Genomic DNA, 115,343 nt, shown 5'->3' with positions numbered 1-115,343 from the left:
CAGGCTGGCCTTGAGCCCGAGCGCCTGCTGGACCCGCTCGGCGGCGGGCCGATGCTGTTCTGCCAGCCGGCCAGCAAGCCGCTGCTGGCCCTGGCCCAGCAGATCCTCACCTGCCCGCTGCAAGGCCCGACCCGCTCCTTTTACCTGGGAGGCAAGGCCCTGGAGCTCACCGCCCTGGGGGTCGAGGGCATCCTCGCCCATGCCGAGTCGCGGCCGCTGCAGGACAGCCCCGGCAGCGCCGCGGACATCGAGCGCATCCATGCCGCCCGGGACCTGCTGCTCGGTTCCTTGCAGGCCTCGCCGTCGCTGTCCGAGCTGTCGCGCCAGGTCGGCCTCAACCCGCGCAAGCTGACCGCCGGTTTTCGCCAGGTGTTCGGCACCAGCGTCTATGCCTACCTGCAGGAGCAGCGCCTGAGCGAGGCATACCGCTTGCTGGCCAGCGGCGAAACCAATGTCTCCAGCGCGGCCTATCGGGTCGGCTACAGCCCGGCGCATTTCTCCACCGCCTTTCGCAAGCGCTTCGGGGTGTCGCCCAAGTCCTTGCGCTGAATCGCCCTGGTCTTGCATGCCTGGAACCTTGAACAACGCCGCAGCCCGGCGCTGTCGAACCGCGCGCCTGTTGCCCAGGGCGCCCTGCCCGCGCGGTGCCGCAAACGAAAGAAATGGTCGCTCAAGCCAAAGTTTTAGCCGGCAACCCAGGCGCACAAATGAGATACGTTTGCATTCTCATTTAATCCCCATCACGGAGTGAAGCATGGGTAGCCGCGTTGCGCACCAAAACACCCAAGGTTGGCCGGCCGATTGTCCGGTCCTGCGTCCGGCGCTGCGCCGCAGCCCGCTGGCGTGCCTGATCCATGGCCTGGCCCTGGGCCTGTCGCTGACCCAGGCCGGCGCCGCCCTGGCCGCCGATGGCGAGGCCGACAAGGACCACACCCTGACCCTGGACACCAGCGTGATCAGCGCTACCCAGATCGACTCGCCGACCGGCCAGCAAAGCGGCTACGTGGCCAAGCGCAGCCTCAGCGGGACCAAGACCGACGCCTCGCTGAGTGAAATTCCCCAGGCGATTTCCGTGGTCACCCGCGATCAGATGGACGCCCAGCAGGTGCAGTCGGTGAACGAGGCATTGCGCTACACCGCCGGGGTCCAGGCCAACACCACCGCCGCCAGCCAGCGTTTCGACACGATCTCGATCCGTGGCTTCGACGTCACCACCGGCATGCTGCGTGACGGCCTCAAGGGCAACACCGCCCAGGCCTGGCCCAAGGTCGAAGCCTATGGGCTGGAGCGCATCGACGTGCTCAAGGGCCCGGCCTCGGTGCTGTTCGGCCAGAACTCGCCGGGGGGCGTGGTCAACCAGATCAGCAAGCGCCCGCTGGAACAGCCCTTCCATGAAGTGCAGATCCAGGGCGGCAGTTTCGACCGGGCCCAGGGCCAGTTCGACTTCAGCGGCCCGCTGGACGATGAGGGGCAGTTCCTCTATCGCCTGGTGGGGCTGGAACGCGACAGCGGCACCCAGTTCGATCACATCAAGGACGACAAGCAGTACTTCGCGCCCTCCTTCACCTGGAAGCCCAACGACGACACCCGCCTGACCCTGCTGGCCGACTACACCCAGGATGCGTTCGGCGCCCCCAGGGTGTTCCTGCCGGCCCGCGGCACCCTGCTCGGCAACCCCAATGGCAAGGTCAAGCACAACGTCTTCCTCGATGAACCGGGGCTGGACAACGACCGCACCCAGTACTCCCTGGGCTACCTGCTGGAGCACCGCCTGAATGACGTCTGGAGCCTCAACTCCAGCGCCCGCTACGGCCACGTCAATTTGCTGACCAACACCGCCAGCGGCATGTCCCTGGCCCCGGACCTGCGCACGTTGAACCGCGCTGCCTATCGCTTTCGCATCGTCGGCGACACCTATTCCCTGGACAACAACGCCCAGGCCCGCTGGAACCTGGGCAGCACGCAGATGCTGTCGCTGCTGGGGGTCGACTACCGGCGCACCCGCGAGGACTACTACCTGCGCGGCGGCAGCGCCTCGCCCATCGACATCTACCACCCGGTGCACGGCGGCGTGTTCGACCCCAGCACGCCGTTCACCAACACCGTGCAGCGCGCCGATCAGGTCGGGGTCTATGCCCAGCAGCAGTTCACCTTCGACGAGCACTGGGTGCTCACCGTCGGCGGACGCCAGGACCGCTCCAGCGCCCGTACCGACAATCGCCAGGAACACACCGGGAGCAAACAGAACGACGAGAAGTTCACCTACCGCACCGGCCTGGTGTACCTGGCGGACAACGGCCTGGCGCCCTACATCAGCTACTCCACCTCGTTCGACCCGGTGCTGGGCACCAACTTCTACGGCACGCCGTACAAGCCCACCAGCGCCAAGCAGTCGGAAGTGGGGGTCAAGTACCAGCCACCGGGGATCGACAGCTACATCACCCTGTCGCTGTTCGACCTGACCCAGGAAAACGTCAAGACCGCCGATCCCAGCAACCGCCTCAACACCTTGCAGACCGGCGAAGTGAACGTGCGCGGCATTGAACTGGAAGGCAAGGCCAGCCTGGCCCGGGGCCTGGACCTGCTGGCGGCGCTGACCTACAACGACGCCGAGGTGAGCAAGAGCAACAACCCGCTGGAGAAAGGCCGGCGCCCCACCGACACCCCGGAAAAGATGGCCTCGCTGTGGGCCGACTACACCCTGCCCGAAGGCCCCCTGAGCGGCCTCGGTTTCGGCGCCGGGGTGCGCTACATCGGCTCCACCGAAGCCGATGCCGCCAACACCGTCAGCGTGCCCTCCTACACCCTGCTGGACGCGGCGGTGCACTACGACTTCGACAAGCTGATTCCGGCGGCCAAGGGCCTGCGCCTGGCGGTGAACGCCACCAACCTCACCGACAAGCGCTATTACGAAGGCTGCTCGCTGACCAGCTGCAGCGCCGGCTATGACCGCAGCGTCATCGCCAGCCTGCGCTACCGCTGGTAAGCCGCCGTGCTGCGCCTGCGTCACATCTGGCTCGGCCTGCATCGCTGGCTGGCCCTGAGCCTGGGCCTGTTCCTGGCGCTGCTGGGCCTCAGTGGTTCGCTGCTGGAGCTCAAGGGGCCGATCCTGCGCTGGGAAGTCGGGGCGCCGATGCTGCAACTGGCCCCCGGCGAACACGGCGTCCCTCTTGAGCAGAGCGCCTGGATCAGCGCGGCCAGCAGCGCCTACCCGCAGCTGCAGAAAGTCTTCGGCGCGGCGCCGCCGCGCCAGGGCTTTCTCGAATCGGACAACGTGATCGTCTTCGGTGCCCTCAAGGAGCGCCCCGGCACCGGCATCGCCATGATCGATCCCTACAACGGCGAGCCCCGGGGCTTCTTCGTCTTCGAGGACCTGTGGCTGGCCAAGCTGGTGGCCCTGCACCGCAGCCTGCTGTTGCCCCAGGCGTTGGGGTCGAACCTGGTGCTGCTGTGCGGCCTGGTGCTGCTGGGCTCGCTGGGCAGCGGCCTGTACCTGTGGTGGCCGGGCCGGCGCAGTTGGTGGAAAGCCGCCAGCCTGCGCCCCGGCAGCCGGGGCAGCCGACGCCTGCGCGAATGGCACAACCTGGCCGCCGCGTGGCTGTGCCTGCCGCTGCTGCTGATTGCCGGCAGCGGCGCCTGGCTGGCGCGCCCCGATCTGTTCACCTGGCCCGGTGCCCAGCCCATGGCGCTCAAGCCGCTGTTCTCCGCCGCCCACGGGCATTTGCTGCTGGGGGCTTCCGGCGCCTGGCTGGCGTTTGCCTGCGGCCTTTCGTTACCCCTGCTGTACATCACCGGCCTGCTGCTGTGGTGGCGCAAGCGCGTCGCCCGCCGGGCCGTCCAATCGTTCAAGGAAACCTGACATGACACACCGTGATTTCTTGCGCCGCGCCCGGCACGGGCTACTGCGGGGCCTGCTGCCCCTTAGCCTGCTATGGGCCGCCACGGCCGGCGCCGCGACCCTCACCGATCTGGCCGGGCGCCAGGTCCAGGTGCCGGACAAGGTCGAACACATCCTCCTGGGTGAAGGGCGGATGATCTATTCGCTGTCGCTGCTCGAAGGCCAGAACCCCTTCGCCCGTCTCGCCGGTTGGCAGGGGGATTTTCGCGGCCTCGACGTACAGGGCTACGAGGCCTATCGCAAGGTCTTCCCCGAGGCGGACAAGGTGCCGCTGGTGGGCGGCACGTCCGCCGAGACCTTCAGCGTCGAAAAGGCCCTGGCGGTGCACCCGGACCTGGCGATCATGGCCCTGAGCGGCGGCCACGGGCCGAGCCCCGACAGCGAGGCGGTGAAGCAGCTGCAAGCCGCCGGGGTGGCGGTGATCTTCGTCGACTTCAGCGACCATCCCCTGAGCAACACCGTGCCCAGCATGCGCCTGCTGGGCCAGGCCCTGGGCCGCGAGCAGCAGGCCGAGGCCTTCATCGCTTTCTATCAACAGGCCCTGGCCCGGGTCACCGAAACCCTGGCCCAGGCGGCGCCGCTCAAGCAGCCGACGATATTCATCGACATGCTCGCCGGGCTGCAGGACTGCTGCGGCTCGCCGGGCACCGGCAACTTCGGCGAGATGATCAAGCTGGCCGGCGGACGCAACATCGCCGATGGGCGCATCCCCGGGCCCATTGGCGTGCTCAACGTGGAATACATCCTCTCCAGCGACCCGGACGTGTACGTCGCCACCGGGGTCTTCGCCGCCGGCCAGGGCGGCGTGACCCTGGGCTATTCCGCCACCTTGCAGCAGGCCCGGGACAGTCTGCGCCAGGCCGCCCAGCGCCCACCGCTGAACGAGCTGCGGGCGGTGCGCCAAGGCAATGTGCATGGCCTGTGGCACATCTTCTATGACTCGCCGGAGCACCTGATCGCGGTCCAGGCCCTGGCCAAGTGGCTGCACCCGGAGCTGTTCAAGGACCTGGACCCGGACCAGACCCGCCGCGAGCTGTACCAGCGCTTCATGCCGATTCCCGCCAGCGGCGTGTTCGCCACGAGCCTGCAACCATGACCCGGGTCGCCACCGAGGTGCAGGACAGCATCGCCAGCGGGCATTACCGCAAGCGCCATGGCCGCCGGGTGCTGCTGTTGTCCGCCCTGGCCCTGGCCTTGCTGCTGTCCCTGGCCCTGGACATCACCACCGGGCCCTCGGGCATGAGCCTTTCGCGCCTGCTACAGGTGCTCTGGGACCCGGGCTCGATGCCCCGGGTCGAGGCGGTGATCGTGTGGAACGTGCGCCTGCCCTACGCGCTGATGGCGGTGCTGGTGGGCGCGGCCCTGGCCCTGGCCGGAGCGGAGATGCAGACCGTGCTCGATAACCCGCTAGCCAGCCCCTTCACCCTCGGCGTGTCCGCCGCCGCGGCCTTCGGTGCGGCCCTGGCGATTGTCCTGGGCCTGGGCATTCCCGGGGTGCCGGCGCAGTACCTGATCTCGGCCAACGCCTTTCTCTTCGCCCTGGCCTCGGTGGCCTTGCTATACCTGCTGGCGCGCTGGCGCGGCTTCGGCGTCGAGAGCCTAGTGCTGTTCGGCATCGCCCTGGTGTTCGCCTTCAATGCCCTGGTGGCCCTGCTGCAGTTCGTCGCCACCCAGGACAGCCTGCAGCAACTGGTGTTCTGGACCCTGGGCAGTCTGGCCCGGGCCTCCTGGGAAAAGCTCGCCCTGCTGGCCCTGGCCCTGGCCCTGTGCCTGCCGTTTTCCCTGCGCCAGAGCTGGGCCCTGACCGCCCTGACCCTGGGCGAGGAACGGGCCCGCAGCTTCGGCATCGATGTCGGCCGCCTGCGCCTGCTGGCGTTGCTGCGCATCAGCCTGCTGTCGGCGCTGGCGGTGTCCTTTGTCGGCACCATCGGCTTTATCGGCCTGATCGCCCCGCACATCGCCCGCCTGTTGGTGGGTGAGGACCATCGGCTGTTCCTGCCGGCCAGCGTGCTCAGCGGCGGGCTGATCCTGTCCATGGCCTCCATTGCCAGCAAGACCCTGATTCCCGGGGTGCTGGTGCCGGTGGGCATCGTCACCGCCCTGGTGGGCATTCCCTTTTTCATGGCCATTGTCATGCGCAACCGTCGAGGTGTCCTGTGAGCCTGACCGCCCCCTCCACGTCCGGGCTGTGCACCACCGGCCTGAACATGCATTACGGCAACCGCCAGGTGCTGCGTGACGTCGCCCTGCCGAGCCTGGCCGGCGGCAGCGTGACCGCGCTGATCGGCCCCAATGCGGCGGGCAAGTCGACCCTGCTGCGGGGCATCGCCGGGTTGCAGAAAACCAGCGGCCAGGTGCTGCTCGATGGCGTCGACCTGAACCGCCTGCCCCAGGTGGAACGGGCGCAGCACATCGTCTACCTGCCCCAGAGCCTGCCGGAACGCACCCGCCTGTGCGCCTTCGAAGCGGTGCTCAGCGCCGCCATGGCCGGGCATCGCGGTGGCGGCTTCGCCCCCGGGCGGCCCAGTGCCGCGGTGCTGCACGGGGTCGAACAGGTGCTGCAGGACCTGGACCTGACCACCCTGGCCGATCGCCCGATCGACGCCCTGTCCGGCGGCCAGCGCCAGCTGGTGGGGCTGGCCCAGGCCCTGGTGCGCCAGCCCCGGGTGCTGCTGCTGGACGAACCCACCAGCGCCCTGGACCTGTACCACCAGTGCCAGGTGGTGGAGGCCATCACCCGGGCCACCCGCGAACGCCAGTTGATCACCCTGGTGGTGGTCCACGACATCAACCTGGCCCTGGGTTTCAGCCAGCAGGTGGTGGTGCTGCACAACGGCGCCGTGGCCGCCGCCGGACCGGCCCTGGAGGTGATCAACCAACAGTTGCTGCGCGACGTCTATGGCGTCGACGGCCGCCTGGAGCAGGTGCGCGGTCGACCGCTGGTGATGGTCGACGGCCGCCTGCCCTCTCACTCTGCCCTGGGATAAACCATGACCAACGCTCAACACCTGCCCATCGACACCCTGGAAACGCCCCAGGCCGCGGCGGCCTTCGACCTGCGTCCGCTACTGCTGGCCAACCTGACCTGCACCATGGCGATGATGGCCTTTGTCTCGCTGATCGGCCCCATCGCGCGGATTCTTGGCCTGGCCACCTGGCAGGCGGGCATGGCGGTGACCGTTTCCGGGGTGATCTGGATGCTCCTGGCCCGGCCCTGGGGCCGGGCCAGCGACCGCCTCGGCCGGCGGCGCATCCTGCTGCTGGGCACCGGCGGCTTCACCCTGGCCTTTGTCGCCCTAAGCCTGTTCATCGACCTGGCGCTGCACGCCCTGCCCTCGGCCATCCTGGCCTTTGCCGGGCTGCTGCTGGGACGGGGCCTGATCGGGGTGTTCTATGCCGCGATCCCGGTGGGCGGCTACGCGCTGATCGCCGACAACATCGCACCCGAGCACCGGACCCGGGCCATGGCGTCCCTGGGAGCGGCCAACGCCTGCGGCCTGGTGCTGGGCCCGGCGATTGCCGCGCTGCTGGCGCGCCACAGCCTGAGCCTGCCGTTCTACGTGCTGGCCGTGCTGCCGCTGCTGGGTTTCGCCTTGCTCAAGGCGCGGCTGCCGCGCCAGGAGCTGCACCTCAAGCAGCCGCCCAAATCGGTGCGCCTGAGCGACCCGCGCCTGCGCCGGCCGCTGCTGGTGGCGTTCGTCGCCATGCTGTGCGTGGCCATGGCGCAGATCACCGTGGGCTTCTTCGCCCTCGACCGCCTGGGCATGGACCCGGCGCACGCGGCGCAGACCGCCGGCATCGCCCTGACCCTGGTCGGGGTGGCGCTGATCGCCTCGCAACTGCTGGTGCGCAAGCTGGAGTGGCCGCCGCTGCGGATGATTCGCATCGGCGCCCTGGTGGCGGCGCTGGGCTTTGCCACGAGCATCGTCGCGGCCCAGGCCTGGGTGCTGTGGCTGGGGTTCTTCGTTTCGGCCGCGGGCATGGGCTGGATCTTCCCCTCGTTCGCCGCCCTGGCCAGCAACGCGGTGGACGCCGCCGAGCAAGGCGCCACCGCCGGTTCCGTCGGCGCGGCCCAGGGCCTGGGGGTGGTGGTCGGGCCCCTGGCCGGGACCCTGATCTACGGGCTGGAACCGCGCCTGCCCTACCTGCTGGCGGCGCTGCTGCTGGTGCTGGTGGCCTGCTGGCCCGACGCCCGGCGCCGCTAACCCTGGCGGGCGCCCGGCGCGCATGGTCGACATCGCCCCACCGTAGCCGCTGTCGAGCCTCTGGCGAGGCTGCGCGAAGGTCCGCAGGACCTTGCTTGGCGATCGACCGCCGAACCTCCGGCGCCTGCAAGGCCGCCGCGTCTCCTGCGGAGCCGTTCGCAGCCTGCGGCAGCGGCTACACGTTGGTGCGGGCCATGCGCCGCAGGGCCAGGCTGTACAGCAGCAAGGCCAGGGTCGCCAGGGCCCCGCCCGCCAGGCCGACATAGGCAAAACCCAGTTGCCCGCCAACCCAGCTGCCCAGCAGCGCGCCGCCACCGATGCCGATGTTGTAGATCCCGGAGAACATCGCCATCGCCACGTCGGTGGCATCCGGCGCCAGCACCAGCACCTTGGATTGCAGGGCAAGGCCGAAGCCCATGATCGCCATGCCCCAGACCACGCTCAGCGCCACCAGCGACCAGACGTGGCCATTGAGCGGCAACAGCAGGCTCAGGCACAGCGCCAGCAACAGCACCGCGGTCAGCAGGAAGCCCTGCGGGCTGTGGCGGTGCAGGACGCTGAACAGCAGCGAGCCGATGATGCCGGCGCCGCCGAACACCAGCAGCACCAGGGTCACCACCTCGCCGCCCAGGCCCGCCGCCACCTTGATAAAGGGCTCGATGTAGCTGTAGGCGGTGAACTGCGCCGTCACCACCAGCGCCGTCAGCACGTAGATCGCCACCAGCGCCGGGCGCTTGAACAGCAGCGGCAGGCTGCGCAGGGAACCGGAGTTCTGGCTCGGCAGCAGCGGCAAGGTGCGCATCAGCCACAGCACCAGCAAGCCGGCCATGGCGGCGATCACGCCGAAGGTGGTGCGCCAGCCCAGGGCCTCGCCCAGCAAACGCCCCAGGGGAATCCCCAGGACCATGGCCAGCGAGGTGCCGGTGGCCAGCAGGCCCAGGGCCTGCACCTGCTTGCCCGCCGGCGCCAGGCGCACCGCCAGGGACGCGGTGATGGACCAGAACAGCGCATGGGCCAGGGCCACGCCGATGCGACTGAGCATCAGCAGGCCGAAACTGGTGGCCAGGCTGGACAGCACATGGCTGACGATGAACAGGCCGAACAGCACCGTGAGCAACCTGCGCCGCTCGACGTTGCGGGTCAGCAGCATCACCGGCAGCGAGGTCAGGGACACGATCCAGGCGTAGATGGTCAGCATCAGCCCGACCCGCTCGGTGGGCAGGTCGAAGCTGGCGCCGATGGCGCTGAGCAGGCCCACCGGCACGAACTCGGTGGTGTTGAAGACAAAGGCCGCCAGCGCCAGTGCGATGACCGGCTGCCAGTTGCCTTGAGGTGTCGCCGGGGAATCGCTCATGGGGGGCGTCGTACTCTTTGGATGATGGAACAGGTCCAGGACCCGATAAAAAATGCACAACCCGGGCCAGCCTTGCCGGCCCCCGGGTTGCCGAGCCAAGCCCGCTGCCCGGAGCCTCGCCGGGCGCCGCCTCAATTCCCCTGGACGCCGCCCGGGAAGACTTGCATGGCCAGCGCCACGCCCTGCAGCAGGCGCGCCGCGCTGACCCCGTCGCGGGCCTGCACCGAGAGGCCGTGGAGCACCATGGAGTAATAGTCGCCCAAAGACGTTGCATCGCTGTAGCGAGGCAATTCACCCGCCTGCACCGCCGCTTCCAGGCGCTGGATGATGCTCGCGGTCCGCGCCCGGCGATGCTCGGCCAGCCATTCGCGCACGCTGTCGTTGTCGCTCGAGCAGTTCACCGCCGAGGCCACCACCATGCAGCCCCGGGGACCGTCGGGGCGGGTGTAGAGCGCCACCGCGTCCTGCAGCATGCGCTCGATGGCGTGGTAGGCGTTGGGCTCCTGCAGGGCCAGGTCGGCGAAGCCGCCTTCCTGGCTTTCGTACAGCTCGATGGCCTCGCGAAACAGCGCCTCCTTGGAACCGAAGGCGGCATAGATGCGTGCCGAAGCAATGCCCAGGGCCGCCACCAGGTCGGCCATGGAGGTGGTTTCGAAACCTCGGGCCCAGAACAGTTCCTGTGCCTGGCGCAGCGCCAGGTCACGATCGAATTCGCGGGGTCTTCCAGCCATGGGGGTCGGGTATCTCGTCAGGACAGGGAAGGCGTTCGGCGCAGGCCGAACAGCCGGGTGGCGCAGCGCGCCGGGACGAAATGATATTAGATTTGCGCCGGCCGCGGCCATTTTCCGTGCCCGCGGCCGTGCCTGCGCCGTGCCTCAGTCACGGCCCTCCTGCAGAAACGGCAGCAGCAGCGCGAGAAATGCCTCGGGCGCCTCTTCCATGATGAAGTGTCCGCAGTCCGGCACTATGGCGCCGCGCAGGTCGCTGGCGTGGCCTTGCAGGGTCAGCAGCGGCGCATCGTTGGTGGCGTGTTCGGCGCCGATCGCCAGCACCGGCATCGCCAGTGGCCGCTGGGCCCGCAGCCGGTTCTGGCGCACCGTCTCGGGAATCGCCCGGTAGTAGGCAAAGCCGGCCCGCAGCCCGCCCGGCGCCGCATAGGCGTCGATGTAGACCTCGGCGGCCACCGCTTCGCGGCGATGGGACCAGTGGTCGAAGATGTAGCTCAGGTAGGCCCGCTCGCGCCCGGCGATCAATGCCTCGGGCAGGTCCCGCAGCTGGTTGAACATGAAGTGCCAGAGAAAGATGTTCTGCTCCGGCGCCACGAAAATCGGCGGCGCCTCCGCCAACCCGGGGATCACCGCCTCGGTCAGCGCCAGGCGCTCCACCGCCTGCGGCCGGTCGCTGGCCAGGGCGTAGGCGATCCACATGCCGACGTCATGGCCGACCACACTGTAAGAGGCAAAGCCCAGTTGCAGCATCACCTGATGCAGCACCTCGGCCACATGGCCGGTGTCGTAGCCCTGCTCCGGGCGGTCGGACTGGCCGCTGCCCGGCGGGTCCACGGCGATCGCCTGGAAACCCTGGGCCGCCAGGGCCCGGATCACCCCGCGCCAGGCGTACCAGGTCTGTGGCCAGCCGGGGATCAGCAGCACCGGGCGGCCGCTGCCGGCGCTGACGCAATGGATGCGCTGGCCATCGATGCGCACATAGCGATGGGTCAGGCCGTCGGTGTCGGCCTGGGTGTTGTCTGTCAAAGCATTCATGGGTTTTCTCGCTGAGGGGGTTCAGACCATGCCGAGCATGGCGTTGATCTGTTGGCGGTCGATCCGTGCACCGGCGAAGTCGTCGAAGATCCGCTCGGTGACCTGGATCATGTGGCGGTTGATGAACGCCACGCCTTCCCGGGCGCCGTCTTCCTGGTCCTTGAGGCAGCACTCCCATTCCAGGGTCGCCCAGCCCGGGTAGTCGTATTGCGCCAGCTTGGAAAAGATCCCCTTGAAATCCACCTGGCCGTCGCCCAGGGAACGGAAGCGCCCGGCGCGCTCGACCCAGGAGCTGTAGCCGCCATAGATGCCCTGGCGCCCCGTGGGATTGAACTCGGCATCCTTGACGTGAAACATGCGGATGCGCTCGTGGTAGATGTCCAGGTAGCTCAGGTAGTCCAGCTGTTGCAGCACGAAATGGCTGGGGTCGAAGAGGATGTTGCAGCGTGGGTGACGGTCCACCCGTTCATAGAAGCGCTCGAAACTGGTGCCGTCGTGCAGGTCCTCGCTGGGGTGGATTTCGTAGCACAGGTTGACCCCCTGCTCGTCGCACTCATCGAGGATCGGCCGCCAGCGGCGCGCCAGCTCCTCGAACGCCGTCTCGATCAGGCCTTCGGGGCGCTGCGGAAAGGGAAACAGGTAAGGCCAGGCCAGGGACCCGGAGAAGGTGCCCAGCTCACTCAGCCCCAGGCGCCGCGATGCCCTGGCCGCCAGCTTCATTTGCGCTATCGCCCACTCGGTTCTGGCTTGAGGCTTGCCCCGCAGCGCCTCGGGGGCGAAGTTGTCGCACATCGCATCGTAGGCCGGGTGCACCGCCACCAGCTGGCCGAAGATATGGCTGGTCAGCTCGCTGATCTGCAGGCCCTGCTGCGCCAGTTGGCCCTTGAGTTCATCGCAATAGTCCTGGCTCTCGGCCGCCGTGGCGACATCGAACAAGCGCGCATCCCAGGCGGGAATCTGCAGCGCCTTGAAACCCAGGTCGGCGGCCCATTGGGCCATCGCCGGCAGGCTGTTGAATGGCGCGCTGTCGGCACTGAATTGCGCCAGGTGCAGGCTGGGGCCCTTGAGGGTTTTCATCGCATTGCTCCCTATTCTTTGTTGGTCGACAAAGAATAGGGAGGCGCCGCTGCCGCGTCAATCATCGCGTTGCAGAAAAACCCTTTCCGGCGCACGGGTTGCCCCCCAGGAGCGGGCTTGCCAGCGAAGGCCGCGATCGGACAGGCGCGGGTCCGGGCAGGCAAAAAAAAGCCCGCGATCAAGATCGCGGGCCCGCTCTGTTTCACCTGGCAATCACTGTCGGCCCTACACCTGGCCCCGGCCTCAGGCGCCGGGCTGCGGCACCGGAATCTGCCGCAACGGCTTCACCGACTTGAAGGAAAAGCTCGAGTAGATCTCTTTCACCGCCGGCAGGGTCTGCAGCACTTCGCGGGCGAACTCGCCGAAGGATTCCAGATCCCTGGCCAGCACTTCGAGGAGAAAATCGTAGCGTCCGGAGACGTTGTGGCAGGCGATGATTTCCGGAATTTCCAGCAGTCGCTGCTCGAAGGCCCGGGCCGTTTCCCGGGAGTGGGATTCCATCATCACGCTGACAAAGGCGGTGACGCCAAAGCCCAGGGCCTTGGGCGAGAGAATCGCCTGATAGCCGGTGATCACCCCGCTTTCCTCGAGGATCTTCACTCGCCGCCAACAAGGCGACGTGGTCAGGGCGACGCTGTCGGCCAGCTCGGCGGTGGTCAGGCGGGCGTTGTCCTGCAGAGCCAGCAGCAGGGCTTTGTCGGTTCGATCCAGTCCACTGGGCATGTTTTGCCTCTTAATCTTGTTTTTATGAATTTTTATTTCAATTACACGGCATTTAATCAGCCAAATTAGCAATTATTGCGCCGGATTTGAGCATAGCATTAGAGCAAATCCGGGAGCGTTCACCATGAACAATAAAAACAGTGACCTTGGTTTTTCCACGCGCGCCATCCATCACGGCTACAACCCTCAGGAGCATCAAGGCGCGCTGATCCCGCCGATCTATCTGACCTCCACCTTCACTTTCGCCACCGCCGAATACGGCGCCGGCTGCTTTGCCGGCCAGGAGCCCGGCTACTTCTACACCCGCATCGGCAACCCGACCCTGGCGCTGCTGGAGGCGCGCATGGCGGCCCTGGAAAACGGCGAGGCGGCGGTGGCCTTCGGCTCCGGCATGGGGGCGATTGCCGCCACCCTGTGGACCCTGCTGCGGCCCGGCGACGAGATCATCGTCTGCCGGACCCTGTACGGCTGCACCTTCGCCCTGCTGCACCACGGGCTGGCCGAGTTCGGCGTCAAGGTGCGCCATGTCGACATGAGCGACCTGGGCAACCTGCGGGCCGCCATCAGCCCCGCTACGCGGATGATCTATTGCGAATCCCCGGCCAACCCCAACATGCAGCTGGTGGACATTGCCGCGGTGGCCGAAATCGCCCGCCAGCATCCGCGCATCACCTTCGTCGTGGACAACACCTATTGCACTCCCTACCTGCAGCGTCCGCTGGAGCTGGGGGCCGACCTGGTGGTGCACTCGGCCACCAAGTACCTCAATGGCCACGGCGATATCACCGCCGGTGTCGTGGTCACCCGCCAGAGCCTGGCCGAGCGCATTCGCCTGGAAGGCCTCAAGGACATGACCGGTGCGGTGCTGTCGCCCCAGGACGCCTTTCTCCTGATGCGCGGCCTCAAGACCCTGGCCCTGCGCATGGAACGCCACTGCAGCAGCGCCCAGGCCATCGCCGAATACCTGCAGCAACAGCCGCAAGTGCAATGGGTGGCCTACCCCGGCCTGCCATCCTTCCCGCAACACGCCCTGGCGCAACAGCAGATGAAGTTGCCCGGGGGCATGATCGCCTTCGAGCTCAAGGGCGGACTGGCTACCGGCACCCGCTTCATGAATGCCCTGCAATTGTTCAGCCGAGCCGTCAGCCTGGGAGACGCCGAATCCCTGGCCCAGCACCCGGCGAGCATGACCCATTCCACCTACAGCCCCGAGGAGCGTGTCGAACACGGCATCTCCGAGGGCCTGGTCCGCCTGTCGGTAGGCCTGGAAGACGTCGCCGACCTGCTGGCCGATATCGCCCAGGCCCTGGATGCCTGTGCCGAGCCCGCGGCGACACGGCCGGCGCTGGAGGCCATTCCCAGAATCGGCAAGGCCCTTCCTTGAGCGGGATCAGTACCGCCCGGGTCCGGGCGCTCTACAACACCCCGGGGTGTCGCGGCCGTGCCCGAGGCGCGGCGGCGACAGCCCATGCATCACCTGCAACACCCTTTGAACCGTTACCCACAGGAGTGGAACAACCCATGAGTCGTATCAATAACAAAGCCACCCAACTGCTCAGCGCCATGATCCTGGCCGGCCTGGCCTGTCATTCCCTGGCCGCCGACAGCATCCGGATCGGCATCGCCGGGGCCAAGACCGGCCCGGTGGCGCAATACGGTGACATGCAGTTCAGCGGCGCGCGCATGGCCATCGAGCAGATCAACGCCAAGGGCGGCGTCGACGGCAAGCAACTGGTGGCCGTGGAATACGACGATGCCTGCGATCCCAAGCAAGCCGTGGCCGTGGCCAACAAGGTGGTCAATGACGGCGTCAAGTTCGTGGTCGGGCACCTGTGCTCCAGCTCCACCCAGCCAGCGTCGGACATCTACGAAGACGAAGGCATCGTGATGGTTACCCCGGCCGCCACCAGCCCCGAGCTGACCGCCCGGGGCTACAAGATGGTGTTCCGCACCATCGGCCTGGACAACGCCCAGGGCCCGGCCGCGGCGCGCTACATCGCCCAGCTCAAGCCGAGCAATGTCGCGGTGCTGCACGACAAGCAGCAATACGGCGAAGGCATCGCCAGCTCGGTCAAGGACATCCTGGGCAAGGAAGGCATCAAGGTGGCGATGTTCGAAGGCATCAACGTCGGCGAGCGCGACTACTCATCGATCCTGGCCAAGCTCAAGCAGGCCAATGTCGATTTCGTCTACTTCGGCGGCTACCACCCGGAAATGGGCCTGCTGCTGCGCCAGGCCAAGGAAAAGGGCCTGACCGCACGCTTCATGGGACCTGAAGGCGTGGGCAACGACTCGATCTCGCAGATCGCCAAGGACGCCTCCGAAGGCATGCTGGTGACCCTGCCCAAGTCCTTCGACCAGGACCCGGCCAACAAGGCCCTGGTGGAAGCCTTCGAAGCCAAGAAGGAAAACCCCAGCGGTCCGTTCGTGCTGCCGTCCTACTCGGCCGTGGAAGTGATTGCCGGGGGCATCGCCGCGGCCAAGAGCGAAGACCCGGAAAAAGTCGCCGAGGCGATCCACAAGGGCACCTTCAAGACCCCGACCGGCGATCTGAGCTTCGACGAAAAAGGCGACCTCAAGGACTTCAAGTTCGTGGTCTATGAATGGCACTACGGCAAGCCCAAGAGCGTAGCGGCAGAAAGCGCCGGGCTGTAATCCGGTAACGGCGCGCCGCTCCTCCCCGGGGAGCGGCGTCCCGCCGGCGTCAAAAAAAACACAACAACTTCAAATAAAACATGGCCTTAGAGCAAAAAGACTTTACCGCAACTCCCACCCGCCAAAAGAATAACCTACTTAGCAACTTGGGAATAACCACCCCAATACAGTAACTAAGACATGTTACCGCCACACTTAAAGCCCGCTGTAAACCCGCCAGAACCCAGACTGAAAAACCCATACTTTAGGCGTAGATCGTTAGCACGCTTAGTTCCTTGACAATGAACTTACAAGTCCGACAAACCGAACTCCCAAGCCTATCCCCCCAAGCTGAACAATCAGCCCCACCCCCGCCCCTGCTGGACAAAACGCCCTAGAGCGGGCGCCAACCAGTAACACTCAGAAAGACTTCCTTCTTGAGATCTCTTAGCCAGAGCGTCAACTACCTGCTAATAGACACCCCCTCTGTTAATTGCCAGCAAACAACTTGAAATAACATTTGCACACTAAATTCACTTTTGTTTATTGTGCGCCTACGCACTTGCTAGTCTATTAGTGAGAGACGGATTCCTGGCGTCAGAAACTTGTTCAAGGAGAAAAGAACATGGATCCCTTTATCGGAGAAATTCGCTTGTTCCCCTGGGGTTGGGCACCCCAGGGTTGGCTGCCTTGCGAGGGCCAGGTTCTACCCATCAATAGCAATGTCGCGCTGGCTTCCCTGCTGGGCAAAACCTATGGCGGTGACGGCACCACGACATTCGGCATACCGGATCTGCGTGGCCGGGTCGCCCTGGGACAAAACTACAAAGTCTCCACCGTCGATCCGATCATGGATGTGCACGCGCTGGGCACCAAAGGCGGTAGCGAAACCGTGACGATGCCGCAAAGCTCGGTGGCCCAGCATAACCATGCCACGCATGTCTCCAACGACCCGGGCAATGATGGTCCGTACGGCAACATTCCCGCTGTCAGCTCGAACTCCAAGGGGGTCGCGGCTAAACCGACCTACACCGCGGCAACCGGCACCCTGACCAGCCTCAACAGTGCCACCATCACCACAACCCAGGGCGCGGCCATGCCCAACATCCAGCCCTCCATCGTCGGCTACTTCTGCATCGCAACGACGGGTGTCTACCCGCCGCGCCAGTAACGGCCGTCCACAGACCCTCAAGTAAGGAAACTGACATGTCTGAAGCCTTTGTCGGAGAGATCCGCATGTTTGCCGGTAACTACGCGCCGGAAAATTGGGCGTTTTGTGACGGTTCGTTGCTGCCGATCAGCAGCTTTGAGGCCCTGTATTCATTGCTCGGCACTCTGTACGGCGGCAACGGCAGCACCAACTTCGGCCTGCCGGACTACCGGGGTCGCCTGCCGGTTGGCCAGGGCACCGGGACGGGCCTGACCCCCAGGGCGCTGAGCCAGAAATTCGGCGTGGAAACGGTGACCATGAGGCCGGAAAACACCGCGCCCCACACCCATGGCTTCATGGTGAGCGGCCAGGATGCCACGTCGCCGGCCCCCTCCCCCGCCGCGACGCCCAACAGCATGACCTTTGGCAAATTCGCGGGCGCGGGGATCATCACCGGGCTGTACAGCGCAGGCACCGGAACATCCGCCGCCGTCCCGATGAACCCGCAGTTTCTCGACCCGGCACTGGGCACGCCCACTGGCGCCGTGGCCCCCCATAGCAACCTGATGGGCTCATTGGCGATCAACTACATCATTTGCCTGCTCGGCCTCTATCCGACCCGAAACCAGTGACCCTCTCTACTCAATCTGGAATGACCGATCATGGATGCGTTTACCGGTGAAATCAGACTGTTCCCCTACAACTTCGTCCCGCAAAACTGGGCGTATTGCGATGGATCGACCATCACGGTCCAGCAGAATCCTGCGCTCTATTCGGTGATTGGCACCCTGTATGGCGGTACCCCCGGCCAGAACTTCAAGCTGCCCAATCTCAACGGGCGCGTGGCCATGGGTGCCGGGCTGGCGCCCGGGCTGACCGACAGGCCCGTTGGCACGGCCCTCGGAGCCGACCGGATAACCATGGGGCCCAGCAATTTTGCCCCCCATACCCATTCGGTGATGGTCAAGGACGGCAGCGAATCGGGTGCCGCTCTGGATATCCCCAACAACACCGCCTTCCTGGCGCAGCCGCGCAACATACGCCTGTACAACAACACCGCACCAACGACGACAACCCAGACACTGGCGGCCACCACGGTGGGCATCGCCGGTACTGGCGCAACGTCGACGGCCTTGCGTAACACCATGCAACCCTTCCAGACGCTGGCCTACTGCATCTGCCTGGATGGCGAGTACCCGATCAGAGCCTCATGACCCACATCAGCCCTCCCCATCTGCCGGCGGGCAACGTGGCCGTACTGCGCAAGCAGGACGGCCACGACCTGGGATTTCTCCAGGCGCTGTACGCCTCACGCCGCTGGGCCGAAGTCAGCGCAGTGCCGGGCTGGAACGATGTCCAGCGCCGGGCTTTCCTGCACGCCCAGGCCGAACTGCAGCGCCAGCATTATGAAAAGCACTTTCCCGCCGCGGATTTTCTGATCGTCGAGCAGGCCGGTAGCCCGATCGGGCGCCTGTGCGTGCATTACGCGGCCGACGATGTGCGCATAGTCGATATTGCTCTGCTGCCGGACTGGCATGGCCGGGGCATCGGCACCGAGTTGCTGCGCAGGGTACTGGCCAAGGCCGACGCCCAGGGCCAGACCTGCAGCCTGAGCGTCGAACAGGGTAGCCGTGCCCGCCGGCTGTATGAGCGGCTGGGCTTTCGCGCCGGCGCCGACACCGGCCTGTACACCCAGATGCAGCGTCCCGCGCGGCTAGACGCCCGGGAGGCCGTCGACAGTCCCTGACCATCGTTTATGACCAGCCCCCAAGGGGCCGGCTGTAGCCGTGCTGTAACCGCTGGACCTTTATCAACACTTACGCTGGATACGACCCTCAAACCGGTCGCAAGGCAGGAAGCCCTCATGAGAACACCACTGACCACGCTAGGTACCTGGCTGACACGTCCGCTGACTTCACTGTTCCTGCTCCTGGTCATGTTGACCCTGAGCAGCCAGGCAATGGCCGCCGCTCCCGTGATCACCAACCCGGCTACGGGCAGTACCTTGCCCAGCGTGGCAGTGGGCCAGTCCATGAGCATCGTCATCAACTCCGTCGGTGGCGCGCAACCACTGGACAAATGGGTAGAGTGCGACGCCAATGACCCGGACTACGACGGCGTGACTCCCTGCCTGCCGCCGGGCCTGATCCTCGATCCGTCACCGGGCAGCTCGAACACCATACTCCACGGCACGCCCACCACCGCCGGCACCTACACATTCAGCATCACCCTCAATGACGGCCTGAATCAGGGCGGCGTCGCCACCTATACCCTGGTGGTCACCAGCTCCGCGACCCCGACCCTGACCGCCGTCACCCCGAACAACGGCAGCACCGCAGGCGCCACCTCCGTCACCCTCACCGGCACCAACCTGACCGGTGCCACGGCGGTGAGCTTTGGCGGGACATCCGCCACCGGTTACATCGTCAACAATGCCACCACCATCACCGCCACCACCCCGGCCCACGCCGCAGGTGCGGTTAACGTGGTAGTCACCACCCCAGGGGGCACCGCGACCCTGACCAACGGCTATACCTACAACGTTCCGCCCCCCACCGTCGGCCCGGTCAGCGCCACAGTGGCCGCCAACAGCAGCGCCAACCCGGTCACCCTGAGCCTGAGCGGCGGCGCGGCCAGCAGCGTGGCCGTGGCCACTGCCGCCAGTCATGGCACCGCCACCGCCAGCGGCACCAGCATTACCTACACCCCAACCGCCGGTTACTCCGGCAGCGACAGCTTCACCTACACCGCCACCAACGCCAGCGGCACCTCCAGCCCGGCCACGGTGACCATCACCGTCAGTGCACCCACCCTGGCGATAACGCCGACGACACTGCCCGACGGCATTCAGGGCACGGCCTACAACCAGACCGTGACCGCCACCGGCGGCACCACGCCCTACACCTATGCAATCAGCGCCGGCAGCCTGCCTGCCGGCCTGAGCCTGAACACCAGCAGTGGCGTGATCAGCGGTACGCCGACTGTCAGTGGCACCTTCAACCTGACCGTCACCGCCACCGACGCCAACAGCGCCACCGGCTCCCGCGCCTACACCTTGCAGATCAACGGCCTGCCACCGGTGGCCAATGCCGTCAGCGCCACCGTGGCCGCCAACAGCAGCGCCAACCCGATCACCCTGAACATCACCGGCGGCGCCGCCAGCAGCGTGGCCATCGCCACAGCCGCCAGCCATGGCACCGCCACCGCCAGCGGCACCAGCATCACCTACACCCCAACCGCCGGTTATTCCGGCAGTGACAGCTTCACCTACACCGCCACCAACGCCAGCGGCACCTCCAGCCCGGCCACCGTGACCATCACTGTCAGTGCGCCGAGCATTACCCTGAGCCCCGGCTCCCTGAGCAACGGCAGCGTCGGCACGGCCTACAACCAGACCGTCACGGCCACTGGCGGCACCGCGCCCTACACCTACGCCATCACCTCCGGCAGCCTGCCGGCCGGCCTGATCCTCAACACCACCACCGGCGCCATCAGCGGCACCCCCATGGCCGACGGCACCCTCAACCTGACCATCACCGCCACCGACGCCAACAGCGCCACCGGCTCCCAGGCCTTCTCGATCACTATCGGCGTGCAGGCGCCGGTGGCCAATGCCGTCAGCGCCACCGTGGCCGCCAACAGCAGCGCCAACCCGATCACCCTGAACATCACCGGTGGCGCCGCCAGCAGCGTGGCCATTGCCACTGCCGCCAGCCATGGCACCGCCACCGCCAGCGGCACCAGCATCACCTACACCCCAACCGCCGGTTATTCCGGCAGTGACAGCTTCACCTACACCGCCACCAACGCCAGCGGCACCTCCAGCCCGGCCACCGTGACCATTACCGTCAGTGCGCCGAGCATTACCCTGAGCCCCGGCTCCCTGAGCAACGGCAGCGTCGGCACGGCCTACAGCCAGACCGTCACTGCCACTGGCGGCACCGCGCCCTACACCTACGCCATCACCTCCGGCAGCCTGCCGGCCGGCCTGATCCTCAACACCGCCACCGGCGCCATCAGTGGCACCCCCATGGCCAGCGGCACCCTCAACCTGACCATCACCGCCACCGACGCCAACAGCGCCACCGGCTCCCAGGCCTTCTCGATCACCATCGGCGTCCAGGCGCCGGTGGCCAATGCCGTCAGCGCCACCGTGGCCGCCAACAGCAGCGCCAACCCGATCACCCTGAACATCACCGGCGGCGCCGCCAGCAGCGTGGCCGTGGCCACTGCGGCCAGCCATGGCACCGCCACCGCCAGCGGCACCAGCATCACCTACACCCCAACCGCCGGTTATTCCGGCAGCGACAGCTTCACCTACACCGCCACCAACGCCGGCGGCACCTCCAGCCCGGCCACGGTGACCCTCACGGTCAGCGCGCCCAGCCTGGTACTGACTCCGGCGTCCTTGGGGGCCGGCACCGCAGGCAGCGCCTACAGCGCCACCCTCAGCGCCACCGGCGGCACCGCGCCCTACACCTACGCCATCACCTCCGGCAGCCTGCCGGCGGGCCTGAGCCTGAACACCGCCAGCGGCCTGATCAGCGGTACGCCGACCACCAGCGGCAGCAGCAACCTGAGCATCACCGTCACCGATGCCAACGGCGCTACCGGCTCACAGACCTACACCCTGACCATCGCTGCCGTGGCGATTACCGTGCCGGCTTCCAGCCAGATCCTCGCGGCGGGCCAGTCGGCCACCGTCGACCTGACCCAGGGCGCCACCGGGGGCCCGTTCACCCAGGCCGTCCTCGGCTCGGTCACCCCGGCATCGGCCGGGCGGGCGATGATGATCGGCCGCTTCTCGATGCGCTTCGTGCCTTCGGCGGCCTTCGCCGGCACCGCCGTGGTCAGCTTCAGCCTGCAGAACGGCAGCGGCGCCAGCGCCGCGAGCACCGTCAGCTTCATGATCCAGGAGCGTCCGGACCCGACCAAGGACGCCGAGGTCATCGGCCTGCTCAACGCCCAGACCCGCGCCGCCGAGCGTTTTGCCAGCACTCAGATGGACAACTTCAACCGGCGCCTGGAGCAACTGCACCAGATCAGTTGCGAGCGCAATTCGTTCAACGCCAGCTTGCGCAAGGAAGGCCGCGACGTACCGCTGGGCGAAATCGCCAAAGCCGTCCAGGACCAGCTGGGAGGCACCGCCAACCAGACCGAGCAGGAAAAACGCGAAGCCGCGGCCGCCCTGCAGGACAACTGCAAACAGGACGCCCTGGCGTTCTGGAGCGACGGCTTCGTCAACGTCGGCTCGACCCACACCCGGGGCGCGCGGGACAACAGCTTCACCACCCTGGGCCTGAGCGTCGGTGTCGACTATCGCCTGTCGCCCAGCGCCATTGCCGGGGTCGGTATCGGCTACGGCAACGACCGCAGCGACATCGGCAAGAACCACACCCGCAGCGATGGGGACGCCATCGGCATCGCCACCTACCTGAGCCTGAACCTGGCCCCGCAGGTATTTGTCGACGGCCTTTTGGGCTACAACCGCATCAGCTTCGACTCGCGCCGCTACATCACCGGCAGCAACGACGACTACGCCCGCGGCTCGCGGGATGCCGATCAGTTGTTCGCCTCCCTGACCGCCAGCTATGAGTATCGCCAGGGCCCGCTGTCGCTGACGCCCTACAGTCGCCTGAACGCCAGCACCACGCGCCTGGATGCCTACCGTGAAAGTGGCGGCGGCATTTACGGCCTGTCCTACGACGAACAGCGCCAGCAGAACTTCACCTCCTACCTCGGTGTACGTTCGGGCTACGACCTGATGACCCGGATCGGTGTGGTCACGCCCAAGGTCGGCCTGGCCTGGGGCCACAACTTCAGCAGCAGCAGCGACTACAAGATGCGCTACACCGACCAGGGTGACGAAGGCACGCTGTACCGGCTCAAGCCCGACGCCCTGGACAGCGATTTCGCCAGCCTGGACATGGGCGTCGACTTCAACCTCGGGCGTGCCTGGCAACTGGGCGTCTCGTACAAGACCGCCCTGGGCTCGGACGAACGCAACGACACCTTCCGCCTGGGTTTGAATGGCAAGTTTTGAACGGTAAGTTCTGAACCGCCGGTTGTGCACCCTGGCCACAGATTAGTGGCCCGGGACCGGGCCCTACAGCAGGAAATGGCTCCCCCCGAACCGAGCCGAAAAAACACACCCCGCCAGAGTCGGACTCTGGCGGGGTGTGGTGTTTCAGCGGCGCCGACAAGCAGTCGATCCAGCGCCGGCCCTCAGGCCGTCGGCAACTGCCCGTTCTCGATCTCCCGGGCCGTGCGTTCCACCGCGCGCCGGGTCTTGTCGATCAGTTCGTCGATATCGCCGCGGGTCGCCACCAGCGCCGGGGCCATGATCATCCGCCCCAGGGTCGAGCGGATGATCACCCCCTCTTCGAAGCCCAGGGTGCGGCAGCGCCAGGCGATGTCGTTCTCGTTGGCAAAGCGCTTGCGGCTGGCCTTGTCCTCGGCGAACTGCAAGGCCGCCACCAGCCCGCAGCCCTGGACCTCGCCGATCAGCGGGTGGTTGCCGAACACTTCCCGCAGGCACTGCTGCAGGTAGGGGCCGGTGTCCTGCTTGACCCGGGTCACCACGCCTTCATCGCGCAGGGCCTTGAGGTTGGCGATGGCCACGGCGGCGGCCACCGGGTGCCCGGAATAGGTCAGGCCGTGGGCGAACACCCCGCCCTGCTCCACCAGCACCTGGGCGATGCGCTTGCTCAGCACCAAGCCGCCCATGGGGATGTAGCCGGAGGTCAGGCCCTTGGCGATGGACAGGGTGTCGGGCTCGAAGCCGAAGTGCTGATGGGCGAACCACTCGCCGGTGCGGCCGAAACCGCCGATCACTTCGTCGGCGCACAGCAGCACGTCGTACTGGCGGCAGATGCGCTGGATTTCCGGCCAGTAGCTGTCTGGCGGGAAGATCATGCCGCCGGCGCCCTGGAACGGTTCGGCGATGAAACCGGCGACGTTCTCGGCCCCAAGTTCTAGGATCTTCTCTTCCAGCTGGCGGGCGCAGCGCAGGCCGAACTCGGCGGGCGTCAGGTTGCCTTCGTGGGCGAACCAGTAAGGCTCGTCGATGTGCGCCACATCCGGAATCAGCCCGCCCATGTCGTGCATGAATTTCATCCCGCCCAGGGCGGTGGCGGCCAGGGTCGAGCCGTGGTAGCCGTTCCAGCGGCCGATCATCACCTTCTTCTGCGGCTGGCCGAGGATCTGCCAGTAGCGGCGCACGCTGCGAATCAGCACCTCGTTGGCCTCGGAGCCGGAGTTGGTGTAGATGGCGTGGCTGTAGTGCCCGGGCAACAGGCTGAACAGCAGCTCGGAGAGCTCCACCACCGCCGGGTGGGTGGTGTGGAAGAACATGTTGTAGTACGGCAACTGCTCCAGCTGGGCGCTGGCGGCGGCCGCCAGGTCCTGGCGACCGTAGCCCAGGTTGGTGCACCACAGCCCGGACATGCCGTCCAGGTAGCGCTGGCCGTCGTTGTCCCACAGGTGCAGGCCCTGGCCGCGGACGATCACCCGCGGGCCTTCGGCGTTCAGCGCCTTCTGGTCGAGGAAGGCATGGATATGGTGGGCGGCATCCAGGGCCTGGTAGTCCTGGGTACTGCGTTGGGCGGTTGGGTTTTCAGCACTCATGGTCATTCTCCTGCACGACAAGTGGATTCAAGGGAAGGCGTGGCGACGGGACTCGGCCCCGTGGGCAGCAGCGGTTCGGGAACAAACAGTGGCTTGCGCATCACCCACTTGATCCAGACCGCGGCGATCAGCGAGATCACCCCCAGCACGACGCCGGCGCTGCCGAAGATCCGCGCGGTCATCTCCGGGGACGGCGACACGTGATAGATCGCAAACAGCATGCCGACGATGCCCAGCACCTGGGGCCAGGGGTAGAACGGCGAACGGAACGGCCGTGGCGCGTCGGGGTAGCGCCGGCGCAGGGCGATCACGTCGATGTGTACGATGATGTAGGCCAAGAGCCAGGCCAGGGCCGCGGCCAACAGCAGCAGGCTGATGGAGTCCGGGTCCTGGCCCAGGATCAGGATCGGCAGCCCCGTGAGCGCGGCGACGAACAGCACTGCCACCCAGGGTGTGCGGCTGCGCGGGCTGAGACGTTTGAACTGGGGGAAGGCCTGGCCGTTCTGGGCCATGCCGTAGAGCATCCGTGGCAGCGCCGCCAGGGACGAGTTGACCGTGCTGCAGGTGGCGGTGATCACCGCGCCCACCAGGAACAGCTTGCCGGCCTCGCCGAACACCGTGGTGGCGAACAGGAAATGCGGCAGCGGATGGCTCGCCAGTTGCTCCCGGGGAATGCACAGCAAGGCGCCGAGGCAATACAGGGTGATCACCAGGAAGATGATGCTCAGGCCGATGATCATCGAGCGCGGGACATTGCGTTCCGGGCGGCGGGTTTCCTCCACCAGCGGGCAGACGAACTCGGCCCCGACAAACCCCCAGATGGCCATCGCCGCCAAGGCCAGCGCGCCGATCTCCATGGGGTTCCAGCCCTGGTCCAGCGGCCGTTGCAAGTCGGCCTGGGGGCTGCCGATGGCGCCCAGGCCCAGGGTCAGGAGAATCACCACCATCACCACCGCGAGCACCGTCTGCAGCCGGGCGAAGACATCGATGCCCAGCAGGTTGAGCGCGGTGAAAGTACCGAGCACGCCATAGGCCACCAGCATCGGCGGCAGCACCCCGGGGTAGACCTTGCCGATGATCAGGTCCAGGAGCAGCAGCTCGGCGGACAGGGCGAACATCGCCACCACCATGTAGCCGGAGAAGGTCGCGAGGATCGCCGGAAAGTGCCCGATGGCCACTTCGGTGTAGCTGCTCAGGCTACCGGCCCGGGGCACCATCAGCGCCAGTTCGGAGAACGACAAGGCATAGGTCAGCGCCAGCAGGTAGGCCAGCAGCAGTGGGATGAAGAAGCCCAGCCCGGCCATCCCCGCGCCTTGCAGCATCAACACCATGACCCCCTGGGACACCACCAGGCCAACGGCCACCGACACCAGCGAACCCAGGCCCAGGACCCGGCGCAAGCCGCCGTTGCTGGTGGGGCTCAAGGCCGCCGGGGAGAGATTTGCAGTCATCGCACGCACTCCTTTCTTATTGTTGTGGGCCTGCCGCGGCAGCGGCAGGTGCAGCGGCGCCCGGGTGGCGCCGCCTGGGCTCCGTAGCGCTAGCGCAGTTGGAACCAGGTGGTCTTCAGTTGGCTGTACTTGTCGAAGGCATGCAGCGACAGGTCGCGACCGAATCCCGATTGCCGGCCGCCGCCAAAGGGCACGGTGACGTCCAGGGCATCCACGGTGTTCACCGACACCGTGCCGGCCCGCAACTGCCGGGCCACCCGGTGGGCGCGGTTGAGGTCGTCCGTCCACAGCGAGGCGGCCAGGCCGTAGACGCTGTCATTGGCCAGGGCAATGGCCTGCTCCTCGTCATCGAAGGGGATTACCGCCAGCACCGGGCCGAACACCTCCTCCCGGGCGATGCTCATCTGCGGCTTCACCCCGGTGAGGAGGGTCGGCTCGATGTAGTTGTCGCTGCCGTCGATGTGCAGCTGGCGGCCGCCACAGGCCAACTGCGCGCCCTGCTCCCGGGCGCCCTCGATATAGGCCATGACCCGGGCGGTCTGGCGCGCGTCGACCATGGCCCCGGCGCGGCTGGCCGGGTCCAGCGGGTTGCCCGGGCGCCAGTCCCGGGCCTTGGCCTTGAGGCGCTCGACGAACTCGTCATGAATGCTGCGCTGCACCAGCAGCCGCGAGTTGGCCGAGCACACCTCGCCCTGGTTGAAGAAGATGCCGAAGGCGCTCTTCTCGGCGGCCAGCTCCAGGTCCTGGCAGTCGGCGAACACCAGGTTCGGGCTCTTGCCGCCGCATTCGAGCCAGACCTGCTTGAGGTTCGATTGCGCCGAATACTGCATGAAGCACTTGCCCACCTCGGTGGAGCCGGTGAACACCAGGCAATCCACATCCGGGTGCAGGCCCAGGGCACGACCGGCATCGCTGCCCAGGCCCGGCACCACGTTGAACACCCCTTCCGGCACGCCGGCCTCCAGGGCCAGCTCGGCCAGGCGCAGGGCCGAGAACGGCGACTGTTCGGCAGGCTTGAGCACCACCGAGTTGCCCACCGCCAGGGCCGGGGCCAGCTTCCAGGCGGCCATGTCCAGGGGGAAGTTCCAGGGCACCACCGCGCCGATCACCCCCAGGGCTTCGCGACGAATGCTGGCATGGCTGTTGTGGCCGCCGGGGGCCAGTTGATCGTAGAGCTTGTCGACGCTCTCGGCGTACCAGGCGAAGACGTGGGCCGCACCGGGCACGTCGATGTTCCAGGCGTCCATCACCGGCTTGCCCATGTTCAGGGAGTCCAGCAGCGCCAGCTCCTCACGGTGGGCGAGCATCAGCTCGGCCAGGCGCAGCAGGACCTTCTTGCGCTCCAGCGGGGCCATGCGCGCCCAGGGCCCCTGGTCGAAGGCCCGACGCGCGGCGGCCACCGCCAGGTCCACATCGGCCGCGCCGCAGGCACTGACCCGGGCCAGTACCCCAAGGGTGGCCGGGTTGACCGCATCGAAGGTGGCGCCGGACTGGGCGGCCATTCGCTGGCCGCCGATCAGCGCCTGATCAATGAATGTCTGTTGGGCAGCCCGCTGCTGCCAGTCACCGAGTTCGAACACGCTGCACTCCCTCGTCGGCCGTTGCGACGGCCTGTTGGTTATTGGGTCCTGAGGGATGGTGCGTCAGCGCGAGCCAGAGGAAAAATACTAAAAATATGCTCCAGCACCATGAAAAAGCTCTGTAGCCAGACGGCTTGGCGCCCCCACGCAAAACGCCGCCACCCAAAGCCCCAGGTAACGGCGAAAGCCCACAAACCTGTGGCGAGGGAGCTTGCTCCCGCTGGAAGGCGCAGCCTTCCCAAGGCCTGAATCCGCGGCCTGTCAGGTGGATTGCAGATTCAGGCTTTGCGGCCGCTGCGCGCCCGAGCGGGAGCAAGCTCCCTCGCCACAAGAAGCCTTGTCTCCCCTATTCCTACGCCGTCCCCGCGCCGCAGCGCGTCGTTGGCCGACGTGCAGGAACCGCATCAGGTTCGGGCGGGGTGCTCCAGCCAGTCGCCCAGGCGCTGCAACAGGGCGTCGCAGGCGTGCAACTGTGCAAGGCTGATGAACTCGTCCGGCTTGTGGCCCTGGTCCATGCTGCCCGGACCGCAGACCACCGTAGGGATGCCCGCCTCATGGAACAGCCCGCCCTCGGTGCCGAAGGCCACGGTGGTGAACTCCCGCGAGCCGCTGAGCAGTGCCAGCAGTTCGGCGGCCTGGCTGTCGGCGGCGGTGGCCAGCCCCGGGTAGGCGCTCAAGGGGTGCAGGTCGATCCCGGTGTCGGCCCGTACCGCCTGCATCTGCGGCACCAGCTCGGTGTCGGCATAGTCTTGCAACTGGGCCACCACGGCCTGGGCGTCATGGCCCGGCAGGGTGCGCACCTCGAAATCGAACTGACACTCGGCCGGCACGATGTTCAGCGCGCGGCCGCCCTGGATGGTGCCGGTCTGCACCGTGGAATACGGCGGATCGAAACGCGGGTCGTGGTGCTCGGGTTGCGCCAGCCGGCTGCCGATGTCTCCCAGCTTGCCGATCAGCCGCGCCGCGTACTCGATGGCATTGACCCCGTAAGGCGCATAGGCCGAATGGCAGGCCGCGCCCCGCACCTGACAGCGCATCGCCAGCTTGCCCTTGTGCCCGAGCACCGGGCGCAGCTCGGTAGGCTCGCCGATCAGGCACAGCAGCGGCGGATGTGGCCGCTGTCGCAAACGTTCGAGCATCGGTCGCACGCCCAGGCAGCCCACCTCCTCATCGTAGGAAAACGCCAGGTGCAACGGCAGCCGCAGGCGGCGCCGGGTAAAGCCCGGCACCGCCGCCAGCACCGAGGCGATAAAGCCTTTCATGTCGGCGGTGCCACGGCCGTACAGCCGCCCTTGGCGCTCACTCAAGACAAACGGCTCGACGCTCCAGGCCTGACCGTCCACCGGCACCACGTCGGTGTGCCCGGACAGTACCACTCCGCCGCGATCGCTGGGGCCGATGCTGGCAAACAGGTTGGCCTTGGTCCGCTGCGGGTTGTAGATCAGCTCGCTGTCCACCCCGTGGCGCGCCAGGTAGTCGCGGATAAAGCCGATCAATTCCAGGTTGGAATCGCGGCTGACCGTGGCAAAGCCCACCAGCCGCGCCAACAGCTCGCGGCTCGACTGCTCATTCATTGCCCGGCACTCCGTAGCTGGGGGCCGCCGTGGGGTCCAGGGCCCGGGTCAGGTAGTCCTGCATCTGCGGCCGGTAGGCCTGCCACAGGCCGTCGAGCTGGCCGATGGGGTCGGCATCGGCCCAGTCCACCCGCAGGTCGACGATGGGCCAGGTCAGGTCGTCCACCACGCTCAGCGCCGCTGAATGCACCGGGCCCGCCTCGCCACCGGCGGCCATGGCCGCGTGCATCGCCGCCAGCAGGCGCTCGGCCAGAATCCCCGGCGTCTGTTCGAACGCCTGGACCATGGCCTGGATGACCCCGGCGTCCGCCAGCAGGTTGCCGGCGGCCACGCACTGCTCGCCGGCCAGCGCGTGGTGGATGCCCAACGCCTGCTGGCCACTGAACAGCGCCGTGCGGCCCTGGTTGTCGATCACCGTCACCTGGCGGTACTGGCTCCAGCCGTTGCGACCCAGGGCCTGCTTCAGGGCGGTGCCGGGGTCGAGCTTGCGCTGTTCCAGCAGGTCGAGAATCTGCGGCCCCAGGGCCGGCAGGGTGACGTTCTGGGTGGCCACCGCGCCCACTCCGGCCCGCACCCAGGGGCAACGGGCGCCGACCGCGATGCTCGACGAACTGATGGCGATGCCCAGCTGGCCGGTTTCGGCGCAACGGCCCACGATGGAAAAAGTCATGCAAACTCCTTGGCCCGCCGGGCCTGCGTCGACGCCGGGTGCGGCGTCCGTGAAAACAGCGTCGGGCTCACTCGGGAATGACCGCGATCACGTCGATCTCCATCAGCCACTGCGGCTGGCCGAGGGCCGAGACCACCAGCCCGGTGGAGATCGGGAACACCCCTTTGAGCCACTTGCCCACTTCCTGGTACACCGGCTCGCGGTAGCGCGGGTCGGTGAGGTAGGTGGTGGTCTTGACGATATGGGACAGGTCGCTGCCCGCCTCTTCCAGCAGTTGCTTGACGTTTTTCATCGCCTGCTCGGCCTGGGCCCGGGGATCGCCCAGGCCCACCAGGCGGCCGTCGAAATCGGTGCCGACCTGACCGCGAACGTACACCGTGTTGCCGGCGCGCACCGCCTGGCACAGGTCGTTGTCCAGGGACTGGTTGGGGTAGGTGTCCTTGGTGTTGAACATGCGGATACGGGTATGAGTCGGCATCAGAGGGCTCCCACGCTGCTGAGGTTGTGATGCGGCGCCGCGGCTGGGGCCGGGCTGCCATAGGCCTGGTATTTGCGCTGGGTGGCGATGTGATCGGCGATGTGCTTGGCGTCGTGCCACACCCCCCAGATGAACGACGAGCCACGGCGCGACAGCCAGGGCAGGCCGAGGAAATACACCCCGGGCTCGCGGGACACGCCACGCTGGTGCAGGGGCTTGCCCTGTTCGCTGAAGGTGTCGACCTGCAGCCAGGAAAAATCCACGGCGTAGCCGGTGGCCCAGATGATCGAGTTGATGCCGGCCTGTTGCAGGTCCAGTTCGAGGATCGGCTGCCTGACGCAGTCCGGGTCCGGCAGGCGCCGGCGCGCCTCGGGCTCCAGCGGCAGGTCGAGGCCGTTGCGCTCGACATAGGCATCGGCGGCGTCCAGCAGCGCCAGGTAGTTCTCGTCGCCCCGGGCCAGGTTGTCCAGCAGGTCCGCCTGGAAGGTCACGTGCTCGCCGGCAAAGGCCCGGGTCAGCCCGACCAGGGTGATGCCCTGGTGGGCCAGGGCGCGAAAGTCGATGGTCTGGCCGCCGCGAGCGCCGCTGACGGCGATGGTCACGTGTTCGCGCCCGGGCTTGGCGATCTCCGCATCCCACTCCCCCAGCACCCCGAGCCACCAGCAGAAATCCCGGTTGCGATAGGAACGCGGCGGACGGTCATGGGCGCCCACCGACAGATACACCCGGCGCCCCGCCCGCTGCAGTTCATCGGCGATCTGCACCCCGGACGAGCCTGCGCCCACCACCAGCACCGCGCCCTCGGGCAACTGCTGCGGATTGCGGTACTCGGCGGAGTGGATCTGCGTCAGGCGGCCATTGGCGGGGGCAATCGGCGGGATCACCGGACGCTGGAACGGACCGGTGGCGGCCACCACGCGCTGGGCCTGGATCACCCCATCGGACGTCTCGACGGTGAAGCCCGGACGACCGACATTGCGCTGCACCTTGCGCACCTCGACCCCGGTACGGATCGGCGCGTTGAAGGTACGGGCATAGGCTTCGAAGTAGTCCGCCACCTGCTCCTTGGCGGCAAAGGCATCGTCCGGCAGGGCGAAGGGCATCCCGGGAAAGCGGTCATGCCAGGCCGGCCCGTTGGCCACCAGGGAATCCCAGCGTGCGCTGCGCCAGGCTTCGGCGATGCGGCTGCGTTCCAGCACCAGGTGGGGCACGCCGAGCTTGCTCAGGTGCTCGCTCATGGCCACGCCGGCCTGACCCGCGCCGACCACCAGGGTGTCCACTTGCATTTGTTGTTCTACGGTCATGTCTGTGTCCTTCTGCGAGACGATTGGCACCGGCCGGAAGGCCTGGCACACGCGGTTCGGAACCCGGGATAAGTCGGATGCGACAGATGGTGCGACAGACGCCCGCGAAGGAAAATTATTAAAAATGTGCTCCCTGGATAAGAAAAAGCGAGGCAGCACGGGGCCTGCACCCGTCCCTGAGCCGGCTCGGGGCAAGGCCCACAGGCACACTCGGCAGCGGCCCGAGCGATCAGACTGATCACCAGGGCCTTTCAGATGATTACCCGGCGAAAATGCATTTCCGTGCTTTCGATCTGCAGGCACTGAAGGCACAATGCGTACCTTTTTGGCTGGCCCTGCCGGAGACCCTGAAATGATCAAGACGCCGTACTACCTCATCGACAAGCAGAAGCTTTTGAGCAACATGCAGAAGATCGCCTATGTGCGCGAGCAGTCCGGCGCCAAGGCCCTGCTGGCCCTCAAGTGCTTCGCCACCTGGTCGGTGTTCGACCTGATGCAGCAGTACATGGACGGCACCACCTCCTCGTCGCTGTACGAGCTCAAGCTCGGCCGGCAGAAGTTCGCTGGCGAAACCCACGCCTACAGCGTGGCCTGGGCCGACGACGAGATCGAAGAGATGCTCGCCAACTGCGACAAGATCATCTTCAACTCCATCAGCCAGCTGCAGCGCTTTGCCGACGCCAGCGCGGGCAAGGTCCGCGGTCTGCGGGTCAACCCCCAGGTGAGCAGCTCGGACTACCTGCTGGCCGACCCGGCCCGGCCTTTCAGCCGCCTGGGCGAATGGGACCCGGCGAAGATCGAAGGCGTGATCGAGCAGATCTCCGGCTTCATGTTCCATAACAACTGCGAGAACGGCGACTTCGGCCTGTTCGACCAGATGCTGAGCACCATCGAGGAGCGCTTCGGCCACCTGCTGCACAAGGTCGAGTGGGTCAGCCTCGGCGGCGGCATCCACTTCACCGGCGAGGACTACGCCCTGGACGCCTTCTGCGCGCGGCTCAAGGCCTTCTCCGAGCAGTACGGCGTGCAGGTCTACCTGGAGCCGGGCGAAGCGGCGATCACCCAGAGCGCATCCCTGGAAGTGACCGTGCTCGACACCCTGTACAACGGCAAGCACCTGGCCGTGGTGGACAGCTCCATCGAAGCCCACATGCTCGACCTGCTGATCTATCGCCTGAACGCCAAGCTGGCCCCCAGCAGCGGCGAACACAGCTACATGATTTGTGGCAAGTCTTGCCTGGCCGGAGACATCTTTGGCGAGTATCAATTCGAACGTCCGCTGGCCATCGGCGATCGCCTGTCGTTCGTCGACGCGGCGGGCTACACCATGGTCAAGAAAAACTGGTTCAACGGCCTGAAAATGCCATCCATCGTTGTGAAACAACTCGATGGCAGCATCGACGTGGTTCGCGAGTTTGGTTTCGAAGACTACCTGTCCAGCCTTTCCTGAGCGGACAGACACGAGGAGAAGTAAATAAATTGAAGAAGAATGTTCTTATCATTGGTGCAGGAGGTGTCGCCAAGGTGGTGGCCCACAAGTGCGCGCAGCACAACGACGAACTCGGTCGTATTGCCATCGCGTCGCGCAACATCTCCAAATGCCAGGCCATCATCGACAGCGTCAAGGCCAAGGGCAGCCTCAAACAGCCCGCTGAAATAAAAGCCTATGCGCTCAACGCGCTGGACATCGAAGCGACCAAGGCGCTGATCCGCGAGACCGAATCGCAGATCGTCATCAACGTCGGTTCCGCCTTCCTCAACATGTCGGTGCTGCGTGCCTGCATCGATACCGGCGTGGCCTACCTGGACACCGCGATCCACGAAGAGCCGGGCAAGATCTGCGAAACGCCGCCCTGGTACGGCAACTACGAGTGGAAGCACCTCGAGGAGTGCCGGGAGAAGAACATCACCGCCATTCTCGGCGTGGGCTTCGATCCGGGCGTGGTCAACGCCTATGCCGCCCTGGCCAAGCAACAGCATTTCGACCGCATTGATTCCATCGACATTCTCGACGTCAATGCCGGGTCCCATGGCAAATATTTCGCCACCAATTTCGACCCGGAAATCAATTTCCGCGAATTCACCGGACAGGTGTGGAGCTGGCAGGACAGCCAGTGGACCAGCAACACCATGTTCGAAGTCAAGCGCACCGACGACCTGCCGGTGGTCGGCTCGCAGAACCTGTACCTGACCGGCCACGACGAAGTGCACTCGCTGTCGAAGAACCTCGACGTGCCCAACGTGCGCTTCTGGATGAGCTTCGGCGAGCACTACATCAACGTGTTCACCGTGCTGCGCAACCTCGGCCTGCTCTCCGAGCAGCCGGTCAAGACCGCCGAAGGCCTGGAAGTGGTGCCGCTCAAGGTGGTCAAGGCGGTGCTGCCTGATCCGGCCTCCCTGGCCCCGGGCTACACCGGCAAGACCTGCATCGGCGACCTGGTCAAGGGCACCAAGGACGGACAGCCGCGCGAAGTCTTCATCTACAACGTGGCTGACCACGAAGAAGCCTACGCCGAGACCGACAGCCAGGGCATTTCCTACACCGCCGGCGTGCCGCCCGTGGCGGCCGCCCTGCTGGTGGCCCGTGGCCAATGGGACGTGCAGCGCATGGTCAACGTCGAGGAGCTGGCCGCCGAGCCGTTCCTCAAGGCGCTGGACGTGATGGGCCTGCCGACCCGGATCAAGGACGAGCATGGCGATCGTCCTTGGGACGCCGCCCTCTGATCTAGCTCCAGCCACAGCGGGCGCCGGCAACGGCGCCCTCTGTTGCAGCCCTTTCGCCATTGTCGATGGTGCGTCGCTTTTGCCGTTCTGTGCGACAGATCGCACTGGCGGGGCTCCCGCCCTCCTCCTTCGTAGTGTTAGCTTGAGCAGGTTTCTGTCTGATCGCTCAGACATTTCCTAATCACTCCCTGCAAAGGAATGCCCTCCGTAATGGATTTCTCTCTCAAGCACCTGGCTGCGGCCACCCTGATGCTCGCCAGCCTGTCCGCGTTCACCAGCAGCGCCCAAGCCAACATCACCCCGCAGCAAAGCGCGGCCATCCTCAAGACCTTCAGTGACGCCCCGGCCGGCGACTTCCGCCAGTTCCTCGGCGCCCTGGCCAAGAGCGAAACGGGCAAGAGCGCCAACCTGGGTCCGGCCATTGCCGCCTTCCTCGACAAAAAAGCCCTGAGCGCCGAACAGCAGAACGAAATCCATCGCCTGCTGGGTCTCTACGCCCGGATCAAGTACGGCAAGGCCGCCACCGAAACCCTGCGCGAACTGGTGGCCATCCCCACCTTCAACGTCGACGGCGTACCGCAGTACAAGAACCCCGAGTTCCTCAAGATCGCCGAGAAGATCCAGGGGCTGGCCAAGGCCTTCAACCTGAACTTTCGCAACATCGACAACCGGGTCTACGAGATCTCCCTGGAGGGCGCCGGCCAGGAAGTGGTCGGCATCCACGCCCACGCCGACGTGGTGCCGGTGACCCCGGAAAACTGGGTACTCGAAGACGGCACCCGCCTCGACCCGTTCAAGGTCACCCTGATCGGCGACCGCATGTACGGTCGCGGCACCGAGGATGACAAGAACGGCATCGTCGTCGCGCTCTACGCGATGAAGATCATCAAGGAAGAGCAACTGCCCCTGGCGCGCCACTTCAAGCTGCTGGTGGACACCACCGAGGAAACCAGCGGCGACGCCATTCCCTACTACTTCGAGCACAACCCGACGCCCAACTACAACCTGGCCCTGGACGGCGGCTACCCGGTGGTGATCGCCGAGAAAGGCTACGGCACGGTGATGGCGACCTTTGCCCGGCGCGCCGCCACAGGCCAGGGCGCCGAGATCACCCACCTCACCGGTGGCCTGGCGACCAACCAGATCCCGTCCACCTCGGTGGCCACCCTGAAGAGCGACAACCCGGCGCAACTGGCTGCCAGCCTGCAGCAGGCCGGGGCCGAGTACGCCAAGGCCCATGGCGGCAACTTCCAGGTCGCGGCCAAGGTGGCGGGCGCGGACGTGCAACTGACCGTCACCGGCGTCTCGGCCCACTCCTCCGAGCCCGAGTCCGGGGTCAACCCGGTGGCGCGGATGCTGGATTTCATCAACAGCCTGGACGGCAAGGTGGCCTTCAAGCACAACGCCTTCACCGACGCCGCCCGCTACCTCGCCGACAACTGGGGCCTGGACTACCTGGGCAAGCAGCTGGGCATCGGTTTTTCCGACGACTTCATGGGCCCGCTGACCACCTCGCCGACCCTGGTCAGCGTGGATGAGCAGAACCTCAAGCTGGCGGTCAACCTGCGGGTGCCCAAGGGCAAGACCCCGGAGGTGCTGAAGGGCGAAATCAGCGACAAGCTGGCGGCCTGGAGCAAGAAGAGCGGCGTGGCCGTGACCATCGACACCAAGATCGCCGAACCGATGTACCGCAACCCCGAGGGTGAATGGGTCAAGGCGCTGCTGGCGGTGGCCAGCGAGAACCTGGGCATGGCGCACACGTTCGGCACCTCCGCCGGCGCCACCTCGGTGCATGAACTGCCCAACGGCGTGCAGTTCGGCCTGGCGCGGCCCGAAGTCAAGTACACCGGCCACACCGACAACGAGTTCAAGACCCGGGAGCAGTTCCTGCTGGACCTGCAGATCGTCACCGAAATGATGGGCCGCATCGGCCAGTTGCCCAAGCTCTGAGTGCCCCGGCGCGCCCGCTCGCGAGGACGGGCGCGCCACCTCCCTCCCCCCGTCCCCGCACGCCGCCAGGCTCGGCCCAGGCTTCAGTCTGCCGACGACTTCCAGGACGGATCGCTGACATCGCGCAGCACCCCGATGTAGCCCCGGTAGAGATTGCCTGCCGGCAGCAGCTGCCGTGCGGCCAATTGCCGATGCAGACGCTGCAGGTGGTAGAACGGCACGCGCACATAGAGGTGATGCTCGATGTGGTAGTGGATGGCGTGGGGGCCGAAGAGGAAGGTCTGCCAGTTTGGCCGCACGATGCTGCGGGCGTTCTGGCTCTGGTCGGCATGGGCCGGCAGGCCGGCGTGCTCCATGATCGCCCGCACCCGCCCCATCAGCGGCAACAGGGTCATCGCCGGCAGCAGCCACAAGCCGAGATAGAGCCAGGGGTGCCCGCTCCAGGCCAGCAGGCCGAACAGCAGGCCGTTGCCCAGCAAGATGGAAAGGAACTCCGAAAACCGCAGCCTCGCCGACTTGTCGACCCTGGGCATGACCGCGCGGTAGTCGCCCCGGGCAAATCGGCAGGCACTGATGACGTACCCCACCCCCAGCAGATCCGCCAGCAAGCGCCTGGCCAGCTTGCCCCGCGGCAGCGGGTAATCCCCCATGCCGAATACCGCCATCACCGGATCGTCATGTTGCATCGGCTGGCGGTGATGCTTCAGGTGGCCGGCACGGTAGGTCGCCAAGGACAGAAACAGCGGGCCGGCCGCCAACCACTGCCCCACGGCATCATTGCGCGCCTGCCCGCGCAACAGCAGGCCGTGGGCACTCTCATGCATGAGCACCGCCAGGGCCAGTTGGCTGCGGGCGATGAGCAGCGCCGCCAGGAGGTAGGTCAGCGGGTGCGGCCAGAGCGCGGCGGCGCTGAATGCGGCAGCGATCAGGCCCCAGTCCGCCAGCAGGGCCAGCACGGCGATCCGCGGCTTGAGCACCAACAGCTCGGCCTCGGGGACAAAGGCACGCAGCAGGCGGTTGTCGCCGGCACGGGGTTCAGGCTGGGACACGGCGGTGTTTTCCTTGTCGTTGGGTGGCCAGGGTACAGACCAGGGCCAGGAGCATGCCCCCCGCCACATCGATCAGCGTGTGCTGCTTGAGGGTCAGGGTCGACAGGCAGATCAGCAGTCCGCTGGTGGCGCTCAGCCATGGGTAGGGGCGGTCCCAGAGCGCCCGGCAGGCCAGGCAGGTCACCGCCACATGCAGACTGGGAAAGCCGTTGCAGGCCCGGTCCAGTTGCCACATGCGGCTCAGCCGCTGTTGCAGGAAGGCACTGTCCAGGGCGCCGATCTCCGGCCGGGGCAGATCTTCCGGAAACAGCCAGAAGCACAGCAGCGCGACGCCGAAGGCCAGGCCGGTGGCGTTGCGCAGCGCGCGAAAGCGCTCCGGGCTGGCGTAGGCCGCCGCCAGCAGGACAAAGGGAAAGAACAGCACATACAGGAACCAGGACTCGGCCACGAACGGGATCCACTGATCCCACGGCGTGACCCAGCTGTAGCGGGGCCTGACCAGGCGCTGCAGGCCGATGAACAGCGCCAGCCCCAGCAGCAGGGCGCACGCCGCCGCCAGGGCCTGCCCGGGGCGGGCGGCCAGGATCAGGCGGCGCAAGGGGCTGGCCATTGCAACTGGCAGGCCGACTGGCGGGACGGTTGCGGGGGGCCATGGCGCTTCAAGGCGGCGTCCTCACAAGCCGAGCAAACGGCTGACCCAGGCATCGGTCCGCGCCCGGGCACGCTGGTTGCCCGCCGCCACGTCGGGCGCCGGCGCCGCCGCGCTCAACTGCTGCGCCGCTTGCGCCACCTGCCGGCGAAAATCGGCGGCGTCGCCGCGCCAGGTCACCACCCGGTGCAGCACCTGCAGCTGGGCGGCGCGAGCGGCATTGCTGGTCTGTTCGGGCTGGTCGCTGAGGACCAGGATGATCGGCCGCTGATAGACCCGGGCAATGGCCAGCGCGGCCATGCCGGGGGCCGACACCATCAGCCGGGCCCGGGCCGCACGACTGGCCCAGTGCGGATCGACCCCGAGCCAGCCATCGTGCCCGGCATACCCCTCGCCCACCCGATGCCCGTGCAGACCGGCATCCCCCAGCCCGGCGCTCAAGGCGTCGGCCAGCCCGAGCTCGCAAAAATGCGGATTGAGGTACACCGCCGCGTCCGCCCCGAGCGCGTCCGGCAAGGCCTCGGCCAGGGCCACCGGCGTCGGCAGGCGATACAGCGCCGGGGCCTGGGCATCATCGACGTCATAGGCAAAATCATGCTCGATACGCGCCCGCGCCGCATCGATCTGGCGGCCGACGATCCAGCCGAACAGGCGCCCGAACTGCCGCGGCCACAAGCCCTCGAAGTTGTTCAGCAGCGCCCGCTTGAGGCTGGCGCCGTAGACATGCACCACCTTGCGCCGCCACCCCGGCAGCATGCCCATGTACAGCAACGCCGGGTGGAAGGAATCGTTGATCACCAGGTCGACGCCGCGCCAGCGGCGCCTCAAGTGCAAGATGTCCCGCAGCATGCGTCCGGGACGGAACAGGTAATGGGCGACATTGCGGTTGGTGGCCTGGCGTTGCATGTTCTGTTCGCGGTCGAACTGCACCGCGTAGTGCAGCGAAAGGATCTGCGCCTGGATGCCGAAGCGCTGCAGAAATGCCTGCCCCGGCGCCGAGGTGGTCAGCACCTCGACCTGGGCCCCGGCCGCACGCAGGGCATGCACCAGCAACTGCGCGCGCATCAGGTGGCCGCGGGCGTCGGCGGTGGCCAGGTAGAGAATTCGCCCACTCATCGGCGGCGGCCCACGCCACCCAGTACCCAGCCGGCGCCCAGCATGGCCAGGGCCCCGCTGACGCCGAAGCTGGCATCCACGGCGCGTATCTCCCTGAGCAAGGCCGCCAGCCGGTGCGCTTCCCCGGGCGCCACGATACGCCGCAGGGTGTTCTGGCACAGGCGCACGTGGGCTTGCTCGTCGGCCAGCACCCGCGCCAACAGCGGATACAGGCGATGCCCGGGGTCCAGCACGGCGCAGTGGCGGCGCAACACCCGCTCGGCCATCTGCTCGGCGCAGAGCCCGGTGGCATAGGCCGGCACCAGCAGGCCATGCTCGAAATACCCGGCATAGCGATGGGCCAGCCGCTGCCAGCGCAGGATCTTGCGCCGGCTCAGCCAGTCCGGTTCCAGGCGCTGGGCGCCTTGGTCGCCCAGCGCCCCCAGGGCCTCGGCGAACAGGGTCACATGACGCTGCTCATCGGCCAGATGCTGCTGCACCTGGCGTTCGAGCCAGGGCGGCGACTGCGGCAGCAGCTCGTCCAGCAGCGCCCGCTCGGTGGCGTCTTCGCCGGCCAGGTACATGCGCAACAACAGGCGCTCGCCCCTTTGGCTCAGGTGCAGGCGCCGCAGCGCGGCGCGCTTGATGCGGTCCACCAGGCGCGCCTGCAGCGCCCCCAGGCCCCGGACCCGGGGCTGGTTCAGGCAGCTGAAATCGGCCGCGCCCACCCGCCCTTGCTCCGCGCTCATTGCCCGGGCTGCGCCGCGGTGACGCTCGCCTGCTGGCTGTGGTGCCAGGCCAGGATCAGGCCGATGAAGCTGTCGCGCATAAAGGCCGTACCGCTGGCAGCGGCACCGGGAAAGGCTTGCTCCTGGCCGTTGTAGCGCAGGTAGCCCTGGCCGTTGACCGCGCCCAGTTGCAGATTGTCGTGCTTGTTCAGGCCGCGCCGGCGCACCTCCTGGAGCAACGGGCTGTCCTCAAGGCCGAACACGAACAGCTGGCGCTGCACCACCCACCGCGGAATCTGCCCACTGAGGGCCCGCAGGTCGAGGTTCCAGGTGCCCTGCTCCAGCACCTGCTGCAGGGCCTGGGTGTCCGCCTGCCTGGCGTCGAAGCTGGCGCGCATCAGCGACTTGGACACCCGGCCAATGCCCAGGCCGATGGTGATGTCGTCGGCCGCCGGGTTCTGCGCGTCACTGGGGCGCACCACCACCAAATAGCTGGCCACCCGCGCGGCGATCGACGGCTGGGCCAGTACCTTGCGCGCCTGCTCGGCGCTCAGCAGCAGGCGCTCGCCGGCCCCCTCGCGGACACTGATGCGGTAGGGATCAAGAGCGATGTCGCGAAACGCGCCGCGCACCGGGGCATGCACATAGGTGTCGGTCTTCCACTTGGGACCGGAGCGGCGCAACAGCACCTGCAGGCTCAGGGGCACGCGCTGGCCATCACCGGCGATGCCGCTGCCGTGCAGCAGGATGTCGCCGATCACGGTCTTGTCGTCATGATCGCCGGCAGCCTCGATCACGATGGATCGGGCTTGCCGGTCGACGCTGGCACGGGCGTCGGCCACGTCCAGGGCCACCCGGTTGCACTCGATGTCGCTGGAGACAGGCGTGGCACAGCCACTGTCCGAGGCGAAGTGATACACCCCGCGACCGGTGAACTCGCTGGGCGCGGCCTGGGCCTGGGCTGCCAGGGCCAGCACCGCCAGGCACAGCAGGGAACGGCCGAATGAGGCAAGTGAAGGTTTGTGCATGGAAGTTTCCTCTAGGCACGCCGGTGGCGTGCGACGATGCGGCGCGACGCGGATCAATCCAGGTGGCGGTGGTAGGACAGCGCTTCACTGTGGCGAGCACTGGCGCGGCCGATCTGCAGTCCGCAACCACGGACCACGGCGCCGGCGGTATCGAGCAGGGAAATGGCCGTGACCATGGCCATCGCCCCCAGGCGCCGCAGCCCGCGCAAGGGCGGCAGGTCCTGGTGATTGAGGGCGCGCAGGCTGTAGCCCAGGCGCCCCAGCATCACGCACAGGGGGCCGAGCGGCCCGCTGCGCGCGAGCCATTGCAGCCAGCCCGGCAGGTAGGCGCGGACCAGATAAGGGGTCAGGTCGACGCTGTCGCCGCCCCTGAGCCAGCGCAGCTTGAGCACTTCGCCCTGGCTATCGGGCAGACGATGCTCGGTGTGGGCGGCGGGGGCATAGAGCACCGCCACCCCGGCCGCTTGCAGGCGCAGGCCCATGACCTGGCAATGGGCCCGGTACACCCCGTCCAGCGGCTCGTAGCGGTAGTGCTCGAAGGTGTCGCAACGAAAAGCCACGTTGTTGGCATAGAAGTTACGCGTGGCCCCCTGGCGCAAGGGGCTGGGGAAGTACATGAAGTCGATGGCGGTCAGGGCGCTGCCGGCGACGCTGGGCGCATAGCTGGTGCGCCCGGCCACCGCCAGCGGCGCATCGGGCCCGGCCAGGGGGGCAAGCAACTGCTCCAGCCAGCCGGCACAGGGAATGCAGTCGGCGTCGGCAAACACCACGTACTGGCAGCGCTGCCGGTCAACCGCGTCAAAGCCGACATTCTTGGCGTCGTAGTAGCCGGTGCCGCCATCGATCTCGACAAAATCCACGGGCCGCCCCGCCAGGGCGCACAAGGCCTCGCGCGCCGCCAGGTCGAGGCCATCGTGGGTGATGATCCACTGGGCAAGGGACTGGGGCGCCAGACTCTGCCGGGCCAGCCGGGCGATCAGCCGCTCAAGACTGTGCAGGGCCTCCAGGGCATCCTTGCCGCCGCGCAGGTTGTTGGTTTCCAGCACCAGGGCGCAGCTGGCGGCAATCGCCTCCAGGCGCTCGCACCCCTGGCTGCCGGGAGGCAACTGCGACATCCCGGTTGTCGTCTCTTGGCTATCCATTTCGTTGTGTCTCTGTAAAAGCGCGGTCGCCCCAGGGGCGGGGGCGCAATCACAGCATTATTCCCGGGAATATTCAAACACCGGCAGCGTGCGGCACCGGCCGACGCTGCCGCTTGACCCGGCCCCTTGCACAGACACCGCAGACACCCGAGGGCGCAACAGCCACCTGCGCCGCCATGGCCAATCGCCCCCTGAGCCTGCCGGGCCTACTTGCCCGAGAGCGACACCGGCGGGGCAAACTCGGCATTGCGCCGCTTGAGCCCATAGTTGCCCATGCGCAGGTAGCGCTCGTTCATGTTCATGAACGGCTTGATCATCGGCGCAATGATCAGCAGAAAGGCAATGGTGCCGATGCCGAAGGGTCCACCCAGGGCCCAGCCAACAAGAAAGATGCTGATCTCCAGCACCATCTTCGCCAGGGTGAAGGACCAGCCGAGCTTGTTCATCATGCTGATCACCAGCAGATCGATGACCCGGATGCCGATGCCGCTCATGATGATCAGCGCCGAGGCATAGGCGCACAGGGCCAGGCCAATGCTCAGCAGTACATAGGGCCCCAGGATCGCCGCCAGCGCCTGATCAAGCTCGAGCAGTAGCCAAAGGTCGATGAACAGGCCGGTCAGGGTGGTGGTGATGAACGGACTCAGCGGCGGCCACTGACGGTTCCACAGCGCCCACCACAGCAGCAAACCCACCGAGAACAGCGCCGAACAGGCTCCCAGCCCGACCTGCAGCTGGTTGTTCAGGGCAATCACAAACACATCCAACGGATCGGTCCCCAACTGGCTGACGATGAAGAACAGCGCCCCCAGGGAGAAGATCATTACCCCTATCAAGTACATCGCCAGCCGGTCCGGCGAGCGCCAGGCTCGAACGGAGGCCGCCAGTGCCTGCTTGATGCCCTTGGGCCCGACGTGTTGTTCCTGGGTCATAGCGCTTCCCTCTTCTGATGATTGATACGTCCGTGCAGGTCTGCCATGGCGCACTCACTTGGCACTCATGGAGATGAAACTCATGCCGTTGCTGACATGGCGGATGGTGACCCTGGAATTGTCGATGCCGCCGTCGCAGATCTCGTTCTGCACCTCGGGGCTGGCCTGGGCCAGATACAGGCCGCCCATCACCGTGGCTTCGGTGCCCTGGGGCGAGTGCATGACCAGCGGCGGCGTCAGTGACGGCTTCAGGTAGCCCGGCTCGCGCAGCAGCATGCCCACCTGCTGGGGAATTTCCGGAAAGCGCCCGAGCATGCCGCCGCCCAGGCAGATCACCTCGACCCGGAACAGCTCCACCAGATTGGCCGTGGCCAGGGCCAGGGCCTGTACCGCCCGCAAGCGCCAGTGATTGAGCGTGGCCTCATCGGAAAAGCCCATCGACGCGACGAACTTGTCCAGCGAACGAAACGAGGCATAGGCCTGCAGACAGCCCGCCCGGCCACAGGAGCAGGGAGCGCCGCCGGGCCAGACCAGCAGGTGTCCCAGCTCCCGATTGGGCAACATGCGCCCCTGATAGACCACCCCGCCACCGACCCCGGTGCCCAGGGAAAAATGCACCAGATTGGAGGCGCGCATGACCGTGGCGTCGCCAAAGGTCGCGGCCGTGCCGTCATCGCACCAGATCACCCGCTCGACCCCTTCGATGCGCAGCGCCGGGCCGATGGCCAGGCCTTCCCAGTCCGGCCGGTTGGGCCAGCGGATGATGGTGCCGTCGGCGTTGATGGTCGGGGCGCTGGCAATCACCAGGCAATTGATCGGGCCGTACAGGGCGATCTGCTGATACAGCAGGACCACCGCCTGCTCGATGATGCTCTGCGGCTTGCAACCGGCCGCGATCTCGATGCGCTCACGCTGCACCACCCGGCCGCCGACACTGCAATGGATGGCCATCTTGCTGCCACCCAGATCGACACTTGCGCAATGCATCAGAAACGCCCCCCGCCATCGACCGCGAGCACCGCGCCGTTGACATAGGACGCCTGGGGCGAAACCAGAAAGCCGACCACCGCCGCCACTTCTTCAGGACGCCCCAGGCGCCGCAGACCAATGCGCTGGCAGACCTGCCGCTCGTCCTCGGCGCTGTAGTGGCTCGACGGCGCGGCGATGGCGCCAGGGGCCACCACATTGACGGTGATGCCCAACTCGCCGACCTCGAACGCCAGGGAGCGGGCATAGCCATGCAGGGCCGCCTTGGACGCGGCGTACAGGCTCTGTCCCGGCATGCCGCTTTCGCCGGCCAGCGAGCCCAGGAGCACCACCCGCCCCTCGCGCTGGCCGATCATCGGCCGCACCACCTGGCGCACCAGGCGTATCGTGGCCTGCACATTGAGATCGAACAGCTGCTCGCTGTCTTGCTGATGGCTGAGCAAGGCGGACTTGCGCAGCATCCTGGCGGCGCAACAGATCAGGGCGTAGACCGGTCGCGAGCCCTCGGCCAGGGTGGCCAGCAGGCGCGTGGTGTCTTGCGCGGATGTCAGGTCGCAGGCCACCGGAATCAGTGTGCCGGGCAGTTCCCCGGTCCTGGCGACCAGAGCTTGCATACGCTCGATGTTGTGCTGGTAGACCCCGAATACCCATGCGCCTTCGGCGACCAACGCTTCACATATCGCGGCGCCCAGCACACCGGATGCCCCTGTGACCAGGCACACTCGTCCATTCAGTTTCAGCATGATTTTCCCTATCTGCGATCGATTTAGGCGGGCAGCTGAACCGCTACCCTGTAAGACACCCGGTACTGCGTGGTTCCTGCCGTCGCCACGGGAAGCTGGCGAAAGTACTTGTCATCGAAACAGCTCAGGCATGGCGCTCCGTCCTGGTCGTAGGCATCGACCACACAGAGCCGCAACAGGGCGCCCAGCGGCGACCGGTGCAGCGGCCACGGACCACAGCCAAGCCCCGCCTGTTCGGACAACAGGCGGATCATCAGGGGGTCCACGGCGACCCACTCGCCACAGATCTGCAGCTCGGCCCAGTAATGGCCGGTGGCATAGGGTGAACTGAGCAACAGGCCGAACACCTGCCTGGCCGGCAGGCCACGAGCCTGTGCCTGTTCGACCAGCAATTTCGAAAATCCACCGCATTCGGCCAACTGGTGTCGGCGCATGAAGTCGAGGTCCCAGCGAATGCCGTCATGCAGCATGTAGAACTGCATGTCGGCGCAGACCTCTTCGACCAGCTCCCGAAAGGGGCTCGGCAGGAGCAGTCTTCGGCCCGGTATGACTAGGCATTGGCGATGGAAGTCACCGCCCGCGGCGGCCTCCAGGGAGCACAGACGCTCATCGCCGACCAGTACCTGTATCGGCCCCCGGGGCGGGGTTTTCTCGTCGAGGGCGTAGACCAGCTCCACCCGCCGATCGCGCTCGGAATGGCGAAACGCCGCGGCCCAGCTGCGCATGGCCAGCTTGTGCAACGACGGCAGACGCAGGTGCAGCGACAGGTTGTACAGATCGTCGGGATCGAAGAACCGCTCCTCGCCCTGGTGCCGCGAGGCCAGACCGATGGCCTCCAGGGCCGAGAGTTCGTCGGCGGCCAAGCCATACAGCCCGGCCTGCGCCGCGGCCACGCTGAAGCGCCGATGCCGGTCATCGACCTTGGCCAGGTTGTGCAGAATGCCCTGGGCCAGGTCCAGCCGCTGCCGGACCGGATTCAGCATGCGAAACCCGGCATTTCGCACTGGTCCGAGGCCTGGCAACCGCTCAATCCGGCGATGGTCGGGGCGATCTGCTGCAACTGCAAAGGCCCCGGCGCGGCGTCGATCCAGGCCCCGTCCAGCAGCACAAAGCCGCACTCGCGGTGCCATCCCGACTGGGCGGTGCGGCGCACATGACTGGCCCAGCGCGGGTCGCCCAACGGCGGGCGCCGGGCATCTGCCGGGGTCACGATCAGGCTCGGCGCCAGGTGGCTGTAGGGGCCCTGGTAGACCGCCTCCCGCGGCCGCACGACGGCCAGCGCCGGCTGGCCGTCGGCAAAGCGCATCGCCTCCAGGCACTGCATCACCGCCTGACGCTCGGCATCGCTGGCTCGCCCTTCATTGCACAGGTCGCGGCACAGCATCACCCCGTGGGAGCCCTGCACCGTCTCCAAGGCCACGCTGCGCTGCAGGTCGACCTGGCCCTGCGGGTCGAGCACCTGCAAACCGGCGGCCTGCAAGTGCTGGTTGATGGAAAAGAAACCCTTCAGTTCGCCGAAGCCCATCTCGGAAAACACCAGCATCGACTCCGGCGCCAGGGTCTGCAGGCGGGCACAGGCGCGATCGATGAAGTCATAGGCCTGCAGTATCTGCGGGCGCCGGGCCGGTTCGGGGTCGAGCATCTCGTACCACATGAAATGCGACAGGCGATCGGCCAGGGTCAGGTTGACGATCATCACGTCCGCCTCCGCCCCCAGGGCCATGGCGCTGTCGAGCTGGTGCTCGGCGATCCGCATGGCCTGGGCGGCGAATTCCTCGAAGGGCTGGCCGGTATAGAACAGCGAAACGTCGTGGGCATAGCGCACCCCCTGAGCGTTCAGGTCGCGCAACAGGCTGCGCGGGTGGCTGGTGTTCATCGAGTTCTGCATCGGGTAGGTGATCAGCGTGCCATTGAGCGGCCGCGGCGGATGGGTCAGCTGCACGTTGACCACGGCGAAACGCAGGTCGGCCATTTCCGGCCACTCCCAGAGCCGGGACGCCATGACATCGGTGGCTTCCAGAATCCGCGGGATCTCTCCCGAACTGTGGGCACTCCAGTAGGAAAAACAGCCGTGCCGACCGGGGTTGACGCCCGAGAATGCGGTTGCCAGGTTGCTCGGCTCATAAGGCACCGGACCACAGTCCAGATGCCGGTACGTCTTGGCTCCCAGGCGTTGCGAAAACCAGGGCAGCCGTCCTTTGGCAACTTCGGACTCCAAGACCTGCGGGTCCATTCCTTCGGCAATGACAATCAGCGTTTTCATAATAGCGGTTCGCCCTTTATCGTCCTTGATTGCGACACACTTAACGAGTATCGAACCAACACTTAAACATGACCACGAAATGACATTCGCCTTGCAACAAGGCGAACTTCAACACATATACAAAACAGATAAACGGCAGCCACTCACAAACAACTCCCTTGATTAAAAGAGTTGCCGCAGAGAGTATTTTACATATAAGACGCCACTTCCTTGACGTCAGCAGTACTTGCAGCAGCAGACCAAGGCCCACTGAATAACCAGGAAAACCCCATAGATTACGGGCCTTTCCGGCCCTTCAGGTTGTTTGCGATTTTTTAACACAGGAATTAATTCCCGCACGATAACTGCAACTTCGAGTTTATTTCATAATATTACAAAGCATTGCTAAAAATAACCTTGCATTGACTTTTAAATCCCATGCTATCTTCGGCACCTGGCTGAAAGTCACCCACCAACAGCCTTTTAATCGAAACTTAAAAAGCAATAACGCAAGCCAATCCGACAAACGGATAAAACTTAAGGCACAACACTTCCAGCCCCCGAGATTTCCCGCGGATATCTCGGTCGGATCCTGTTTGCCTGTCGCTTGCTCAACCTTTCCAAGGGAATGGACATATGACCCTGGCTATTCATGGCGGCACCCCGGTTCGACACACGCCCTACCCCGACTGGCCGCAGTTTGGCGTCGAGGAAGAAAACGCCCTGCTGCGCAGCCTGCATCAGGGCCAGTGGTGGCGCATGCAGGGCCGCGAGAACCTCGATTTCGAGCAGGCCTTTGCCCGACTTCATGGGGGCCATTCGGCCTTTGCCGTGAGCAACGGCACGGTAGCCCTGGAAATCGCCCTGCAGGCGGCCGGTATCGGCCCCGGCGACGAGGTGATAGTGCCGGCCTTCACCTTCATCTCTACTTCCATGGCCTGCCAGCGCATCGGCGCCACGGCGATCGCCGTGGATGTGCTGGCCGATACCCTGTGCATTGACCCGGCGGCGGTGCAGGCCACCATCGGTCCGCGCACCCGGGCAATCATTGCCGTGCACATGGCTGGGCACCTATGCGACATGCGCAGCCTGGCGCGCATCGCCGACCAGCATCGACTGGTGATCATCCAGGACGCCGCCCACGCCCACGGCGCACGTGGCCTGGGCGATACCGGGATCGGCGAATACGGCTCCCTGGCCTGCTTCAGCTTCCAGAACTTCAAGCTGATGACCGCCGGTGAAGGCGGCCTGGTGCTGTGCCCCAATGAAGAACTACGGGAAAAGGTCTTCCTCTATGGCAACGTCGGGCGGCCCCTGGGGGATCGCAGCTACCAGCACACCGTGGTCGGCACCAATGCCCGCTTGAGCGAATTCAGCGCCGCCGTGCTCAGTGCCCAATTAGGGCGCCTGGAACAGCAGACCCGGGTACGCCAGCACAACGCCCACCTGCTGGGCGAAACCCTGGTGCGCCAGGGGCTGGTGACGCCGCAGGTGCGTACCGCGGATGCCCACACCCACCCCTACTACATGTTCCTGTTCACCCTCGACGACCTCCCGGGACAGCCGCCGCTGGACCGCAACCAGGTGGTGGACTGCCTGGTGGCCGAAGGCATTCCGGCATTTCGCGCCTACCAGGCGCTGTACCGCATACCGAGCTACTGGCAGGCACCGGCACCGACGCGGCAGGACCTGGAGCAGTGCATTGCCGCCTGCCCGGTGAGCGAGCGCATGGCCCAGCGCGGTATCTGGATCCATCACCGGGCCCTGCTCGGCAGCGAGCAGGACACCCTGGACATTGCCGCGGCAATCGCCAAGGTCCACCAGCATCTGGTCGGCGCGCAATGATCGAGCCCCGTGTCGCCCTGGTCGGAGCTGGTTGGGTGGTGCGCCAGGTCTGGGCGCCGCTGCTGGTGCAACAGCACGCGCAGATCGTCTCGGTGATCGACCCCCAGGTCGACGCCGCCGAGGCCTTCCCGGCCCTGTCACCGGCGCCGCGCTGGCACCGTTGCATGAGCACCCAGGCCTTGCACGGCTGCAACCTGGCGCTGATCTGTTCACCCAATGTGCATCACGTGCACCAGGCCTTGCGGGCCATGGACCAGGGCCTGCACGTGATCCTGGAAAAACCCGCCTGCCTGTCCCTGGCAGACGCCGAATGCCTGATCCAGCGCAGCCGGGCCGGCGCAACCGAGCTGCTGGTCAGCGCCGCGGCCTCGCACCGCAGCGATGTCCGGGCCCTGGTCGCGGCGGTGGCCGGCGGCGCCGTCGGCCCCCTGCACTGCCTCGATATCAGCTGGCGGCGCCAACGCGGCATACCGCGCCCCGGCTCCTGGTTCACCCGGGCCGATCAAGCCCTGGCCGGGTCCGGCGCCGACCTGGGCTGGCACCTGCTGGAGGTGGCGCTGCAGGTGCTGGACTACCCCTTGGTCGAGGCCGCGCTTTACCACCACGTGGCCGCGCCAGACGACGCCGGACAGCACCAGGCCAGCTGGCGCGCCGACCAGGCCCTGGCCAGCGAGGCACGCATCGAGGTCGAGTCCCAGTCCTTCAGTTGCCTGAAGGTCGAGGGCGGCCCGCTGATCCGCATGAGCACGGCCTGGGCCTCGCACCAGGAACGGGACGCCACCCGGATCACCCTGTACGGCAGTGCCGGGGAACTGCACCTGCACACCACCTTCGGCTTCAGTCTGAACCGGGTGGCGCAACCCAGCCTGACGCTGACGGTGGACGGCCGGCAAACCCCGTTGGCCTTTGCCGCCGAGGACAATGTCGCCCCCTACCGGACCTTTCTCCGCCAGCACCTGGCCACCCTGGGCGGCAACCCCCAGGCCCGCGAGGGTGAATACCGCAAGCTGCGCTCGCTGGCCTCGGCCATGTCCGCCCTGTACCCCCACCTATCGTCATCCGGCGCCGAACCTTCGGTTCAATGACCGCGCGCCGCAGCCAGGAGCCCATCCCATGGCCGATTCAAGCCTGCTCAAAGACAAGTTGCTGCAACTCTCCAGACTCTCCGGCCCGATCGTGGTATCGCGCATCGGCTTCCTGCTGCTGTCGCTGGTGGACACCATGATGGTCGGGCGCTACGCCACCGAGTCGCTGGCGGCGATCTCCATCACCCACGCCATCGCCGACACCTACATGCTGATCGCCGCCGGGCTGCTGCTGGGCATCCTGGTCATGGGCTCGATCGCCATCGGCCAGCAAGACCCGCGCGCCGCCGGCCTGGCCGCCCAGCGCGGCGTGGTCCAGGCCCTGGGCCTGGGCCTGCTGTGTGCCCTGGCCAGCGTCGCCAGCCTGCCCCTGCTGAGCCGCTTCGGGGTCCAGGCAGACCTGGCCGCGGCCATCGCGCAACTGATGGGGGTGGTGGCCCTGGGGTTGCCGGCGATCCTGATCTACATCGCCTATTCGTTCTTCCTCGAAGGCATCTCCCGGCCCATGCCCGCCACACTGGTGATCCTGGGCGGCAACCTGATCAACGGGGTGCTGTGCTACGCCATGGTCTACGGTGCCTTCGGCCTGCCGGAAATGGGCGCCCTGGGCTCGGCCTGGTGCACCACCCTGGTCAGGCTGCTGATGGCGTTGGCGATCGTGCTCTACGTGCACCGCTTCATGGCGGACCGGGCCGACTTCGGCATCAACCGGCGCTTCGCCTGGGGCTGGTCGCAGTGGCAGATGCAGCGGCGCATCGGCTATGGCGGCGGCTTGAGCTTCGGCATCGAGGCCGGCGCCTTCATGCTGATCGCCGTCATGGCCGGGGTGGCCTCGCCGCTGATCGCTGCCGCCTGCGCGGTGCTGGTCAACATCCGTTCGATCCTGTTCATGATTCCCATGGGCGTAGGCTTTGCCACCTCGATCCTGGTCGGCATGGCCCACGGCAACCGCGACCTGCCGGACATCCAGCGCTCGACCCAGGCCGGCCTGTGGCTGGGGGTGACGCTGAGCACGCTGTGCGCCCTGCTCCTGGGCGCCCTGCCCGGACCGCTGCTGGCGCAGTACAGTCATGACGCGCAACTGCTGGCGGCGGCGCTGTCGAGCATGCTGCTGCTGGCCCTGGCCCTGCCCTTCGACGCCTGGCAGGGCGTCATGTCCAATGCCCTGCGCGGACGCGAGGACGCCCTGGCGCCCACCCTGATCCACGGCATTGCCTATCTGCTGCTGATGGTGCCCCTGGGCTGGCTGCTGACCTTGCACTGGCAGCGCGGCCTCAACGGTCTGGTGGAAGCCATGCTGATCGGCAACCTGGTGGCGGCGGCGCTGATGACCCAGCGCCACTACCAGCTCAACCGACGCGCTGCCCAGGCCGCTACGGCCGCCGCCCTGCGCGACGAGGGGGTCTGATGCGGCTTTCGGTGATCATCCCGGTACACGCCAAGGCCGAGCGCCTGCGCTTGACCCTGGCCAGCCTGCGCCGCCAGCAGCAACGTTGCGAATTCGAAACCCTGATCGTCGCCGACGCCGCGGAACCGGCGGTCACGGCCCAGCTCGCCGCCTTGAGCGATGTGCGGATACTCCACTCGCCAGGCCTGGGGCGCGCGGCGGCGCGCAACCTCGGGGCGAGCCTGGCCCAGGGCGAGGTACTGCTGTTTCTCGACGACGATATCCTGGTCCGGGACGGTTTCTTCGAGGCTCACCTGCAGGCCCAGCGCGCCCAGGGCGGCCTGGTCCACGGCCGGCTGCGGGAACTGATCGCCCTGAGCACCCTGAGCGATCCGGCCCTGGGCTGCCCCGGCTGTCCGCCGATCCTACCGGAGGATCTGCTGGCCGGGCGCTGGACCGCCGAAGGCGCGCGCGTCGTCGCCAATCCCCTGGAGCAGGCCGCGGAACATCCACGGGCCAGCCAGTGGCCGTGGCTGGCCAGTGCCGGAGCCAATATCTCGGTGTCCCGCAGCGCCTGGCAGCAAGTTGGCGGTTTCGATGCCTCCTATGGCCGGCGCTGGGGCATGGAAGACCTGGACCTGGGCTACCGCCTGTGGCGGGCCGGGGTCCGGCTCAGTCTGGCCCCCGCCGCCTGCGGTTATCACATGTCCCATCACAACCCCCAGCGCTGGCAGGATCACCGGCACAACCTGGCGCTGTTCCAGGCCCAGGCGCCCATCGCCGAGGCCCTGGCCCTGGACCAGTTGCTGTCGCCCACCGGGTCGCTGCAGCGCTACATCGCCCGGGTCGACCAGATCCGGCAGAACGCGCTTTCCCCCTGCGCCCGGGAGTGACGCTGCAGCGCATCGAGAAAGCGCCCCTGGCTGCCAAACAGCATCAGCACCTGGGAGCGGTAGCACAGCGCGGCCTCGCGCCAGCGTGACCAGGAGCAGGCAATGTCCCGCGCCCGCAGGCGCAGGCCCAGGGCCTGCACATGCGCCTGCTCAAGCTGTGCGGAGCACTGTTCGACGTAGGGAAAATCGCTGTAGAAGAACAGCCGGTTGTCCAGGGTGCGCGCCAGACGGTGGGTCAGGCAATGATCGACATGGGCACCGATGGCCAGGGGCGCGCACAGCACATCCTGCGGCCGCAGGCAGCCGCGCAGGCGCTGCAGCAGCCCAGGGTCAGGCTCCGGCCAGGAGGCCGGGTCGGGCTGGAGAAACAGCGACTGCGGGCTGGCATGCACGAACTCGCCGTGGCCATCCAGGCGCAAGGCGGCATCCTGCGCCCCCAGGCTCGAGCAGGTGTAACCGAGGACCGCCGCGGCGCGCTGATCCTCCTGGCGCCGCTGCCCGGGGCTGGAAAAACACCGCCAGCGCTGTTCGCCGGCATGGGCCCGGGCGATTGCCGGAGCGGCGTCGCCGGCAAACAGGCTCAGCAGCACGATCTCCCGCCCCCCGGCCCAGGGTCCCAGGCCGCTGCCCAGCGACCAGACGGCGTCGTCCGGGTGCGGCGACAGCACCACCACCCGGCCACGCGGCGCCTCAGCGGGCATTGATGGCGCCGCCGGCATAGAGCTGGCCCAGGCGCAGGAAGCGAGATATCTCCCGGTCGTTGCGCTCCACCACCCGGCAACGGCCCATTTTCAGCGGCGAGAGCTGGATGTCGGGGAAATTGGCCATCTGCACCCAGGACAGTTGCTCGAAATCCCGGTACAGCCCCTGCAGCTCGACAGCACAGGCCGCCAGGCGCAAGGCCGGCGACACCTGGGCCAGGCGCCGGGCGCTGGCGCTGAAGGCCTCTTCGAAGTCCGGGCCGACATGGGTTTCCGGACAGGGCACGCAGTAATCCAGGTACATGCCGAAGCGCAACAGCGTCTGATAGAGCTCCGCCTCCTCCTGGACCCGGGCCGTCGAGGGCACCTCGTGGCTGCCGAAATTCAGGTAACCGCTGGCCATCGCCGCCGGTGCCTTGAGTGCTTGCAGGGCGCGGCCGACGAACATCAGCAGCCCCCCCAGGTCCTTGAAGCCATTGACCGCGAAGCAGTCGAAGCGGCCATGCAAGCTGGGGGGCAACGGCTCAAAGACGTCGTAGTGGACCACCTCGATATTGTCGAACCCCTGTTGCGCCGCGACCCGGGCGATGGTCGCCAGCAACTGTGGATCGATGTCCGCCACCACAATCTGCCGGCGGTAGCCGTGGACCGCGAGAAACAGCGAGAACAACGCGTCGTCCCCCAGCAGCAACAGCGCCTCATGGTTCAGGTCGCCCAGGCTCTGCATGATCTTGTAGCGCCGCACCAGGGTCTCGTAAGTCTCGATGGATTGGCTGTAGCGGTTCTGCTTGTCGCTGACGAGGTCGGCAAGGATCTCGCGAAAATGCGGGTTCAGTTGCAGGCAGTCATCGCTGACCAGATGCAGCCCCTGCCCGGGCGCCGGCGTGTGCGGCGCGCCTTGCCAGACGAAACGCGGTGCATCCGTGCCCGGCACCTGGCACACGCGCTCATCGGCCAGCAGTTGCGCCAGGCACCAGAGCACCTGGCGCACCGTCAGGCGCGACGAGAGCAGTTGGTAGATCCGCTGCGGGCGCCCGAGCTTGGCCAACAGATCGTCCAGCGCCGCCGGTTGCGCGCCGCCCGCGCCGGGCAGTGTCGCCAGCGCCGCCTGAAGTTCCGAACGTGTTGCAGTCACTGTATGCATGCAGCCTCCTGTGGCTTTGCTTGAAGTGAAATGCCGTCAGAGCACGGCATGCAGAATGTTTCCGGCACAACGGCCATGAAAGAAATTGACCCCGACTTCCAGGGTGTCGCCACGGCGGTCGGCATAACCCAGCCCGGTACCGAACAGCCCGGGCAGCGCCTGACCGCCGACCATCAGTTCGTGGGTTCGCGGGTGTTTGCACAGATTGCCGTCACGTTGGTCGAGGGTCAGGCTGACGCCCGCCGCATTCAGCAGCCCGGGCACCCTCGGGCGGTAGCCGGTGGCATTGATCAGCAGCGCGCCGCGGCTGAGCCAGGGGCGTGGATCGGCGCTGCCGATATGCAGTTCGACGCAGGCCCGGGTCCCTGCCTCGATCTGCAGCAGGGTGTCGCGGGCGGCGCCGCGCAAGCCACAGAAACGGTTGACCTCGCCGCTTTCCTCGTCGATCAGGTCCTGGGCCTGCAAGGGTGGCGCGACCCCGGCCGAGGCCGCCCACAGTGCCGGACGCTGGCGGCACAGCACCTGGATCGCCCCCGTCGGCAGGCGACCGGCAAAACGTTCCAGCAGGTAGCCGACCACGGAGAAGGCGCTGTGGCTGCCCCCCAGCACCAGCAGTTGCCGGCCCTGCTCCAGGGCCTGCAGCAGCAGTGGGTCGGCCTGGCCCCGCAACACCCGGTCGCAGCTGAGGCTTGCCGTTGGCGCCGCGCCCTCCTGCGGCTGCAGGTCGCGCACCCGGGCGCCACAGGCCAGCACCAGGTAACGGCTGTGGCTGCTGCCCCAGTCGCCCTGGACGCTGAAACCGCTGGCGGCGCTGCGAACACTGGCCACCGGGTGGGCAAAATGGATCGCCGCGTTGGGCTGGTCCCGGCACAGATCGAGGATCACCTGGGCCAGCTGGCGCAGGAACGCCGAGACTTCGACCAGCGACACCACCTGCTCCGGGTTCTGCAGCCAGCGCTGCACCCGGGGCTGGCGCAGACACTGGGCGAACACCCCATTGCTGCGGATGCCCCGGAGAAAGTCCGCGATCGGCGAGTTGGCCTCAATGGCGTAGGCCAGGCACGCCCACTGACTGAAGGACGCACTGCGCTCATGCACCTGCACCCCGCCGTCGAGCAATGCCTGCAAGCGTCCATTGCGGTCCGCGGCAATGAACAGGCCCAGGGCGGCGGGCCCGAAGCCGACGATCTGTAGCAGCGTTTCCATGGCGTTACCCCTTATAGCGACTGCATGGGATCGCCCCGGTGGTGACCGGCGCGATCAGAATGAATAGGAAAGTTCCAGGGCCAGGTGGGAGTCGCTGGCCAGCGCATCCCACACCGCATCGCTGCTGGAACTGTTGACCAGCACGGCGGAAACCCCGGCCCGCAGGGCATCGCTGAGCCCCAGGTCGAGGGAGGCGCTGAGCATGTTGTTGCCCAGGTCCGAGGCCTGCGCGGTGTAGCCCAGGAACAGCGAAGACAGGTGCGCATCGTTGAGTTCCAGGCGCGCGCCGAGCAGGAACTTGCGGTCGAAGATGCTCACCGGGGCCAGGCGCTGATCCTGGTCGCGGTGGTACTCGCCGATCAGGCTCAGGTCGGCGTCACGCCAGGCCCGGGTGATGGCGTACTCCAGGCCGACGGACAGCTTGCGCGAGTTGTAGGCACTGTCCGAAACCCGCTGGTCCAGGGCTTCGAGCTTGTACAGCCACTGCTCGCGGACCCAGATGGCGTCCAGCCCCCACTGCGTGACCTCGGTGTACTGGGCCACCAGGCTGTCGCCCGCGGTGCGAAACGCCGGCGCGCGGTTGGTGCCCTTGAAGTAGCTCAGGCCGATGTCCAGATCGGACACCGAAACGAAATAGCGCGCCGCCACATCCAGTCCATCCCGGTCGGCGCCATGGATATACTCGGCCTCCGACTGCACCCGGTAAGCGGCAAAGCGTGCCGGTTCGCGGTAGAACTGCACCGGTTCGAAGCCGTCCAGCAGGTACAGGCTCAGGTGCCCGGGGCCCAGGCTGCTGCCCAGCTTGAGGGCCTTCTGCGAGAGCTTTTCCTCCGGTTGCAGGCCGTCGAGGTTGTCGTAGGTGTTGATCACGTCCACCAACTGACGGGTTTCCATGACGCCCCAGTGTTCCTTGATCCGGCCAACCTTGAGCTCCCGGCTGTCCTGCTCCAGCAGCACGAAGAGCTCATCCCAGTAGAAGTCCGGGCGCGGATCCCTCTTGGCGCTGGCGAGGTAGCGCGGGTTGACCACCAGCCGCAGGCGCAGGTTGTCCCAGCTCTGCAGGTACTGATAGTCCAGGCCCAGTTGCGCGGTGCCGGGCAGGCTGTCGTCGTCGACCCCGTCGGCGGGCGACGAGGTGAAGAAATAGCGCTTGAGGGCGATCTTCGCCGACAGTTCCTGCTCCGCCGCCTGGGTTTGGGGCAGGGTCTGGACCTGTGCCCGGGCCTGCGCGACAGCGCCGCACAGCCCCAGCACCAGGGCCGCCAGCCCGGGACGGCGGGTGATCATTGGGTCAGGTTTCCGAGCCGGGCCGGTTCGAAGGCGTCCTCGCCGATGCCGGTGCGAAACTGCACGTCGGAGCTGACCAGAATGGTCTGGCGTCCAGTGATGTGGTTGACCATGGTCATGTTCAGGGCGCGCCAGTAGCGCCCCAGGAACAGCTGGTAGCCATCCAGGGTCAGGGTCTTGAACTTGCTGCCCTTGCGGTCGTAGTACTCGGTCTTCATCTGCCGGTAGTCGGCCTTGTTGTACCAGACCCAGATCGACGAATAGCCCGAGTACGGGTACAGCGGCACCTGCTTGACCACCGCGCACTCGGCATCGCCGCAGGGCTCGTCGCGCAGCCACTGGTAGTCGTAGTTGCCGACCTCCATCGAACCGATGTCCTCGTAGGAGAATTCGCTGCCGGAGAACGAGCCGGAACGGTCGGCCGCCGCCACCCGCTTGACCCGTTTCAGGGCCGGCAGGTACAGCCAGACCTGATCGCCTTCCTTGATCTTGGAGTGGATCAGCACCCGGGAATTCTTGATGTTCTCCGGGGCCTCGAAGGTCAGCAGCACCTTGTCCCCCACCGCCGTGCTGGCGGTTTCGAAACTGTTCATGCGCATGAAGCGATCGGTGCCGGCGCCCTCCTTCTCCACCAGGGTCAGGCGGATCCGCGCGCTGGTGTCCTGGTAGCCCAGGTCGCTGTCACGCCAGCGATGGGCGTATTGCTGCCCCAGTTCCTGTTCCGGGCTGGCCAGGGTCGGTGCCTGGTGCAACAGGGCGCACAGTGACAGGCAGGCGCCGAATGCGGCTTTGTGATTCATGGTCGAGTCCTTGTCTGAATGAGGGTCGGGTCAGGCTTCGCGGGCCGCCAGCCGGGTGGCGGCACGGCCCCACAGAAAGCGGTCGAAGGTCAGCAGCACCAGGGGCAGGCACAGGGCGTCGAAGATCAGTCCGAGGAAGATCGCGATCACCGCCAGCAGGCCGAAATCGGCGTTCATGGAAAACGGCGAGAGGGTCATCACCATGAAGCCCGAGGCGAGGATCACCGAGTTGGCGAACACCGACGGCAGCACATGCTGGTAGGTCAGGCGCAGGGCTTCCCGGGGCGAGTGGCCCTGCTCCAGGCGCAGCCCCTTGTAGTGGCTCATGATGTGGATCGTGGCCTCGACGATCAGGCCGTAGACCACCACGCAGACGTTGATCGCCGCAGTGTTGATCTCGCCGCGCCACAGGCCCCAGAGGCCGAACATGATGAAGAACGGAAAGACGTTGGGCAGCACGCTGATCAGCCCCAGGCCGGCATTGCGCAGGAAGAACGCCACCATCAGGGTGATGGTCAGCAACTCGAACAGCAGGCCGTTGACCATGTACTCGATGCTGATGTGGGTCAGGTTGGCGAACACCACCGCCTCCCCCGTGCCCAGGCCCGGGATCAGCGCGCTGCGCCGGGCATTGGCCTGCCACCAGTCATCGGCCCGCTGCTTGATGTCGCGGATCTGCTGGGTGTCGAGCCGGGTCAGGGTCACCACCAGGCGCGTCGCCGACTTGTCGATGTTGATCTGGCTGCCCAGGTCCAGGCCAAAGGGCAACGACATCTCGTAGACCAGCAGCATCTGCGCCGCCAGCGCCGGGTCCACCGGCAAGCGGTAGTCCTCGGGCCGGCCGCCATTCATGGTCTGGTTGAGCTTCTTCAGGGCATCGCCGAGGGTGGTCACCGAATCGACCTCCGGCTGGACCCTGAGCCATTGGGCGAAGCGATCGAGTTCCTGCAGAAAGGCCGGGTCGGAGATATCGCCCTTGCTGGAGGTGGCGACGTACTCCAGGCGATAGATGCCGGACAGGTTGTCCATGGCGAACTCGGTGGCATTGCGCACCGGGATGCTGGTGTCGAAGTTCTCGACGATCCGGTCGTTGATCAGGTTGTGGCGGGCCGGTTCGATCGCCAGCACGAACAGCACCAAGAACCCCAGCAGGCAGAGTTTCGGGTAGCGCAGCAACGGCTCCATGTACGCCGAGTAGCGGCGGCTGGCCGCGCCTTCCAGCGGCTTGAGGCGCAGCAGCGGAATCAGCACCGCGGCCACCGAGAGGGTCACCAGCAGCGCCATCACCGCGCCGATGGCGGCCAGCACGCCGAACTCCTTGTAGGGCGGCGACGCGGCGAACACCAGGCTGTAGAAGCCCACGGCATTGGTCGCGGTGCCGATGGCGATGGGCTTGATGGTGTCCTTGATTGCCGCACAGGCCAGGTCCACCCGGCGCTCGCCGTACTGGCCGCTCATCTGCCGCGCCGCCGACAGCACATGCATGATCTCCGCCACCGAGGTGGCCAGCACGATGGTCGGCAGGAGCCCGGTCAGAGCCGTCGCCTCGAACCCCAGCCAGCCGCTGGCGCCCAGGGTCGCGGCAGTGGCCAGGCTGATGGCGATCAACACCACCAGCAGCGCGCCAAGGCTGCGCAGCATCAGCACGCTGGCCAGGAGAATGATCAGGTACATCAGCGGAGTCAGCACCGCCATGTCCTGTTGCGCGGCTTGCGGGTAGGCCGCCTCCACGGCGGCCAGCCCGGTCAGGTGCACTTCCAGGCCGGGGTTGTTGCGCGCGAAGTCATCCAGCAGGCGCTGGCCTTCGGCGGTGGCGGCGAGCGCCGCGTCCAGGGTCTGGGGCGGAAACTGCAGGGTCACCAGCACGCCCACGGTCTGGCCATCGCTGGACACCAGGCGCTTGACCAGCTCGATGTCGTTGCGTCCCAGGCGCTCCATCAGCTGGATATGCGCCGGCGTCAGGTCCGCCGGTTCGCGCACCAGGGCCTCGACGTGCACCGTGTCGTCCTCGGCGAACACATGCTGGAAGTTGGTCACCGAGTCGACCCGATAGGCGTGGGGAATGTGCCAGGCTCGCTGGGTCAGCTCATGCAGCTGTTCCAGGTAGGCACGGTTGAACATCGTGCCCTTGGGGTTCTTGATCACGAACAGCAAGGTGTCGGACTTGCCGAACTGACGATGCAGCGCATCCAGTTGCTCGACGGTCTTTTCGCCCTCGGGAAAGAACGCCCGGTAGTCGGCGGCGAACCGAATCGAGGTCATCCCCCAGGACAGCACCGCCACCAGACTCAGCGTCAGGGCGAACAACCAGAAGCGGTAACGCTTGAGCCAGCGTTCGAAGGTTGAAGTGGCCATCAACGGCGCCCTCCCGGACCGGGACCGATCAGCTCAAGCAACTGGGCGACGCCCTCCTCGACGCTGCGTCCGGCCGTATCGATCTGGCACTCGCAAGCCGGTGGCGGCTCATAGGCGCTGTCGATCCCGGTGAATTGCGCCAACTGGCCGCTGCGAGCCCGGGCATACAGGCCCTTGGGGTCGCGGGACTCGCACAGCGCCAGGGCGGTGGCCACGTGCACTTCAAGGAAATGCCCGCCAGGAAACAGCGCCCGCGCCCGCTGGCGATCTTCGATAAAGGGCGAAATGGCGCTGACCAGCACGATGTAGCCACTGTCGTAGAACAGCCGGGCGACCTCCCCCAAACGACGAATGTTCTCCTTGCGGTCGGCGGCGGCGAACTTCAGGTCGCTGTTCAAGCCACTGCGCAGATCGTCACCATCGAGCACCCTGACCCGCGCCCCCAGCGCCCCCAGCCGAGCCTCCAGGGCCCTGGCCAGGGTCGACTTGCCGGCACCGGACAGGCCGGTGAACCAGACGCACAGCGGCCCGTGGGCCAGCGCCGCTGCGCCACCGCGGGCCAAGCCGCCGGTGTTGCCCTTGCTCATGTCATCGATATTCACTGTCACGTCTCTCATAGGCACATCCAATGGGTTCACTCATAGACCGAGCGAATGATTCGGCAGGGATTACCCGCCGCCAGCACACCGGGGGGAATCGAACGGGTGACCACGCTGCCGGCGCCGATCACGCTGTTGTCGCCCACCTCCACGCCCCCCAGCAGCACGGCCCCGGCACCAACCCAGACGTCGTTGCCCAGGACGATGGGCGCCGCGCGCTGCACGCATTTGCGCCGGCCATCGACCAGCACCGTGCGCGCCTCGGGCTGCAGCGGGTGGCGGGTGGTCATCAGCTGCACGTTGGGCGAGAGGTAGACCCGATCGCCAAGGACGATCCGGTTGCCGTCGACAAAGGTGCAGTTCATGTTGATGAACACCTCGTCGCCGATTTCGATATGCACGCCGTAATCGCAATGGAAGTTGGCTTCCACCCAACTGTCGCGCCCCACTCGCTTGAGCAGTCGGGTCAGCAAGGCTTGTTGTTGCTTGATATCCAGCGGCGAACAATTGTTGTAAAGCCGTTGTAACTCCTGGGCACGCATGCGCATCCGTGCCAACTCCATGTCAGGGGTGCAGAACCATTCGCCGGCCAACATGAGTTCGCGGGCCGAAGGCTGTTTCCGGTTTGCATCAATTGCAATTTGCGGAACTTCCATGAGCAACTCCGAAGTTCAATAAGTTCAGGCCTGCGGCAACTTTTCATAAACGGATATATGTTTGAACGAGCCCTCGACGAAGGGCATCTTGTCCCAGCTCGACCAGCGCTCCTGCAGACGCATGCCGGCCAGTTCGGCCATCAGGTCCAGCTCGGCCGGCCAGGCGTAGCGCAGCTCCACCGGAATCACCCGCATGCCCTGCGCCTGCAGACGGATAAAGCGGCAGCTGACCCGCTGGGCCACCGGGTCCAGGCGCGAGGCTTCCAGCAGCACCTCGTTGCGCTCCAGGCCGCCGACGTACACCGGCTGGTCCTTGGCGTAGCGCGACAGGTCCGGGTAGAAGGTTTCGATCACCAGCCGTCCGCGCGTCTTGAGCAAGCCGCTGGTGGCCTTGAAACAACTGACCTGGGCGGCCTGGGACGGCAGCAGGAACAACGAGCTGAAGGTGCAGAAGGCCAGGCTGAAGGGCCCGCCGCGGACTCCTTCGAGGGTGGCGAAGTCGGCCTGGGTCAGCGGCAGCTCGGCGCCGCCGGGCTTGGCCCGCAGTTTCTCCAGCATCGACGGCGAAGCATCGACGCCATGCACCTGGACCCCGCGCTCGCGCATCGGCAAGGCGAAGCGTCCGGTGCCGATGCCCAGTTCAAGGACCGGTTCACGGGTGCCGGCCATGGCCACCAGCACTTCGATGGCATTGGCCGGAGCCTCGCCATACAGATCGTCATAGATATCGGCCAGGGTTTCGCCGTAGGTGCTGGCATCGCTCATGTGCTGTTCCACTCTGTGTTTTTTAAGGGCAATGAGGTCCCGTGCGGGGGATAGAATCCCCCGCAGGAAACAACCGTTAGTTATGTGTTCAGTTCAAGGAACTAGTGTTTGAGTGCTTGCCTTACATAATCGGCAAGTTGCTTGTCTTGAACATCCGCTAGTGTCAGCAGCTTTATATGTCGACGAAACTTTCCCGAGCCTTCCAGAACCCCATGCGGGTCGTCGAACAGATAGCCCTGGCCAAACTCCACCGACACGTGTCCGGTATAGGCATAGACCCCGCAGAAAGGCGCGACACGGGAAAACAGGATCCCCCCGTACTTCACCGATTCGGCGACCGTGCCGCAGCACTCCTCCACCACCTGGCGTACCCGTTGCACCACCTGCAGCAGGTGGCCGTGGGTACTGCCGATGTCCTCGAGCAAGGCCAGGACGGCATCCTCGGTTTTACGCATGCTTGGGCACTCCCTGCCGGTGTCTTGGGTCGGGCCGAGCAATCACTGGCCCACCGGGGTGCACAGTTCCACCAGGGTCCCGGCCGGGCAGCGGACATAGGAAACCACCTGCCCCCAGGGCTTTTTCTGCACCGCCGCGTGTTCCGTGGCGCCGGCGGCCAGGGCCTTGGCATGGGCCTTGGGCACGTCGTCGGTGACCAGGGCGATCTCGATACCCAGGGGTTGCTGCTGGGGGCTGCAGAACTGGTAGCCGCCTTCGCAGTTGGAATGGGCCAGTTCGCGACTGGCGAATGCCAGGGTGGTGGCGCCACTGTCGAGTTCACCGTAATCACCGGATTCGTCGAGAAAGCGCCGGGAGAAGCCGAAAGCGTCTTCGAAGAAACGGATCGAGGCTTCGACATCGGGGACATAAACAATCGTGTATCCAAACTTCACAGTGTCACTCCTTAATTGCTCTGTTTATGCGACTCGTGGTGCCGAAGGGCACCCGCGAGCCGGTGTGGATTTTCCCGGTAAGGCTGCACTTGCGCCAGCACTGAATGCCCCTGCCGCCCGGGTTTCATCGGGCCGCCGCCTGCATCAGGCACTGCACCACCTGTTCCAGGGCGGCCCCGGACAGCAGGCTGTAGTGATCCGCGGTCAGGGTCAGGCAACGCTCGCCCACGGCTTGCTCGGCCAGGGGCCGCAGGCCGCTGGAGCGGTGTTCGACACTGGCCCGCAGGTGCCAGCTCGGGCAGTTCACCGGCCGGTAGCGATAGTCCAGCAGGGCCGCGTAGTGCCGACAGAACAGGGCAAAGCGTTCCTGGGAGGCGCTTTCGGCAATGGCCGGCAGCGCCTGGCCCTGGGCCTGGATCTGTGCGGACTGCTCCAGGTCGCGCTGGAACAGTTGCTGCAACAGGCTGGGCGGCAACTCCGGAGCCGGTTCCGGCGGCGCGCCCGCGTCGAGGGTCACCAGGGCCGGCCGCACCTGCCCGTCGGCACTCAGCAGACGGGCCATTTCCACCGCCAGCACGCCGCCGAACGACCAGCCGGCCACCACCACCGGGCGCCCGGCCAGCAGGCGCTCCTGCAACTGCCCGAGGTATTCCCGGGCCTGGGCCTGGAGGTTGTCGAAGCGCTGGCCGGCGTCGGCGCACAGGCCGATCACCTCGAAGCTCTCGCGCATGAGGCGAATCAGTGGCCAGTAGCACGACAGCGCGCCGCCCACCGGGTGCACCAGCACCAGCAGCGGCCGGCGGTCATCGGCGCTGGCGCAGAAGTCCACCCGATTGCGCGGCCGCGACCCGCATCCCTGCAGGTAGCCGAGCAAGGCATTGACCGAGGGATAGGCGTAGATGTCCGCCAGACTCAGGTCCAGCCCCAGCTCGCTGTTCAGCGCCAGCAGGATGTGCACCGCGTGCAGTGACGAAGCCCCCTGGTCGAACCAGGACGCGTCGGGCTCGCGCAACGCCGGCAGGACCCGCTGCACGCAGCCCAGCAGCAGGTCCCGGCGTGCCGAGAACTGCGCATTCGCGGCCGGTGCCTGTGGCCCGCAGAGCCCCGGCAGCAAGGCCAGCAGCGCCCCGCGGTCGACTTTGCCATTGGCCGTCAGCGGCAGTTGCGCCAGGGCGAACAGGCGCACCGGCACCATGTAGGGGTTGAGGTACTGGGCGGCGAAGTCCAGCACCGACTCGCCACTGGGCAGCGGCTCCCGGGCCACGAAGAAGCCGTACAAGGTGCCGCTGCCGTCGACGCAGGTGGCCGCCTGTTGCACCCCGGGGGCCCGGGCCAGCACCGCCTCGATTTCCGCCAGCTCCACGCGCATGCCATTGAGCTTGACTTGCAGGTCCTGGCGGCCGAGGAACTCGATCTCCCCGTCCATGCGCAGGCGGCCCATGTCGCCGGTGCGGTAGACCCGCTGCTGCAACCCGGGCTCGATGAAGAACGCCTGATCGGTACGCTGGCGATCGTGAATGTAGCCGGCGGCCAGGCCTTCGCCGGCGATGTACAGCATGCCCTTGACCGAGGGCGGACAACGGCGGCCCAGGTCGTCGAGTATGTAGAAACGCTGATTGCTCAAGGGCCGTCCGTAGGGAATGCTCGGCCATTGCCGGTCCACCTCCTGCACCTCGAAGCAATTGGACCAGATGGCCGCTTCGGTGGCCCCGCCCAGGGCCGCGAAGCGCGAGCCCGGGGCCAGTTCCCGCAAACGCTCGGGCAGGCCCAGGGCGATCCAGTCGCCGCTGGCCATCCACAGCCGTACGCTGGCGAGGGCGTCCGGCCGGTCCACGGCCCGGGCGTAGCCCAGGGCCATTTCCATGATCGCCGGGACCGAGTTCCAGACACTTGCCCGGTGGCGCTGCGCCGCATCGAGCCAGGCTTGCGGATCAGCGCTGCGCTGGGCATTGGCCGCGAGGATCAGCGCGCAGCCGCACAGGGCCGGCATGAACAGGTCGAACACGGACAGATCGAAGCTGAACTCACTGACCCCGAGCAAGCGGTCCCCGGGCTCGATGGCAAAGCGTTCGCGGCAGTCCTGCAAGGTGTTGAGCGCCGCGCGATGGCTGATCGCCACGCCCTTGGGCGTACCGGTGGTGCCCGAGGTGAACATGATGTAGGCCAGGGCCGTGTCCACCGCCGGGTAGGCCGGCCTGATCGCCGGGCCCCGGGCCTCGGACGACTGCAGCCAGTGCCGGTAGTTGAGCGACCAGTTCACCGGCGAAGCGATGATCGCCGCAATGTCGCCGTCGTCGTCGCCCAGGACCGTGGTGGCCGCGGCCTGATTGATGATCGAATGCACCCGGCGCGGCGGCGAAGCCTTGCTCACCGGAACATAGGTGGCACCGGCCATCAGCACTGCATAGATCGCCACCACGTTGCCCACATCACGACTGCCGCGCACCACCACATGGTCGCTGGGCCCTACCCCGTTCTCGTTCAGGTGGCTGGCCAGGCGACTGGCCAGACACAGCAACTGGGCAAAGCTCAGGCTGGCATCGTCGCTCAACACCGCCGGGGCGTCCGGGCGTTGCGCCGCCTGATGCAGCAGCCCCTGATACAGCGCCTGCCCGGACAGGGGCCGCTGCAGGTGGTTGAAACGGTCGACCTGTTCCAGCAAGGCCTGCGGCAACGGCAGCTCGCTCAAGTCCCAGCTCTGCGGCTGCAGGGCCAGGCGCTCCAGGGCGCCATGAAAATGCTCGAAGGCCTGGGCAATCAGCCCTGTTTCGAACAGCCCCTCGCGCTCGTCCCAGGACAGGCACAGGCCGTCGGCGCTGGCGAAGGCCTGGGCGTCGATCCAGATCTGCGGCGTCATCATCGCGTGGTCGGTCTGCTGCAGGGGCGCGGCCGGCAGGTCCATCTCCAGCAACGAGGAAAACACATAGGGCATCGGCGGCTCGGCGCTGCTGGCCCGCTGGTCGTGCTCGCGGATCCACTGGCGAACCACCGACACGCCGTCGTAGGCGCCATGCTGCAGCGCCGCGTACAGATCCTGCTGGACCTGCCGGGCACAGGCGGCGAACGCCAGCGGCTGGGGCGGCAGATCCAGCAACAGGGTGTCGGCCTGGTTGCCGATGGTCGAGGCCAGCGCCGGTTCGAGCTGCGCCCGGGTGTTGTACATGACGCTGCAGGTCACCGAGGCCTTACCCGACCAGCGTGCCAGGGTCTGCAGGAACAGGGTCAGCAAGGTCGCGTTGAGCGACACCTGATGGCGTCTTGCCGCGGCCTCCAGGGCCTGCTGCAGCGCCGGGGCCAGGACCCGCCGGTGCTCGATGAAACGCGGCGCCGCCGAAGCTCCGGGGCTGCGCCGGGCCAGGGGCAGATCGGGGCCGGCGGCCAGCTGGGGAATCTTGCGCTGCCAGTAGTGGCGGGCCTTGAACCGCGCCAGGCGGCGGCTGCGGCTCAGGGCCGCGAGCGTCCCCGGGGCATAGCCGGGGAGCGCGCCGTCGGCCTCCTGCGTCACCAGCGCCAGCAGATCGTTGATGAAGATCTGCACCGCCGACGCATCGAACAGCGCCAGTCGGTAGACCACGTGCAGGCAGCGCTCCTGGTGGTCCTCCACCAGCACCAGGCGCAGCAGCGGCTGTTCCGCGGCCAGAGGCGCAATGGGCATGGAGCTGTCCGCCAGGGAGGCGCAACGCCGCGCCCGCTCGCCGGCCACGGCGAGCTGCTGCTCGACGCCGGGCAACCCGGTGGCCAGGGGCTTGAAGCGCGGTGAATGGGCGTCCAGGGTGTAGCCCAGGACCGGGTGCCGGACCAGCATCCGCGCCAGGGCGCTCTGCAGCTGTGCCGCCGTCGGTACGGCACCGGCATACACCAGGTGCAGGTAGGCGGCGCTGCCCTGGCTGAAGGCCGAATGCTCCCCCAGCCAGTAGGCCTGGCGCAGGCCGGCCAAGGGTGCCGCCAGCGGGTCGGGCGGCGCCAGGTAATCCAGCAGACGGTGCCTTTCGTGGCCCACGCTGTGGCGGATGTCCTCGGGCAGCCCGGCCTCGTCGCAGCGATAGCGCAGGCGCCCGGCCTCTTCGTAGAGATGGACGCCACGCTGCTCCCAATGCTCGATCAGTGTCGCCACCGCCTGACTCATAGTTCACCCTCCAGCATCGGCGCTTGCGGCTCGCTGTCCGCCGAGCGCAGCAGCGCGGTGACGAACTCGCCGAGGCTGGCGGTGCCGACAATCAGGGTCAGGTCAATACCGTCCTGGCCCCACAGCTGCGGGTGGCGTTGTTCCAGCAGCGCGCACAGTTGCAGGGCCTGCAGCGAGCTACCACCGCAGGCAAAGAAATTGGCCGCACCGCTCAACTGATGCGGCGCCAGTTTCAGCAACTGGGCACAAAGCCCCAGCACGTCGTCCAGCAGTCGGGCCTGCAACGGCCCCGTCGAGGATGCACTAGTCATGGACGGCTCCCAGCAGCGCCCGGGCCGCCAGTACATAGGCGTCGCTGCCCAGGCCGGCGATGAAGCCGTGACACAGGGGCGCCAGCACGGAGTTGTGGCGAAAGGCTTCGCGGGCGAACAGGTTGGATATGTGCACTTCCATCCAGCGGCCCGGGTAATCCTGCAGCGCATCGCGCAGGGCCCAGCCGGACATCATCAGGGCCCCCGGGTTGATGATCAGGGCTTCGGCCTGGTGCTGGCTTTCGATGAAGTCGATCAGTTCGCCTTCGTGATTGCTCTGCCGGGCCAGCACCGTCCAGCCGCGGGCGGCGGCCACCGCGCTGACCTCGCGGGTGATCTCGGCCAGGCTCTTGGCGCCGTAGACCTGCGGCTCACGCTGCCCCAGGCGGCCCAGGTTGGGGCCATTAAGCAGGAGTAACGTCGGCATGGCAGGCCACCTCCAGCAAGGCCAGAATCTGGCGTGGATCGGTCAATTGATAGGTGCAGGGGTAGCGCCGGATGTCCTCGGCGGGATGGTCCCAGAGCGCCAGCGCGGTCTGCATGCCCGCCGCCTCGCCGCATTGCAGGTCGGCCAGGGCGTCGCCGATGAACAGGCAGCCGGCAGCCGGCACCTGCAAGTGCTCGACGATGATCCGGGCCATGTCCGGCGCCGGCTTGGGGTTGGCCACATCGTCGCTGCCGACTATCCGCGCGAAGTACTCCAGCAGGCCCAGGTGATCGAGAATCGCCACCGTGCGCGAGTGATCCTTGCCGGTGGCAATGGCCATGGGAATGCCCCGGGCCCGCAGCCCCGCCAGCAGCGGACGAACGCCATCGAACACGCGGATCTGCTGCATGCGCGCATTGCTTTCACGCATGAACACCGGATGCATCTGGGGCGGCAGCCCCATGATCTTCATGATCTGCACGAAGCTGCGGCCCAGGTGCTTGCAGTATTCGCTGAAGGGTGGCGGCTCGACATCCGCCCCCAGCACCTGGGCATGGGCCGCGTGATAGGCCTCGCGGATCACCTGCTTGCTGTCGATGAGTGTGCCGTCGAGGTCAAAAATGACCGCCTTGATCGCAGATTCAGACATGAGCCGCAGCCTCCATCGCCGCTTGATGATCCAGGCCACGGTCCACCGTGGCCACCATGGGGGCCAGCGCCAGGGACTGCGGCGCCAGGAAGGCCGCGACCCGGGCGAACTCGCCGTGCGGGTCCTGCAGCACCCGTTGATAGTCCAGCTCCAGCAGTTGCATGTTGGGCCGCTGACGGACCCAGGCCAGGGCCTGCGCCACGTGCTCGCGATACAACCGGGCCAGGTCCTGCGCCTCGCGCGCACCCCAGGCCTGACCGCTGTGGTGCTCGGCCATGTCCCGCTGCGAGCGGATCACCGCGTCGATCTCACGGTGCATGAACAGCACCCGATAGCCATGGGTCGCCGGCAGGTGCTGGAGAAAGCGCGACACCAGCTTGACCGCCCGCCCGCGGGCCTGATCCATCCAGCCCAGATAGCCGTCCCGGGACTTGACCGCCTCCCACTCGAAGTAGCCATGGGGATTGCGCGCGTCGCCCTGGCGCAGGTGGTCGGTCAGCGGCGCCAGGCCACCGCAGGCCAGAGCGCGCATCATCATCGAGGTGCCGGAACGCGGCAGCCCCGACACCACGGTCACCCAGCCGCCATCGGCAGCGACACAGTCCGGCACGTTCATGCACTCATATTGCTTAAGCATCCCTGCTCCTTAGTCGTTCTGTTGCGCACCCAAGTCCCGAGGCTCGCGCTGCACCAGCCCCAGCCGGTGGCCGAAGGGGTCCTCGATCACCGCTTTGTAGCTGCCCCAGAGGGTCGCCACCGGCGGCTGGATGATCCGCACCGCCGCCGGCAGCCGGGCGATCAGCGCATCCAGCCCGGGCACCAGCAGGTCATGCATCACCGCCGCCGATGGCCAGGGGCGCTGCGGGTCCTCGATCAGGCCGAAGCCGGCGCCGCCCTGCTCGTCCACGTCCAGGCTGATCCAGCGGGTCGGGGCAAAGCGCCGACTGACGCGCAACCCCAGGACCTCCACGTAGAAGTCCTCGGCGGCGGCCAGGTCGGGTACCGCCAGGGTGACGAAGCACAGGGTCGAGCCACTCAACAGGGCAGGCATTGGCGCGCCTCCTCGGGCTGCGGCCGGGCGCCGACCTGGAACTCGAAGGCAACCCGGTGCCGGATCAGCGCGCAGACCACCGAGGCCTCGATGCTCGCCGCCAGCTGTGCCTGCAGCCGGGACCGTTGCGCCGCCGGCCAACCCTCGACCTGCAGGTCAAGCTCGATGTCCTGCAGGTGCACCGGGGTCGGTGCCACCTCGCACATGCCGCGGATGTCCACCATGGCGCGGATGTCCAGGCGCACCGCGCCGGGCAATTGCTGGCGGCGGCTGAGTTGGGCAAGCACATCAGCGGCGATGGCCATCAGCAGGTACTCCTGGGGGTTGGGGCCCCAGTCGATACCTGCCAGTTGCTTGGGCTGGTCGATGGGAAAACTGCGCCGATCCTCGGGCGCCTGCCCGGCAAAGTCGGCGCGCAACTGGGTGCCGTAGAGCCACTGGCAATCCAGGCTCAGGGCCTGCCCCGGTGCCTCAGCGGCGCACGCGGGGGCGCTGTCCAGTGGCGCAAAGTGCTGCCAGGCCCCCGGGCGCCCGGCGTCCACCAGCCGCGCCGCCAGCCCCAGGGGCTGGACGAAGGTCTGATGGTTGGGGCTATGGGTCTTCACCGCCTCGATCACCTCCAGGGCCTCGCTGAGCTTCTTGTCGGTTCCCGAGCGGATCTCGTAGCGCACCTGGGGCGCAGCGGCGCCGGCCTCCTGCAGGTGCGCGCGGGTGGTCATGGACAAGTGATCCACGGTGGTCCGGCGCGCGGAAAACCCTGAAACCGCCGACACCAGGAAGCACCCGGACAACGCCGCCAGGGCCAGTTCCTGGGGCCACGCCGGGTCCAGCAGGCCCTGGCACTGCAACGCCGGGCTCGGGCGGATCGGCACCTCGAAATGCCGCGGCGCGCGCAGCAGGCCGATGGTCGCCGGGGCGACCCCGGCGAGCATGCCGGCGGCAGGCGAATACTGGGCGTAGGCCCCATAGCGGAAGATCGCCTGGGCCGGCTCTTGCTGGATCTCGTGGACGATCTCGCTGAAACCCGAGATGTTCATACCGTTTCTCATGGCTGCTCGCCTCCTTGATAGACCTGCTGCAGGGCCTGTTCGAGGTCGGCACACAGGTCGTCGGGGTCCTCGATCCCCACCGACAGCCGCACCAGCCCGGGGTTGAGGCCGATCCGGGTCTGCTGCTCGCGGGTCAAGCCGCTGTGGGAGGTGTTGAACGGCAGGCTCACCAGGGACTCCACGCCGCCCAGGCTGGTGGCGCAGGTGATCAGCCGCAGGTGCTCCAGCAGCGCCAGCGCCGCGGCATCGCCGCCCTCCAGCTCAAAGCTGAGCATGCCGCAGGTGGCCTGGCCGGCGTACTGGTACAGATGGGGATGGGCATAGTCCTGGGCGTACAGCGAATGCACCCGCTTGACCTGCGGATGCCGTTCGAGAAAAGCCGTGACCTGCCGGGCGCCGGCGGCGTGGGCCTGCATGCGCACCGCCAGGGTCTTCATGCCCCGCTCCAGGAGAAAGCACACGAAGGGGTCGAGACTGCCGCCAAAGCGCAGCAGCTGGGCCCAGATGCGGTCCACCAACTTGCGACTGCCCGCCACGGCGCCGCTGGTGGCGTCGCTGTGGCCGTTGAGGTACTTGGTGGCCGAGTGGAGAACGATGTCCGCGCCCCACTCCAGGGGGCGGCAACTGATGGGGGACAGGAAGGTGTTGTCCACCACCAGCAGAATGTTCTGCTGTTTGCACAGCGCGGCGATGGCGACCAGGTCGATGGCCTTCATCAACGGGTTGGACAGCAGCTCGAAGAACATGATCTGGGTCTCCGGGCGGATGGCCCGGCGGATCTCTTCCAGGTCCAGCGGATCGACATAGCTCACCGAGCGCCCGGCCTGACCGATATCGGCGTGCAGCAGACTGTAGCTGCCGCCGTACAGGTCATAGGAGGAAATGATGTGGCCGTTGCGATTGGTCAGGGCGAACAGGGTCGAGGAGATCGCCGCCATGCCCGAGGACAGAACCAGGGCGCTCTGCGCGCCTTCCAGCGCGGCCACCTTCAACTGCACCGACCATTGCCCCGGGTTGCCGTAGCGGCTGTAGGTCGGGATGTCGCGGATATAGCCTTCCAGGAACGACTCGTAGGTGGTCTGGCTGAAACGGAAGGTGGTGCTGGGAAATATCGGCGTGCCCACCGCCCCGGTCACCGGGTCCTCATAGGTGCCGGCGTGCACACAGAGTGTCGCTGCCGTCTCGCCCTGGTTCAGGCAACGATTGTTGGCCATCGCCGGGCCGGCCAGGCGCTGGCGGTTCAACTGGTTGAGCCAGGGCAACTGGGCGTCGGTGCCGGGACGATTGGCAAACTCCGCCGCGGTCTTGTTTACGTCGTTCACACGCATTCCCTCGTCTTTCGAATCTTCCGGGTGATCCGGCGGATGCCGGATCTCCCTCGTCGGTACGGGCCGAGAACAGCACGCCCGACCTTGGCAAACGGGATCGGCCGCCCGCCGTGTCAGCCAATCCGGGCCTGGGTCTTGTCGGCGACGAAGGCCTCCAGACGCTCCAGGGAATTGACCAGTTCGATGGACAGCTCGTTGTCCTCGATGGAGAAGCCGAATTCGGTTTCCACCTGGATCAGCAGTTGCAGGGCGTCGATCGAGTTCAGCCCGAGGCTGCCGATCAGATCCCCTCCCGAGAGGTCTTCCCGGTTCAGTTCACGGCCCACGGTGCTGGAGAACACTTTGATCAAGCGGTCGGTGTCGGTCATTTTTCTAAACTCCTGGTGAATAACATCGTGCATTGGTAAATCGTCGATTCGCGGCGCCAGACTTGCTCGGCTACGAATCCTTGGCGCGCCAGCGCCGTCACCACCTCGGCCTGCCTCGGGTACTGGCAGCCGCCATGGGTCAGCCAGTCCACGCCGACGGCCGCCGAAGCCGTGTCGTTGAAAAAGATCTCGTCGATGATCAGCTGGCCATCGGGCCCCAGGCGTTCGAGCAAGGCCGGCAGGGCCTGGGCCACCCCGGGCTGATGCAGAGTGTTGTCGAGCACGATCACGTCGAACCCGCGCGCGTCCAGTTGCACCAGGTCCTCGTGGCTGTGCACCGGGATATCCGCCGCCGGTGGATTGAGCCCGCCCAGCTGGACGATCCGACTGGCCCGGCAATCCAGGCGCCGACGGCCCAGCAGGGCCTGGGTGTACACCGCGCCGGTGGCGCAGATATCCAGCAGGGCGATGGCCCTGGGCGCGTTGTGCAGGGCCTTGCGCCAGGTCAGCTGGGCCGCCAGCTGCTTGTCCGCCCCGGCCACCGCGCGCTGGTAGCGCCGCTGCAGCTGCGGGTGCTTGGGCGTCTGTTCGAAGGCGCGCCGATCAAGGCCGTCGTGCAGCACCGCCAGCATCGCGTCCAGGCGATTCCAGTGGCGACAGTTGAAGGACTCCAGGTCCAGCACCGCGGCCAGGTCCTCCAGGTCCCGCGGCGTCTCGGCCTCCGGGGCCTCGTGCAGCAGGCCGTTGGCCTGGGCCGTGTCGAAGGCCACTGCCAGGGTGTGGGCATGCAGGCCGGTGCGCTGGGCGATCTGATCGACGCTCAGGCCCTGGGCGCTGAGCTGCAAGGCCCCGCTCTCCCACAGTGCCAACAGCAACTGCGAACGCTTGTAGGCATGGGCAGCCTCCAGCAACACCTGATTGCTCGCCGGACGATAACGCCGGCTGAGCAGCGGCTTGCCGTTGCCGCTGCGGGCGATCAGCGGCGTGCGCTCGAAGCGATCGGGAACCTTGGCCGGCGCCAGGTGGGCCAGGCAATGTTCGCGCAGCAGTCGCGGGTCCCACGGGCGTTGCGGGTTCCAGACCACGAAGGCGAAGACATGGTCGTTGCCCGACTGGGCGGACTTGACCGCGCGCACCGCGCAGTCCTGCACATCCGGGTGGCTGCCCAGCACCGACTCGATCTCGAACGGCGAGATCCAGCGCTCGCCACGGCGGATCGCCGTACTTTCGCGACCGACGATGCTGTAGCCGGCGGCGCTCTGTTCGGCGATGTCGCCGGTGTCGTAGAGACGCCCGTCCTCGAGTCGTACCTTGAGGGCGAAGGGCTGGCCCGGCGCCCCGGGCTGCAGCACCTCGATCCCCGGCATGGGAAAGCCGATGGACAGCGGCGGCAACGGCGCGACGCCGGCAAATACGGCACCGCTTTCGGTACTGCCATAGTTGCGCGACAGGCCGATGCCGAAGGCCTGCTGGAACTGCTGGTCGAGGTGTCCGTCCACGGGACCGGCGCCGGACATCACCCCCTTGAGCCGCTCGGGACGCGTTCCGGGTCCGCCGCGCTGGGCCAGCAGACCGGCCAGCAGTGGCGTCACCACGGCATGGCTGGCCCAGTGGCGCAACGCCTGCAACCCGGCCCCCAGCTCCGTGGGCTTGCAGATCTGCACCTGGCACCCGGCCAGCAGCGCCCCCCATAACCAGCCCAGCGCATAGGCGTGATACACCGGAGCGATGAACAGCACCCGGTCCTCGGGGCCCAGTTGCAGCAGGCGGCAGTAGCGCAGGCCTTCGTCGCGCCAGCTTTGCAGGTCGCGAAAGATCAGCGATGGCTCGCCGGTGGTACCCGAGGTCAACAGATAGATGCCGCGCCGCTGCGGCAACTGCGCCGGCACGCCGGTGCCCGGCTCCAGGCGAGTCACCTGCAATTGCCCCTGGTCCAGCGCCAGACAATGGCTGATGGCGGCCTGAGCCGCGTAGCGCTGCAATTCCCCGGGCCGGGCGTCACTGGCCACCAGCAGCGGCGACAGGCCGTGCTGCAACAGCATCAGCAGCAGAGCGACATGCTCCAGGGAGCTGTCGAACACCAGCAGCAGGCGCTGCTGACCACTGTCGGCCAGCGCCGCCAGCGGCGGCACCCAGCGCTCGCGCACGGCGGCAGGCAAGGCGGCCAGCACCGGGCCTGCGGTCACTTCGCTGAACCAGCGCTCGTCGTCAGGCAACTCATGCACCATTGCGATAGGCCTCCTTGGCGTGTTCGAGCAGGCTCCTGACCGCTGCCGGGGCGTAAGACGGCGCGCGGCACAGTTCGTCGAGGCTGATGGCGTCCTCGAAGTACAGGCTCAGGGTGTCCCAGGGGGTGAAGCAGCCCTTGCAGGCATCCAGGCGCGGCCGCTCGGCCAGCAACAGTTGATAGAACGGTGAACGGTTGACCGGGGCCAGGGCCTTGTTCCAGTCGTCCTCCAGCAGGTTGCCCATGTTGTGGAACCAGATGTTCGGGCACGGTGTGGCCACGCCGTCGCTGAAGGTCGACAGCACCAGCCGCGGCAGGTGGCAGCGCCAAGTGCGCCGGCCCTGGTGGTAGAACGAGCTGAGCCGGTCCAGGTAGGCCTTGGGCGGCAGGATCTGCGGGTAGCGCTCGCGCAGCTCGAACAGCTCATCGATCAGCGGATACTGCTCGGGCCGGACCTTGAAGCTGTCGCTGTCCGGGCCGCGCACGGGGAAGGGAAACAGTTGCGGCGGATTGTCTTCGAAGCGGGCGCACCATTCGACGAATTCCCGCAGGTAAGGCGCACTGCGATCATTCAGCACGCCGTAGATTTCCAGCGGCAGGCCGGCCTCCAGCACCATGGCGATGCGCTCCATGATCATCTCGTGGATGCGCGGCGACAGGACCCGGTAGCTGTTGCCCTCATAGTGGCTGCTGTCCAGGGATATCTGCACCACGACATTGCCCAGTGCGGCCAGGCGCCGCACCTTGTCCCGGGTCAGCGGCAGGCCGTTGGTCTGGACGATCAGCACCTCGTGCAGCGGCGCCATGCGCTCGATGAAGGTCATGATGCCCTTGATGATGAAGATCTCGCCGCCAGTGAGTTTCAGCAGCGGCGGCCTGAAGGTGCGGTTGACCCGCTCGACGATGGTCTGCAGGCGCTGGCCCAGTTCGCTGTCTTCGCTGTAGACGTCATGCACCGGCGGTTGAAAGATTAACTTGCCCTCGTGGGACGACTTCATGTTGCTCTGCCCGGTCAGGCAGTAGGTGCATCCCAGGTTGCAGGAGTCCTCGTTGATCACCAGGTCGTTGCCCAGCAAGCGGCTGTGGCCGAGGAAGTTCACCGGTTCGGCATTGGTCATGGCTCAGGCCTCCTTGCTGAACTGGATATCGCGCAAGCTCAGGCCCGCGCGGTGCAACTGCATGCTGATGCCCAACTGGACCTGGCGCAGCTCGCCGAGCTTGCCCCGGTAGAACTGCTCGACCTGGGGCCGCCGCTCGTGGGCATAGGCCTCGGTGAGGGTGCCCTCCTCGGCCAGGTCGGTCATCTGGGAAATCAGCTCATAGTTGAAGTCGCTCATCTGCCGGCGCAGTTCGGTGGCCTTGGCTTCCCCCGCCTGCAGGATCGCCAGGCCCCGGGGGTCATCCAGCACCGCTCGGCGCAGGCGCGACATGAAGGTGTGCATGACGATGTCGTAGGTCTCGAACTCGAACACCGCCGGTTCCTTCTCGATGACCATTTCCGAGGCGTACTTCTCGCCGTAGAGCAAGGCGCTGATGGACGACAGCTGACGCACCCGCGGGTCTTCGAAGTCGTAACTCAGGGCATTGAGCGAGACGTCGAAATCGTCATGCAGCTTGCCTTCGGCGCGCAGGGTCTCCACGGCTTCGGCTCCGGGATAGAGCTCCAGGCGCACGGTGTAGCGGCGCAGGTTGTAGCCCATGTACTGACGCAGGAAGAGGTTGTTGTCGCGGATCTCCTGGAAGGTCGACCAGGGGTGGTAGGCGATGAAGCCGAAGGCCACGTAGATGCCGGCACCACGCACCAGTTCGATGGCACGCTTGTTGTCCTCGACCGTGGATTTCTTCTTCCAGCGGTCCAGGCCGATCTGCGAACCCGACTCGATGCCGATCAGCACTTTTTCCAGGCCCGAGCGGTACAGCAGGTCCAGCAGCGGCTGGTCCTCGGCGTGCCAGTTCTTGGCCTGCATGCAGCAGTTGTAATAAATCTTCAGGCCGCGATCGAGCACGCCCTGGGCGATGTCGGCGATGCGCTGCTTGGCGAATGGCGCGCCACCCGGGTCTTCGAACGTGGAGTCGACGAAGTCGAAGGTGTTGAAGTTGTACTTGTGATACAGGCGCTCGATTTCGTCGACGATGTTGTCCGGGGTCCTGGCCCGCCATAGCTTGCCGGGGTTGATCTTGTTGCCGGCGTGGGGGGCGTTGCAGAAGGTGCAGCGGGCAGTGCAGCCGCGGGTGGTAGCCAGGCGCAGATAAGGCAGCTTGCCATGGTTGAGTTCGAACTGATCCCGGGCCGGTTCGGGCAGCATGTCCAGCTCCGGCAGCGGCTTGCCGATGGGGTTGTCGATGACGAACCCGCCCTCCTCGCGCCAGCTCAGGCTGGGCACCGAGGCGTAGTCGCCGTGATCCCAGAAGGCCTCCACGTAGCGCACTAACGGCACATCGCCCTCACCCCGCACCAGGGCGTCGAGGAAGCTCCAGTTGGGGTTGCTCAACAGCTTGGAGCCGAGGAAGGTGGCCAGCGGACCGCCGGCCAGAAAGGCCACCCGCGGCTCCAGCGCCGCGCGCAATGCCGAACCGAATGCGGTGGCGTGGCTGACGGTGACCGTGGTCAGGGAGAACCCGATCAGGTCGGGCTTGAAGGCCACCACCTCGGCGATGGCGATCTCGTCGCCGTGCTGGATCGACTTGACCTCGACCACCAGGCACTCGGCCCCCAGGTCCCGCAGGATCGACACCAGGTAACTGACGCCCAGGTGCTCGGAGCTCATGACCAGGTCGCCGTCGAGCAGCACCGGGAAGCACACCCGCATGGGGTGCGGCTTGCGGAAGTCGACACTGGAATGCAGTGGATTGGCCGCCGGCGCATCGAGCGACTCGGCCAGATTGGTCAGGGGAATCAGCCCTTCGGCGGCGTTGGTGAACGGTACGGTTTCCATTAAAAGTACCCAATTTGCTGTAATTGGCTGTCCATGAAGCGCTGCTCTTCTTCACTCATGCGGGGCCCGCCACTGCCTTTGCGCCCGGGCTCGCGCCGGGGCTCGTGGGGCGGTTCCAGCAGCCAGTGGCCTTCGAGCCCTTCCGGCACCGGCAGCCCCAGATGGGCGAGGATCGTCGGGTAGATGTCTTCGATGCGCGCTTGCAGCGCGACGTCTTGCGCAAAGCTCGAACCGCGGATGAAGACGATGCCGTCGGGACGATGCACCCCGCGCTGGGCCGGCGTGCTCCAGACCTGCCCGGTGAGGCTCGGGGTCGGCATGACGCTGAAGTCCCTGGGGATCAGCAGGTAGTCGGGGGCATCCGACAGGCGCGCCCCGACATAGACCTGGTCGGCACGGACCAGCCTGAACCAGGGCCGGCCCTGATCGTCGAGCACCTGGGCCAGGGCGCGCTTGAGGCGCTCTTCGGCGGCCGGCAACTGCTCGTCGGTCAAGCGGCCCTGGGCCTCGCGCCCGACCCGGTTGGCGTTCAGGCCGAAACAGCCGGGAGTGGGCATGTAGAAGTCGGTGCGCGACCAGTCGATCAGCCGCCGGTAGCTGGCGGGGTCATCGAACCAGGAGCGCGCGCCCGGATCGTCGTGCGCCGTCTCGGCCCCGTCCTGCTGCCGTTCGAAGCGGGTTGCCAGCAGGCCATGCTGCTGGAGGAATTCGTGCACGCTGAAGTCGGCCTCGCACAGGCCGAAGCCGTGGTCGGAAGCCACCACCACCAGGGTCTGGTCGTCGGTCAGGGTCAGCAAGGTGCCCAGCGCCCGGTCGATGTCGACATAGCACTGTTCCACGGCCGCACTGGGGGCCTGGGCATCGCCCCAGTAGTAATGACTGACCCGGTCAACTTCGGTAAAGACCACGAAGAGTGCATCGACCGGCCGGTTCTTTTGCAGAAAACAGCAAGTTTCGGCACGACCGTCGATAAACTTTCGCGCCTGCTCGCAATAATCTTCCTGACCGCGATACATGGTGACCAGATCGGAATGATAGTGCAGGCCCGCCTGCATCAATTCATGCATCAAGTTACCGGGTGCGGTATATCTCAATGTCTTTGCCAGGGGCCAGCTGATCATGTAGCCGCCCTGCAAGTCGGCCGGCGGATGAGTCATGGGGATGTTGTAGGCACCCACTTTCAGGCCATGGCGCTGCAGGGTCAGCCAGCAGGGCTCGCGCCCGTAATCGGCGGCATTCATGGCCCTGAAACGATAGTCGTCACTGTGGGTCGACCAGAACTGGTAGATCCCGTGCTCACCCGGGGAAACCCCGGTAAACATGGAGGCCCAGCCCGGTGCGGTATGGGGTGGAAAGGTCGATTGCAGCACCCCATGGGCGGCGCGCCGACGCAATGCGCTGAAGTTGGGCAACAGGCCCCGCGCCATCAATTGCTGGAGCACGGCATGGGAGGCGCCATCGACACCGAAGACCAGCAACTTCAACTTTTGATCTTCCATGATCATTCACTCCCAAGAGATAAACATAATGAACAGCAGGTTACGAACAGGCACCAGCCGGCCACTGGCCTATAACCACTTATAAAAAGCAATCAACTAAGGTCCTGCTCTTTAAAACTTGAAAGAAGCAGTGCAACTTGCAAGCGGACAGGTCATTTAATGGCAATGCCAAATCAGACCATCACGCCCTGGATGAACAAGAACCCTGAAACAAACATCGACTTGCAACAAACTGGCTTAACGCATTGATCGGCTGTTCATCCACCGATGCACCTGCGAGCGCCCTGCGTTCCCCTGGGGTGTTCGCTCAGTAGCTGCGCAGCCCCGGAGTCGCCAGCGCCGGCCTGGCAGCTTGACTGTCGCCGCCCGGCGCTCCGCGCTCGACGATCTTCATCGCCCGTACATCGCACTTCAGGCTGGCGCAGATGTAGTCGAAGGCCTTGACCGGGTCGCAGCGGGTTCCGCAGGTAAAGATGTCGAGAAACAGCGCACCGTGCTCGGGATAGGTGTGAAAGGAAGCATGGGACTCCGCCAGCATCACCAGCACCGTCGCCCCCTGCGGCTCGAAGCGCTTGGTCATGGTGCCGCACACTGTGGCCCCGGCTTCGACGGATGCTGCGCACAGCAACCGGGTCAGGGCCTCTATGTCGTTGAGCTGTTCGGGAGAGATCTGATAGAGCTCGCCCAGGGTGTGCCTTCCAAAAAACGCATTGGCATCCGGGTTCATATGACGTCCCTGTATCGACGCAGGCGGGTAGCGATAGTCGGTGAATAAACGGCTGCTGGAGCCCCACTGCACTGCTTGCAGGGCTCCGATGATGGGGCAGCCGCCGCCCGCGGATCCACCCTTGCGTGCACGGGGTTATTTGAGTTTGTGAGCAAATTATTCCAATTGTTTCCGAGGGGCTTTGCGCATCTCGTCGCCTGCCCAAGACAGTTCACCGCTCTTCTGATCCAGATCAACGACTCCCCAGAGGTGAGCGCCGAGATTAAGACCCGGCAACGGCTTCATCACAGGCGTTGGCTACGGCGGCTTGCGCCGGACGGACGCCGTGATGCTGGACGTTGATTCGGCAAGCACATCCGATCTGCCCAGGCGGCTCGAAGAGAGGATGTTCATCGTCCGCCTGCCATCCGAAGAGGAGAACCGAAAATGAGCAACTCCGTGAAGAAGATGCCGGTCACCACTGAAGACAAATCCACCCGGCATCCGCTGGCCACAGACCTTTGGCGGCCCCTGGAAAAACTGCGCCAACAAGTCGATCACCTGTTCGATGACTTCAATCGCGGCTCGGGGCTTTCACCCTTCGGTCGTGGACTGTTCGATGTCGAACCCTTCTGGCGCCGCGAACTGATGGGCCACGGCATGCCTGCCGTGGACATCTGCGAGAAGGACAAGAGCTACGAGATCACCGCTGAACTGCCCGGCATGGACCAGAAGAACATCGAGATCAAACTGTCCAACGGCAGCCTGATCATCAAGGGCGAAAAGAAAGAGGACAAGGAAGAGAACCGCAAGGGCTATCACCTCAGCGAGCGTCACTACGGCTCTTTCGAGCGGGTGTTCAATCTGCCCAAAGGCGTCGACGCCGAGAAGATCGATGCCAGTTTCAGCAAGGGCGTGCTGAGCATCTCGCTGCCGAAAAAGCCTGAAGCCATGAAGGCGGACACAGTCGTGCCGATCAAGGGCGAGTAGGTTCCGCACTAGGGTGCCCCTTGCCGCAACAGCGGCAAGGGGCTTTTTCCTGGCGCCGCCCGAAGACGATCGATGTGTCGCTCCACCATCGGGCTTTAGTGCCCGCCCGGCGCTGCAAATGGCGAACGGCTTGAGGCCACCGCTGACTGCGCCTTGACCGCCAGGACGCTGCAGGGCACCTGGTAGAGGATGTGTTCGGTGGTGCTGCCCAGCACGTTGTCCAGGCCGTGGTACTGGTGACGGGCTGCGTGGCCCTGCCCTTGTCGAGTCATGAGCATGAAGAAGAACCACCAGTGGAACCTGTCGTACTTCGTGATCGCCTTTATGCTGTTCACGCTCGTGCAGACTCTGTTCATCGAACGTCATGCCGCACAGAACATTCCTTACAGCCAGTTCCTGCAACTGCTGAACGAAAAAAAACTCAGCGACCTGCAGATCGAGAAGGAACGGATCAGCGGCAGACTGCTGGCTCCCATCGACGGCCACGACAGCTTCACCACGGTGCGGGTCGATCCGTCACTGGCTGGCGACCTTGCCCAGACAGGCGTCGGGTTTACCGGGGTCAACGACACTCCATTCTTGAGCGGGCTGATCGGCTGGCTGTTGCCGTTGGTCCTGATCATGGTGATCTGGCATTTCCTGTTTCGCGGCCTGGCCGAAAGGCAGGGGCTTGGCGGCTTGATGAACATCGGCAAGTCCCGGGCCAAGGTGTTCGTCGAACGCGATACCGGGGTCAGGTTCGCCGATGTCGCCGGGATCGATGAAGCCAAGGCCGAACTGGTGGAAGTGGTCTCCTTTCTCAAGGACCGGGCCAAATACGCCCGTCTGGGCGCGCACATTCCCAAGGGGACGCTGCTGGTCGGCCCGCCCGGCACCGGCAAGACCCTGGTGGCCAAGGCCGTTGCCGGTGAAGCCGGTGTGCCGTTCTTCTCGATTTCGGGGTCGGAGTTCGTCGAAATGTTCGTCGGCGTCGGCGCGGCCCGGGTTCACGACCTGTTTGAACAGGCTCGACAGGCGGCGCCCTGCATCATTTTTATCGATGAACTCGATGCGCTGGGCAAAGCCCGCGGCGTCGGCGCGTTCGGCGGCAACGATGAAAAGGAGCAGACCCTCAATCAGTTGCTCGCCGAGCTGGACGGATTCGACCCCCGTGAGGGTGTGGTGCTGCTGGCTGCGACCAACAGGCCGGAGATTCTCGATCCGGCCCTGCTGCGCGCCGGGCGCATCGACCGTCAGGTGCTGATCGATCGGCCGGATCGCACCGGTCGACAGGCGATTCTCAAGGTCCACCTGCAGAAGATAACCGCGTCGCCAGCCCTGGATGCGGAGCGGATCGCCGAGATGACCACCGGTTTCACCGGGGCCGACCTGGCCAACCTGGTGAACGAGGCTGCCATCGTCGCCACCCGTCGTGGCGCCGCGGCGGTCGAGCTTGACGACTTTACCGCGGCGATCGAACGCCTGGTGGCCGGGGTCGAACGAAAAAGCAGCGTGCTGCGCCCGGAAGAACGCCAGGTCGTGGCGTATCACGAGATGGGCCATGCCCTGGCCGCCAGCCACCTGCCGGCCATGGATCCGGTGCACAAGGTTTCGATCGTGCCGCGCTCCATGGGCTCACTGGGCTACACCTTGCAGCGCCCCACCGAGGACCACTTCCTGATCAGCTGCCAGATGCTCAAGGACCGGATGGTCGTGCTCATGGCCGGGCGCGCCGCCGAGTTTCTGGTCTATGGACAGACCTCGACCGGAGCCGCCGATGATCTGGCCCATGCCACCGATATCGCCCGCCAGCTGATCACCCGGTTTGGCATGAGCGCCGAACTCGGCCAGGCCGTGCTGGAACAGCGCAACACCACCTACCTGGGTGAACGCATCCAAGGCACGGGCGAGAAGGATTACTCGGAGCAGACTGCCCGGGAAGTGGACCTTGGCATTCGCGCGCTGCTCGATGAAGCCTACCAGCGCGCCAAGGCCTTGCTCGAACGGCTGCGGGCCGATCTGGACGCCGGGGCCCGTCTCTTGCTGCAGAAGGAAACCCTGACTCCCGAGGAGTTCGCCGCGCTGCTGCCGGCGCAACCGGCTGCCACGAGCATGGCAAGGACCGGCGTGACGCCCGCCTGCCCTTCGCAGGTGAGCGGATGACGACTCGTCTGTTTCATCCATCCTCGGCGGCATCAGCGCCCCCGGGCGCTGGCCGCCCACTGCCAGGAGCCGCCTCATGCGCGCCATGGTTCTGAATGCCCCGGGCCAGCCACTGCAACGGCAGGAACGCGCCCTGCCCGAACCCGGCGCCCGCCAGTTGCTGATCCGGGTGCTGGCTTGCGGGGTCTGCCGCACCGATTTGCATCTGCTGGACGGCGAGTTGCCGCAGGCGCTGCTGCCGCGGGTGCCCGGGCATGAAATCGTCGGTGAAGTCACGGAGGTGGGGCCCCAGGTCGACCCTGGCTGGATCGGCCGGCGGGTTGGGGTTCCGTGGCTGGGCTGGACCTGTGGCGAATGCGCGTTCTGCCTTGCGGGCCGCGAGAACCTCTGCGATCAGGCGCAGTTCACCGGCTGTCATCTGGACGGCGGTTACGCCGAATACACCCTGGCCGATTCGCGCTTCTGCTTCCCCATCCCTGACGCACTCAGCGACATCCAGGCGGCGCCATTGCTGTGTGCCGGACTCATTGGCTTTCGCGCCTTGCGCATGGCCCAAGGCGCGCAGCACCTCGGGCTGTATGGCTTCGGCGCGGCGGCACACCTGGCGATCCAGATCGCCCGTGGGCGCCAGCAACAGGTGTATGCCTTCACCCGCCCGCATGACCAGGAAAGCCAGGACTATGCCCGATCCCTCGGCGCGGCGTGGGCCGGACCTTCGGATCAGCCGCCGCCTCATGAACTGGACGCCAGCCTGATCTTCGCGGCCGTCGGGGCGCTGGTGCCCCTGGCGCTGGCAGCCACCGTCAAGGGCGGCTGCGTCATCTGCGCCGGGATTCACATGAGCGACATCCCCGCCTTTCCCTATCGCCTGCTCTGGGGCGAACGCAGCGTGCGCTCGGTGGCCAACCTGACCCGCGAAGACGGCCATGCCTTTTTTGCCGAGCTGCAACACACGCCGGTGCACTGCGATATCACCCGCTTTGCCCTGGACGACGCCAATCAGGCCTTGGCGTGCTTGCGCAGCGGCCGCTTCAACGGCGCCATCGTGCTCACGCCCTGAAGTACCGTGGCCGCACGACCAGGCATGGGGCGCCTCGAACCGCGCCTTGCGCGGGCGAACCAAGGCATTGGCCTGTTCCTGGCTGCCGACGTTCAGTTGCAGATCTTCCGGGCACACGACGCCGTTGATCTGCCCCATGCTCCGCTCTCCCGCCGGCTTGACAAAAATCAAGCCGGTCGCCGCGACTCAAGCCAGCATAGGGTCGTGGCCGCCATGTCCGTACACCGGCTTGCCCGGGTGCCTCGGCGTTGCTGCATTAACCTGACGGAGATTGATCATGTCCGAGCCATCACGCTTCATGCTCGTCGTCTCGCCCCTGATGCACAAAAGCCCAGCCTTCGAACGGGCCGCGGCCCTGGCCAAGGCTTCGGACTCAGCGCTGCACATCGTCGCGTTCGACTACCTGGAAGGCCTGGCCACTGCCGGCATGGTCAACGGCCAGGCCCTGGAGCAGATGCGTCTGGGCTATGTCGAACGTCACCGCCAGTGGCTCGAAGAGCAGGCCCATCCCCTACGCAAGATCGGCGTCACGGTCACCACCGAGGTGGTCTGGGTGCAGAGCCCGCTGCAGGAGATCCTCATTCACCTCAAGGAGCAACCGATGGCCGCGCTGATCAAGGCGCTGGACCACGAGTCGCCGCTGTCGCGCCTGATGTTCACGCCTCTGGATGTTCACCTGCTGCGCGAGTGCCCGGTGCCTCTGCACTTTGTCAGCCATGTGCAGCACGCCCTGCCCCGCCGCATCGTCGCCGCTGTCGACCCGTTCCATCGCGATGGGCGCTACCAGGGCCTGAATGACAGGATTTTGCGCGAAGCCGCAAAACTGGCGAGCACCTGCAATGCGGTGCTCGATGTCATCTATGCCCATGACCTGTCATCCATCAGCGCTGCCGAATTCGGTTTCAACAACGCCTCGGCGTTCTTTTCCTCAAGCGCGGCCAAACTGTTCTTCGAAGCGCAGGGCGACGCCTTTCGCGAACTGGCCGAACGCAATGGCATCCCCGCCGAGAACCAGCACATGATCATGGGCGACCCGGCCAAGGTGCTGGCCAGTTATGCGGATGCCTACGATGTCGACATGATCGTCATGGGGCGGGTCCTCCGCCGGGGCATGGGACGCCTGATCGGCAGCACCGTGGAACACCTGCTGTACCGGATGCCGTGCAGCGTGTGGGTGGTAGCGCCGGAGAACCTGGCTGAATGAGGCGGGCCGCATTCAGGCCACTGCTCCTGCATGCTCATCCACCGACCATCGAGCGGGCATCCTCAAGAATCAGGTCGGCGCCCTTCTCCGCCACCATCAATACGGCCGCGTGGGTGTTGCCGGAAGTGACGTTGGGGAAGATCGAGGCATCGACGATGCGCAGCCCCGCCAGGCCATGCACCTTGAGGCGTTTGTCCACCACCGAGCGCTGCTCGTCGCGGCCCATGGCGCAGGAACCGCACAGGTGGTAGATCGAGCCGCAGTTCTCGCGAAAGTACTGCAGCATCTGCTCATCACTGTCCACCGCCGGCCCCGGTAGCACCTCATCCAGGGTAATGCTCTTGAGCGCCGGGGCCTGCATGATCTTGCGCAGCAGCCGGCTGCCCTGGATCACCTCGGCTATGTCCTTGTCGGTGCTCAGGTAGTTGGGGTCGATCAGCGCTGCATCCCGAGGGTTGTTCGAGGCGATCTGGATGCTGCCGCGACTGGTGGGCCGGCAGGGGTTGAAGCACAGCAGGAAGCCGGAATACGGCTCGGGCTTGAGGCTGGCCTTGTTGCTCTTGGGAATCTGGTACGACAGCGGGTTGAAGTACAGCTGCAGGTTGGGGTGTTCCTGCCCCGGGTCGCCACGGAAGAAGCCGCCAGCCTGGTTGACACTCATGGCCAGCGCGCCCTTGCGCGTCAGCAGGTATTGCAGGCCCAGCTTGAGCTGGCCGAGCAGCGAGCTGAGCTGGTCGTTGAGGGTCGGCACATTGGCCTTGTAGTAGTAGCTGACGCACAAGTGGTCCTGCAGGTTTTGCCCGACCGCCGGCAGGTGGCGAACCAGAGGAATCTGGTGCCGGGCCAGCAACCCGCGATCACCGACACCAGAGAGTTGCAGGATCTTCGGCGTGTCCACCGCGCCGGCACAGAGGATCACTTCCTTGTTGGCGCTGAAGGTCCGGACCACCCCTTGCTGGGTCACGCGGACACCCGTGGCGCGCTGTTGCTGCTCATCGAACAGCACCCGGTCCACCAGCGCGTAATGCTCGACCTTGAGATTTGGCCGGCGCAACGCCGGATGCAGGTGGGCAAAACTGCTGGAGCAGCGCTGGCCATCGCGGGTGTTGACGTCGTAGATCCCCGCGCCCTCGAATCGGGCGCCATTGAAATCTTCGCTGCGCGAATAGCCCAGTTCCTCACAGCCCTTGAGGAACACATCGCAGATGGAATGGGTCTGCCCCTTCATCGGGGTGATGCTGATGGGGCCGCTGCCGCCGTGGTACTGGCTGTCTCCCAGGGGATGATTCTCCAGCTTGCGGAAATACGGCAGCACCTCGTCGAAGCTCCAGCCGTCGTTGCCATTGGCCGCCCAATCATCGAAATCATGGGCCTGACCGCGCACATAGATCATCGCGTTGATCGATCCGGAGCCCCCCTGGACCTTGCCCCGCGGCGCGTAGATCGCCCGGCCGTTGAGCTGCTTCTGCGGCTGGCTGTAGTACATCCAGTTGAAACGCGGGTTGTAATACATCTTGGCGAAACCCACCGGAATCTTGAACCAGAACGATGAGTCCTTGCCGCCCGCTTCCAGCAGCAATACCGAGTATTGGCCCGAGGCCGAGAGCCGGTTGGCCAGAACGCAGCCGGCGGCACCGGCGCCGGCGATGATGTAGTCGTATGTCATGCAGGGTTACCGCTCAGGTCGTATTGAAGGCAGCCATGCCGGCTGCCCATGCCCTGCCCGTCTCCGGGCGGGAAGTGCTCAGCCCTTGGCCGGGGAGTGGTCGTTGACGTCGGCCGGCGTCGCGGTCATTTGCAGGTGCAGACGTTCGCCGCTGTAAGGCGAGTGCCTGCGTACCACGTCCATGTTCAGCTCCACCCCCAGGCCCGGCTCGCTGGACGGGATGATGTAGCCGTCCTCCCATTGCAAAGGCTTGGTCAGCACTTCGGCGTGGAAGCCGCCCCAGGTCATGATGCTTTCCTGGATCAGGAAATTCGGCGTGCAGGCCGCCAACTGGAAGCTCGCCGCCGCGCCAATCGGGCCGTTGTACAGGTGCGGGGCGATCTGCGCGTAGTAGACCTCGGCCATGCTGGCAATCTTCTTCGCCTCCAGCAGGCCACCGCAACGCGCCACGTTCATTTGCAGGATCGAGGCACCACCGGCCTGCAGCAGCTTGAAGAACTCGTACTTGGTGGTCAGGCGCTCACCGGTGGCGATCGGGATGCTGGTCTTGGCTGCCACCTGGGCCATGGCCTGCTCCTGGCCAGGCGGCACCGGTTCTTCGAACCACAGCGGGTCGTATTGCTCCAGGCGCTTGGCCAAGCGAATGGCCGAGGACGGCACCATCTGCCCATGGGTGCCGAACAGCAGGTCGCAGCGATTGCCCACCGCTTCACGGATCTTGCGGCAGAAGGTTTCACAGCGCTCCAGCACTTGCAGGGACAGCTGGTGCCCGGAGTACGCGGTGTAGGGGCCGGCCGGGTCGAACTTGAGGGCGGTGAAGCCCTGGTTCATGTTCTGTACCGCGCATTCGGCGGCCAGGTCCGGGTCGTCGTAGTCGTATTCGCCGCGGCTGTTCTGCGGATACAGATAGGTATAGGAGCGCAGGCGTTCATGGACCTTGCCCCCCAGCAGCTCGTACACCGGCTTGTTTGCCGCCTTGCCGATGATGTCCCAACAGGCCATCTCCAGGCCGCTGACCACGCCCATCATGGTCAGGTCCGGGCGCTGGGTGAACCCGCTGGAATAGGCCTGGCGGAAGAAGCGTTCGATGTGGTGCGGGTCCTGGTCCAGCAGATAGCGCTGGAACACGTCTTCGATGATCGGCCGCATCGCCTGGGGACCGAAGGTGGCGGCATAGATCTCGCCCACGCCTTCGATGCCGCAGGCGGTGCGCAGCTTGACGAACAGCCAGTACATGCCGCCGATATGCGGTGGCGGGACAGCGACAATATGGGTTTCAAGGGCGACGATTTTCATCTCAGGCTCCTGTTTGCGAATGTGGCTGGGTACGCTTGATGCGAGCGCGCAAGGCGATCGCGGCCAGGGTGCCGAGGGCGCCGACCGCGGCGATGTAGCCGAAGTACAAGCGGTAGCCCAAGGCCCCGGGGAAGTGTTCGGTGAGGTAGCCGTTGATCAGCGGGATAAAGGCGTCCGGCAGGTAGCCCACCACCGAGACGATGCCGATGGCCAGGCCGGTGATGCGCAAGGGAATACGGCAGGTGTCGAGGATCGCCCAGTACAGCCCGCGAATGGCGTAGGTCATCAGACCGATGAAGATCACGGTGGCGATCAACAAGCCCAAGCTGCCCATGGCCGGGAACAGGATCAGCCCGACGATGCCCAGGGTGGCCAGCAACAGGGCGACGATCAACACCGAGATATTCGAGAAACGGTCACCCAGCCAGCCGCCACCGATGCCACCCAGCGGCCGCATCCACAGCTTGATGGTGGTGATGGTGCCGGCCATCACCGCGGTCATGCCGTTGCCCTGCAGGTAGTCGGAAAAGCTGTAGGTAGCCCAAAAGATGTGGTAACCGCAGAACACGATGGCGGTCACCAGCCACAGCTCGGGGATTTTCACCAGGGTCGCCAGATCGCCGAGCAGGTTGAAACGCCCCTTTTCCACCGGTGCTGTGTCTTGCAGGGACTTGGGGTCCTTGAGCAGCACCAGCACGCAGCCGATGACGATGCAGGTAAAGGAATACAGGTAGACCACGTGACGGAAACCCTCGGCCGTCGACTCGCCGCGGGTCTCGGTGGCCAGGGCGAACAAACCCAGGGCCAGGGTCGCCAGCAAGGCTTCCACCAGGCCACGGCCGCCGTCGAGGATGCCGAAGAAACGCCCCTGCTCATTGTGGCGGGCAATCATCTTTACCCGTTTGAGCACCGAGGCCCAGAACGTCAGCCCGGTGGTCAGCCCCCAGCAGCCGAAGATGATCATCAGCGACGTCAGTGATGGCGCAGTGGAGTACCACAGGCCCAGGGCACCGGTGGCCACCAGGGAGAAAAATATCAGCAAGCGCGGAGCGATACGATCCGCCAGCCAGCCGCTGGGCAGGTAGCTGATCAGGAAAATGGTGCCGAGCATGGAGTACAGGTAACCCAGCTCGCTGTGGTTGATGTGCAACACCTCAAGCATGGTGGTCTGGTAGACCTGACGCAGGTAGAGGATCGGGTAGATCGCTCCGGCGGCCAGCACCAGCAGCATCAGTTGAAAGTAACGACTGCCCTTGTCGCTGTGGCTCACCGGCAACCCGGCGGGGTCCTGGGCCGAGATCAGATCGGCTGCATGCTTAGACATAACGATGCCCTCGGGCGCCGGTAACCGGCGCCGCTCATTATTATTAGTGGGGCAGCGGCAAGCTTGGAGCTTCAAGCGGCAAGAACGACTGCGGTGTTCTTGCTTGCAGCTTGCGGCTGTCTTGATACAACGACGGCAAGCGGCAAAATCGATTGCACGCTTTGGCTGGGTGCTTGCCGCTTGAAACGTGCAGCTGCCTTTAGAAAGGCATGACCACCAGGCGGGTCTGGGTGAACTCGAGCATGCCGTGCTTGCCGTCGTCACCGCCCAGCCCTGAGCGCTTCCAGCCGGCGTGGTAGCCCTGGTAGGGGTCAGCCGGGGTTCGGTTGACGTACAACTCGCCGGCCTGGATGGCCCCGGCGACTTTCATCGCGGTGCGGTAGTTCTCGGTGTAGAGCACCGAGGCCAGGCCAAACTGGTGGTCATTGGCCAAGGCCAGGGCTTCATCGATATCCCGGTACTTGAGCACCGGCAGGACCGGCCCGAAGATTTCCTCCTGAACGATCTCCATGTCCTGGCGGCACGCGCTGAGCAGCGTCGGCGGATAGAAATGCCCCGGCCCCTCGGGCATCACGCCACCGGATTCGAGCACCGCGCCCTGGGCGACCGCCCGCTGCACCAGGCCATGGATCGCCTCCCGCGATGCCGCACTCACCAGAGGCCCCATGCGGCCCGGATCCTGGCGCCGATCACCGAATTGCACGGCGGCGATCCTGTCCTTGAGCAGGGCCAGGAAGCGCTCGTGCACGCTTTCATGGACATAGACCCGTTCCACTGCCGTGCACAACTGGCCGCAGTGGGTCGTCTTGGAAGCGATGATGGCGCTGGCGGCCTGCTCCAGGTCGGCGTCGGGCTCGATGATGGCCGGGGTCTTGCCGCCCAGTTCCAGGGACGGCTTGGCGATATTGGCCTTGCAGTAGTCGAGCACGATACGCCCGGCATTGACGCTGCCGGTCAGGGTGATCATGCCCACTGCCGGGTGGGTACAGACGGTGGCAGCGGTGGCGTGGTCCATGGTCAGGATGTTCACCACCCCAGGCGGCAGGCCGGCCTGCTGGACCGCCCGAGCGATTTCAAAAGCCGAGATCGGCGTGTTGTTGCTCGGACGCACCACCACCGTGTTGCCGGCGATCAGCGCCGGCGCCACCTTGCGCAGCAGGGTATAGACCGGGTAGTTGAACGGGATCAGGCAAGCCACGACGCCAATCGCCTCGCGGTGCAGAAACAGCTTTTCGTCGGGGCTGTCGCTGGGAATGATCTCGCCCTCGATGCGGCGCGCCCATTCAGCGTGATAACGAGTGATCTGCGCGGCGTAACGGGCTTCATTGCTGGCGTCCGCCAGGCTTTTGCCCGATTCGGCCGCCAGCGCCTGGCCAATGGCGTCGGCACGCGACTCCAGGGCATCGGCCAATGCGCGCAGATAGTCACCGCGTTGGATGCTGGTCAAGGCAGCCCATTTTTTCTGCGCCGCACAGGCGGCGGTCACCGCAGCATGGGCCTCTTCCTGAGTGGCGGCCGAGACATGCCCCACAAGGCTTTCGTCGGCCGGATCATAGACCGCGATGGATACGCCGCTGGCGGGTTTGATGAAGTCGCCGTTAACAAAATTCTGTTCAAGTTGCATGGAAGTTGCCCCGTCGTTGGCAGAGAAGTGGCGCAGGCAGCCTGGACCCAATCCAGGCCCGGCGATCAAAGGGTCTGGAGTGGCCGAGCGGGCACAGCGCAGCGATCGACGGACAGGGCTATGGCCTGCAGGCAAGGCGGGAAACCGCGGGCAAGGTGCAGCGACAGGCAATCGACAAGGACCGGATAGGGCATGGCTGGGCACTCGGGTTGTTGTTATGTGAGTGCAGGCAGTCTTGTCGTCCGGCACGACAAGGACAAACGATTAATTGCGCGGACTAACATGCAAAAAACGCAGGTTATGACGCACTGATGATGGTGGCCTGAAGGACCTCTTCGCTGGCACGCCAGCTCCTACACAGGTTGCGCATGTGGACTATTGTAGGAGTCGGCTTGCCGACGAAGGCGGTCGCGCGGCCTCTAGCCCAGGGGTGTGGAGGCTGTGGAGGGCTCAAGCTGGCGTTGCGCCAGCCAGATTTCTTCTTCGAGCCACTGGCTAAATACCTGCAGTTGCGGCAACGGAACCTGGGCTGGACGTGTCACCAGCCAGTAGGACTGGTGCCCCTCGACATGCACGTTGTGCACCTGGGTCAACTGCCCCGCTGCCAGTTCCGCCGCCACCATGTGCCAGTCGGCAATGGTAATCCCCAAGCCCTCGGTGGCCGCGTGGATGGCCAGATCCAGTAGGTCGAACTCATAGCCGCCCTGAGTATCGACCCCGGTGATCCGCGCGGCATCCAGCCAGTGCTTCCAGGTCAGGTAGCGCTGGTCTTCCCGGGCCAATACATGCAACAGGGTCATGCGTTTGAGATCGATGCCCTGTTCCGCCGATTCCCGGGCCAGCAGCGAAGGCGCGCAGACCGCGATGTGCCGCTCCTGAAACAATAGGGAGCTGTCCAGGCCATCCCACTCACCGTCACCAAAGCGGATCGCACAATCCAGGGTCGCGGTTTCCGCCAGGCTGTCCTGCAAACGCGTGGTCAGGCTCAGCTCCAATTCAGGGTGCTGCTCACGCAGACGTCCCAGGCGCGGCAACAGCCAGCGACTGGCGAAGGTTGGCGGTGCATTGAGGTGCAAGCGATTGGTGTGGGACTTTTGCGCAATGCCGCGCAACGTCAACTCGATCTTGTCGAAGGACTGGTGCAGGGCACGCAGCAATACTCGCCCGGCACTGGTCAGCTCCAGGTGATGATGGCGTCGTTTCAGCAGGCTTTCCCCCAACTGCTCCTCCAGTTGCCGGACCTGGCGACTGACCGCGCTCTGGGTGACGTTGAGCAATTCGGCGGCCCGGGTAAAGCTGCCGGTGCTGCCGGCGACCTCGAAGGCCTTTAGCGCATTGAGCGCAGGCATTTTGCGTTTCACGACAGTCTCTCTGTGACAGCTGCAGGAGGCGCAAAGCATCGCATGCACCCGTAGACGGAATCCATGGGACTAACATTCGTTTTTGTCATGCGCAGGCGATGAATAAATCGTTTGTCGGGCCAAGAGCAGATAGCAACACTGCAGGCACATTACAAAAACAACAACGAGTACCGCCCATGCCTCATTTCCCGCTTGTCTCGATGATCGCCACTGGCTGAAGCCACAGCGTTCACCCCCCTCTCAATCCTTTCACCCTTGGCTGCCGCCCTTGCCGCGGCCGGGTTCATCGCACCCGACAATAACAATCCGGGAGAAAACCCCATGCTTTCCAAACGCTCCGGCTTTCTGTGCAACATTGCCCTACTGGGCAGCCTCGCCACCCCCGCTCTGGCCGTGCAAGTCACCGACCACCTGGACCTGGGCGGCGCGGTTCGTGCGCGCTGGGACTACGACCCGGACCGGGATATCCAGACCTTCAACTTCGACACCGCGATTCTCAGTGCCAAGTACAGCTCCGACACCTGGATCGGCGCCGCCAAGTACCGCTTTTACGGGCGCGCCTACCCCTACCGCTACACCGACAAGGTGGGCGACATCGCCTTTGCCGAGAGCGCCTGGATCGGCTACCGGTTCAACCCCGAGCAGCAGGTACAGGTCGGCCTGAACCAGATTCCCTTCGGCCTGCAGCCGTATTTTGGCAGCACCTTTTTTGAAACCCTGGGCAACGTGGTGGGCCTGGAGGACATCGAGCAGATCGGTGCCAAGTACATCCAGCAGAGCGGGGACTGGAACCTCCAGGCCGGCTACTACCTGCGTCCCGCCTGGCAGGGCAAGGGCACCAGCAACGGTCGTACCTACTCCAGCGTGGTGTCTTCGGCCGACAGCTACGTGGCCGACGGCAGCGACAACCGCGAACGCAACACCCTGGCGCTGCGGGTGGCGCGGGCCGTGCAATTGGGTGACTGGGCATCGGAAGTCGGAGTCTCGGGCCTGACCTCGACCCTGAAGAACAACGACACCCACAACGACGGCAGACGCAATGCCTTGGCCGTCCACTACCTGGGTAAGAACGGCCCGTGGGGCGTGCAATTGCAGGCAGCGCGCCAGCAGATGTCGCCACGCAATCCGGGCACCGATGAGTTGGTCACTCTGGGCGGCTACGACGGCACCTTCAACGTCGCCAGCCGCGGCAACCTGTATGTCGCCGACCTGAGTTACGACGTCGACGGCAAGTACCTGTTCGATCAGATCAGCGGGGTCAAGCTGTACGCCAACTACAGCGCCTTCGACAAATCGGCCAGCGACTACAAAACATCCCAGCGGATGATCCTCGGCAGCTCGTTCTCGCTGAGCAAACTGTGGATAGCCACCGAATGGCTGTTCGGCAAGAACGATCCGTACATAGGCGGTAGCAGTTATGCCCAGAGCCTGGGGGCCGGAGGCAGCAACCAGTGGGAAAACCAGGTGTATGTGAATATCGGCTACTACTTCTGAATTCTTGCCGGCCCTTTCGCTGGCAAGCCAGCTCCTACAGTTGGCAGGAGAATATGTATCTCTCTGTAGGAGCCGGCTTGCCGGCGAAAGCGATCTCACGGACCTCTTGGCGGGCAAGCCAACCTCCGCAAAGGGCACCTACAGGCTAAGATGGGCGCCCTAGATGAAGTGCCCTACAACAACAATAAACCTGCCCCGCCACTTCCAGCGCTCAGCCCGCCAGGCGCGGATCGCTACAGCCTGGCGCCAGGTGCGGAGTCTGCCCGCCATGCGCCAACTGCCCTCCCTGAACATGCTCCGGGTCTTCGAGGAAGTCGCCCGCCATCGCAGTTTCAGCCAGGCCGCCCACGCCCTCAACGTCACCCAGGGCGCGGTCAGCCGACAGATCAAGCAATTGGAAGACTACCTCGGCGTGGCGCTGTTCAGCCGCTCCCCTCAAGGGTTGGCGCTGACCGAGGCCGGCGCGGCCCTGGCGCCAAGCCTGGGGCAGGCCTTCGATCAAATGGAGCGGGCCCTGCAAGCCCTGCGAGTACCCAATCTGCGCCAGCGCCTGCGCATCGTCGCGCCGCCGACCTGGGCCACCCGCTGGCTGTCGGCGCACCTGCGGGACTTCTGCCAGCGCTACCCGGATATCAGCCTCAGCGTGACCCAGCACAGCAGCCACGACAGCGCGGCCGAAGTCGATTGCGAGATCCGCTTCGGCCAGCAGGCCGCTCCCCATTGCCAGAGCCAACTGCTGGTGATGGAGCGGCATATGGCCGTGGCCAGCCCGGAGCTGTTCAGCAATGGCCAGGCACCGGACCTTCGGCGCTTTCCCCTACTGCACATACTCCATGGGGACAAGCGTTTGCCGGTCTGGGAAAACTGGTTGGCAAGCATGGGCCGCGACGACATCGACGCCCGGACGGGATTGGAGTTCAGCACCCTGGACCAGGTGATCCACACCGCGCTGGCCGGCGGTGGGCTGGCGGTGATCGACCGGCAGATGATCGAACGGGAGCTGGCGGACGGACGCCTGCTGCCGATCACCCCGGTAGAGGTGATCGGCCCTTATGGCTATTGGCTGGACGTGGCGAACGACAAACAGGGGCTTTCCAAAGTGCAACTGTTCACCCAGTGGCTGAGCCTGGTGAGCAATCCCTGAGTCGGCTTCTCGTAGGAGCTGGCTCGCCAGCGAAGGCGGCAGCAAGCCATGCAAGACGCAGGGCCGCTTCGCCGGCCAGCGGGCTCCTGCATCAGCGTTGCGAACGCGATATCAGATCGGCGAGGCAACCTTGGGCAGTTCGCTGCCGGTCGAGTCAGCGGCGCTGACGCTGCACGCCTGGCTCAGCGTCAAGGACTTGGTCTCTGGTGCCCAGGCCCAGGAAATCAGCGCCCCCAGGGCCAGAATCCCGGCAAGGATGCCCATGGTCGGGCTGAGGCCGATCCCAGCCACGCTCACCGGTAGCAGGAAGGTGCTGATCGCCGACCCCAGGCGGCTCACCGCGGTGGCCAGGCCAATGCCGCTGGCGCGCACCTCCGTTGGAAAACTCTCTGCCGGAAACACCCCCACCAGGTTGCTCACCGCCGACAGCACCAGGGTAAACAACCCGAACAGCAGCACCATCAACCAGGCTGCGCTACCCGGCAGCACCGCCAGCAGCAACAGCGCCACCGCGAGGATGATGAAGGAGTTGATCAGGAACCCGCGGCGGGAAAACTTCACCGTGCACCAGATGCCGATCAGCGCGCCGAGGATCAGCAGCAGGTTGAGCATCAGTTCGGTGCCGAAGCCCTCGGCCAGGCCCATCTTCTGCAAGATCGACGGCAGGAAGGTGTAGATGGCGAAGTACGGCATGACAATGCAGACGAAGAACAGGCAGTTGAACGCGGTGCGCTTGCGGTACTCGCGGCTGAACAGCACGCCATAGCCGGAGCGGGTCTCGCCGGAGGGCTGTTCGTCCAGGACCACGTTGGCCCCCAGGTGCTTGTGCACGATGGCCCGGGCTTCGGCAAGACGCCCGCGGTTGACCAGCCAGCGCGGCGACTCCGGGGTGCCGATGCGCGCCAGCAGGATCAGCCCGGCGGGAATCGCCGAGGAGGCCAGCATCCAGCGCCAGGCATCGTCGCCGAGGCTGAGCATCGCGGTGCCGACAAAGGTTGCGGCGACGTAGCCGAAGGTCCAGATCACGCTGAACGAGCCCAGCAGCACGCCACGGTGCTTCTTCGGGGCGAATTCGGCGAGCATCGCGTGGCCGACGCTGAAATCGCCCCCCAGGCCGATGCCGATCAGCACCCGGCAGAGAAACAGGCCCATGGCAGTCTCGGCATAGAACTGCAGCACCGAGGCCAGGGTGATCAGCACGAAACTGACCAGGAAGATCTTCTGCCGCCCCAGGTGATCGGAGATCCAGCCGAAGAACAGGCTGCCGATGAACAGCCCCATCAGTGCCGAAGCACCGATCAGGCCCTGCCAGAACGCGTCCAGTTGCATCTGCGGGCTGAGCAGGGTGAAAGCGATACCGATCAGGCCGAGGATGTAGCCGTCGGTGAAGTGCGCGCCGAAGGTCAGGCCGGCGATTTTCAGATGGAACCGGCCAATGGGCAGGTCATCGATCTTGAGGGTTGCAGTGCTCATGTTCGTCTCCATTTATTGTTGTTGAATCAGAGATGAATCGGTGCGGGCATCCGCCCGTAGGAGCCGGTGCGCCATTGCGCTGACAAGCACAACGCCGCCCGGCCGGCTCCTACAACGCGAGGGCCGAGGGCTAGAGGCCGCCCATCAGCAGGTATTTGATCTCCAGGTAGTCGTCCAGACCGTAGCGGGAGCCTTCGCGACCAAGGCCCGATTCCTTGATCCCGCCAAAGGGCGCCACTTCAGTGGAAATGATGCCTTCGTTGATGCCCACCATGCCCGCTTCCAGGCCCTCGGCCATGCGCCAGACCCGACCGATGTCGCGACTGTAGAAATAGGCCGACAGACCGAATGGCGTGTCGTTGGCCCGCTGCAGCACTTCGGCCTCGTCCTGGAAACGGAAGCACGCCGCCACCGGGCCGAAGGTTTCTTCCTGGGCGATCAGCATCTCGCCGCTGACCTCGGTGAGGATGGTCGGCTCGAAGAAGGTGCCGCCCAGGGCATGGCGACGACCGCCGCAGAGCAGCCGGGCGCCCTTCTCCAGCGCATCGCCGACATGCGCCTCGACCTTGGCCAGGGCCGCCGCATTGATCAGCGGCCCCTGCTCGGTATCGCCCTCCAGGGCGCTGCCGACCCGCAGCGCGGCAACCGCCTCGGCCAGCTTGGCGGTGAAGGCCTCATACACGCCGTCCTGGATGAAGAAGCGGTTGACGCAGACACAGGTCTGCCCGGTGTTGCGGAACTTCGAGGCCATGGCGCCCTTGACCGCGGCATCCAGGTCGGCGTCGTCGAAGACAATGAACGGTGCATTGCCTCCCAGCTCCAGAGTGACTTTCTTCAAGGTGTCGGCGGCCTGGCGCATCAGCAGTTTGCCGGTGCGGGTCGAGCCGGTGAACGACAGCTTGCGCACCACGCTCGAAGCCTGCAGCGCCTGGCCAATGGCGGGCGCATCGCCGGAGACGATGTTCAGCACCCCGGCGGGAATGCCCGCCTGCTCCGCCAGCACCCCAAGGGCAAAGGCCGAAAGCGGGGTTTCTTCCGAGGGCTTGAGGATCATCGTGCAACCGGCGGCCAGGGCTGGACCGACCTTGCGCGTGACCATGGCCAGGGGGAAGTTCCACGGAGTGATCGCCGCGACTACGCCAATCGGCTCCTTGGTCACGATGATCCGCGCGTCGGCCTTGTGGCTGGGGATCACGTCGCCGTAGGCGCGCTTGGCCTCCTCGCCGAACCATTCGAGGAAGCTTGCGGCATAGACCACTTCGCCCATGGCTTCGGCTAGGGGCTTGCCCTGTTCGCGGCTGAGCAAGGTGGCCAGTTCGCGCTGCTGGGCCAGCATCAGCTCGCTCCAGCGCTTGAGTCGCTGGCTGCGCTCCTTGGCGGTGAGTGCGCGCCAGGCGGGCAAGGCGCGCTGGGCGGCGGCAATGGCCAGGCGAGTTTCTTCGGCGCCAGCCTTTTGCACCTGGGCAATCCGTTCGCCATTGGCCGGGTTGTACACCGGGTAGCTGACGCCGCCGCTGGACCATTGGCCATCGATGAAATGACCGGTACGAATCAACGCGCTCATGCCATGGCCTCGGTCAGGGAAAAGCGCTCCAGCCCCGGACGGGCCGTGCGCAGAATACGTTTGCCGGCGGTGTAGTCGTTGATCACATCGCAGGGGGTGTAGTTGCGCTCCAGCTCGTGCAGCTCCTCGGCATCCAGCGCGGTATCCAGCGCTGCCAGGGCGCTGTCGAACTGCGCCGTGGTATCGGCCCCCACCAGCATGCAATCGACCCCGGCATGGTTGAGCACCCAGGCCTGGGCCACCTGGGCATTGGACAGGCCGCGGGCACGGGCCACGCGTTGCACCGAGCGGGCGATCTGCAACGAGGCCTCGTCGCTGTACATCTGCTGGGTGAAGAAGTCGGTCTGGTTGCGGGTCGACTGCACGTCGCCAGTGAGCAGGCCCCGGGCCAGCGGGCTGAACACCGAGACGCCCAGGCCCTGGTCACGGCAGAACGGAATCATCTCGCGCTCTTCCTCGCGGTAGGCGCAGTTGAGCTGCAGCTGCATGTTGATCGGCTTGACCCAGCCGTGGCGCTCACAGGCCATGAGCAGCTTCGCCAGCTGCCCGGTGAGCATGGTGGAGACGCCGATATAGCGAGCCTTGCCGGCGCGGACGATGTCGTTCAGCGCCTGCATGGTTTCTTCCACCGGGGTGTTCACATCGAAGTAATGCAGCATGAACACATCGACGTAATCCATGCCCAAGCGCTTGAGCGAGGCATCGATGCTGTCGAGGATGTGCTTGCGCGAATGGCCGCTGGCATTGATCCCGCTGCGGGTGCCGTAGCCGACCTTGGTGGTGATCACCAGGTCTTCGCGGCGTGCCAAGCGCTTGACGATGCGCCCCACCACTTCTTCGCCGACGCCTGCGGAATAGAAATCCGCCAGGTCGATGAAATTCACGCCGTGGTCCAGGGCGTGGGCGACGATGGGCTCACTCTGCTTTTCATCGAAGATCCACGGCTTCCAGTCCGGGGTGCCCATGTTCATGGTGCCCAAACACAGGCGCGAGACTTGCAGGCCGGAGTGGCCCAGACGAATGTATTGCATGCTGCGCTCCTCAGGCCTTGGGGGTGTAGAACGGGTTGCTGATCTGGTTCACCACATCCGCCAACTGGGCGCGCTCGGGCTTGCCGTTCAGGGCCGCGCGAATCGCCGTGCGGCAGGCGTTGTAGTTGTTGAGGTAGACCGCATCCAGATCATCGCAGTCCGGATTGACCCAGTTGGCGGTGACGATTGCCCAGTGGTCTTCGGCTTCGGCCGGCAAGGTGCCGTCCAGCAGCGCTTCGAGCACTGCCTTGGCAATACCGGCCTGGGATGCGCCCCAGGTGGCGTTGCCATGCAGCTCGCTGGCAATGGCCGCCTTGTTCACATACAGGGTCATGGGCTTGACCGGGATGTTGGGCTGGGCAATCACCATGAACGGGCAATGGCCCTGGCTCGGCGAGGCCAGGCTGTTGGCGAAGGCCTGGCCGGCAGGACCGTTGCGCGGCCCGATGAGGATGTTGATATGAGAGGCATTGACGCCTGGGCCTTCGAAGCCTTCGCCGATGTAGAGGTCGAGTGGTTGCATGGGTCTTTACTCTTTGCGGACACAATGGAAGAAATGACGCGGGGCCGGCAGTACCGGGCCCGCTACGTTTCGTTGCTTGAGTTCAAAGAGCGCGAGTGCAGAGGGACGCAGGGTTGACCCTGCAGGTGAACGGTAACGGACTGAGTCATGGCGCAAACGCTCTTTGTTGTTATGGATGAGCTGTGTTTGCGATGTTGTAGCACCGGGCTGGCGGGGGCCCGTAACCATTAAAAGTCATGCGGCCATGAGCTTTAGTCATAGCCGTGGACTTGTATCGTTCGAGGGTGGTTTCGGACCTTGGGCAGGGCCGGAAAAGCAGAGATCACGGCGCTTGGCCGGCGTTGGTTTTCCAGCCCCCCTGCACTTTGTAAGGACGCCTTACAGGTGTGCGTAGCCAGCCGCTGCCACGAACTGCGGAAGTCGCCACAACTGACCGTTCGCGCCCCAGGTCCCATCCTCCACGTCGCTGACCATGATGGAGGTCGCCAGCCGCTGCGCTTCAGGCAAGGCCACGGTGTCCATGATCGCTTGGTGCACTGCTGCGGCGTAGCGCGCGCGATGCGCGTCATCCAGTACCCCGGCCGGGGCGAGGATCTGTACCAGGCATGGCACGAACTGGCTGAAGTCGTCGCTGCCGCCGCAGCGCCACATGCCCGCAGGAATCTCCTCGGCGATCACCCAGCATAGGCGCCGCTGACGCGGGTCCGCTCCCAGCCCGCTGCACTGTGTAGCCGCCGCATCGACGGCGATGAGCATCCGTTCACGCTGCTGGGCACTCAGTACGCCGGCGGGCGTCTTGATGAAAATAGTCGGCATTGATCACATCTCCTGTGGGAAAGAGCCGCTATTAAAGAGCGCGACCAGCGCAAGCAACAGTGGCCGATTTGCCGTAAAACATGCACTATCAGCCAATGTACGATTTCACTCTGGTGGTGCCTCAAGGCGCCTTCGCTTCCAGCGTCACCCTTACCCTGGATCTGCTGGCCACCGCCGCCAAGCTTGCGTCCCGGGCAGGCGTGGCCGCGCCACGCTGGCGCGTGTGCGGTCTCAGCGCCGGCACCATTGAGTTGGCTGGCGGCCTGCAATTGCAGGTTGCAAACCTGCCCGCCCGAACGAACAAGCACGAGTGCTGGATCCTGCCTGGACTGGACGTAGACGACGCCGCGCAACTCGGGGTACGCCTGGCCCAGCCAGACGTCGCACCACTGGCTGCCGCCCTGCGCCGTCACGCCGAAGCAGGCGGCAAGATTGCTGCTTCGTGCTCGTCCGTGTTCTTGCTCAACGCCGCCGGGCTGCTGAATGGACGCTGCGTTACGACCACCTGGTGGCTGGCGTCCGCATTGCGTCACGCGGCCCCGCAGGCACGCGTGGAGCCGGACCGCATGGTGCACACCGATGGTCCGCTGATTACCGCGGGCGCAGCGCTGGCCCACGTGGACCTGCTGTTGTACGTACTGCGCCAGCGCTTCGGCGAGCGCTTGGCCGCGATGTTAGGCCAGGCGCTCCTGGTGGAGCGTCGACGCCTGCAGTCGCCCTACATGTCCCCGACGATGATGGCGCCCGAAAACGGTCTGATTGCCCAACTGACAACGCATATCGCGCAGACGATGCCAGCGCCGGTGACAGTGGGCGCGCTGGCGCTCAAGGCAAACGTATCCACGCGCACGCTCAACCGGCAGGTCACCAGAGTGCTCGGCTACGGGCCGCAGCAATTGATCCAGTCGGTGCGATTGAACAAGGCGCGGGCGCTACTGGAAAGTAGTGGGCTTTCGGTGGAGGAAGTGGCGGCACAGGTGGGGCTGGGAGATGCGGCGACTCTGCGGCGCTTGCTGCGCAGGCGCCTGGATGTGACACCGAGTCAGATTCGCGGCGAGGGGTTTGCTGTTGACAGCTCCAGGCCCTTCCCACGCCAGTAAACAGCCGAGAAGATCCTGGAGAGCATCGCGCACATAGGCAAGCGGCCCTGCCCCACCCGCCGCCTTACCGACCACCTTGACGTGGGCAACACTGGCTGATTTCCCTGCCCGGATTTGCGCCTGTTGAGAAGGGTTCAACCCTGGACTTGAAAGCCCTGAATGACGCCGGATTTCAGTGGAGCACGCAGAAACGAAAAAAGGACCCGAAGGTCCTTTTTTCAATGGCTTACAGAATTCAATGTAACTCTGCAGCGCTGTATTTGGAGCGGGAAACGAGACTCGAACTCGCGACCCCGACCTTGGCAAGGTCGTGCTCTACCAACTGAGCTATTCCCGCAACGTCTTGGTGTTGCGCATTCTATAGAAATCCGAATGCGCGTCAAGCCTTTGATTCAAAAAAACTTATTTTTTCTCGTTGTCAGTTTTCAGGTGCGGCCAGGCGGCCCGCAGGTACTGCAGCATGGACCACAAGGTCAGGCCCGCTGCCGCCAACAGCAAGGCGTAACCCACCAGCACCCAGAAGCTGAAATCTGAGGGATTGGCCAGCAAGATCACCAGCGCCAGCATCTGCGCCGCTGTTTTCCATTTGCCCATGTTCGATACCGCCACCTGGGCGCGGGCGCCGAGCTCGGCCATCCACTCGCGCAGCGCCGAAATGACGATTTCACGGCCGATGATCACTGCGGCGGGCAAGGTCAGCCACAGGTTGTGATGCTCTTGCACCAGCAGCACCAGGGCCACCGCCACCATCAACTTGTCGGCCACCGGGTCGAGGAACGCGCCGAATGGCGTGCTCTGCTGCAGGCGTCGCGCCAGGTACCCGTCCAGCCAGTCCGTGGCGGCCGCGAAGGCAAACACTGAACTGGCTGCCATGTAGCTCCAGCTATAGGGCAAATAGAACAGCAATATGAAAATCGGGATGAGCAGGACGCGTAGAACGGTGATCAGATTCGGGATATTCATCGGCACAACTGGCTACGAGGTGATTGGGCATTCTACTCGCTGTGCAGGTTTGCATAAATCAACTCTGCGAGCTTTTTACTGATTCCCGGTGCTTTGGCAATCTCGTCGATGCTGGCACGGGACAGTTCCTGCAATCCACCAAAATGTTTAAGGAGATCCCGTCGACGCTTGGGTCCGACGCCCGCCACCCCTTCCAGGGTCGAGGTGCGCCGGGTCTTGCCGCGTCGGGCACGGTGACCGGTGATCGCGAAGCGGTGGGCCTCATCGCGGATTTGCTGGATCAGATGCAGGGCCGGGGAATCGCCCTTGAGGGTGAACTCGTGGGCCGCATCGTTGAGGTACAAGGTTTCAAAACCGGCCTTGCGCGTGGCGCCCTTGGCGACGCCAAGGAGAATCAGGTCCGGCACCGCCAGCTCGTTGAGCACATCACGGGCCATGGACAACTGCCCCTTGCCGCCATCCACCAGGAGGATGTCCGGCAGCTTGCCCTCGCCTTCCTTGAGCTTGCTGAAGCGTCGGGTCAGGGCTTGGTGCATGGCTGCATAGTCGTCGCCGGCGGTGACGCCTTCGATGTTGTAGCGCCGGTAATCGGATTTCAGCGGCCCTTCCGGGCCGAACACCACGCAGGACGCGACAGTGGCCTCGCCGCTGGAGTGGCTGATGTCGTAGCACTCCAGGCGCTGCGGTGGCTCGTCCAGGTTCAGCACTTCGGCCAGGGCTTCGAATCGCGCCGCGACATGCTGACGGTTGGCCAGGCGCGCGCTCAGGGCTTGTTCGGCGTTGGTCACCGCCAGTTGCTGCCAGCGCGCCCGGGTGCCGCGGACCCGGTGACTGATGGTCAGCTCGCGCCCGCGCAATTCATCAATGGCGGCGATCAGGGTCGGGAAGTCGTCGTGCACCACGTTGACGATCAGCTCGGAAGGCAGGTCGCGCTCCGGGCTGCTGACAAAATACTGGCCGAGGAAGGCCGACATGACTTCCGCCACGTCTTCCTCGATGCCCACCTGGGGAAAGAAGTTCTTGCTGCCCAGCACCCGCCCGCCACGCACGCTGATCAGGTGCACGCAGGCGCCGCCCGGGTTGACGAACGCGGCCACCACATCCACATCGCCGGTGCCGCCTTCCATGCTCTGCTGGTCCTGGACCCGGCGCAGCAGGGAGATCTGGTCCCGCAGTTCGGCGGCCTTTTCAAAATCCAGGGTGCTGGCGGCCGCTTCCATGGCGCTGGAGAGTTCATCGGTCAGGGCGTTGCTGCGTCCTTCCAGGAACATCACCGAGTGGCGCACGTCCTCGGCATACACTTCAGGCGCCACAAGGCCGACACAAGGCCCCTTGCAGCGCTTGATCTGATACTGCAGGCAGGGTCGGGTACGGTTCTTGTAGTAGCTGTCCTCGCACTGGCGAACCATGAAGGTCTTCTGCAACAGGCTCAGGCTTTCGCGGATGGCTCCGGCGCTGGGGTAAGGGCCGAAGTACTTGCCCTTCTGCTTCTTCGCCCCACGATGGATGCTGAATCGCGGAAAATCGCCGTCCGAAAGGAACACATAGGGATAGGATTTATCGTCGCGCAGCAGAATGTTGTACGGCGGCCGCCATTCCTTGATCAGCGTCTGCTCCAGCAGCAGCGCTTCGGTCTCGTTGGCGGTGATGGTGGTTTCGATCTGGGCGATACGCGCCACCAGGGCGGCGGTCTTCGGTGCCTGGCCGGTCTTGCGGAAGTAGCTGGACAGGCGGTTTTTCAGGTTCTTGGCTTTACCGACGTACAGCAAGCGTGCATCGCTGTCGAACATGCGATACACGCCAGGACGGCCACTGCAGGTAGAAAGAAAAGCGCTGGGATCAAACAGGTCGGTCATTTCAGAGGCTGGCATCGACCATGCCATGACGAACCGCCAGCAGCGTCAGCTCGACATCGCTGCTGATCGAAAGCTTCTCGAAAATACGATAGCGATAGGTGTTCACGGTTTTCGGCGACAGACACAGCTTGTCGGATATGATCTGCACTTTCTGGCAGCCGACAATCATCAGCGCGATCTGAATCTCACGCTCGGACAACGCGTCGAACGGCGAGTCGCTGGAAGGCTGAAACGATTTGAAGACCAATTGCTGGGCAATCTGCGGGCTGATGTAACGCTGGCCGGCAAATACCAGGCGAATCGCCTGGACCATTTCGTTGAGGCCTGCGCCCTTGGTGAGGTAGCCCGCCGCGCCGGCTTGCAGCAGGCGAGTCGGAAACGGATCCTCCTCGCAGACAGTCACCGCCACGACCTTGATGTCCGGATGGCTGCGCAGCAGCTTGCGCGTGGCTTCAAGACCTCCGATCCCGGGCATCTTGACGTCCATCAGGACGACGTCGGGCTTCAGCTCCCGCGCCTTGAGCAGGGATTCTTCCCCTGACTCCGCCTGCCCGACTACTTGCAGGCCATCGATGTCAGCCAACATTCGTGTAATGCCCGTACGAACGAGATCATGGTCATCGACTACTAGCACCCTAATCAAGCAGACACCTCGCGATTTGGTCTTTAAAGGTTGCCGGACACCTTAGCAAAAAAGCGACGTACAAACCTAATCACAAGCGCTATATAAAATTCATCGGCGAGCGATAAAGCCACGCCGCCTGCCAGACCGCAGACCGCGTCGCACCTTCAGGCCCCGGCAGCCCGGGGCCCGCTACCCGGGTCCGGGGCCTGCGACAGTAGGACGCTCCATGCGCCAGAAACACTCCTCCTCCCCCACCACCTGCAACCCCATCCGTTCATACAGACGCTGTGCCGGGTTGTCCTTGAACACGGTCAGGCGCAACAGGCCAAGGTGCTCCTGGCGCGCCCGCTCCAAGAGCCGCGCCAGGACCCAGGCGCCGGCACCGCGCCCGCGCCACGCCTGCAGCACATGCAATTCACGAATATACAGGGCCCGCAGGTCCCGACTCAGGCTGACATAGCCCAGCACCTCGTCTGCCTGGCAGATCAGCAGATTCTCGCGACCGGCCCAGGCCACATCGAACGCCTCATCGAGCCACAGCAGGTCATTGCGAATGTAATAGCCGAGCATGGTCGAGCGGGTCAGGTCCCGGGCGAAAGCCAGGTCGGACGCTGACGCCGGGCGCAATTGCAGTGCATTCATCAGCCGGCCACCGGCACAACCCGGGCCTGCCATTGCCCGGCCACGCAGCGAGCAATCAACAGCGCTTCGCCACCCCCCTCCACGGCGCCCAGCAACTGGCCGTCACGGCCCCAGATCGCGCTACGCCCGGCACAGGCCCAGCCACCGCTGGGACCGCCATGATTGGCCATCAACAGCACAATGCCGTAGTCCCGGGCATAACCTTGCAACAAGGCGCTGTCGGCGGCATAACCGCCCTCGCTGATCAGCACTCCAGCAGCATAGATGTCGGCACCAGCAGCCACTGCAGCCTGTACGTGACTGGCATGACAAAAATCCGCGCACACCGCCAGGGCCAACCTCGCCTCTGCCAGTTGCAGCGGCGCCCCGCCCGTGCCCGGAGCAAAGAAGCGCTCCTCTCCGGCATGCAGATGCTGCTTGCTGTACACCGCCAGCGAGCCGTCGGCTGCCAGCACCAGCGCCCCGATCAGCACCGGCCCGTCCTCCACCAGGCGAATCGGCAAGCCCACCACCGCCGTCAGTTGCAGTTCCCGGGCCAGGTCCCGCAGCGGCTGCAACCGTGGGGAATCCGGTGCCAGCGCCAGTTGCGCGGCCAGTGGCGGCTCATAACCGGTCAGGGACAGTTCGGGAAACACCAGGACCTGCACCCCCTGTTGCGCCGCCAGCCGCATCAGATGCTGATGCCGGGCCAGATTCCCCTGCCAGTCGCCAGCAATGGATACCGATTGGGCGGCAGCGAGGGTCAGCACGGTCATGGAGATTCCTTGGCGGGGCAATGAGGGGGAGCGGCGAGTGTGGCATAAATCCTGGCGGCGCTTAATCCATCGCCCGAGACAACAGCGTCCATAGAAATTACTGATTGAATCGCGGCCCTGGCCTCTAGTAAGCTCGCCCCACTTCACGGAGAAACCCCATGCTGTCCCAGACCCCTTCCCTGCACCGCCACACCGCCAGCGCACTGCGTTCGGTTGCGGCTGCCCGGGTCAATGGCAACCTGGCTCCGGTCAACTTTTATTTTGGGTATTGGTTTAGCCACTGGCGCGCCTGATACCCAACCGGCGCCCACTTTGACGGGTCGCCTACCAGAGAAATCTCAACCCCCGGTCGGCCTCCCGACCGGGGGTTTTGTTTTTTCCGGCACCACGTTTTCAACCACGACTTTTCTGCAACACACCGAACTTACTGAGGATTGCCCCATGAACTACGCCACCTATTACCGCTACGACATGTTTTCCGCCTGGCGATTTAGCAGCCTCCGCTCGGGACAGCCTGCCGCCTCCGATCGGTCACCTACCGGTGGCAATTGCACACTGATGGCCAGTACGGCCAATTGTCGAACACCCCAGTAGGGCCGCGCGCGGGACATCACCCGCCGCCCGCCCAGGAAGACCGCACATGAACTCGTCCGTATCCGCTCTGCCCCTGTCCGCCCACGTCAGCGCCAATGAACCCCTGACCCGGCGCCTGCCCAGCTCCCTGGAGCTCAAGCAGCAACTGCCGCTGTCCCTGGCCCTGAGCCAGCAAGTTGCCAACCACCGCCTGGCGGTGCGCGCCATTCTCGAAGGTCGCGACCCACGCCTGCTGGTCGTCGTCGGCCCCTGCTCCATCCACGACCCGCAATCGGCCCTGGAATACGCCGCCAACCTGGCCCGCCTGGCCGAAGAGTTGAGCGACCAGATGCTCCTGGTGATGCGCGCCTACGTGGAAAAGCCCCGCACCACCGTCGGCTGGAAAGGCCTGGCCTACGACCCGCACCTGGATGGCAGCGACGACATGGCCGGCGGCCTGAGCCTGTCCCGGGACCTGATGCGCGAGATGCTGCGCCTGGGCCTGCCGATCGCCACCGAACTGCTGCAACCCATGGCCGCCGGCTACTTCGACGATCTGCTGAGCTGGGTGGCCATTGGCGCGCGCACCACCGAATCGCAGATCCACCGGGAAATGGCCAGCGGCCTGGAAATGCCCGTGGGCTTCAAGAACGGCACCGACGGCGGCGTCGCCATCGCCTGTGACGCCATGCGTTCGGCGGCGCACCCGCACCGTCACTTCGGCATCGACAGCCAGGGCCACCCGGCGATCATCCAGACCCCGGGCAACCCCGACACCCACCTGGTGCTGCGCGGCGGCCATCACGGGCCGAACTACGACCGCCAGAGCGTGGCCCAGGTCCAGCGCGACCTGCACAAGCTGAAGATCCCGGCGCGGATCATGGTCGATTGCAGCCACGCCAACAGCGGCAAGGACCCGTTGCGCCAACCGGCGGTGTTCAACGAGGTCCTGGAGCAACGCCTGCAGGGCGATCGCTCGCTGGTCGCAGTGATGCTGGAAAGCCACCTGTTCGAAGGCTGCCAACCCTTAAGCGGCCAACTGCGCTACGGCGTGTCGGTGACCGACGGCTGTCTGGGCTGGGCCGCCACCGAGCAATTGCTGCGCCGCGGCGCAGAACAACTGCAACAAGCAGGCAAGGTCGCCGCCGTCCCCGCCTGACCGCCAGCGCCCCAACCCCGCCCGCCGCCCGCGCAAGCGCCGGGCGGCAACGCTTTGCAGGAACTTTGACAAGAAATAGCCACCTGAATCCGGTAGGCTCTCAACTTTCTTGAAAGGAGCAACATCCATGGCCAAAGCCACTGCCCGTCACATCCTGGTTGCCAGCGAAGCCAAGTGCAACGAACTCAAAGCCGAGATCGAAGCCGGCGCCGACTTCGCCGAAGTCGCGAAAAAGAACTCCACCTGCCCGTCCAGCCGCGACGGCGGCAACCTGGGCTCCTTCGGCCCGGGCCAGATGGTCAAGGAATTCGACACCGTGGTGTTCAGCGCCCCGGTCAACGTCGTGCAAGGCCCGGTGAAGACCCAGTTCGGCTACCACCTGCTGGAAGTCACCAGCCGCCAGGACTGATCCCCTCGCGCTTGTGCCTGCTCAACGGCCCGCCTCCTGGTGGGCCGTTGCGCTTGTAAAAGCGGCTGGCCAGTCACAGGCCGCTAGCGTACAAATCGTGGTCATCGATCACCCGGCTCCTAAGGCTGACAATGCGACTGCTTTCCTCCACTGTGCTTTTCACCGTCCTGCTACTGGGCGCCGCGGGTGCCCAGGCGGCACCGCAACACGCCATGACCGTCTACGGCGAACCGGCCAAGTATCCCCAGGGCTTCAGCCACTTCGACTACGTCAACCCCCAGGCCCCCAAGGGCGGAACCCTGCGCCGCTCGGCCATCGAGATCGGCCGTTTCGACCATGTGCTGCCTTATATAGACAAGGGCATCGGCGTCTCCCAGCTCGACGGCCTGGTCTATTCGCCCCTGGCCCTGCGCTCCCTGGACGAGCCCTACACCGTCTACGGCCTGGTGGCACAGAAGATGGAGCGCGCCGAAGACGGCCTGTGGCTGCGCTTCTACCTCAACCCCAAGGCCCGCTTCGCCGATAACACGCCGATCACCGCCGAAGACGTGCGCTACAGCTACGACCTGCTGATGACCCAGGGCAGCATGCGCTACCGCACCCAGTTCGAGGACGTCAAAGGCGTCACCGTGGAATCGCCGCGGGTGGTGCGTTTCGACTTCAAGAGCAACGAAAACCGCACCCTGCCCCTGGATATCGCGACCCTGCCGGTGTTCCCCGAACACTGGTGGAAGAGTCGCGACTTCGCCGCTGGCGGTGGCTATGAAGCGCCCCTGGGCAGCGGCCCCTATCGGGTGGCCAAGGTGGATTCGGGCAACAGCATCACCTTTGCCCGCAACCCCGACTGGTGGGGCAAGGACCTGCCGGTCAGCCGCGGCCTGTACAACTTCGATCATTTCAGCGTCGAGTACTTCGGCGATATCGACGTCGCCCGGCAAGTGCTGCGCGGCGGCGCCTACGACTACAACCGCGAATTCTCCGCCACCGGCTATTCCATCGGCTACGACAGCCCGGCCCTGAACGACGGCCGCCTGCAAAAGGCCCACCTGGCCCGATCGGCGCCGCAACCGGCCCAGGGCTACGTGTTCAACCTCGACCGGCCGGTGTTCCAGGACCGCCGGGTGCGCCAGGCCCTGGCCATGCTCTGGGATTTCGAATGGAGCAACCGGCAGATGATGCGCAACCTCTACATCCGCCAGCAGAGCTTCTTCTCCAACACCCCGCTGGCGGCCCGCAGCCTGCCGGACGCCGAAGAGCTGAAGATCCTCGAACCGCTGCGCGGGCAGATCCCCGACGAAGTCTTCACCCAGGTCTTCGAAGCACCGAAAACCGACGGCAGCGGCGTGATCCGCGACAAGCAACTGCAGGCCCTGGCCCTGCTGGAACAGGCCGGCTGGAAAGCCGAGGGCGACAAACTGGTGAATGCCGACGGCGAACCCCTGAGCTTCACCTTCCTCATCACCCAGGGCTCCATCGAACGCCTGCTGCTGCCCTACAAGCGCAACCTGGCACAGATCGGCATCAGCCTGAACATCCGCCGCATCGACCCCTCGCAATACGTCAACCGCCTGATGGCCCGGGACTACGACATGATCGTCACCGGCTACCCGGTGACCACCTCACCGGGCATGGAGCTGCACAACTACTTCGGCTCGGCCGCGGCCAACGATCCGGGCTCCAACAACTACATGGTGCTCAAGAACCCGGCGGTGGACAGCCTGCTCAACGGCCTGGTGAAAGCTACCAGCCAGCCGGAGATGCTGCGCTACGCCCACGCCCTGGACCGGGTGCTGCAGTGGAACTACTACTGGATCGCCAACTACTACCCGCCCGGCACCTCCACGGTGTGGTGGAACCGCTTCGGCATGCCCAAGGTGCCGGCGAGCAACGACGAAGCCATCGAAAGCTGGTGGGAAGTCAGCAGCACCGCGCTGACCAATGAACAGATGGCCGCCGAGCTGATCCGCCGTGGCCAACCCGGAGGGCGCCACTGATGCCGGCCTACATCCTGCGGCGCCTGCTGCTGATCATTCCGACCCTGCTGATCATCCTTCTGGTGAACTTCGTCATCGTCCAGGCCGCTCCCGGCGGCCCGGTGGAACAGGCCATCGCCCGCCTGCAAGGGATCGGCGGCGGCGCGGTCGGCGGCTCCGCCGATGCCATGAGCAGCAGCGGCTCCCGAGCCAGCCGCGGCCTGGACCCCAAACTGATCCAGGACATCGAGAAGCAGTACGGCTTCGACAAGCCGGCCCACGAACGCCTGTGGCTGATGCTGAAAAGCTACGCCCGGCTGGACTTCGGCAAGAGCTTCTTCCGTGGCGCCACGGTCACCGACCTGATCCTGGAAAAAATGCCGGTGACCATCTCCCTCGGCCTCTGGGCCACCCTGATCACCTACCTGGTGTCGATCCCCCTGGGGATTCGCAAGGCGGTGCACCACGGCAGCCACTTCGACATCTGGAGCAGCACCGCGATCATCATCGGCTACGCCATGCCGGCCTTCCTGTTCGCCATGTTCCTGATCGTGCTGTTCGCCGGCGGCACCTCGCTGAACTGGTTCCCGGTGCGCGGCCTGGTCTCGGACAACTTCGAGCAACTGAGCACCCTGGGCAAGGTCGCCGACTACTTCTGGCACCTGGTGCTGCCAGTCAGCTCCCTGGTGATCGGCGGCTTCGCCACCCTGACCATCCTCACCAAGAACTCCTTTCTCAACGAGATCACCCGCCAGTACGTGGTCACCGCCCGGGCCAAGGGCCTGAGCGAACGCCGCGTGCTCTATGGCCACGTGTTCCGCAACGCCATGCTGCTGGTGGTGTCGGGGATCCCCCAGGCCTTCATCAGCGTGTTCTTCGCCGGCTCTCTGCTGATCGAGGTGATCTTTTCCCTCGACGGCCTGGGCCGCATGAGCTACGAGGCCGCGGTGTCCCGGGACTACCCGGTGGTGTTCGGCTCGCTGTTCATCTTCACCCTGTTCGGCCTCCTGATAAAACTGATCGGCGACCTGTGCTACACCCTGGTCGACCCACGCATCGACTTCGCCGCGAGGAACGCCTGATGCTCAAGCTTTCTCCCGTGGCCCGCCGGCGCCTGGACCGGTTCAAGCAAAACCGCCGTGGCTGGTGGTCGCTGTGGCTGTTCATCGGCCTGTTCATCCTGACCCTGGGCGGCGAGCTGATCGCCAACGACAAGCCGCTGGTGGTCAGCTACCAGGGCTCGTTGTACTTCCCGGTATTCAAGCGCTACACCGAGCAGGAATTCGGCGGCCAGCTGCCGTTCCAGGCCGACTACCGCAGCGACTACGTGCAGCAGCTGATCCGCAAGGACGGTGGCTGGCTGCTGTTCCCGCCGATCCCCTTCAGCGAAGACACACCCAACTACGACCTGACCCAGCCCGCCCCCAGCCCGCCGAGCAAGGTCAACTGGCTGGGCACCGACGACCAGGCCCGGGACGTGGCCGCGCGAGTGATCTACGGCGCCCGGGTGTCGATCCTGTTCGCCCTGGCCCTGACCGCCATCAGCGCCCTGATCGGCATCGCCGCCGGCGCCCTGCAAGGCTATTACGGCGGCTGGGTCGACCTCTTGGGCCAGCGCCTGCTGGAAGTCTGGTCCGGGCTGCCGGTGCTCTACCTGCTGATCATCCTCTCGGGGTTCGTCGAGCCGAATTTCTGGTGGCTGCTGGGGATCATGGCGCTGTTCTCCTGGCTGGCCCTGGTGGACGTGGTGCGCGCCGAGTTCCTGCGCGGGCGCAACCTGGAGTACGTCAAGGCCGCCCGAGCCCTGGGCCTGAGCGACCGCAAGGTGATCCTGCGGCACATCCTGCCCAACGCGATGAACGCCACCCTGAGCTACCTGCCGTTCATCCTCACCGGCGCCATCTCGACCCTCACCGCCCTGGACTTCCTCGGCTTCGGCATGCCCGCCGGCAGCGCCTCCCTGGGCGAGTTGATTGGCCAGGGCAAGCAGAACCTGCAGGCGCCGTGGCTGGGGCTGACGGCGTTTTTCACCCTGGCGCTGATCCTCTCGCTGCTGGTGTTTATCGGCGAAGCCTTGCGCGATGCCTTTGATCCACGATCTTGAAGCGGACGGTAGCAATGACTGACAACCTCATCGAAATCCGCCAGCTCAAGGTCAGCTTCGGCGCACAGACCGTGGTCCGCGACCTGAGCCTGGACATCCGCCCCGGCGAGTGCCTGGCCCTGGTGGGCGAGTCCGGTTCGGGCAAGTCGGTGACCGCCCACTCGATCCTGCAACTGCTGCCGCAGACCGGCTGCAGCAGCTCCGGTAGCGTGCGCTACCGCGGCCAGGAGCTGATGGGCAGCGACCCGGCGACCCTGCAAAAGCTGCGGGGCAACCGCATCGCCATGATCTTCCAGGAGCCCATGACCTCCCTCAATCCGCTGCACAGCGTGGAGAAGCAGATCGGCGAAACCCTGCTGCTACATCGCGGCCTGGGCGGCAAACAGGCCCAGGCGCGGATTCTCGAACTGCTGGAACTGGTGGGCATCCAGAAACCCCGTGAACGGCTCAAGGCCTACCCGCACCAGCTCTCCGGCGGCCAGCGCCAACGGGTGATGATCGCCATGGCCCTGGCCTGCGAGCCGGAGCTGCTGATCGCCGACGAACCCACCACGGCCCTGGACGTGACCGTGCAGCGCAAGATCCTGCTGCTGCTCAAATCCCTGCAGCAGCGCCTGGGCATGTCCCTGCTGCTGATCAGCCACGACCTCAACCTGGTTCGACGCATCGCCCAGCGGGTGTGCGTGATGAAAGCCGGGGAAATCGTCGAACAGGCCGACTGCGACACCCTGTTCCGCGCCCCGCAACACCCCTACAGTTGCGAGCTGCTGCACGCCGAGCCCGAAGGCCGGCCACTGTGTCGCGACAGCCGGGAAACCGTGCTGGAGGTGAACAATCTCAGCGTCGATTTCCAGATAGCCGGCGGTCTGTTCCGGCGCAAGCAATACCTGCGGGCAGTGGACGACATCAGCCTCAGCGTCGAGCAAGGCAAGACCCTGGGCATCGTCGGCGAGTCCGGCTCGGGCAAGTCGACCCTGGGCCAGGCGATCCTGCGCCTGCTGGATTCCCGGGGCAGCATCCGCTTCCAGGGCCAGGCCCTGGACGGCCTCGACCAGAAACAACTGCGGCCCTGGCGCAAACAGATGCAGGTGGTGTTCCAGGACCCCTTCGGCAGCCTCAGCCCGCGCATGTCGGTGGCGCAGATCATCAGCGAAGGCCTGGAAGTGCACAGCCAGTACGACGCCCGCCAGTGCGATGAACAGGTGATCCGCGCCCTGGAGGAAGTCGGCCTCGATCCCGACAGCCGCCATCGCTACCCCCACGAGTTCTCCGGCGGCCAGCGCCAGCGCATCGCCATTGCCCGGGCCCTGGTGCTCAAGCCGGCGCTGATCCTGCTGGACGAACCGACTTCGGCCCTGGACCGCACCGTGCAGAAACAAGTGGTGGCCCTGCTGCGCCAACTGCAGGAAAAGTACGGCTTGACCTACCTGTTCATCAGCCATGACCTGGCGGTGATACGGGCCCTGGCCCACGACATGATCGTGATCAAGGACGGCCAGGTGGTGGAGCGCGGCGCCAGCCACGACGTGTTCGACAACCCGCAGCACCCCTACACCCAGGAGCTGCTGGCCGCCGCCCACCCCGGCTGACCCGCCGCCGACGACCCTTTTTCGCAAGCTCGGCAGCGGCTACAGAAGGCGCGCGGTTCTTTGTAGCCGCTGCCGCAGGCTGCGAACGGCTGCGCAGCAGACGCTGCCCTCAAGGCCGCCGAAGGTCCTGCGGCCCTTTGCGCAGCCTCGCAGGCTCGGCAGCGGCTACAGAAGGTGTGCGGTTCTTTGTAGCCGCTGCCGCAGGCTGCGAACGGCTGCGCAGCAGACGCTGCCCTAGAGACCGCCGAAGGTCCTGCCGCCCTTTGCGCAGGCTCGACAGCGGCGACAGAAGGCACACTGTTCTTTGTAGCCGCTGCCGCAGGCTGCGAACGGCTGCGCAGCAGACGCTGCCCTCATGGCCGCCGAAGGTCCTGCGACCCTTTGCGCAGCCTCGCAGGCTCGGCAGCGGCTACAGAAGGCGCGCGGTTCTTTGTAGCCGCTGCCGCAGGCTGCGAACGGCCGCGCAGCAGACGCCGCCCTAGAGACCGCCGAAGGTCCTGCGGCCCTTTACGCAGCCTCGCCAAGGCTCGACAGCGGCTACAGCGCAACAACCGGGGCAGACTGCGGCATAATCGCCGCGCCCATTTTCAGGATGCCGCCATGAACGACAGCGAAAGCCTCAAGGATTACCAGCGTGTGCGCCAACTGGCGATCCGCTCGCTGTTCGAGATCATCGAGCAGTCCAGCGAAGGCACGGTGATCGTCGATCGCGACGCCAATATCGTCTGGATGAACGAGCGCTACGCCCGGCGCTTCGGCCTGGAATCGGCGGCCTTCGCCATCGGCAAGCCCTGCGAAAGCGTGATCCCCGGCAGCCTGCTGCGGGAAGTGGTACGCACCGGCCGCCCGATCCTGCTGGACATGCAGGACACCCCCAAGGAACCGCTGGTGGTGATGCGCCTGCCGATCCACGACGCCGCCGGCACGGTGATCGGCGCCATCGGCTTTGCCCTGTTCGACGAACTGCGCAGCCTGTCGCCGATGCTCAAGCGCTACCTGAGCATGCAGGAAGAACTGGCCTCCACCCGCTCTCTGCTGCGGGCCCGGCAGACCAAGTACAACTTCGCCCATTTCATCGGCACCAGCGCCGCCAGCCTGGAAGTCAAACGCCGGGCCCGACGCAGCGCCAGTGCCGAATCCCCGGTGCTGCTGCAAGGCGAAACCGGCACCGGCAAGGAGCTGCTGGCCCAGGCCATCCATGCCGCGTCGCCCCGGGCCCACAAGCCCTTTGTCAGCATCAACAGCGCGGCGATTCCCGAGGCGCTGCTGGAGGCGGAGTTCTTCGGCACCGCCCCCGGCGCCTTCACCGGTGCCGACCGCAAGGGCCGCGCCGGCAAGTTGCAGATCGCCCAGGGCGGCACCCTGTTCCTCGATGAAATCGGCGACATGCCCCTGCCCCTGCAAAGCAAGTTGCTGCGGGTGCTGCAAGAGAAGGAGTTCGAGCCGGTGGGCTCCAACGAAGTGATCCACAGCGATGTGCGGGTGATCGCCGCCACCTCCACCGACCTGGAAGCGGCGATCAAGCGCGGCGAGTTCCGCGCCGACCTGTACTACCGGCTCAACGTGCTGCCGATCCAGGTGCCGGCCCTGCGCGAACGCCTGGACGACCTGCCGGCCCTGAGCGAAGGGATTCTCGAAGAACTGCGCAGCCAGCATGAACTGGATCGCGAAGCCCTGGCCCTGCTGGCGCAACATGCCTGGCCGGGGAACATCCGCGAGCTGCGCAACGTGCTGGAACGGGCGGCGCTGCTCAGCGACGACCTGATACTCACTGCCGCGGACATTCGCGCGGCAATCGGCAGCTTCAGCCCGGTGCAGCGCGATGCGGCCTCGCTGC

Annotated in this window: 99 protein-coding genes and 1 tRNA gene (2 of these 100 only partly in view); 35 read left to right on the top strand and 65 right to left on the bottom strand. The window is 65.7% G+C overall.

Going from position 1 to position 115,343, the window contains the following annotated elements:
- From ACMGG8_RS17105 to ACMGG8_RS17075, 7 genes are all read left to right on the top strand, one after another.
- Positions 1–549, top strand: the 3' portion of a protein-coding gene (locus ACMGG8_RS17105; protein WP_060841969.1) for a helix-turn-helix domain-containing protein. Its footprint begins 354 nt before the window's first position; only the last 549 of its 903 coding nucleotides appear in the window; the start codon falls outside the window, past its left edge; it ends in the stop codon at positions 547–549.
- A gap of 205 nt (positions 550–754) precedes the next feature.
- Positions 755–2,986, top strand: coding sequence for a TonB-dependent siderophore receptor (locus tag ACMGG8_RS17100; protein WP_414157978.1), 2,232 nt, complete (start codon positions 755–757; stop codon positions 2,984–2,986).
- Positions 2,987–2,992: 6 nt separating this feature from the next.
- Entirely contained in the window at positions 2,993–3,859 is an 867-nt protein-coding gene (locus ACMGG8_RS17095; RefSeq protein ID WP_414157977.1) for a PepSY domain-containing protein, read from the top strand.
- A gap of 1 nt (position 3,860) precedes the next feature.
- On the top strand, positions 3,861–4,994 hold the full coding sequence (locus ACMGG8_RS17090) for an ABC transporter substrate-binding protein (RefSeq protein ID WP_235760049.1): 1,134 nt from the start codon (positions 3,861–3,863) through the stop codon (positions 4,992–4,994).
- Entirely contained in the window at positions 4,991–6,058 is a 1,068-nt protein-coding gene (locus ACMGG8_RS17085) for a FecCD family ABC transporter permease (protein WP_414157976.1), read from the top strand. Before ACMGG8_RS17090 ends, ACMGG8_RS17085 begins: the two co-directional genes overlap by 4 nt.
- Before the next feature lie 47 nt (positions 6,059–6,105).
- Entirely contained in the window at positions 6,106–6,885 is a 780-nt protein-coding gene (locus tag ACMGG8_RS17080) for an ABC transporter ATP-binding protein (protein WP_414159946.1), read from the top strand.
- Between the two features lie 3 nt (positions 6,886–6,888).
- Positions 6,889–8,103, top strand: a complete 1,215-nt coding sequence (locus tag ACMGG8_RS17075) for an MFS transporter (RefSeq protein ID WP_235760047.1) — start codon at positions 6,889–6,891, stop codon at positions 8,101–8,103.
- A 175-nt stretch (positions 8,104–8,278) separates the two neighbouring features.
- Here the strand turns inward: ACMGG8_RS17075 and ACMGG8_RS17070 are convergent, their stop codons facing one another.
- The 5 genes from ACMGG8_RS17070 to ACMGG8_RS17050 form a co-directional block, all read right to left on the bottom strand.
- Positions 8,279–9,457: a sugar transporter gene (locus ACMGG8_RS17070; protein ID WP_108545518.1), complete on the bottom strand. Its 1,179-nt coding sequence runs from the start codon at positions 9,455–9,457 to the stop codon at positions 8,279–8,281.
- Positions 9,458–9,588: 131 nt separating this feature from the next.
- Complete coding sequence (locus ACMGG8_RS17065; protein WP_129405679.1) at positions 9,589–10,188, bottom strand: TetR/AcrR family transcriptional regulator; 600 nt, start codon at positions 10,186–10,188, stop codon at positions 9,589–9,591.
- A 144-nt stretch (positions 10,189–10,332) separates the two neighbouring features.
- Positions 10,333–11,220: an alpha/beta fold hydrolase gene (locus ACMGG8_RS17060; protein WP_060839817.1), complete on the bottom strand. Its 888-nt coding sequence runs from the start codon at positions 11,218–11,220 to the stop codon at positions 10,333–10,335.
- 21 nt (positions 11,221–11,241) lie between these two features.
- A complete protein-coding gene (locus tag ACMGG8_RS17055; protein ID WP_414157975.1) occupies positions 11,242–12,297 on the bottom strand; it encodes a sugar phosphate isomerase/epimerase family protein in 1,056 nt (351 codons plus the stop codon).
- Between the two features lie 243 nt (positions 12,298–12,540).
- Complete coding sequence (locus ACMGG8_RS17050; protein WP_060839819.1) at positions 12,541–13,020, bottom strand: Lrp/AsnC family transcriptional regulator; 480 nt, start codon at positions 13,018–13,020, stop codon at positions 12,541–12,543.
- 124 nt (positions 13,021–13,144) lie between these two features.
- On the opposite strand from ACMGG8_RS17050, the gene ACMGG8_RS17045 reads away from it, so the two are divergent.
- The 7 genes from ACMGG8_RS17045 to ACMGG8_RS17015 all read left to right on the top strand — a co-directional run bounded on the left by ACMGG8_RS17045 (position 13,145) and on the right by ACMGG8_RS17015 (position 22,847).
- The gene (locus ACMGG8_RS17045; protein ID WP_060839820.1) at positions 13,145–14,404 is read left to right on the top strand and encodes a methionine gamma-lyase; all 1,260 of its coding nucleotides are present in this window, start codon (positions 13,145–13,147) and stop codon (positions 14,402–14,404) included.
- Positions 14,405–14,541: 137 nt separating this feature from the next.
- Positions 14,542–15,675 carry a branched-chain amino acid ABC transporter substrate-binding protein gene (locus ACMGG8_RS17040; protein WP_060839821.1) on the top strand — a complete coding sequence of 378 codons (1,134 nt, stop codon included), beginning with the start codon at positions 14,542–14,544 and terminating at the stop codon, positions 15,673–15,675.
- Positions 15,676–16,279: 604 nt separating this feature from the next.
- Entirely contained in the window at positions 16,280–16,825 is a 546-nt protein-coding gene (locus ACMGG8_RS17035) for a phage tail protein (protein ID WP_108545521.1), read from the top strand.
- A 35-nt stretch (positions 16,826–16,860) separates the two neighbouring features.
- Complete coding sequence (locus ACMGG8_RS17030; protein ID WP_060843918.1) at positions 16,861–17,436, top strand: phage tail protein; 576 nt, start codon at positions 16,861–16,863, stop codon at positions 17,434–17,436.
- A gap of 30 nt (positions 17,437–17,466) precedes the next feature.
- The gene (locus tag ACMGG8_RS17025) at positions 17,467–18,018 is read left to right on the top strand and encodes a phage tail protein (RefSeq protein WP_060839824.1); all 552 of its coding nucleotides are present in this window, start codon (positions 17,467–17,469) and stop codon (positions 18,016–18,018) included.
- Positions 18,015–18,551: a GNAT family N-acetyltransferase gene (locus ACMGG8_RS17020; protein ID WP_060843919.1), complete on the top strand. Its 537-nt coding sequence runs from the start codon at positions 18,015–18,017 to the stop codon at positions 18,549–18,551. The genes ACMGG8_RS17025 and ACMGG8_RS17020 overlap by 4 nt, the downstream gene beginning before the upstream one ends.
- Positions 18,552–18,668: 117 nt before the next feature.
- The gene (locus tag ACMGG8_RS17015) at positions 18,669–22,847 is read left to right on the top strand and encodes a putative Ig domain-containing protein (protein WP_414157974.1); all 4,179 of its coding nucleotides are present in this window, start codon (positions 18,669–18,671) and stop codon (positions 22,845–22,847) included.
- Between the two features lie 182 nt (positions 22,848–23,029).
- Here the strand turns inward: ACMGG8_RS17015 and ACMGG8_RS17010 are convergent, their stop codons facing one another.
- From ACMGG8_RS17010 to ACMGG8_RS16980, 7 genes are all read right to left on the bottom strand, one after another.
- A complete protein-coding gene (locus tag ACMGG8_RS17010; RefSeq protein ID WP_414157973.1) occupies positions 23,030–24,430 on the bottom strand; it encodes an aspartate aminotransferase family protein in 1,401 nt (466 codons plus the stop codon).
- Between the two features lie 2 nt (positions 24,431–24,432).
- Positions 24,433–25,881, bottom strand: coding sequence for an APC family permease (locus ACMGG8_RS17005; protein ID WP_414157972.1), 1,449 nt, complete (start codon positions 25,879–25,881; stop codon positions 24,433–24,435).
- A gap of 89 nt (positions 25,882–25,970) precedes the next feature.
- Positions 25,971–27,461 (bottom strand): aldehyde dehydrogenase, encoded by a 1,491-nt coding sequence (locus tag ACMGG8_RS17000; RefSeq protein ID WP_060839829.1) that lies wholly within the window; start codon positions 27,459–27,461, stop codon positions 25,971–25,973.
- 404 nt (positions 27,462–27,865) lie between these two features.
- A complete protein-coding gene (gene argE / locus ACMGG8_RS16995) occupies positions 27,866–29,035 on the bottom strand; it encodes an acetylornithine deacetylase (protein ID WP_060843923.1) in 1,170 nt (389 codons plus the stop codon).
- On the bottom strand, positions 29,028–29,705 hold the full coding sequence (locus ACMGG8_RS16990) for a DUF1028 domain-containing protein (protein ID WP_414157971.1): 678 nt from the start codon (positions 29,703–29,705) through the stop codon (positions 29,028–29,030). The genes argE and ACMGG8_RS16990 overlap by 8 nt, the downstream gene beginning before the upstream one ends.
- A 67-nt stretch (positions 29,706–29,772) precedes the next feature.
- Positions 29,773–30,183, bottom strand: a complete 411-nt coding sequence (locus tag ACMGG8_RS16985; protein ID WP_011061806.1) for a RidA family protein — start codon at positions 30,181–30,183, stop codon at positions 29,773–29,775.
- Positions 30,183–31,487: a flavin-containing monooxygenase gene (locus ACMGG8_RS16980; RefSeq protein ID WP_108545527.1), complete on the bottom strand. Its 1,305-nt coding sequence runs from the start codon at positions 31,485–31,487 to the stop codon at positions 30,183–30,185. The genes ACMGG8_RS16985 and ACMGG8_RS16980 overlap by 1 nt, the downstream gene beginning before the upstream one ends.
- Before the next feature lie 352 nt (positions 31,488–31,839).
- On the opposite strand from ACMGG8_RS16980, the gene ACMGG8_RS16975 reads away from it, so the two are divergent.
- From ACMGG8_RS16975 to ACMGG8_RS16965, 3 genes are all read left to right on the top strand, one after another.
- Positions 31,840–32,937: a carboxynorspermidine decarboxylase gene (locus ACMGG8_RS16975; protein WP_060843925.1), complete on the top strand. Its 1,098-nt coding sequence runs from the start codon at positions 31,840–31,842 to the stop codon at positions 32,935–32,937.
- Positions 32,938–32,966: 29 nt separating this feature from the next.
- Positions 32,967–34,211, top strand: coding sequence for a saccharopine dehydrogenase family protein (locus ACMGG8_RS16970; protein WP_414157970.1), 1,245 nt, complete (start codon positions 32,967–32,969; stop codon positions 34,209–34,211).
- A gap of 210 nt (positions 34,212–34,421) precedes the next feature.
- A complete protein-coding gene (locus ACMGG8_RS16965; RefSeq protein WP_060839835.1) occupies positions 34,422–36,161 on the top strand; it encodes a dipeptidase in 1,740 nt (579 codons plus the stop codon).
- A gap of 83 nt (positions 36,162–36,244) precedes the next feature.
- Here ACMGG8_RS16965 and ACMGG8_RS16960 read toward each other — a convergent pair whose 3' ends face one another.
- From ACMGG8_RS16960 to ACMGG8_RS16910, 11 genes are all read right to left on the bottom strand, one after another.
- A complete protein-coding gene (locus tag ACMGG8_RS16960) occupies positions 36,245–37,210 on the bottom strand; it encodes a fatty acid desaturase family protein (protein WP_414157969.1) in 966 nt (321 codons plus the stop codon).
- On the bottom strand, positions 37,197–37,820 hold the full coding sequence (locus ACMGG8_RS16955; RefSeq protein WP_414157968.1) for a phosphatase PAP2 family protein: 624 nt from the start codon (positions 37,818–37,820) through the stop codon (positions 37,197–37,199). Before ACMGG8_RS16955 ends, ACMGG8_RS16960 begins: the two co-directional genes overlap by 14 nt.
- Positions 37,821–37,883: 63 nt before the next feature.
- Positions 37,884–38,975 carry a hypothetical protein gene (locus tag ACMGG8_RS16950; RefSeq protein ID WP_060843929.1) on the bottom strand — a complete coding sequence of 364 codons (1,092 nt, stop codon included), beginning with the start codon at positions 38,973–38,975 and terminating at the stop codon, positions 37,884–37,886.
- Positions 38,972–39,703, bottom strand: a complete 732-nt coding sequence (locus ACMGG8_RS16945) for a hypothetical protein (RefSeq protein WP_414157967.1) — start codon at positions 39,701–39,703, stop codon at positions 38,972–38,974. Before ACMGG8_RS16945 ends, ACMGG8_RS16950 begins: the two co-directional genes overlap by 4 nt.
- Positions 39,700–40,710: a hypothetical protein gene (locus tag ACMGG8_RS16940; RefSeq protein WP_414157966.1), complete on the bottom strand. Its 1,011-nt coding sequence runs from the start codon at positions 40,708–40,710 to the stop codon at positions 39,700–39,702. The genes ACMGG8_RS16945 and ACMGG8_RS16940 overlap by 4 nt, the downstream gene beginning before the upstream one ends.
- 53 nt (positions 40,711–40,763) lie before the next feature.
- Complete coding sequence (locus ACMGG8_RS16935; protein WP_414157965.1) at positions 40,764–41,825, bottom strand: glycosyltransferase family 2 protein; 1,062 nt, start codon at positions 41,823–41,825, stop codon at positions 40,764–40,766.
- A 233-nt stretch (positions 41,826–42,058) separates the two neighbouring features.
- The gene (locus ACMGG8_RS16930; protein ID WP_060839842.1) at positions 42,059–42,784 is read right to left on the bottom strand and encodes a YczE/YyaS/YitT family protein; all 726 of its coding nucleotides are present in this window, start codon (positions 42,782–42,784) and stop codon (positions 42,059–42,061) included.
- A gap of 54 nt (positions 42,785–42,838) precedes the next feature.
- The gene (locus tag ACMGG8_RS16925) at positions 42,839–43,771 is read right to left on the bottom strand and encodes an ROK family protein (RefSeq protein ID WP_060839843.1); all 933 of its coding nucleotides are present in this window, start codon (positions 43,769–43,771) and stop codon (positions 42,839–42,841) included.
- Positions 43,771–44,514 carry an SDR family NAD(P)-dependent oxidoreductase gene (locus ACMGG8_RS16920; protein WP_060839844.1) on the bottom strand — a complete coding sequence of 248 codons (744 nt, stop codon included), beginning with the start codon at positions 44,512–44,514 and terminating at the stop codon, positions 43,771–43,773. The genes ACMGG8_RS16925 and ACMGG8_RS16920 overlap by 1 nt, the downstream gene beginning before the upstream one ends.
- A 23-nt stretch (positions 44,515–44,537) precedes the next feature.
- A complete protein-coding gene (locus ACMGG8_RS16915) occupies positions 44,538–45,497 on the bottom strand; it encodes a transglutaminase domain-containing protein (protein WP_060839845.1) in 960 nt (319 codons plus the stop codon).
- The gene (locus ACMGG8_RS16910) at positions 45,491–46,777 is read right to left on the bottom strand and encodes an alkaline phosphatase family protein (protein WP_060839846.1); all 1,287 of its coding nucleotides are present in this window, start codon (positions 46,775–46,777) and stop codon (positions 45,491–45,493) included. Before ACMGG8_RS16910 ends, ACMGG8_RS16915 begins: the two co-directional genes overlap by 7 nt.
- A gap of 615 nt (positions 46,778–47,392) precedes the next feature.
- On the opposite strand from ACMGG8_RS16910, the gene ACMGG8_RS16905 reads away from it, so the two are divergent.
- From ACMGG8_RS16905 to ACMGG8_RS16890, 4 genes are read left to right on the top strand one after another with little or no spacing between them, the layout of a single operon-like run.
- Positions 47,393–48,601, top strand: a complete 1,209-nt coding sequence (locus ACMGG8_RS16905) for a DegT/DnrJ/EryC1/StrS family aminotransferase (protein ID WP_060839847.1) — start codon at positions 47,393–47,395, stop codon at positions 48,599–48,601.
- A complete protein-coding gene (locus tag ACMGG8_RS16900) occupies positions 48,598–49,686 on the top strand; it encodes a Gfo/Idh/MocA family protein (RefSeq protein WP_414157964.1) in 1,089 nt (362 codons plus the stop codon). Before ACMGG8_RS16905 ends, ACMGG8_RS16900 begins: the two co-directional genes overlap by 4 nt.
- Positions 49,687–49,714: 28 nt before the next feature.
- The gene (locus ACMGG8_RS16895) at positions 49,715–51,094 is read left to right on the top strand and encodes an MATE family efflux transporter (RefSeq protein WP_414157963.1); all 1,380 of its coding nucleotides are present in this window, start codon (positions 49,715–49,717) and stop codon (positions 51,092–51,094) included.
- The gene (locus ACMGG8_RS16890; RefSeq protein WP_060839850.1) at positions 51,094–51,966 is read left to right on the top strand and encodes a glycosyltransferase family 2 protein; all 873 of its coding nucleotides are present in this window, start codon (positions 51,094–51,096) and stop codon (positions 51,964–51,966) included. The genes ACMGG8_RS16895 and ACMGG8_RS16890 overlap by 1 nt, the downstream gene beginning before the upstream one ends.
- On the opposite strand, the gene ACMGG8_RS16885 is transcribed toward ACMGG8_RS16890, so the two are convergent.
- The 25 genes from ACMGG8_RS16885 to speD form a co-directional block, all read right to left on the bottom strand.
- Positions 51,906–52,667 (bottom strand): PIG-L deacetylase family protein, encoded by a 762-nt coding sequence (locus ACMGG8_RS16885; protein ID WP_235760032.1) that lies wholly within the window; start codon positions 52,665–52,667, stop codon positions 51,906–51,908. The genes ACMGG8_RS16890 and ACMGG8_RS16885 overlap by 61 nt on opposite strands.
- Positions 52,657–53,811 (bottom strand): bis-aminopropyl spermidine synthase family protein, encoded by a 1,155-nt coding sequence (locus tag ACMGG8_RS16880; RefSeq protein WP_414157962.1) that lies wholly within the window; start codon positions 53,809–53,811, stop codon positions 52,657–52,659. The genes ACMGG8_RS16885 and ACMGG8_RS16880 overlap by 11 nt, the downstream gene beginning before the upstream one ends.
- A gap of 36 nt (positions 53,812–53,847) precedes the next feature.
- Positions 53,848–55,017 (bottom strand): hypothetical protein, encoded by a 1,170-nt coding sequence (locus ACMGG8_RS16875; RefSeq protein ID WP_414157961.1) that lies wholly within the window; start codon positions 55,015–55,017, stop codon positions 53,848–53,850.
- A 54-nt stretch (positions 55,018–55,071) separates the two neighbouring features.
- The gene (locus ACMGG8_RS16870) at positions 55,072–56,304 is read right to left on the bottom strand and encodes a hypothetical protein (protein WP_060839854.1); all 1,233 of its coding nucleotides are present in this window, start codon (positions 56,302–56,304) and stop codon (positions 55,072–55,074) included.
- A complete protein-coding gene (locus ACMGG8_RS16865) occupies positions 56,301–57,104 on the bottom strand; it encodes an outer membrane lipoprotein-sorting protein (protein ID WP_414157960.1) in 804 nt (267 codons plus the stop codon). The genes ACMGG8_RS16870 and ACMGG8_RS16865 overlap by 4 nt, the downstream gene beginning before the upstream one ends.
- Before the next feature lie 30 nt (positions 57,105–57,134).
- Entirely contained in the window at positions 57,135–59,459 is a 2,325-nt protein-coding gene (locus ACMGG8_RS16860) for an efflux RND transporter permease subunit (RefSeq protein WP_414157959.1), read from the bottom strand.
- Complete coding sequence (gene cysC / locus ACMGG8_RS16855) at positions 59,459–60,076, bottom strand: adenylyl-sulfate kinase (RefSeq protein ID WP_060839857.1); 618 nt, start codon at positions 60,074–60,076, stop codon at positions 59,459–59,461. The genes ACMGG8_RS16860 and cysC overlap by 1 nt, the downstream gene beginning before the upstream one ends.
- 17 nt (positions 60,077–60,093) lie before the next feature.
- Positions 60,094–60,654, bottom strand: a complete 561-nt coding sequence (locus ACMGG8_RS16850) for a sugar O-acetyltransferase (RefSeq protein ID WP_414159945.1) — start codon at positions 60,652–60,654, stop codon at positions 60,094–60,096.
- Between the two features lie 84 nt (positions 60,655–60,738).
- Positions 60,739–61,479, bottom strand: a complete 741-nt coding sequence (locus tag ACMGG8_RS16845; protein WP_414157958.1) for a class I SAM-dependent DNA methyltransferase — start codon at positions 61,477–61,479, stop codon at positions 60,739–60,741.
- Between the two features lie 101 nt (positions 61,480–61,580).
- Entirely contained in the window at positions 61,581–61,934 is a 354-nt protein-coding gene (locus tag ACMGG8_RS16840; protein WP_060839859.1) for a DUF1801 domain-containing protein, read from the bottom strand.
- 42 nt (positions 61,935–61,976) lie between these two features.
- Positions 61,977–62,369 carry a VOC family protein gene (locus ACMGG8_RS16835; RefSeq protein ID WP_060839860.1) on the bottom strand — a complete coding sequence of 131 codons (393 nt, stop codon included), beginning with the start codon at positions 62,367–62,369 and terminating at the stop codon, positions 61,977–61,979.
- 124 nt (positions 62,370–62,493) lie between these two features.
- Positions 62,494–66,495, bottom strand: a complete 4,002-nt coding sequence (locus tag ACMGG8_RS16830; protein ID WP_414157957.1) for an amino acid adenylation domain-containing protein — start codon at positions 66,493–66,495, stop codon at positions 62,494–62,496.
- Positions 66,492–66,806, bottom strand: coding sequence for a phosphopantetheine-binding protein (locus tag ACMGG8_RS16825; protein ID WP_159426428.1), 315 nt, complete (start codon positions 66,804–66,806; stop codon positions 66,492–66,494). Before ACMGG8_RS16825 ends, ACMGG8_RS16830 begins: the two co-directional genes overlap by 4 nt.
- Positions 66,799–67,233 carry a type II 3-dehydroquinate dehydratase gene (locus tag ACMGG8_RS16820; RefSeq protein ID WP_129405691.1) on the bottom strand — a complete coding sequence of 145 codons (435 nt, stop codon included), beginning with the start codon at positions 67,231–67,233 and terminating at the stop codon, positions 66,799–66,801. Before ACMGG8_RS16820 ends, ACMGG8_RS16825 begins: the two co-directional genes overlap by 8 nt.
- A complete protein-coding gene (locus ACMGG8_RS16815; protein ID WP_060839864.1) occupies positions 67,211–67,882 on the bottom strand; it encodes an HAD-IA family hydrolase in 672 nt (223 codons plus the stop codon). The genes ACMGG8_RS16820 and ACMGG8_RS16815 overlap by 23 nt, the downstream gene beginning before the upstream one ends.
- Positions 67,875–68,519, bottom strand: a complete 645-nt coding sequence (locus ACMGG8_RS16810; protein ID WP_414157956.1) for a sulfotransferase — start codon at positions 68,517–68,519, stop codon at positions 67,875–67,877. Before ACMGG8_RS16810 ends, ACMGG8_RS16815 begins: the two co-directional genes overlap by 8 nt.
- Before the next feature lie 9 nt (positions 68,520–68,528).
- Positions 68,529–68,933 (bottom strand): VOC family protein, encoded by a 405-nt coding sequence (locus ACMGG8_RS16805; RefSeq protein ID WP_060839866.1) that lies wholly within the window; start codon positions 68,931–68,933, stop codon positions 68,529–68,531.
- The gene (locus ACMGG8_RS16800; protein ID WP_082729902.1) at positions 68,918–69,982 is read right to left on the bottom strand and encodes an OsmC family protein; all 1,065 of its coding nucleotides are present in this window, start codon (positions 69,980–69,982) and stop codon (positions 68,918–68,920) included. Before ACMGG8_RS16800 ends, ACMGG8_RS16805 begins: the two co-directional genes overlap by 16 nt.
- Positions 69,979–71,304, bottom strand: a complete 1,326-nt coding sequence (locus tag ACMGG8_RS16795) for a trans-sulfuration enzyme family protein (RefSeq protein WP_197662853.1) — start codon at positions 71,302–71,304, stop codon at positions 69,979–69,981. Before ACMGG8_RS16795 ends, ACMGG8_RS16800 begins: the two co-directional genes overlap by 4 nt.
- A gap of 119 nt (positions 71,305–71,423) precedes the next feature.
- Positions 71,424–71,678 (bottom strand): acyl carrier protein, encoded by a 255-nt coding sequence (locus ACMGG8_RS16790; protein ID WP_060839868.1) that lies wholly within the window; start codon positions 71,676–71,678, stop codon positions 71,424–71,426.
- Complete coding sequence (locus ACMGG8_RS16785) at positions 71,675–73,906, bottom strand: AMP-binding protein (RefSeq protein WP_414157955.1); 2,232 nt, start codon at positions 73,904–73,906, stop codon at positions 71,675–71,677. Before ACMGG8_RS16785 ends, ACMGG8_RS16790 begins: the two co-directional genes overlap by 4 nt.
- A complete protein-coding gene (locus ACMGG8_RS16780; protein ID WP_060839870.1) occupies positions 73,896–75,023 on the bottom strand; it encodes a radical SAM protein in 1,128 nt (375 codons plus the stop codon). Before ACMGG8_RS16780 ends, ACMGG8_RS16785 begins: the two co-directional genes overlap by 11 nt.
- A gap of 3 nt (positions 75,024–75,026) precedes the next feature.
- Entirely contained in the window at positions 75,027–76,841 is a 1,815-nt protein-coding gene (locus ACMGG8_RS16775) for a B12-binding domain-containing radical SAM protein (RefSeq protein ID WP_060839871.1), read from the bottom strand.
- The gene (locus ACMGG8_RS16770; protein WP_414157954.1) at positions 76,841–78,340 is read right to left on the bottom strand and encodes an alkaline phosphatase family protein; all 1,500 of its coding nucleotides are present in this window, start codon (positions 78,338–78,340) and stop codon (positions 76,841–76,843) included. Before ACMGG8_RS16770 ends, ACMGG8_RS16775 begins: the two co-directional genes overlap by 1 nt.
- A gap of 307 nt (positions 78,341–78,647) precedes the next feature.
- Positions 78,648–79,067: an adenosylmethionine decarboxylase gene (gene speD, locus ACMGG8_RS16765; protein ID WP_082729906.1), complete on the bottom strand. Its 420-nt coding sequence runs from the start codon at positions 79,065–79,067 to the stop codon at positions 78,648–78,650.
- Between the two features lie 426 nt (positions 79,068–79,493).
- Between speD and ACMGG8_RS16760 the strand changes: the two genes are divergently transcribed.
- Positions 79,494–80,036, top strand: coding sequence for an Hsp20/alpha crystallin family protein (locus tag ACMGG8_RS16760; protein WP_060839873.1), 543 nt, complete (start codon positions 79,494–79,496; stop codon positions 80,034–80,036).
- Positions 80,037–80,131: 95 nt separating this feature from the next.
- Here the strand turns inward: ACMGG8_RS16760 and ACMGG8_RS16755 are convergent, their stop codons facing one another.
- Positions 80,132–80,314 (bottom strand): universal stress protein, encoded by a 183-nt coding sequence (locus tag ACMGG8_RS16755; protein ID WP_235760279.1) that lies wholly within the window; start codon positions 80,312–80,314, stop codon positions 80,132–80,134.
- Here ACMGG8_RS16755 and ftsH point away from each other — a divergent pair.
- The 3 genes from ftsH to ACMGG8_RS16740 all read left to right on the top strand — a co-directional run bounded on the left by ftsH (position 80,313) and on the right by ACMGG8_RS16740 (position 84,442).
- On the top strand, positions 80,313–82,178 hold the full coding sequence (ftsH, locus tag ACMGG8_RS16750; protein ID WP_414157953.1) for an ATP-dependent zinc metalloprotease FtsH: 1,866 nt from the start codon (positions 80,313–80,315) through the stop codon (positions 82,176–82,178). The genes ACMGG8_RS16755 and ftsH overlap by 2 nt on opposite strands.
- 76 nt (positions 82,179–82,254) lie before the next feature.
- A complete protein-coding gene (locus ACMGG8_RS16745) occupies positions 82,255–83,238 on the top strand; it encodes a zinc-dependent alcohol dehydrogenase family protein (protein ID WP_108545551.1) in 984 nt (327 codons plus the stop codon).
- Between the two features lie 277 nt (positions 83,239–83,515).
- On the top strand, positions 83,516–84,442 hold the full coding sequence (locus ACMGG8_RS16740) for a universal stress protein (RefSeq protein ID WP_108545552.1): 927 nt from the start codon (positions 83,516–83,518) through the stop codon (positions 84,440–84,442).
- A 34-nt stretch (positions 84,443–84,476) separates the two neighbouring features.
- Here the strand turns inward: ACMGG8_RS16740 and ACMGG8_RS16735 are convergent, their stop codons facing one another.
- The 5 genes from ACMGG8_RS16735 to ACMGG8_RS16715 form a co-directional block, all read right to left on the bottom strand.
- Positions 84,477–86,108: a GMC family oxidoreductase gene (locus ACMGG8_RS16735; RefSeq protein ID WP_060839878.1), complete on the bottom strand. Its 1,632-nt coding sequence runs from the start codon at positions 86,106–86,108 to the stop codon at positions 84,477–84,479.
- Between the two features lie 78 nt (positions 86,109–86,186).
- Positions 86,187–87,404, bottom strand: a complete 1,218-nt coding sequence (locus ACMGG8_RS16730; RefSeq protein ID WP_060843936.1) for a mandelate racemase/muconate lactonizing enzyme family protein — start codon at positions 87,402–87,404, stop codon at positions 86,187–86,189.
- Position 87,405: 1 nt separating this feature from the next.
- The gene (locus ACMGG8_RS16725) at positions 87,406–88,728 is read right to left on the bottom strand and encodes an MFS transporter (RefSeq protein ID WP_060843937.1); all 1,323 of its coding nucleotides are present in this window, start codon (positions 88,726–88,728) and stop codon (positions 87,406–87,408) included.
- A gap of 199 nt (positions 88,729–88,927) precedes the next feature.
- A complete protein-coding gene (gene aldA / locus ACMGG8_RS16720) occupies positions 88,928–90,352 on the bottom strand; it encodes an aldehyde dehydrogenase (RefSeq protein WP_414157952.1) in 1,425 nt (474 codons plus the stop codon).
- A gap of 419 nt (positions 90,353–90,771) precedes the next feature.
- Complete coding sequence (locus tag ACMGG8_RS16715; RefSeq protein WP_060839882.1) at positions 90,772–91,713, bottom strand: LysR substrate-binding domain-containing protein; 942 nt, start codon at positions 91,711–91,713, stop codon at positions 90,772–90,774.
- Positions 91,714–92,034: 321 nt separating this feature from the next.
- On the opposite strand from ACMGG8_RS16715, the gene ACMGG8_RS16710 reads away from it, so the two are divergent.
- Positions 92,035–93,207 (top strand): hypothetical protein, encoded by a 1,173-nt coding sequence (locus ACMGG8_RS16710; RefSeq protein ID WP_414157951.1) that lies wholly within the window; start codon positions 92,035–92,037, stop codon positions 93,205–93,207.
- A gap of 268 nt (positions 93,208–93,475) precedes the next feature.
- Entirely contained in the window at positions 93,476–94,351 is an 876-nt protein-coding gene (locus ACMGG8_RS16705; RefSeq protein WP_414157950.1) for a LysR substrate-binding domain-containing protein, read from the top strand.
- Between the two features lie 111 nt (positions 94,352–94,462).
- Here ACMGG8_RS16705 and ACMGG8_RS16700 read toward each other — a convergent pair whose 3' ends face one another.
- From ACMGG8_RS16700 to ACMGG8_RS16680, 5 genes are all read right to left on the bottom strand, one after another.
- A complete protein-coding gene (locus tag ACMGG8_RS16700) occupies positions 94,463–95,824 on the bottom strand; it encodes an MFS transporter (RefSeq protein ID WP_060843941.1) in 1,362 nt (453 codons plus the stop codon).
- A 130-nt stretch (positions 95,825–95,954) separates the two neighbouring features.
- The gene (locus ACMGG8_RS16695) at positions 95,955–97,388 is read right to left on the bottom strand and encodes an NAD-dependent succinate-semialdehyde dehydrogenase (protein WP_414157949.1); all 1,434 of its coding nucleotides are present in this window, start codon (positions 97,386–97,388) and stop codon (positions 95,955–95,957) included.
- Positions 97,385–98,419, bottom strand: coding sequence for an aldo/keto reductase (locus ACMGG8_RS16690; protein WP_060839887.1), 1,035 nt, complete (start codon positions 98,417–98,419; stop codon positions 97,385–97,387). Before ACMGG8_RS16690 ends, ACMGG8_RS16695 begins: the two co-directional genes overlap by 4 nt.
- A gap of 10 nt (positions 98,420–98,429) precedes the next feature.
- A complete protein-coding gene (gene fae, locus ACMGG8_RS16685) occupies positions 98,430–98,942 on the bottom strand; it encodes a formaldehyde-activating enzyme (RefSeq protein WP_414157948.1) in 513 nt (170 codons plus the stop codon).
- Between the two features lie 378 nt (positions 98,943–99,320).
- Positions 99,321–99,758, bottom strand: a complete 438-nt coding sequence (locus ACMGG8_RS16680) for a tautomerase family protein (RefSeq protein WP_060843944.1) — start codon at positions 99,756–99,758, stop codon at positions 99,321–99,323.
- Between the two features lie 95 nt (positions 99,759–99,853).
- Between ACMGG8_RS16680 and ACMGG8_RS16675 the strand changes: the two genes are divergently transcribed.
- Positions 99,854–100,858: a GlxA family transcriptional regulator gene (locus ACMGG8_RS16675; RefSeq protein ID WP_060843945.1), complete on the top strand. Its 1,005-nt coding sequence runs from the start codon at positions 99,854–99,856 to the stop codon at positions 100,856–100,858.
- 261 nt (positions 100,859–101,119) lie between these two features.
- Here the strand turns inward: ACMGG8_RS16675 and ACMGG8_RS16670 are convergent.
- From ACMGG8_RS16670 to ACMGG8_RS16645, 6 genes are all read right to left on the bottom strand, one after another.
- Positions 101,120–101,195: transfer RNA gene (locus tag ACMGG8_RS16670), tRNA-Gly, on the bottom strand.
- Between the two features lie 65 nt (positions 101,196–101,260).
- Positions 101,261–101,821 carry a CDP-diacylglycerol--glycerol-3-phosphate 3-phosphatidyltransferase gene (pgsA, locus tag ACMGG8_RS16665; protein ID WP_011061839.1) on the bottom strand — a complete coding sequence of 187 codons (561 nt, stop codon included), beginning with the start codon at positions 101,819–101,821 and terminating at the stop codon, positions 101,261–101,263.
- A gap of 32 nt (positions 101,822–101,853) precedes the next feature.
- Complete coding sequence (uvrC, locus tag ACMGG8_RS16660; protein ID WP_414159944.1) at positions 101,854–103,677, bottom strand: excinuclease ABC subunit UvrC; 1,824 nt, start codon at positions 103,675–103,677, stop codon at positions 101,854–101,856.
- Position 103,678: 1 nt separating this feature from the next.
- Positions 103,679–104,320, bottom strand: coding sequence for a UvrY/SirA/GacA family response regulator transcription factor (gene uvrY / locus ACMGG8_RS16655; protein WP_011061841.1), 642 nt, complete (start codon positions 104,318–104,320; stop codon positions 103,679–103,681).
- Positions 104,321–104,491: 171 nt separating this feature from the next.
- Entirely contained in the window at positions 104,492–104,944 is a 453-nt protein-coding gene (locus tag ACMGG8_RS16650) for a GNAT family N-acetyltransferase (protein WP_108545561.1), read from the bottom strand.
- Positions 104,944–105,699, bottom strand: a complete 756-nt coding sequence (locus ACMGG8_RS16645; protein ID WP_108545562.1) for a carbon-nitrogen hydrolase family protein — start codon at positions 105,697–105,699, stop codon at positions 104,944–104,946. The genes ACMGG8_RS16650 and ACMGG8_RS16645 overlap by 1 nt, the downstream gene beginning before the upstream one ends.
- Before the next feature lie 640 nt (positions 105,700–106,339).
- Here ACMGG8_RS16645 and ACMGG8_RS16640 point away from each other — a divergent pair.
- From ACMGG8_RS16640 to ACMGG8_RS16610, 7 genes are all read left to right on the top strand, one after another.
- Positions 106,340–107,431 (top strand): 3-deoxy-7-phosphoheptulonate synthase, encoded by a 1,092-nt coding sequence (locus ACMGG8_RS16640; RefSeq protein WP_414157947.1) that lies wholly within the window; start codon positions 106,340–106,342, stop codon positions 107,429–107,431.
- A gap of 127 nt (positions 107,432–107,558) precedes the next feature.
- A complete protein-coding gene (locus tag ACMGG8_RS16635; RefSeq protein WP_007924449.1) occupies positions 107,559–107,840 on the top strand; it encodes a peptidylprolyl isomerase in 282 nt (93 codons plus the stop codon).
- Between the two features lie 131 nt (positions 107,841–107,971).
- The gene (locus ACMGG8_RS16630) at positions 107,972–109,834 is read left to right on the top strand and encodes an extracellular solute-binding protein (protein ID WP_060839896.1); all 1,863 of its coding nucleotides are present in this window, start codon (positions 107,972–107,974) and stop codon (positions 109,832–109,834) included.
- Positions 109,834–110,895 carry a microcin C ABC transporter permease YejB gene (locus ACMGG8_RS16625; RefSeq protein WP_060839897.1) on the top strand — a complete coding sequence of 354 codons (1,062 nt, stop codon included), beginning with the start codon at positions 109,834–109,836 and terminating at the stop codon, positions 110,893–110,895. The genes ACMGG8_RS16630 and ACMGG8_RS16625 overlap by 1 nt, the downstream gene beginning before the upstream one ends.
- Positions 110,895–111,917, top strand: a complete 1,023-nt coding sequence (locus ACMGG8_RS16620; protein ID WP_060839898.1) for an ABC transporter permease — start codon at positions 110,895–110,897, stop codon at positions 111,915–111,917. The genes ACMGG8_RS16625 and ACMGG8_RS16620 overlap by 1 nt, the downstream gene beginning before the upstream one ends.
- A gap of 14 nt (positions 111,918–111,931) precedes the next feature.
- Positions 111,932–113,506 (top strand): ABC transporter ATP-binding protein, encoded by a 1,575-nt coding sequence (locus ACMGG8_RS16615; protein ID WP_060839899.1) that lies wholly within the window; start codon positions 111,932–111,934, stop codon positions 113,504–113,506.
- A 600-nt stretch (positions 113,507–114,106) separates the two neighbouring features.
- On the top strand, positions 114,107–115,343 hold the 5' portion of the coding sequence (locus ACMGG8_RS16610) for a sigma-54 interaction domain-containing protein (protein ID WP_414157946.1). 182 nt of this gene lie beyond the right edge of the window; only the first 1,237 of its 1,419 coding nucleotides appear in the window; it begins with the start codon at positions 114,107–114,109; the stop codon falls past the right edge of the window.

Origin of the sequence: Pseudomonas sp. BNK-45 (assembly GCF_047456255.1) — a bacterium.
Taxonomy (GTDB): domain Bacteria; phylum Pseudomonadota; class Gammaproteobacteria; order Pseudomonadales; family Pseudomonadaceae; genus Aquipseudomonas.
The sequence above is the reverse complement of the archived record's forward strand: the minus strand, read 5'-3'. Positions and strand labels throughout refer to the sequence as shown.

Bases quoted from the DNA above. Each gene is read 5' to 3' on its own strand.
- ACMGG8_RS16625 (WP_060839897.1), top strand. From the start codon at position 109,834: ATGCCGGCCTACATCCTGCGGCGCCTGCTGCTGATCATTCCGACCCTG.
- ACMGG8_RS17010 (WP_414157973.1), bottom strand. From the start codon at position 24,430: ATGAGTGCTGAAAACCCAACCGCCCAACGCAGTACCCAGGACTACCAG.
- ACMGG8_RS16645 (WP_108545562.1), bottom strand. From the start codon at position 105,699: ATGACCGTGCTGACCCTCGCTGCCGCCCAATCGGTATCCATTGCTGGC.
- ACMGG8_RS17015 (WP_414157974.1), top strand. From the start codon at position 18,669: ATGAGAACACCACTGACCACGCTAGGTACCTGGCTGACACGTCCGCTG.
- ACMGG8_RS16815 (WP_060839864.1), bottom strand. From the start codon at position 67,882: ATGTCTGAATCTGCGATCAAGGCGGTCATTTTTGACCTCGACGGCACA.
- ACMGG8_RS16860 (WP_414157959.1), bottom strand. From the start codon at position 59,459: ATGGCCACTTCAACCTTCGAACGCTGGCTCAAGCGTTACCGCTTCTGG.
- ACMGG8_RS16990 (WP_414157971.1), bottom strand. From the start codon at position 29,705: ATGACTTTTTCCATCGTGGGCCGTTGCGCCGAAACCGGCCAGCTGGGC.
- ACMGG8_RS16955 (WP_414157968.1), bottom strand. From the start codon at position 37,820: ATGGCCAGCCCCTTGCGCCGCCTGATCCTGGCCGCCCGCCCCGGGCAG.
- ACMGG8_RS16615 (WP_060839899.1), top strand. From the start codon at position 111,932: ATGACTGACAACCTCATCGAAATCCGCCAGCTCAAGGTCAGCTTCGGC.
- speD (WP_082729906.1), bottom strand. From the start codon at position 79,067: ATGAACCCGGATGCCAATGCGTTTTTTGGAAGGCACACCCTGGGCGAG.
- ACMGG8_RS17030 (WP_060843918.1), top strand. From the start codon at position 16,861: ATGTCTGAAGCCTTTGTCGGAGAGATCCGCATGTTTGCCGGTAACTAC.
- ACMGG8_RS16850 (WP_414159945.1), bottom strand. From the start codon at position 60,654: ATGTTGGCCGGCGAATGGTTCTGCACCCCTGACATGGAGTTGGCACGG.
- ACMGG8_RS16870 (WP_060839854.1), bottom strand. From the start codon at position 56,304: ATGATCACCCGCCGTCCCGGGCTGGCGGCCCTGGTGCTGGGGCTGTGC.
- ACMGG8_RS16810 (WP_414157956.1), bottom strand. From the start codon at position 68,519: ATGCTTAAGCAATATGAGTGCATGAACGTGCCGGACTGTGTCGCTGCC.
- ACMGG8_RS16820 (WP_129405691.1), bottom strand. From the start codon at position 67,233: ATGCCGACGTTACTCCTGCTTAATGGCCCCAACCTGGGCCGCCTGGGG.
- ACMGG8_RS16825 (WP_159426428.1), bottom strand. From the start codon at position 66,806: ATGACTAGTGCATCCTCGACGGGGCCGTTGCAGGCCCGACTGCTGGAC.
- ACMGG8_RS16735 (WP_060839878.1), bottom strand. From the start codon at position 86,108: ATGACATACGACTACATCATCGCCGGCGCCGGTGCCGCCGGCTGCGTT.
- ACMGG8_RS17070 (WP_108545518.1), bottom strand. From the start codon at position 9,457: ATGAGCGATTCCCCGGCGACACCTCAAGGCAACTGGCAGCCGGTCATC.
- ACMGG8_RS16745 (WP_108545551.1), top strand. From the start codon at position 82,255: ATGCGCGCCATGGTTCTGAATGCCCCGGGCCAGCCACTGCAACGGCAG.
- ACMGG8_RS17080 (WP_414159946.1), top strand. From the start codon at position 6,106: ATGCATTACGGCAACCGCCAGGTGCTGCGTGACGTCGCCCTGCCGAGC.
- ACMGG8_RS17085 (WP_414157976.1), top strand. From the start codon at position 4,991: ATGACCCGGGTCGCCACCGAGGTGCAGGACAGCATCGCCAGCGGGCAT.
- ACMGG8_RS17005 (WP_414157972.1), bottom strand. From the start codon at position 25,881: ATGACTGCAAATCTCTCCCCGGCGGCCTTGAGCCCCACCAGCAACGGC.
- ACMGG8_RS16755 (WP_235760279.1), bottom strand. From the start codon at position 80,314: ATGCTCATGACTCGACAAGGGCAGGGCCACGCAGCCCGTCACCAGTAC.
- ACMGG8_RS16935 (WP_414157965.1), bottom strand. From the start codon at position 41,825: ATGTCGCAGTTGCCTCCCGGCAGCCAGGGGTGCGAGCGCCTGGAGGCG.
- ACMGG8_RS16775 (WP_060839871.1), bottom strand. From the start codon at position 76,841: ATGGAAACCGTACCGTTCACCAACGCCGCCGAAGGGCTGATTCCCCTG.
- ACMGG8_RS17040 (WP_060839821.1), top strand. From the start codon at position 14,542: ATGAGTCGTATCAATAACAAAGCCACCCAACTGCTCAGCGCCATGATC.
- uvrC (WP_414159944.1), bottom strand. From the start codon at position 103,677: ATGACCGACCTGTTTGATCCCAGCGCTTTTCTTTCTACCTGCAGTGGC.
- ACMGG8_RS16770 (WP_414157954.1), bottom strand. From the start codon at position 78,340: ATGGAAGATCAAAAGTTGAAGTTGCTGGTCTTCGGTGTCGATGGCGCC.
- ACMGG8_RS16925 (WP_060839843.1), bottom strand. From the start codon at position 43,771: ATGCATTGCGCAAGTGTCGATCTGGGTGGCAGCAAGATGGCCATCCAT.
- ACMGG8_RS16675 (WP_060843945.1), top strand. From the start codon at position 99,854: ATGTACGATTTCACTCTGGTGGTGCCTCAAGGCGCCTTCGCTTCCAGC.
- ACMGG8_RS16965 (WP_060839835.1), top strand. From the start codon at position 34,422: ATGGATTTCTCTCTCAAGCACCTGGCTGCGGCCACCCTGATGCTCGCC.
- ACMGG8_RS16805 (WP_060839866.1), bottom strand. From the start codon at position 68,933: ATGCCTGCCCTGTTGAGTGGCTCGACCCTGTGCTTCGTCACCCTGGCG.
- ACMGG8_RS16695 (WP_414157949.1), bottom strand. From the start codon at position 97,388: ATGAGCGCGTTGATTCGTACCGGTCATTTCATCGATGGCCAATGGTCC.
- ACMGG8_RS17020 (WP_060843919.1), top strand. From the start codon at position 18,015: ATGACCCACATCAGCCCTCCCCATCTGCCGGCGGGCAACGTGGCCGTA.
- ACMGG8_RS16700 (WP_060843941.1), bottom strand. From the start codon at position 95,824: ATGAGCACTGCAACCCTCAAGATCGATGACCTGCCCATTGGCCGGTTC.
- argE (WP_060843923.1), bottom strand. From the start codon at position 29,035: ATGAATGAGCAGTCGAGCCGCGAGCTGTTGGCGCGGCTGGTGGGCTTT.
- ACMGG8_RS17045 (WP_060839820.1), top strand. From the start codon at position 13,145: ATGAACAATAAAAACAGTGACCTTGGTTTTTCCACGCGCGCCATCCAT.
- ACMGG8_RS16635 (WP_007924449.1), top strand. From the start codon at position 107,559: ATGGCCAAAGCCACTGCCCGTCACATCCTGGTTGCCAGCGAAGCCAAG.
- ACMGG8_RS16620 (WP_060839898.1), top strand. From the start codon at position 110,895: ATGCTCAAGCTTTCTCCCGTGGCCCGCCGGCGCCTGGACCGGTTCAAG.
- ACMGG8_RS16875 (WP_414157961.1), bottom strand. From the start codon at position 55,017: ATGGAAACGCTGCTACAGATCGTCGGCTTCGGGCCCGCCGCCCTGGGC.
- pgsA (WP_011061839.1), bottom strand. From the start codon at position 101,821: ATGAATATCCCGAATCTGATCACCGTTCTACGCGTCCTGCTCATCCCG.
- ACMGG8_RS16680 (WP_060843944.1), bottom strand. From the start codon at position 99,758: ATGCCGACTATTTTCATCAAGACGCCCGCCGGCGTACTGAGTGCCCAG.
- ACMGG8_RS17050 (WP_060839819.1), bottom strand. From the start codon at position 13,020: ATGCCCAGTGGACTGGATCGAACCGACAAAGCCCTGCTGCTGGCTCTG.
- aldA (WP_414157952.1), bottom strand. From the start codon at position 90,352: ATGCAACTTGAACAGAATTTTGTTAACGGCGACTTCATCAAACCCGCC.
- ACMGG8_RS16760 (WP_060839873.1), top strand. From the start codon at position 79,494: ATGAGCAACTCCGTGAAGAAGATGCCGGTCACCACTGAAGACAAATCC.
- ACMGG8_RS16895 (WP_414157963.1), top strand. From the start codon at position 49,715: ATGGCCGATTCAAGCCTGCTCAAAGACAAGTTGCTGCAACTCTCCAGA.
- ACMGG8_RS16640 (WP_414157947.1), top strand. From the start codon at position 106,340: ATGAACTCGTCCGTATCCGCTCTGCCCCTGTCCGCCCACGTCAGCGCC.
- ACMGG8_RS16915 (WP_060839845.1), bottom strand. From the start codon at position 45,497: ATGCTGAATCCGGTCCGGCAGCGGCTGGACCTGGCCCAGGGCATTCTG.
- ACMGG8_RS16800 (WP_082729902.1), bottom strand. From the start codon at position 69,982: ATGAGAAACGGTATGAACATCTCGGGTTTCAGCGAGATCGTCCACGAG.
- cysC (WP_060839857.1), bottom strand. From the start codon at position 60,076: ATGAGAGACGTGACAGTGAATATCGATGACATGAGCAAGGGCAACACC.
- ACMGG8_RS16905 (WP_060839847.1), top strand. From the start codon at position 47,393: ATGACCCTGGCTATTCATGGCGGCACCCCGGTTCGACACACGCCCTAC.
- ACMGG8_RS16830 (WP_414157957.1), bottom strand. From the start codon at position 66,495: ATGAGTCAGGCGGTGGCGACACTGATCGAGCATTGGGAGCAGCGTGGC.
- ACMGG8_RS16945 (WP_414157967.1), bottom strand. From the start codon at position 39,703: ATGAGCGCGGAGCAAGGGCGGGTGGGCGCGGCCGATTTCAGCTGCCTG.
- ACMGG8_RS16910 (WP_060839846.1), bottom strand. From the start codon at position 46,777: ATGAAAACGCTGATTGTCATTGCCGAAGGAATGGACCCGCAGGTCTTG.
- ACMGG8_RS16985 (WP_011061806.1), bottom strand. From the start codon at position 30,183: ATGCCGACTCATACCCGTATCCGCATGTTCAACACCAAGGACACCTAC.
- ACMGG8_RS16845 (WP_414157958.1), bottom strand. From the start codon at position 61,479: ATGAGCGATGCCAGCACCTACGGCGAAACCCTGGCCGATATCTATGAC.
- ACMGG8_RS16885 (WP_235760032.1), bottom strand. From the start codon at position 52,667: ATGCCCGCTGAGGCGCCGCGTGGCCGGGTGGTGGTGCTGTCGCCGCAC.
- ACMGG8_RS16730 (WP_060843936.1), bottom strand. From the start codon at position 87,404: ATGAAAATCGTCGCCCTTGAAACCCATATTGTCGCTGTCCCGCCACCG.
- ACMGG8_RS16890 (WP_060839850.1), top strand. From the start codon at position 51,094: ATGCGGCTTTCGGTGATCATCCCGGTACACGCCAAGGCCGAGCGCCTG.
- ACMGG8_RS16630 (WP_060839896.1), top strand. From the start codon at position 107,972: ATGCGACTGCTTTCCTCCACTGTGCTTTTCACCGTCCTGCTACTGGGC.
- ACMGG8_RS17075 (WP_235760047.1), top strand. From the start codon at position 6,889: ATGACCAACGCTCAACACCTGCCCATCGACACCCTGGAAACGCCCCAG.
- ACMGG8_RS16940 (WP_414157966.1), bottom strand. From the start codon at position 40,710: ATGCACAAACCTTCACTTGCCTCATTCGGCCGTTCCCTGCTGTGCCTG.
- ACMGG8_RS16710 (WP_414157951.1), top strand. From the start codon at position 92,035: ATGCTTTCCAAACGCTCCGGCTTTCTGTGCAACATTGCCCTACTGGGC.
- fae (WP_414157948.1), bottom strand. From the start codon at position 98,942: ATGCAACCACTCGACCTCTACATCGGCGAAGGCTTCGAAGGCCCAGGC.
- ACMGG8_RS16740 (WP_108545552.1), top strand. From the start codon at position 83,516: ATGTCCGAGCCATCACGCTTCATGCTCGTCGTCTCGCCCCTGATGCAC.
- ACMGG8_RS17055 (WP_414157975.1), bottom strand. From the start codon at position 12,297: ATGAAAACCCTCAAGGGCCCCAGCCTGCACCTGGCGCAATTCAGTGCC.
- ACMGG8_RS16690 (WP_060839887.1), bottom strand. From the start codon at position 98,419: ATGCAATACATTCGTCTGGGCCACTCCGGCCTGCAAGTCTCGCGCCTG.
- ACMGG8_RS16650 (WP_108545561.1), bottom strand. From the start codon at position 104,944: ATGAATGCACTGCAATTGCGCCCGGCGTCAGCGTCCGACCTGGCTTTC.
- ACMGG8_RS17060 (WP_060839817.1), bottom strand. From the start codon at position 11,220: ATGAATGCTTTGACAGACAACACCCAGGCCGACACCGACGGCCTGACC.
- ACMGG8_RS17035 (WP_108545521.1), top strand. From the start codon at position 16,280: ATGGATCCCTTTATCGGAGAAATTCGCTTGTTCCCCTGGGGTTGGGCA.
- ACMGG8_RS16980 (WP_108545527.1), bottom strand. From the start codon at position 31,487: ATGACCGTAGAACAACAAATGCAAGTGGACACCCTGGTGGTCGGCGCG.
- ACMGG8_RS17090 (WP_235760049.1), top strand. From the start codon at position 3,861: ATGACACACCGTGATTTCTTGCGCCGCGCCCGGCACGGGCTACTGCGG.
- ACMGG8_RS16950 (WP_060843929.1), bottom strand. From the start codon at position 38,975: ATGAGTGGGCGAATTCTCTACCTGGCCACCGCCGACGCCCGCGGCCAC.
- ACMGG8_RS16880 (WP_414157962.1), bottom strand. From the start codon at position 53,811: ATGCATACAGTGACTGCAACACGTTCGGAACTTCAGGCGGCGCTGGCG.
- ACMGG8_RS17065 (WP_129405679.1), bottom strand. From the start codon at position 10,188: ATGGCTGGAAGACCCCGCGAATTCGATCGTGACCTGGCGCTGCGCCAG.
- ACMGG8_RS16705 (WP_414157950.1), top strand. From the start codon at position 93,476: ATGCGCCAACTGCCCTCCCTGAACATGCTCCGGGTCTTCGAGGAAGTC.
- ftsH (WP_414157953.1), top strand. From the start codon at position 80,313: ATGAAGAAGAACCACCAGTGGAACCTGTCGTACTTCGTGATCGCCTTT.
- ACMGG8_RS16785 (WP_414157955.1), bottom strand. From the start codon at position 73,906: ATGGTGCATGAGTTGCCTGACGACGAGCGCTGGTTCAGCGAAGTGACC.
- ACMGG8_RS16900 (WP_414157964.1), top strand. From the start codon at position 48,598: ATGATCGAGCCCCGTGTCGCCCTGGTCGGAGCTGGTTGGGTGGTGCGC.
- ACMGG8_RS16840 (WP_060839859.1), bottom strand. From the start codon at position 61,934: ATGCGTAAAACCGAGGATGCCGTCCTGGCCTTGCTCGAGGACATCGGC.
- ACMGG8_RS16865 (WP_414157960.1), bottom strand. From the start codon at position 57,104: ATGAATCACAAAGCCGCATTCGGCGCCTGCCTGTCACTGTGCGCCCTG.
- ACMGG8_RS17100 (WP_414157978.1), top strand. From the start codon at position 755: ATGGGTAGCCGCGTTGCGCACCAAAACACCCAAGGTTGGCCGGCCGAT.
- ACMGG8_RS16920 (WP_060839844.1), bottom strand. From the start codon at position 44,514: ATGCTGAAACTGAATGGACGAGTGTGCCTGGTCACAGGGGCATCCGGT.
- ACMGG8_RS17025 (WP_060839824.1), top strand. From the start codon at position 17,467: ATGGATGCGTTTACCGGTGAAATCAGACTGTTCCCCTACAACTTCGTC.
- ACMGG8_RS16780 (WP_060839870.1), bottom strand. From the start codon at position 75,023: ATGACCAATGCCGAACCGGTGAACTTCCTCGGCCACAGCCGCTTGCTG.
- ACMGG8_RS16975 (WP_060843925.1), top strand. From the start codon at position 31,840: ATGATCAAGACGCCGTACTACCTCATCGACAAGCAGAAGCTTTTGAGC.
- ACMGG8_RS16930 (WP_060839842.1), bottom strand. From the start codon at position 42,784: ATGACCCAGGAACAACACGTCGGGCCCAAGGGCATCAAGCAGGCACTG.
- ACMGG8_RS16790 (WP_060839868.1), bottom strand. From the start codon at position 71,678: ATGACCGACACCGACCGCTTGATCAAAGTGTTCTCCAGCACCGTGGGC.
- ACMGG8_RS16725 (WP_060843937.1), bottom strand. From the start codon at position 88,728: ATGTCTAAGCATGCAGCCGATCTGATCTCGGCCCAGGACCCCGCCGGG.